Origin of the sequence: Klebsiella sp. GL120222-02, from assembly GCF_003097195.1 — a bacterium.
In the GTDB taxonomy this organism is placed as follows: domain Bacteria; phylum Pseudomonadota; class Gammaproteobacteria; order Enterobacterales; family Enterobacteriaceae; genus Klebsiella; species Klebsiella variicola.
In genome coordinates this window covers 792,883-907,189 of record NZ_QEQO01000001.1, presented here as the reverse complement: position 1 = coordinate 907,189, position 114,307 = coordinate 792,883, and the positions used below count along the sequence as shown (strand labels likewise).

The 114,307-nt window shown below is 59.4% G+C and carries 102 protein-coding genes and 3 pseudogenes (2 of these 105 running past the window's edge); 51 read left to right on the top strand and 54 right to left on the bottom strand.

All coding sequences use genetic code 11. From position 1 onward, the window contains the following. The 7 genes from paaG to paaY form a co-directional block, all read left to right on the top strand. On the top strand, positions 1-508 hold the 3' portion of the coding sequence (paaG, locus tag N438_RS04495) for a 2-(1,2-epoxy-1,2-dihydrophenyl)acetyl-CoA isomerase PaaG (protein WP_032711767.1). It extends 281 nt beyond the left edge of the window; 508 of the gene's 789 nt are visible here — the last part of the coding sequence; the start codon falls outside the window, past its left edge; the stop codon is at positions 506-508. A 3-nt stretch (positions 509-511) separates the two neighbouring features. Further along, a complete protein-coding gene (gene paaH / locus N438_RS04490) occupies positions 512-1,933 on the top strand; it encodes a 3-hydroxyacyl-CoA dehydrogenase PaaH (RefSeq protein ID WP_116696113.1) in 1,422 nt (473 codons plus the stop codon). Further along, a complete protein-coding gene (gene paaI, locus N438_RS04485; protein WP_023279988.1) occupies positions 1,923-2,345 on the top strand; it encodes a hydroxyphenylacetyl-CoA thioesterase PaaI in 423 nt (140 codons plus the stop codon). Before paaH ends, paaI begins: the two co-directional genes overlap by 11 nt. Next, positions 2,345-3,550, top strand: coding sequence for a 3-oxoadipyl-CoA thiolase (pcaF, locus tag N438_RS04480; protein WP_023297512.1), 1,206 nt, complete (start codon positions 2,345-2,347; stop codon positions 3,548-3,550). Before paaI ends, pcaF (N438_RS04480) begins: the two co-directional genes overlap by 1 nt. A gap of 26 nt (positions 3,551-3,576) precedes the next feature. Next, the gene (paaK, locus tag N438_RS04475; RefSeq protein ID WP_008805116.1) at positions 3,577-4,893 is read left to right on the top strand and encodes a phenylacetate--CoA ligase PaaK; all 1,317 of its coding nucleotides are present in this window, start codon (positions 3,577-3,579) and stop codon (positions 4,891-4,893) included. 99 nt (positions 4,894-4,992) lie between these two features. Continuing rightward, on the top strand, positions 4,993-5,919 hold the full coding sequence (gene paaX, locus N438_RS04470; protein ID WP_162493262.1) for a phenylacetic acid degradation operon negative regulatory protein PaaX: 927 nt from the start codon (positions 4,993-4,995) through the stop codon (positions 5,917-5,919). Positions 5,920-5,928: 9 nt separating this feature from the next. Beyond that, positions 5,929-6,525 (top strand): phenylacetic acid degradation protein PaaY, encoded by a 597-nt coding sequence (gene paaY / locus N438_RS04465; protein WP_116696112.1) that lies wholly within the window; start codon positions 5,929-5,931, stop codon positions 6,523-6,525. Positions 6,526-6,557: 32 nt separating this feature from the next. Here the strand turns inward: paaY and nadS are convergent, their stop codons facing one another. From nadS to azoR, 3 genes are all read right to left on the bottom strand, one after another. Further along, positions 6,558-6,842, bottom strand: a complete 285-nt coding sequence (nadS, locus tag N438_RS04460; RefSeq protein ID WP_023297513.1) for a NadS family protein — start codon at positions 6,840-6,842, stop codon at positions 6,558-6,560. A 1-nt stretch (position 6,843) separates the two neighbouring features. Then, entirely contained in the window at positions 6,844-7,176 is a 333-nt protein-coding gene (locus N438_RS04455) for a type II toxin-antitoxin system RelE/ParE family toxin (RefSeq protein ID WP_023297514.1), read from the bottom strand. 242 nt (positions 7,177-7,418) lie between these two features. Further along, complete coding sequence (gene azoR, locus N438_RS04450; RefSeq protein WP_002902889.1) at positions 7,419-8,024, bottom strand: FMN-dependent NADH-azoreductase; 606 nt, start codon at positions 8,022-8,024, stop codon at positions 7,419-7,421. Positions 8,025-8,227: 203 nt separating this feature from the next. Between azoR and hrpA the strand changes: the two genes are divergently transcribed. Then, a complete protein-coding gene (gene hrpA / locus N438_RS04445; protein WP_116696111.1) occupies positions 8,228-12,130 on the top strand; it encodes an ATP-dependent RNA helicase HrpA in 3,903 nt (1,300 codons plus the stop codon). 241 nt (positions 12,131-12,371) lie between these two features. Then, complete coding sequence (locus N438_RS04440) at positions 12,372-13,172, top strand: hypothetical protein (protein ID WP_227670275.1); 801 nt, start codon at positions 12,372-12,374, stop codon at positions 13,170-13,172. A 100-nt stretch (positions 13,173-13,272) separates the two neighbouring features. On the opposite strand, the gene N438_RS04435 is transcribed toward N438_RS04440, so the two are convergent. The 6 genes from N438_RS04435 to N438_RS04410 all read right to left on the bottom strand — a co-directional run bounded on the left by N438_RS04435 (position 13,273) and on the right by N438_RS04410 (position 19,652). Next, positions 13,273-13,932, bottom strand: a complete 660-nt coding sequence (locus tag N438_RS04435) for an O-methyltransferase (protein ID WP_116696109.1) — start codon at positions 13,930-13,932, stop codon at positions 13,273-13,275. 103 nt (positions 13,933-14,035) lie between these two features. After that, a complete protein-coding gene (locus N438_RS04430; protein WP_012968356.1) occupies positions 14,036-15,406 on the bottom strand; it encodes an efflux transporter outer membrane subunit in 1,371 nt (456 codons plus the stop codon). Then, positions 15,403-16,488, bottom strand: a complete 1,086-nt coding sequence (locus N438_RS04425; RefSeq protein ID WP_116696108.1) for an HlyD family secretion protein — start codon at positions 16,486-16,488, stop codon at positions 15,403-15,405. The genes N438_RS04430 and N438_RS04425 overlap by 4 nt, the downstream gene beginning before the upstream one ends. Before the next feature lie 28 nt (positions 16,489-16,516). Beyond that, complete coding sequence (locus N438_RS04420; RefSeq protein WP_008805106.1) at positions 16,517-18,169, bottom strand: MFS transporter; 1,653 nt, start codon at positions 18,167-18,169, stop codon at positions 16,517-16,519. Beyond that, the gene (locus tag N438_RS04415) at positions 18,169-18,600 is read right to left on the bottom strand and encodes a MarR family transcriptional regulator (protein ID WP_008805105.1); all 432 of its coding nucleotides are present in this window, start codon (positions 18,598-18,600) and stop codon (positions 18,169-18,171) included. Before N438_RS04415 ends, N438_RS04420 begins: the two co-directional genes overlap by 1 nt. Before the next feature lie 137 nt (positions 18,601-18,737). Beyond that, a complete protein-coding gene (locus N438_RS04410; protein ID WP_023322523.1) occupies positions 18,738-19,652 on the bottom strand; it encodes a LysR family transcriptional regulator in 915 nt (304 codons plus the stop codon). A 100-nt stretch (positions 19,653-19,752) separates the two neighbouring features. On the opposite strand from N438_RS04410, the gene N438_RS04405 reads away from it, so the two are divergent. The 7 genes from N438_RS04405 to N438_RS04375 all read left to right on the top strand — a co-directional run bounded on the left by N438_RS04405 (position 19,753) and on the right by N438_RS04375 (position 27,236). Continuing rightward, positions 19,753-20,751, top strand: a complete 999-nt coding sequence (locus tag N438_RS04405) for an aldo/keto reductase (protein ID WP_032732908.1) — start codon at positions 19,753-19,755, stop codon at positions 20,749-20,751. 49 nt (positions 20,752-20,800) lie between these two features. Further along, positions 20,801-21,988, top strand: coding sequence for an MFS transporter (locus N438_RS04400; RefSeq protein WP_116696107.1), 1,188 nt, complete (start codon positions 20,801-20,803; stop codon positions 21,986-21,988). Further along, on the top strand, positions 21,985-23,049 hold the full coding sequence (locus N438_RS04395) for an aldo/keto reductase (protein WP_008805101.1): 1,065 nt from the start codon (positions 21,985-21,987) through the stop codon (positions 23,047-23,049). The genes N438_RS04400 and N438_RS04395 overlap by 4 nt, the downstream gene beginning before the upstream one ends. Positions 23,050-23,110: 61 nt before the next feature. Further along, the gene (locus N438_RS04390; protein WP_116696106.1) at positions 23,111-24,595 is read left to right on the top strand and encodes an FAD-dependent monooxygenase; all 1,485 of its coding nucleotides are present in this window, start codon (positions 23,111-23,113) and stop codon (positions 24,593-24,595) included. Between the two features lie 2 nt (positions 24,596-24,597). Beyond that, positions 24,598-25,803 (top strand): acetyl-CoA C-acyltransferase, encoded by a 1,206-nt coding sequence (locus N438_RS04385; RefSeq protein WP_032732910.1) that lies wholly within the window; start codon positions 24,598-24,600, stop codon positions 25,801-25,803. Between the two features lie 13 nt (positions 25,804-25,816). After that, complete coding sequence (locus tag N438_RS04380) at positions 25,817-26,602, top strand: AfsA-related hotdog domain-containing protein (RefSeq protein WP_008805098.1); 786 nt, start codon at positions 25,817-25,819, stop codon at positions 26,600-26,602. Then, positions 26,583-27,236, top strand: a complete 654-nt coding sequence (locus N438_RS04375; protein WP_016160925.1) for an HAD-IB family hydrolase — start codon at positions 26,583-26,585, stop codon at positions 27,234-27,236. Before N438_RS04380 ends, N438_RS04375 begins: the two co-directional genes overlap by 20 nt. 64 nt (positions 27,237-27,300) lie before the next feature. Here N438_RS04375 and N438_RS04370 read toward each other — a convergent pair whose 3' ends face one another. Then, complete coding sequence (locus tag N438_RS04370; protein ID WP_008805096.1) at positions 27,301-28,575, bottom strand: Glu/Leu/Phe/Val dehydrogenase; 1,275 nt, start codon at positions 28,573-28,575, stop codon at positions 27,301-27,303. A 212-nt stretch (positions 28,576-28,787) separates the two neighbouring features. Next, positions 28,788-28,934 (bottom strand): annotated as a pseudogene (locus N438_RS27790) (hypothetical protein). Positions 28,935-29,103: 169 nt separating this feature from the next. Here N438_RS27790 and N438_RS04365 point away from each other — a divergent pair. From N438_RS04365 to N438_RS04340, 6 genes are read left to right on the top strand one after another with little or no spacing between them, the layout of a single operon-like run. Beyond that, on the top strand, positions 29,104-30,309 hold the full coding sequence (locus N438_RS04365) for a bifunctional succinylornithine transaminase/acetylornithine transaminase (protein ID WP_012968351.1): 1,206 nt from the start codon (positions 29,104-29,106) through the stop codon (positions 30,307-30,309). 18 nt (positions 30,310-30,327) lie between these two features. Next, a complete protein-coding gene (gene astA, locus N438_RS04360) occupies positions 30,328-31,350 on the top strand; it encodes an arginine N-succinyltransferase (RefSeq protein WP_162678306.1) in 1,023 nt (340 codons plus the stop codon). Continuing rightward, on the top strand, positions 31,341-32,807 hold the full coding sequence (gene astD, locus N438_RS04355; RefSeq protein WP_109956740.1) for a succinylglutamate-semialdehyde dehydrogenase: 1,467 nt from the start codon (positions 31,341-31,343) through the stop codon (positions 32,805-32,807). The genes astA and astD overlap by 10 nt, the downstream gene beginning before the upstream one ends. A gap of 21 nt (positions 32,808-32,828) precedes the next feature. Then, on the top strand, positions 32,829-34,169 hold the full coding sequence (astB, locus tag N438_RS04350; RefSeq protein WP_116696105.1) for an N-succinylarginine dihydrolase: 1,341 nt from the start codon (positions 32,829-32,831) through the stop codon (positions 34,167-34,169). A 10-nt stretch (positions 34,170-34,179) separates the two neighbouring features. Next, complete coding sequence (gene astE, locus N438_RS04345; RefSeq protein ID WP_116696104.1) at positions 34,180-35,175, top strand: succinylglutamate desuccinylase; 996 nt, start codon at positions 34,180-34,182, stop codon at positions 35,173-35,175. Positions 35,176-35,184: 9 nt separating this feature from the next. Continuing rightward, complete coding sequence (locus N438_RS04340) at positions 35,185-36,615, top strand: amino acid permease (RefSeq protein WP_032735461.1); 1,431 nt, start codon at positions 35,185-35,187, stop codon at positions 36,613-36,615. A gap of 210 nt (positions 36,616-36,825) precedes the next feature. Here N438_RS04340 and N438_RS04335 read toward each other — a convergent pair whose 3' ends face one another. Then, positions 36,826-38,151 carry an MFS transporter gene (locus tag N438_RS04335; protein ID WP_032732914.1) on the bottom strand — a complete coding sequence of 442 codons (1,326 nt, stop codon included), beginning with the start codon at positions 38,149-38,151 and terminating at the stop codon, positions 36,826-36,828. Positions 38,152-38,531: 380 nt separating this feature from the next. On the opposite strand from N438_RS04335, the gene N438_RS04330 reads away from it, so the two are divergent. Beyond that, the gene (locus N438_RS04330) at positions 38,532-39,332 is read left to right on the top strand and encodes a YdcF family protein (RefSeq protein ID WP_116696103.1); all 801 of its coding nucleotides are present in this window, start codon (positions 38,532-38,534) and stop codon (positions 39,330-39,332) included. 61 nt (positions 39,333-39,393) lie between these two features. Here the strand turns inward: N438_RS04330 and N438_RS27785 are convergent. Further along, positions 39,394-39,531: pseudogene (locus N438_RS27785) on the bottom strand (hypothetical protein). Between N438_RS27785 and aldA the strand changes: the two are divergent. Further along, complete coding sequence (gene aldA / locus N438_RS04325) at positions 39,530-40,969, top strand: aldehyde dehydrogenase (protein WP_116696102.1); 1,440 nt, start codon at positions 39,530-39,532, stop codon at positions 40,967-40,969. The pseudogene N438_RS27785 and the gene aldA overlap by 2 nt on opposite strands. Positions 40,970-41,017: 48 nt before the next feature. On the opposite strand, the gene gap is transcribed toward aldA, so the two are convergent. Continuing rightward, entirely contained in the window at positions 41,018-42,016 is a 999-nt protein-coding gene (gene gap, locus N438_RS04320) for a type I glyceraldehyde-3-phosphate dehydrogenase (protein WP_016160929.1), read from the bottom strand. Between the two features lie 282 nt (positions 42,017-42,298). On the opposite strand from gap, the gene N438_RS04315 reads away from it, so the two are divergent. Then, positions 42,299-42,457 carry a YqaE/Pmp3 family membrane protein gene (locus tag N438_RS04315; protein ID WP_002903230.1) on the top strand — a complete coding sequence of 53 codons (159 nt, stop codon included), beginning with the start codon at positions 42,299-42,301 and terminating at the stop codon, positions 42,455-42,457. A 38-nt stretch (positions 42,458-42,495) separates the two neighbouring features. Here the strand turns inward: N438_RS04315 and N438_RS04310 are convergent, their stop codons facing one another. From N438_RS04310 to N438_RS04295, 4 genes are all read right to left on the bottom strand, one after another. Continuing rightward, entirely contained in the window at positions 42,496-42,888 is a 393-nt protein-coding gene (locus N438_RS04310; RefSeq protein WP_008805086.1) for a DUF1398 domain-containing protein, read from the bottom strand. A gap of 260 nt (positions 42,889-43,148) precedes the next feature. Beyond that, entirely contained in the window at positions 43,149-43,382 is a 234-nt protein-coding gene (gene yedF / locus N438_RS04305) for a sulfurtransferase-like selenium metabolism protein YedF (protein WP_002903233.1), read from the bottom strand. Further along, on the bottom strand, positions 43,379-44,590 hold the full coding sequence (gene yedE / locus N438_RS04300) for a selenium metabolism membrane protein YedE/FdhT (RefSeq protein WP_012541906.1): 1,212 nt from the start codon (positions 44,588-44,590) through the stop codon (positions 43,379-43,381). Before yedE ends, yedF begins: the two co-directional genes overlap by 4 nt. A 103-nt stretch (positions 44,591-44,693) precedes the next feature. Continuing rightward, entirely contained in the window at positions 44,694-45,047 is a 354-nt protein-coding gene (locus N438_RS04295) for a DUF1304 domain-containing protein (protein WP_022066007.1), read from the bottom strand. A gap of 236 nt (positions 45,048-45,283) precedes the next feature. Between N438_RS04295 and N438_RS04290 the strand changes: the two genes are divergently transcribed. Next, entirely contained in the window at positions 45,284-45,763 is a 480-nt protein-coding gene (locus N438_RS04290) for a hypothetical protein (RefSeq protein ID WP_162493319.1), read from the top strand. Positions 45,764-45,832: 69 nt separating this feature from the next. On the opposite strand, the gene ydfZ is transcribed toward N438_RS04290, so the two are convergent. Further along, positions 45,833-46,036, bottom strand: coding sequence for a putative selenium delivery protein YdfZ (ydfZ, locus tag N438_RS04285; protein WP_004151566.1), 204 nt, complete (start codon positions 46,034-46,036; stop codon positions 45,833-45,835). Between the two features lie 299 nt (positions 46,037-46,335). Between ydfZ and N438_RS04275 the strand changes: the two genes are divergently transcribed. Next, on the top strand, positions 46,336-47,364 hold the full coding sequence (locus N438_RS04275; protein WP_008805082.1) for a CorA family divalent cation transporter: 1,029 nt from the start codon (positions 46,336-46,338) through the stop codon (positions 47,362-47,364). A gap of 13 nt (positions 47,365-47,377) precedes the next feature. On the opposite strand, the gene N438_RS04270 is transcribed toward N438_RS04275, so the two are convergent. Then, positions 47,378-48,550, bottom strand: coding sequence for a MalY/PatB family protein (locus N438_RS04270; RefSeq protein ID WP_022066008.1), 1,173 nt, complete (start codon positions 48,548-48,550; stop codon positions 47,378-47,380). 52 nt (positions 48,551-48,602) lie between these two features. Beyond that, positions 48,603-50,195 carry a maltose/glucose-specific PTS transporter subunit IIBC gene (gene malX, locus N438_RS04265; RefSeq protein ID WP_012541901.1) on the bottom strand — a complete coding sequence of 531 codons (1,593 nt, stop codon included), beginning with the start codon at positions 50,193-50,195 and terminating at the stop codon, positions 48,603-48,605. Between the two features lie 173 nt (positions 50,196-50,368). Between malX and N438_RS04260 the strand changes: the two genes are divergently transcribed. After that, positions 50,369-51,397 (top strand): Mal regulon transcriptional regulator MalI, encoded by a 1,029-nt coding sequence (locus tag N438_RS04260; protein ID WP_008805079.1) that lies wholly within the window; start codon positions 50,369-50,371, stop codon positions 51,395-51,397. Between the two features lie 39 nt (positions 51,398-51,436). Here the strand turns inward: N438_RS04260 and N438_RS04255 are convergent, their stop codons facing one another. Together N438_RS04255 and manA are read right to left on the bottom strand one after the other, a co-directional pair. Beyond that, complete coding sequence (locus tag N438_RS04255) at positions 51,437-52,996, bottom strand: YdgA family protein (RefSeq protein WP_012541899.1); 1,560 nt, start codon at positions 52,994-52,996, stop codon at positions 51,437-51,439. A gap of 87 nt (positions 52,997-53,083) precedes the next feature. After that, positions 53,084-54,262, bottom strand: a complete 1,179-nt coding sequence (gene manA / locus N438_RS04250) for a mannose-6-phosphate isomerase (protein ID WP_008805077.1) — start codon at positions 54,260-54,262, stop codon at positions 53,084-53,086. Positions 54,263-54,463: 201 nt separating this feature from the next. Here manA and fumA (N438_RS04245) point away from each other — a divergent pair, with 201 nt between their 5' ends. Both fumA (N438_RS04245) and fumC read left to right on the top strand, forming a co-directional pair. Continuing rightward, positions 54,464-56,110 (top strand): class I fumarate hydratase FumA, encoded by a 1,647-nt coding sequence (fumA, locus tag N438_RS04245; protein ID WP_012968340.1) that lies wholly within the window; start codon positions 54,464-54,466, stop codon positions 56,108-56,110. Between the two features lie 337 nt (positions 56,111-56,447). Beyond that, on the top strand, positions 56,448-57,848 hold the full coding sequence (gene fumC, locus N438_RS04240; protein ID WP_046622586.1) for a class II fumarate hydratase: 1,401 nt from the start codon (positions 56,448-56,450) through the stop codon (positions 57,846-57,848). On the opposite strand, the gene tus is transcribed toward fumC, so the two are convergent. The 5 genes from tus to rstA form a co-directional block, all read right to left on the bottom strand. Continuing rightward, entirely contained in the window at positions 57,838-58,770 is a 933-nt protein-coding gene (gene tus / locus N438_RS04235; protein WP_008805074.1) for a DNA replication terminus site-binding protein, read from the bottom strand. The two genes, fumC and tus, sit on opposite strands and share 11 nt — an antisense overlap. 74 nt (positions 58,771-58,844) lie before the next feature. After that, positions 58,845-60,146 (bottom strand): two-component system sensor histidine kinase RstB, encoded by a 1,302-nt coding sequence (gene rstB, locus N438_RS04230; RefSeq protein ID WP_008805073.1) that lies wholly within the window; start codon positions 60,144-60,146, stop codon positions 58,845-58,847. Positions 60,147-60,386: 240 nt separating this feature from the next. Continuing rightward, positions 60,387-61,127, bottom strand: a complete 741-nt coding sequence (locus N438_RS04225) for an SDR family oxidoreductase (protein WP_046622587.1) — start codon at positions 61,125-61,127, stop codon at positions 60,387-60,389. A gap of 244 nt (positions 61,128-61,371) precedes the next feature. Then, the gene (locus tag N438_RS04220; RefSeq protein WP_008805071.1) at positions 61,372-61,734 is read right to left on the bottom strand and encodes a hypothetical protein; all 363 of its coding nucleotides are present in this window, start codon (positions 61,732-61,734) and stop codon (positions 61,372-61,374) included. A gap of 252 nt (positions 61,735-61,986) precedes the next feature. Further along, positions 61,987-62,709, bottom strand: a complete 723-nt coding sequence (gene rstA / locus N438_RS04215) for a two-component system response regulator RstA (RefSeq protein ID WP_008805070.1) — start codon at positions 62,707-62,709, stop codon at positions 61,987-61,989. A 128-nt stretch (positions 62,710-62,837) separates the two neighbouring features. Here rstA and N438_RS04210 point away from each other — a divergent pair, with 128 nt between their 5' ends. Further along, the gene (locus tag N438_RS04210; RefSeq protein WP_008805069.1) at positions 62,838-63,173 is read left to right on the top strand and encodes a GlpM family protein; all 336 of its coding nucleotides are present in this window, start codon (positions 62,838-62,840) and stop codon (positions 63,171-63,173) included. On the opposite strand, the gene folM is transcribed toward N438_RS04210, so the two are convergent. From folM to ydgH, 3 genes are all read right to left on the bottom strand, one after another. Next, entirely contained in the window at positions 63,170-63,892 is a 723-nt protein-coding gene (gene folM, locus N438_RS04205) for a dihydromonapterin reductase (protein ID WP_012541894.1), read from the bottom strand. The genes N438_RS04210 and folM overlap by 4 nt on opposite strands. A 36-nt stretch (positions 63,893-63,928) precedes the next feature. Next, entirely contained in the window at positions 63,929-65,311 is a 1,383-nt protein-coding gene (locus N438_RS04200; protein ID WP_012541893.1) for an amino acid permease, read from the bottom strand. Positions 65,312-65,488: 177 nt separating this feature from the next. Further along, a complete protein-coding gene (gene ydgH, locus N438_RS04190; protein WP_008805066.1) occupies positions 65,489-66,439 on the bottom strand; it encodes a DUF1471 family protein YdgH in 951 nt (316 codons plus the stop codon). A 521-nt stretch (positions 66,440-66,960) separates the two neighbouring features. Here ydgH and pntA point away from each other — a divergent pair. From pntA to N438_RS04170, 3 genes are all read left to right on the top strand, one after another. Then, positions 66,961-68,490, top strand: coding sequence for a Re/Si-specific NAD(P)(+) transhydrogenase subunit alpha (gene pntA / locus N438_RS04180; protein ID WP_047666487.1), 1,530 nt, complete (start codon positions 66,961-66,963; stop codon positions 68,488-68,490). A 10-nt stretch (positions 68,491-68,500) separates the two neighbouring features. Continuing rightward, positions 68,501-69,889 carry a Re/Si-specific NAD(P)(+) transhydrogenase subunit beta gene (gene pntB, locus N438_RS04175; protein ID WP_012541888.1) on the top strand — a complete coding sequence of 463 codons (1,389 nt, stop codon included), beginning with the start codon at positions 68,501-68,503 and terminating at the stop codon, positions 69,887-69,889. Between the two features lie 148 nt (positions 69,890-70,037). Continuing rightward, positions 70,038-70,226: a YdiH family protein gene (locus N438_RS04170; protein WP_004887037.1), complete on the top strand. Its 189-nt coding sequence runs from the start codon at positions 70,038-70,040 to the stop codon at positions 70,224-70,226. A gap of 117 nt (positions 70,227-70,343) precedes the next feature. Here the strand turns inward: N438_RS04170 and uspE are convergent, their stop codons facing one another. The 3 genes from uspE to ogt form a co-directional block, all read right to left on the bottom strand. Further along, the gene (uspE, locus tag N438_RS04165) at positions 70,344-71,294 is read right to left on the bottom strand and encodes a universal stress protein UspE (protein WP_008805063.1); all 951 of its coding nucleotides are present in this window, start codon (positions 71,292-71,294) and stop codon (positions 70,344-70,346) included. Between the two features lie 138 nt (positions 71,295-71,432). Further along, entirely contained in the window at positions 71,433-72,185 is a 753-nt protein-coding gene (fnr, locus tag N438_RS04160) for a fumarate/nitrate reduction transcriptional regulator Fnr (protein ID WP_002903394.1), read from the bottom strand. A gap of 194 nt (positions 72,186-72,379) precedes the next feature. Then, positions 72,380-72,895, bottom strand: coding sequence for a methylated-DNA--[protein]-cysteine S-methyltransferase (gene ogt, locus N438_RS04155; protein ID WP_023297535.1), 516 nt, complete (start codon positions 72,893-72,895; stop codon positions 72,380-72,382). Positions 72,896-73,152: 257 nt separating this feature from the next. Between ogt and N438_RS04150 the strand changes: the two genes are divergently transcribed. Beyond that, positions 73,153-73,311, top strand: a complete 159-nt coding sequence (locus N438_RS04150; RefSeq protein ID WP_012541886.1) for a hypothetical protein — start codon at positions 73,153-73,155, stop codon at positions 73,309-73,311. 32 nt (positions 73,312-73,343) lie between these two features. On the opposite strand, the gene abgT is transcribed toward N438_RS04150, so the two are convergent. The 3 genes from abgT to N438_RS04135 all read right to left on the bottom strand — a co-directional run bounded on the left by abgT (position 73,344) and on the right by N438_RS04135 (position 77,749). Then, on the bottom strand, positions 73,344-74,870 hold the full coding sequence (abgT, locus tag N438_RS04145) for a p-aminobenzoyl-glutamate transporter (protein ID WP_039103303.1): 1,527 nt from the start codon (positions 74,868-74,870) through the stop codon (positions 73,344-73,346). A gap of 123 nt (positions 74,871-74,993) precedes the next feature. Further along, on the bottom strand, positions 74,994-76,439 hold the full coding sequence (locus N438_RS04140; protein ID WP_032735489.1) for a M20 family metallopeptidase: 1,446 nt from the start codon (positions 76,437-76,439) through the stop codon (positions 74,994-74,996). Beyond that, the gene (locus N438_RS04135) at positions 76,439-77,749 is read right to left on the bottom strand and encodes a M20 family metallo-hydrolase (RefSeq protein WP_116696101.1); all 1,311 of its coding nucleotides are present in this window, start codon (positions 77,747-77,749) and stop codon (positions 76,439-76,441) included. Before N438_RS04135 ends, N438_RS04140 begins: the two co-directional genes overlap by 1 nt. A 166-nt stretch (positions 77,750-77,915) precedes the next feature. On the opposite strand from N438_RS04135, the gene N438_RS04130 reads away from it, so the two are divergent. Both N438_RS04130 and smrA read left to right on the top strand, forming a co-directional pair. Then, entirely contained in the window at positions 77,916-78,824 is a 909-nt protein-coding gene (locus N438_RS04130; RefSeq protein WP_008805057.1) for a LysR family transcriptional regulator, read from the top strand. 101 nt (positions 78,825-78,925) lie between these two features. Further along, a complete protein-coding gene (smrA, locus tag N438_RS04125; protein ID WP_008805056.1) occupies positions 78,926-79,489 on the top strand; it encodes a DNA endonuclease SmrA in 564 nt (187 codons plus the stop codon). Here the strand turns inward: smrA and N438_RS04120 are convergent. Then, positions 79,486-80,292: an IclR family transcriptional regulator C-terminal domain-containing protein gene (locus tag N438_RS04120; RefSeq protein ID WP_008805055.1), complete on the bottom strand. Its 807-nt coding sequence runs from the start codon at positions 80,290-80,292 to the stop codon at positions 79,486-79,488. The genes smrA and N438_RS04120 overlap by 4 nt on opposite strands. 169 nt (positions 80,293-80,461) lie before the next feature. On the opposite strand from N438_RS04120, the gene N438_RS04115 reads away from it, so the two are divergent. From N438_RS04115 to pcaC, 6 genes are read left to right on the top strand one after another with little or no spacing between them, the layout of a single operon-like run. Continuing rightward, entirely contained in the window at positions 80,462-81,148 is a 687-nt protein-coding gene (locus N438_RS04115) for a 3-oxoacid CoA-transferase subunit A (RefSeq protein ID WP_008805054.1), read from the top strand. Between the two features lie 10 nt (positions 81,149-81,158). Beyond that, a complete protein-coding gene (locus N438_RS04110; RefSeq protein ID WP_032754262.1) occupies positions 81,159-81,815 on the top strand; it encodes a 3-oxoacid CoA-transferase subunit B in 657 nt (218 codons plus the stop codon). A gap of 10 nt (positions 81,816-81,825) precedes the next feature. Continuing rightward, entirely contained in the window at positions 81,826-83,028 is a 1,203-nt protein-coding gene (pcaF, locus tag N438_RS04105; RefSeq protein WP_008805052.1) for a 3-oxoadipyl-CoA thiolase, read from the top strand. 9 nt (positions 83,029-83,037) lie between these two features. Further along, positions 83,038-84,390: a 3-carboxy-cis,cis-muconate cycloisomerase gene (locus N438_RS04100; RefSeq protein ID WP_023297538.1), complete on the top strand. Its 1,353-nt coding sequence runs from the start codon at positions 83,038-83,040 to the stop codon at positions 84,388-84,390. After that, on the top strand, positions 84,380-85,147 hold the full coding sequence (gene pcaD, locus N438_RS04095) for a 3-oxoadipate enol-lactonase (protein WP_012968330.1): 768 nt from the start codon (positions 84,380-84,382) through the stop codon (positions 85,145-85,147). Before N438_RS04100 ends, pcaD begins: the two co-directional genes overlap by 11 nt. After that, positions 85,137-85,526 carry a 4-carboxymuconolactone decarboxylase gene (pcaC, locus tag N438_RS04090; RefSeq protein WP_008805049.1) on the top strand — a complete coding sequence of 130 codons (390 nt, stop codon included), beginning with the start codon at positions 85,137-85,139 and terminating at the stop codon, positions 85,524-85,526. The genes pcaD and pcaC overlap by 11 nt, the downstream gene beginning before the upstream one ends. 563 nt (positions 85,527-86,089) lie before the next feature. Here the strand turns inward: pcaC and N438_RS04080 are convergent. The 3 genes from N438_RS04080 to N438_RS04070 all read right to left on the bottom strand — a co-directional run bounded on the left by N438_RS04080 (position 86,090) and on the right by N438_RS04070 (position 91,089). After that, on the bottom strand, positions 86,090-87,706 hold the full coding sequence (locus tag N438_RS04080; protein WP_012968328.1) for a mechanosensitive ion channel domain-containing protein: 1,617 nt from the start codon (positions 87,704-87,706) through the stop codon (positions 86,090-86,092). A 164-nt stretch (positions 87,707-87,870) separates the two neighbouring features. Next, positions 87,871-89,523 carry a class I fumarate hydratase FumA gene (gene fumA, locus N438_RS04075; RefSeq protein WP_008805047.1) on the bottom strand — a complete coding sequence of 551 codons (1,653 nt, stop codon included), beginning with the start codon at positions 89,521-89,523 and terminating at the stop codon, positions 87,871-87,873. 54 nt (positions 89,524-89,577) lie between these two features. Then, complete coding sequence (locus tag N438_RS04070) at positions 89,578-91,089, bottom strand: anion permease (protein WP_012968326.1); 1,512 nt, start codon at positions 91,087-91,089, stop codon at positions 89,578-89,580. A gap of 641 nt (positions 91,090-91,730) precedes the next feature. Between N438_RS04070 and N438_RS04060 the strand changes: the two genes are divergently transcribed. After that, positions 91,731-94,508, top strand: coding sequence for a flavocytochrome c (locus tag N438_RS04060; RefSeq protein WP_116696100.1), 2,778 nt, complete (start codon positions 91,731-91,733; stop codon positions 94,506-94,508). A gap of 214 nt (positions 94,509-94,722) precedes the next feature. After that, on the top strand, positions 94,723-95,673 hold the full coding sequence (locus tag N438_RS04050) for an FAD:protein FMN transferase (RefSeq protein ID WP_023297542.1): 951 nt from the start codon (positions 94,723-94,725) through the stop codon (positions 95,671-95,673). Here the strand turns inward: N438_RS04050 and dcuR are convergent. After that, complete coding sequence (gene dcuR, locus N438_RS04045) at positions 95,654-96,373, bottom strand: two-component system response regulator DcuR (RefSeq protein WP_008805043.1); 720 nt, start codon at positions 96,371-96,373, stop codon at positions 95,654-95,656. The genes N438_RS04050 and dcuR overlap by 20 nt on opposite strands. Further along, positions 96,370-97,986, bottom strand: coding sequence for a sensor histidine kinase (locus N438_RS04040; RefSeq protein ID WP_116696098.1), 1,617 nt, complete (start codon positions 97,984-97,986; stop codon positions 96,370-96,372). Before N438_RS04040 ends, dcuR begins: the two co-directional genes overlap by 4 nt. Positions 97,987-98,359: 373 nt before the next feature. On the opposite strand from N438_RS04040, the gene N438_RS04035 reads away from it, so the two are divergent. From N438_RS04035 to N438_RS04025, 3 genes are all read left to right on the top strand, one after another. Continuing rightward, entirely contained in the window at positions 98,360-99,283 is a 924-nt protein-coding gene (locus N438_RS04035; protein WP_008805041.1) for an N-acetylmuramic acid 6-phosphate etherase, read from the top strand. Between the two features lie 307 nt (positions 99,284-99,590). Beyond that, positions 99,591-101,201, top strand: coding sequence for a malate dehydrogenase (quinone) (gene mqo, locus N438_RS04030; protein ID WP_224226274.1), 1,611 nt, complete (start codon positions 99,591-99,593; stop codon positions 101,199-101,201). A 158-nt stretch (positions 101,202-101,359) separates the two neighbouring features. Further along, the gene (locus N438_RS04025; RefSeq protein WP_116696097.1) at positions 101,360-102,286 is read left to right on the top strand and encodes a LysR substrate-binding domain-containing protein; all 927 of its coding nucleotides are present in this window, start codon (positions 101,360-101,362) and stop codon (positions 102,284-102,286) included. On the opposite strand, the gene mdcH is transcribed toward N438_RS04025, so the two are convergent. From mdcH to N438_RS03980, 9 genes are all read right to left on the bottom strand, one after another. Continuing rightward, complete coding sequence (gene mdcH, locus N438_RS04020) at positions 102,276-103,178, bottom strand: malonate decarboxylase subunit epsilon (protein ID WP_022066049.1); 903 nt, start codon at positions 103,176-103,178, stop codon at positions 102,276-102,278. The genes N438_RS04025 and mdcH overlap by 11 nt on opposite strands. Next, entirely contained in the window at positions 103,178-103,795 is a 618-nt protein-coding gene (locus tag N438_RS04015) for a malonate decarboxylase holo-ACP synthase (RefSeq protein WP_023340080.1), read from the bottom strand. The genes mdcH and N438_RS04015 overlap by 1 nt, the downstream gene beginning before the upstream one ends. Positions 103,796-103,798: 3 nt before the next feature. Then, a complete protein-coding gene (locus N438_RS04010) occupies positions 103,799-104,758 on the bottom strand; it encodes an AEC family transporter (protein ID WP_022066047.1) in 960 nt (319 codons plus the stop codon). Positions 104,759-104,894: 136 nt separating this feature from the next. Next, on the bottom strand, positions 104,895-105,695 hold the full coding sequence (mdcE, locus tag N438_RS04005) for a biotin-independent malonate decarboxylase subunit gamma (RefSeq protein ID WP_063105625.1): 801 nt from the start codon (positions 105,693-105,695) through the stop codon (positions 104,895-104,897). Next, positions 105,695-106,528 carry a biotin-independent malonate decarboxylase subunit beta gene (locus N438_RS04000; RefSeq protein ID WP_012541866.1) on the bottom strand — a complete coding sequence of 278 codons (834 nt, stop codon included), beginning with the start codon at positions 106,526-106,528 and terminating at the stop codon, positions 105,695-105,697. The genes mdcE and N438_RS04000 overlap by 1 nt, the downstream gene beginning before the upstream one ends. Then, the gene (gene mdcC, locus N438_RS03995; RefSeq protein WP_012541865.1) at positions 106,521-106,820 is read right to left on the bottom strand and encodes a malonate decarboxylase acyl carrier protein; all 300 of its coding nucleotides are present in this window, start codon (positions 106,818-106,820) and stop codon (positions 106,521-106,523) included. Before mdcC ends, N438_RS04000 begins: the two co-directional genes overlap by 8 nt. Positions 106,821-106,837: 17 nt before the next feature. Continuing rightward, the gene (locus N438_RS03990) at positions 106,838-107,680 is read right to left on the bottom strand and encodes a triphosphoribosyl-dephospho-CoA synthase (RefSeq protein ID WP_116696096.1); all 843 of its coding nucleotides are present in this window, start codon (positions 107,678-107,680) and stop codon (positions 106,838-106,840) included. Then, positions 107,680-109,335, bottom strand: a complete 1,656-nt coding sequence (gene mdcA, locus N438_RS03985; protein WP_022065717.1) for a malonate decarboxylase subunit alpha — start codon at positions 109,333-109,335, stop codon at positions 107,680-107,682. Before mdcA ends, N438_RS03990 begins: the two co-directional genes overlap by 1 nt. Positions 109,336-109,560: 225 nt before the next feature. Then, entirely contained in the window at positions 109,561-110,595 is a 1,035-nt protein-coding gene (locus N438_RS03980) for an AI-2E family transporter (RefSeq protein WP_008805030.1), read from the bottom strand. A 441-nt stretch (positions 110,596-111,036) separates the two neighbouring features. On the opposite strand from N438_RS03980, the gene kpnE reads away from it, so the two are divergent. Together kpnE and kpnF are read left to right on the top strand one after the other, a co-directional pair. After that, positions 111,037-111,399 carry a multidrug efflux SMR transporter subunit KpnE gene (kpnE, locus tag N438_RS03975; protein ID WP_008805029.1) on the top strand — a complete coding sequence of 121 codons (363 nt, stop codon included), beginning with the start codon at positions 111,037-111,039 and terminating at the stop codon, positions 111,397-111,399. Then, entirely contained in the window at positions 111,386-111,715 is a 330-nt protein-coding gene (kpnF, locus tag N438_RS03970) for a multidrug efflux SMR transporter subunit KpnF (protein ID WP_008805028.1), read from the top strand. Before kpnE ends, kpnF begins: the two co-directional genes overlap by 14 nt. Positions 111,716-111,803: 88 nt before the next feature. Here the strand turns inward: kpnF and N438_RS28695 are convergent. Next, positions 111,804-111,917: pseudogene (locus N438_RS28695) on the bottom strand (hypothetical protein); the annotation flags it as partial. Between N438_RS28695 and N438_RS03965 the strand changes: the two are divergent. Beyond that, entirely contained in the window at positions 111,877-113,979 is a 2,103-nt protein-coding gene (locus tag N438_RS03965) for a bifunctional diguanylate cyclase/phosphodiesterase (protein ID WP_227507345.1), read from the top strand. The pseudogene N438_RS28695 and the gene N438_RS03965 overlap by 41 nt on opposite strands. Here the strand turns inward: N438_RS03965 and N438_RS03960 are convergent, their stop codons facing one another. Continuing rightward, positions 113,980-114,307, bottom strand: partial view of a serine protease gene (locus N438_RS03960; RefSeq protein WP_012968314.1) — the 3' end only. 485 nt of this gene lie beyond the right edge of the window; the window shows 328 of its 813 coding nt (coding positions 486-813); its start codon lies off the right edge, out of view; it ends in the stop codon at positions 113,980-113,982.

Genomic DNA, 114,307 nt, shown 5'->3' with positions numbered 1-114,307 from the left:
TCTGGCGGCGCTGCCGAAGCCGGTTATCTGCGCGGTCAACGGCGTGGCCGCCGGCGCTGGCGCCACCCTGGCGCTGGGCTGCGATATCGTGCTGGCCGCGCGTTCGGCGAAATTTGTGATGGCGTTCAGCAAGCTCGGCCTGGTGCCGGACTGCGGCGGTAGCTGGTTCCTGCCGCGGGTGGCCGGCCGCGCTCGCGCGATGGGGCTGGCACTGCTGGGCGATAGCCTCAGCGCGGAACAGGCCGCGCAGTGGGGGATTATCTGGCAACTGGTGGACGATTCAGAACTGGCGGATACCAGTCTGCAACTGGCGCGCCATCTGGCGGCGCAACCGACGTTTGGTCTTGGGCTGATTAAAAAGGCGCTGCTGGCTTCTGAAACCAACAGTCTCGATGCGCAGCTGGACCTTGAGCGCGATTATCAGCGCCTGGCCGGGCGCAGCGATGATTACCGCGAAGGGGTCAGCGCGTTTCTGGCCAAGCGGCCACCACAGTTCAGCGGGAAATAGGCCATGACAACATCCTTAGCTACCGTGGCGGTGATTGGCAGCGGCACCATGGGAGCCGGTATTGCTGAAGTAGCCGCTGCCGCCGGACATCCGGTGCGTATTTTCGATATTAATCAAACCGCGATTGCCCAGGCGATCGACGGCATTGCTATGCGTCTCGCCTCACGGGTAGAGCGCGGCAAACTGGCGTCAGAGCAGGCCGACGCGCTGCTGGCGCGCCTGCATCCGGCTCACGATTTAGCCGCGCTTGCCGACGCGGATTTAGTAATTGAAGCGGCCTCTGAACGCTTGGAGGTCAAAACGGCGCTGTTCGCGCAGCTGGCGGAGATCTGCGCGCCGTCAACGTTGTTGACCAGTAACACTTCGTCTATTTCGATTACCGCCATCGCCGCCGGGGTCAAAAACCCGGAGCGGGTGGCTGGGCTGCACTTTTTTAATCCGGCGCCAGTGATGAAGCTGGTCGAGGTGGTGAGTGGCCTGGAGACCTCTGCTGAGGTGGTAGAGCAGCTGTGCCAGTGCGTAAGCGGCTGGGGGAAACAGCCGGTACGCTGCCGCTCAACGCCGGGATTTATCGTTAACCGCGTAGCGCGTCCGTTCTACGCTGAGGCCTGGCGCGCGCTGGAAGAACAGGTTGCCGCTCCTGAGGTTATCGATGCCGCTTTGCGTGACGGCGGCGGTTTTCCGATGGGACCGTTGGCGTTGACTGACCTGATTGGCCAGGACGTCAACTTCGCTGTGACCTGTTCGGTGTTTAACGCCTTCTGGCAGGACCGCCGCTACCTACCATCGCTACTCCAGCAAGAGCTGGCGCTGGCCGGGCGGCTGGGTAAAAAGAGCGGCCACGGCGTCTATCGCTGGCCCGCGGAGACGCAGCCGGACGCGGCGCTGCCGCCGGTATCTATTGGCGCTCAATCCATTACAGCTATAAGTGACGGTGTCACAGAGCTCGATGAGCTCTTGTTGCTGGAGACCGAAGGCGAGACCGCGCTAGCGTTAAGCGTTAAGCATCACCGCCCGGTGGTGGTGTATGACCTGTGCGCCAGCGAAACGGTGGTGCTGGCCGCAGCGGCGACCAACGCGCCTGCGGCCACTGAAAAGGCCGTGCATTACTTCCAACAGCAGGGCAAGAAAGTTCTGCGTATTGCCGATTATCCCGGCCTGCTGGTGTGGCGCACGGTGGCGATGTTGATTAACGAAGCGCTTGATGCGGTGCAAAAAGGGATCGCCAGCCCGCATGATATTGATACCGCGATGCGCCTTGGCGTCAATTATCCGCACGGCCCGCTGGCGTGGGGAGAACGCCTTGGCTGGCGGCGGGTGCTGCAACTGCTGGAGAACCTGCAACACCATTATGGCGAGGAGCGCTATCGCCCCAGTTCCCTGTTGCGCCAGAAGGCGCTGATGGAGAAGCACCATGAGCAATGATCCGTGGCGCAACGCGCGCGTGATGTACGAAAAAGATACCTGCGCCAGAAAGATGGGGATCGAACTTATCGAAATGGACGATGGTTTTGCGCAGATGAGCATGACCGTCTCGGCGGACATGCTTAACGGCCATCAAACCTGTCACGGCGGTCAGCTATTTACGCTCGCCGATACCGCTTTCGCTTACGCCTGTAACAGCCAGGGGCTGGCGGCGGTGGCCTCGGCGGCAAGCATTGATTTTCTTCGTCCAGCGTTTGCCGGCGACAGGCTGGTCGCCACCGCAAGAGTCAAACAGCAGGGCAAGCTGACCGGCGTCTACGACATCGAAATTGTTAATCAACAGCAAAAGATTGTGGCCCTGTTCCGCGGCAAATCGCACCGTATCGGCGGCACAATCACGGGAGAAGTGTAATGCGCGACGCCTTTATTTGTGACGGGATCCGCACGCCGATTGGCCGCTACGGCGGAGCGCTGGCCGGCGTCCGCGCCGACGATCTGGCGGCGATCCCGCTACGTGAGTTGCTGAGCCGTAACCCCGGGCTCGACCCGGCAGCGATTGATGATGTGATTTTCGGCTGTGCGAACCAGGCCGGTGAGGATAACCGCAACGTGGCGCACATGGCGACGCTGTTGGCAGGTTACCCGCATACCGTACCGGGCACCACGATAAACCGCTTGTGCGGATCGGGTCTGGATGCGATCGGTTTTGCCGCCAGGGCGATCAAAGCCGGCGATGCCGATCTGCTGATTGCCGGCGGCGTGGAATCGATGTCGCGTGCGCCGTTCGTGATGGGAAAAGCGAGCACGCCGTATCAGCGTCAGTCGGAACTCTTTGATACCACGATTGGCTGGCGTTTTGTGAACCCGCTCATGGCGCAACACTTCGGAACTGACAGCATGCCGGAAACGGCCGAGAATGTAGCTGAATTGTTAAATATCAGCCGAGCCGATCAGGACGCTTTCGCCTGGCGCAGCCAGCAGCGTACGGAGCAGGCCCAGCGCGACGGCATTCTGGCGCAGGAGATCGTGCCGGTGCAGATCATCGGCAAGAAAGGGGCGGTCAGCGCGGTACGCGATGATGAGCATCCCCGCCCGGAAACCACGCTTGAGCAGCTGGCGAAACTGAAAGCGCCGTTCCGCCAGGGCGGCGTCATTACCGCGGGCAATGCTTCCGGCGTCAACGATGGCGCCGCGGCGCTGATCATCGCCAGCGAACAGCAGGCCGCTATCCAGGGGCTCACGCCGCGGGCGCGTATCGTGGCGATGGCGACGGCAGGTGTTGAACCGCGCCTGATGGGGCTGGGGCCGGTACCGGCGGTGCGTAAAGTGCTGGAGCGAGCCGGACTCAATATTAACGATATGGATCTGATTGAGCTGAATGAGGCCTTCGCCGCGCAGGCGCTGGGGGTGCTCAGACAGCTCGGCGTGCCGGATGATGCGGCGCATGTGAATCCCAACGGCGGCGCCATCGCGTTAGGCCATCCGCTGGGCATGAGCGGCGCGCGACTGGCGCTGAGCGCCAGCCTTGAGCTGCAACGCCGGGGCGGGCGCTATGCGCTGTGTACGATGTGTATTGGCGTGGGTCAGGGCATTGCCATGATCCTCGAGCGAGTGTGAGCTAATTTACCTGCGAGTACCCTACAATGATAACTACTACAAAATTAGATCCGATTGAAACCGCATCGCGTGACGAACTGCAGGCCCTGCAAACCCAGCGCCTGAAATGGACGCTGAAGCATGCGTATGACAATGTGCCGATGTATCGCCGCAAATTCGACGCCGCCGGCGTGCACCCTGACGACTTTCGGGAATTAAACGATCTGCAAAAATTCCCCTGTACCACCAAACAAGATCTGCGCGACAACTATCCCTTCGATACCTTCGCGGTGCCGATGGAGCAGGTGGTGCGCATTCACGCCTCTTCCGGCACCACCGGCAAACCGACGGTGGTGGGCTACACGCAGAACGATATTGATAACTGGGCCAATATCGTCGCCCGTTCGCTGCGCGCCGCCGGCGGCACGGCGAAAGATAAAATTCACGTCGCCTACGGCTACGGCCTGTTTACCGGCGGCCTTGGCGCGCACTACGGCGCGGAGCGTTTAGGCGCGACGGTGATCCCAATGTCCGGCGGACAGACCGAAAAACAGGCGCAGCTGATCCGCGATTTTCAGCCGGATATGATCATGGTGACGCCGTCCTACTGCCTGAATCTGATTGAAGAGCTTGAGCGCCAGATGGGCGGTGACGCCCGCGGCTGCTCGTTACGCGTCGGCGTGTTTGGCGCCGAGCCGTGGACGCTGGCGATGCGCGCGGAGATCGAGCGCCGCCTGGGGATCACCGCCCTGGATATTTACGGTTTGTCGGAAGTCATGGGGCCGGGCGTAGCGATGGAATGTCTGGAAACCGTTGACGGCCCGACCATCTGGGAAGACCACTTCTTCCCGGAAATCGTCAACCCGGACGACGGTACGCCGCTGGAAGATGGCGAGCATGGCGAACTGCTGTTTACCACGTTGACCAAAGAAGCGCTGCCGGTGATCCGCTATCGTACCCGCGATCTGACGCGCCTGCTGCCAGGAACCGCGCGGACCATGCGCCGCATGGATCGCATCAGTGGACGCAGCGACGATATGCTGATTATCCGCGGGGTTAACGTCTTCCCATCACAGCTGGAAGAGGAGATCCTCAAGTTTGAACACCTGGCGCCGCACTATCAGTTAGAGGTCAATCGCCGCGGTCATCTTGATTCGCTGGCGGTGCGCGTTGAACTGAAAGAGAGCGGGCTGGCGTTAAGTCATGAACAACGCTGCCAGATTTGCCATCAGTTGCGTCACCGCATTAAGTCGATGGTCGGGATCTCCACCGATATTACTATCGTCAACTGCGGCAGCATTCCTCGCTCTGAAGGGAAAGCCTGTCGGGTATTCGACCTGCGTAAAGCGGTGGTCAGCGGTTAATTCTCTCCCCGGTTACCCGGCTGAGGCCTTTACGCCGTAAGCCGGGAATTTCCTGTGCTATGATTCATAAAGGAAAAAAATAACAACAGAATGAATCAGATGAGTAAACTCGACGCCTTTATTCAACAAGCGGTGACGGCGATGCCGATCAGCGGCACGTCATTAATTGCCTCGCTGTATGGCGACGCTTTATTGCAGCGCGGTGGGGAAGTGTGGCTGGGCAGCGTTGCGGCGCTGCTGGAAGGATTAGGCTTCGGCGAGCGCTTTGTCCGCACCGCGCTATTTCGCCTCAATAAAGAAGAGTGGCTCGATGTCGTCCGTATCGGCCGGCGCAGCTTCTATCGCCTGAGCGATAAAGGGCTGCGCCTGACCCGGCGCGCGGAACATAAAATTTATCGCGCCAGTGCCCCGGAATGGGACGGTACCTGGCTGCTGCTGCTTTCGGAAGGCCTGGAGAAAAATGTGCTCGCCGACGTCAAAAAGCAGCTGCTGTGGCAGGGCTTTGGCGCGCTGGCGCCCAGCCTGCTGGCCTCGCCGTCGCAAAAACTGGCCGATGTCCAGTCGCTGCTCCACGAAGCGGGCGTCGCCGAAAACGTCATCTGTTTTGAAGCCCATTCGCCGCTGGCGCTCTCCCGTGCGGCGCTGCGCAGCCGCGTGGAGGAGTGCTGGCATCTCACTGAACAAAACGAGATGTATGAATCTTTCATCTCGCTATTCCGACCGTTACTGCCGCTGCTGCGCGACTGCGACCCGGCCGAGCTGACGCCTGAGCGCTGTTTCCAGATCCAGCTGCTGCTGATCCATTTTTATCGCCGGGTGGTGCTCAAAGATCCGCTGCTGCCGGAGGAGCTGCTGCCGGCGCACTGGGCGGGGCAAACCGCCCGCCAGCTGTGTATCAATATTTATCAACGCGTGAATCCCGGCGCGCTGGCGTTCGTCAGCGAGAAAGGGGAAAGCTCGGTGGGCGAGCTTCCGGCGCCGGGCCCGCTCTATTATCAGCGCTTTGGCGGTTTGCCGGGCGCATAAGGAGGTTGCATGCCGATTTATCAGATTGATGGGCTGACGCCAGTGGTGCCGGAGGAGAGCTACGTCCACCCAACCGCCGTGCTGATTGGCGACGTGATCCTCGGCAAAGGGGTCTATGTTGGACCCAACGCCAGTCTGCGAGGCGATTTTGGTCGCATCGTGGTCAAAGACGGCGCCAATATTCAGGACAACTGCGTCATGCACGGTTTCCCCGGCCAGGATACGGTGGTGGAAGAGGATGGCCACATCGGTCACGGCGCTATTCTGCACGGCTGTGTGATTGGCCGCAACGCGCTGGTGGGCATGAGCGCGGTGATTATCGACGGGGCGGTCATTGGCGAAAACAGCATTGTCGGCGCTTCGGCCTTTGTCAAAGCCAACGCCGAGATGCCCGCCAACCATCTGATTATCGGCAGCCCGGCAAAAGCGATTCGCACCCTGAGCGAACAGGAGCTGGCGTGGAAAAAACAGGGTACCTGTGAATACCAGGTGCTGGTGGAGCGCTGTAAGCAGACGCTGCATCAGGTGGAGCCATTACGGGAAGTGGAAGCAGGGCGTAAGCGACTGGAGTTTGATGAAAACCTGCGGCCAAAAACGCAGCGCTAACTTTCCAGGGCAACCCGGAGGGGCTCAGTGGATTAGTGCTCAGCCAGTTCACGAAAGAACGCCGGGTTGGCCTGGATAACCGCCAGTACTTTTGCTGCCAGGCCTGTCGGGTTGCGCCGCCTGGACTCCCAGCTTTTGATAGTATCCACGCTGGTACCCAGCGCTTTTGCCATTTCCGCCTGCGAAACATTAAGCTGCGTGCGGATGGCTTTCACATCAGCAACTTCATAGCGCGTCGCTCGGGCTGGGGCCTTGTTGCCGTCTTTGATCTCAACAGCCTCTTCCAGGGACGCTTTAAGCTCGTCGAAGTAACCCATTTCAAACCTCATTTTTTAGTCGCCGGGTCAGTTTCCTGAGTTCGTTTTTTTCCGCTGCGCTCAGGCTCACTTTGGTGTGCTTCGGGTAGGCTAAGACGAGATAGATAATCTCGCGGGTTGCCAGAAAATAAATCACCCGCACGCCGCCGCTTTTTCCCTGTGAGCCTGTCGCCATTCTTATTTTCCGTAACCCACCGGTATCCTGGATAAGATCGCCGAAATCCGGATTGCCTATGAGTTGCCTCTGCAGTGCCCTCAGATCTTCATCGCTGGCCAGCTGTTTTATCTGGCGGGTAAATAGCGACGTTTCGATAAATTCAATGGCATGACACACGAAAACGCTCCTTGCTAAGGTACCATGTACACCATCGGGTGTACATAGTACGCACTCCTGTTTTTAACCATGACAACGGTTGCCGTCAGCGACCGGGAGTGAGCCAGATTCGCGCGGCGACAGCCATGGTACAGGCTGGTGGCTTAAGGCGTTGGAATGATGTGTGAATTTACGAGGCGGCTCGTAAAAGGGGGATGGGCGAGGGGAAAAAACACTCCCGCTGGGCGGCGGGAGTGGAAATCTTAGGCTGCAACCACGCTGTCGATGGCCGCTTTCGCGTCGGACTGCGCTTTGGCCGCCACTTCCGGGCCGTAAGCGATACCTTCGGCGAACACAAAGTTCACGTCGGTGATGCCGATGAAGCCGAGGAAGGTGGACAGGTACGGGGTGACCAGGTCGGTCGGGGTATCTTTATGGATACCGCCGCGGCTGGTCACGACGACCGCACGTTTACCGGTCACCAGACCTTCCGGCCCTTTCTCGGTGTAGCGGAAGGTGACGCCGGCGCGAGCCACCAGGTCAAAATAGTTTTTCAGCTGCGTCGGGATGTTGAAGTTGTACATTGGCGCAGCGATAACAATCACATCATTGCCTTTCAGTTCGGCGATCAGCTCGTCGGAAAGGGCCAGCGCTTCCTGCTGACGCGGAGTCAGCGGCGCGTCGCTCGGACGCAGGGCGCCAACCAGTTCACCATCCAGAACCGGGATCGGATTAGCGGCCAGGTCACGCACGGTGATCTCGTCGCCCGGGTGTTTTTCCTGCCATTGTTCAACAAAATAGTCGGAAAGCTGACCAGATTGTGAGTACCCTGCCAGAATACTGGATTTCAGAACTAATACTTTGCTCATGGGTGTTTCCTTTTTTAATGTGATTGACGGGTCAATGCCCTGGTGCTTGTTGACACTGTATTCACAATCGCGCCACAGAGATAGCGCAATATATCGAATCCTATGTTCAGATTTTTTGAACAAGGCACGGATGCCTCAGATGTGGTACTCTAAGGCAATACTTCAAAAGAGATTTTCCCGGCAGAGCTCTGCCCGATAACGCTATGACAGAACAACAAAAAATCACCTTCCCCCAGCTTTATCAACAGCTCGACGGCCTGATGCTGCGCGATAAAACGCGCTTCGCCCGCCGTCTGCACGGTGTGAAGAAGGTTAAAAATCCTGAATCGCAACAGGCCATCCTCCAGGAGATGGCGCAGGAGATAAGCCAGGCAGCCGGTAAAGTCCTGCTGCGCGAAGCGGCGCGTCCGGCCATCACCTATCCTGAAAACCTGCCGGTTAGCCAGAAAAAACAAGAGATTCTCGAGGCGGTGCGCGATCACCAGGTGGTGATCGTCGCCGGAGAGACCGGTTCGGGTAAAACCACCCAGTTGCCAAAAATCTGCATGGAGCTGGGCCGCGGGCTGAAAGGGCTGATTGGCCATACCCAGCCGCGTCGTCTGGCCGCGCGAACCGTCGCCAACCGTATCGCCGAGGAGCTGCAAACGGAGCCGGGCAGTTGCATCGGCTATAAAGTTCGCTTTAGCGATCACGTTAGCGACAACACCATGGTCAAGCTGATGACCGACGGTATTCTGCTGGCGGAGATCCAGCAGGATCGCCTGCTGATGCAGTATGACACCATCATTATTGATGAGGCGCACGAGCGCAGTCTGAACATTGATTTTCTGCTGGGCTATCTGAAAGAGCTCCTGCCGCGCCGCCCGGACCTGAAAATCATCATTACCTCGGCGACCATCGACCCGGAACGTTTCTCAAAGCATTTCAATCATGCGCCCATTATCGAAGTCTCCGGGCGGACTTACCCGGTGGAAGTCCGCTACCGGCCGATAGTGGAAGAGGCGGACGACACCGAGCGCGATCAATTACAGGCGATTTTTGATGCGGTTGACGAACTGGGGCGCGAAGGGCCCGGCGATATTCTGATCTTTATGAGCGGTGAGCGGGAAATTCGCGATACCGCTGATGCGCTGAATAAGCTGGATCTGCGCCATACTGAAGTGCTGCCGCTGTATGCCCGCCTGTCCAACAGCGAGCAGAACCGCGTCTTCCAGCCGCACAGCGGACGACGCATCGTGCTGGCGACCAACGTGGCGGAAACTTCGCTGACCGTGCCGGGCATTAAATACGTTATCGATCCCGGTACTGCGCGTATCAGCCGTTACAGCTACCGCACCAAGGTGCAGCGCCTGCCGATCGAGCCGGTTTCCCAGGCGTCCGCCAACCAGCGTAAGGGCCGCTGCGGCCGCGTCTCGGAAGGGATCTGTATTCGTCTTTATTCGGAAGACGATTTCCTGTCGCGCCCGGAGTTTACTGACCCGGAAATTCTGCGTACCAACCTGGCGTCGGTCATCCTGCAGATGACCGCCCTGGGCTTAGGCGATATCGCCGCCTTCCCGTTTGTCGAAGCGCCGGATAAGCGCAATATCCAGGACGGCGTGCGCCTGCTGGAAGAGCTGGGCGCCATCACCACCGATGAGCAGGCCACCGCCTATAAGCTTACGCCGATGGGCCGCCAGCTCAGCCAACTGCCGGTGGATCCCCGTCTGGCGCGCATGGTGCTGGAGGCGCAGAAGCACGGCTGCGTGCGGGAAGCGATGATCATCACCTCCGCGCTGTCGATTCAGGACCCGCGCGAGCGGCCGATGGACAAACAGCAGGCCTCCGATGAGAAGCACCGCCGCTTCCACGATAAAGAGTCCGATTTCCTCGCCTTCGTCAATCTGTGGAACTACCTTGGCGAGCAGCAGAAGGCGCTGTCGTCGAATCAGTTCCGCCGCCAGTGCCGGGTCGATTTTCTTAACTATCTGCGCGTGCGCGAGTGGCAGGACATCTACACCCAGTTGCGCCAGGTGGTGAAAGAGCTCGGCCTGCCGATCAACAGCGAGCCGGCGGAATATCGCGAGATCCATACTGCGCTGCTGACCGGTCTGCTGTCGCACATCGGCATGAAGGATGCCGATAAGCAGGAGTATACCGGTGCGCGTAACGCCCGCTTTTCCATCTTCCCGGGGTCCGGTCTGTTTAAAAAGCCGCCGAAGTGGACGATGGTGGCGGAACTGGTGGAAACCAGCCGGCTGTGGGGGCGCATCGCCGCCCGCATTGAGCCGGAGTGGGTCGAGCCGGTCGCGCAGCACCTGATCAAGCGCTCATACAGCGAACCGCACTGGGAGCGGGCGCAGGGCGCGGTGATGGCGACGGAGAAGGTCACCGTCTACGGCCTGCCGATCGTTGGCGCACGCAAGGTCAACTACAGCCAGATCGACCCGGCGCTGTGCCGCGAACTGTTTATCCGCCACGCGCTGGTGGAGGGCGACTGGCAGACGCGGCATGCCTTCTTCCGGGAAAACCTGAAGCTGCGGGCGGAAATCGAAGAGCTGGAGCATAAATCGCGCCGCCGCGACATCCTGGTGGATGACGAAACCCTGTTCGAGTTCTACGACCAGCGCATTAGCCACGACGTCATCTCCGCCCGTCATTTTGATGCCTGGTGGAAGCAGGCCAGCCGCGAAACGCCAGACTTGCTCAATTTTGAAAAGAGCATGCTGATTAAAGAGGGGGCGGAGCAGGTCAGCAAGCTGGACTACCCGAACTTCTGGCATCAGGGGAATCTCAAGCTGCGGCTTAGCTACCAGTTTGAACCGGGCGCCGATGCCGATGGCGTGACGGTGCATATTCCGCTGCCTCTGCTGAACCAGGTGGAGGAGGCCGGATTTGAGTGGCAGATCCCAGGCCTGCGTCGCGAGCTGATTATCGCGCTGATAAAATCGCTGCCGAAGCCGGTGCGGCGCAATTTCGTCCCGGCCCCTAACTATGCGGAAGCGTTTCTCGGCCGGGCGACGCCGCTTGAGCTGCCGCTGCTTGATTCGCTGGAGCGTGAGCTGCGTAAGATGACCGGCGTGACCATCGACCGCGAGGCCTGGCAGTGGGATCAGGTGCCCGATCACCTCAAAATCACCTTCCGGGTGGTAGATGACAAAAACAAGAAGCTGCAGGAAGGGCGCTCGCTGCAGGCGTTGAAAGACGCGCTGAAGGGCAAAGTTCAGGAGACGCTGTCGGCGGTGGCCGATGACGGCATCGAGCAGAGCGGGCTGCATATCTGGAGCTTTGGTACGCTGGCGGAAAGTTACGAACAGAAACGCGGCAACTATAAGGTGAAAGCCTGGCCGGCGCTGGTGGACGAGCGCGACAGCGTGGCTATCAAGCTGTTTGATAATCCACAGGAACAGCAGCAGGCCATGTGGCGTGGTCTGCGCCGCCTGCTGCTGCTCAACATCCCGTCGCCAATTAAGTATCTGCACGAAAAACTGCCGAACAAAGCCAAGCTTGGGCTCTATTTTAACCCGTACGGTAAAGTGCTGGATCTGATTGACGATTGCATCTCCTGCGGCGTTGATAAGCTTATCGACGAGGCGGGTGGTCCGGTGTGGACGGAAGAGGGCTTCAGTCAATTGCACGATAAAGTGCGAGCCGAGCTCAACGACACGGTGGTGGAGATCGCTAAACAGGTCGAGCAGATCCTCACCGCGGTGTTCAATATCAACAAACGGCTGAAAGGCCGCGTGGATATGACCATGGCGCTGGGGCTGTCGGATATCAAAGCGCAGATGGCGGGTCTGGTGTATCGCGGTTTTGTCACCGGCAACGGTTTCCGCCGTCTTGGCGATACGCTGCGTTATCTGCAGGCGATTGAAAAGCGTCTCGAGAAGATGGCTATCGATCCGCACCGCGATCGCGCACAGATGCTGAAAATTGAGAGCGTGCAGCAGGCGTGGCAGCAGTGGCTGAATAAGCTGCCGCCGAACCGCCGTGAGGACGACGATGTCCGGGAGATCCGCTGGATGATCGAGGAATTGCGGGTGAGCTTCTTCGCCCAGCAATTGGGCACCCCGTATCCCATCTCGGACAAACGCGTCCTGCAGGCGATGGAACAGATCACGCCGTAATCCCCTCATTCCCCAGCCCGGTGGCGCTGTGCTTGCCGGGCGGGGGCATATCCTGAGGCTGATACTCATCAGTACGCCGCACCCGATAATCTTCCCGCCCCGGATGTGGCCCATACTGGTTCTCCCGGACGTAAAATTAACGGATTCTGAAAATCAACCCGGTGGCTTGGGGAACCTGCTTTATTGGCGTATGTTTAGCCTCGCTTTGCCGGATAAACAGGACACGGAGTCTATTTTTACGATGATGGCTATGTACAGACTATTTATGCTGGTGTCGGCCATTCTTGTTATTACGGCGTGTAAGCCTTTCGTTGACGCTTTTTCCTGTGATGAAACACAGCGGGCGATCAACGATGCCAATTTTTTTATTTTGACCTATCTTCCGCCGCTCAATGGTGAGGTGCAGAGCGTAAAAATTGACGGTAGCCAAAATAACGACGCAGGCACGCTGCGTTTTGCCCGGTGCCGCCGGCTGGAACGTTACGAGCGAGCAAAAACTTTTAATACCGCGAATGACTCCACGATAGTCAGAGATAATGTTCACTGGCGAAATGATAAAGGATGGATGCGGGAATATATCCGACAGACCCGGAGCGCGACGGGAAATATCAGAAAAATGGTCATGCGTGAGCAGTTCTACACCGATAATCTCGGGCGCATTGTACGTTCAGATAATCTACTCGTGTCGCAGCAACCGCCCAAAGCCATGAGCACAACCACCTATCACTATGACGACCGCCACCGGCTGGTGCGTAAAACGGTCAATGGCGGCATGATGGCCATGCTTGCTGTCAATTATCGCTACGCGGAAGGGCATTTAAGCCGCATTGCCGACTCGGATGCGACCACGACGCTGCGTTGGGATGAAAAAGGGCGGTGGTTATCCGAGGAAAGAACCACCACGTATAGTACAAAACACCAGTCGCGCTGTTTAGGCTGGGACCCCGAGGGGAACTGTACCGGGGAATATGGCGAGTATGAAGGATACGGCGGAAAAAGCGAAGCGTCTCTGCACTATCAGTATACGTATTATCCCCAATGATCGTCAGCGGACGAATGCCGCTGGTGACGCGTCCCGGCGCGGGTTTTCTCCCTCTCCCTGGGGGAGAGGGCCGGGATGAGGGCATCAGGCCGCCCGGATCTTACCCATTCACCAGCGCCAGCGTAAACCCATCCCATCCCTTGATGCCCACCGTCTGCAGCGCGGTGGCAGTGAGCCGCGGGTTATCCCCGATCATTTCGATAAACCGACGCACGCCCTGCACGCGCGCATCATCGCTTTGTCCGTTAATCACTTCGCCATCGCGCACCACGTTATCGCCCACGATCAGCGTCCCGGGGTGCGAATAGTGCAGCGCCCACTCCAGATAGCGAGGATTATTTGGTTTATCGGCATCAATAAAGATCAGGTCGAACGGCTGCACATCCGCGAAATTTTCCAGCGTGTTCAGCGCCGGTCCTTCAATGAGTTCAATGCGCTCGTTTAGCCCCGCAAGGCGGATATTCTGGCGCGCCACCCCGGCATGGCCAGGATCGGCCTCGAGGGTAATCAGCTTTCCGTCGGCGGGCAGCGCGCGCGCCATCCAGATAGCGCTATAGGCGCCGAGCGTGCCAATTTCCAGGATCCGCCGCGCCTGCGTTATGCGCACCAACAGCGCCAGAAGTTGCCCCTGATTGGCCGCAACATCATGTTCAGGTAGCCCGGCGCGTTTGTTGTTTTCCAGTACCTGACTCAGTATGTCATCTTCAGGAATAAGCGAAGAAATCATGAAATTATCGACGGCAGACCACTGTTGTTGCATAGATTGACTCCCTGGTGGTTGTTGCCGGGTAGCGCTGCGCTACACCGGCCTGAATATGGGTTTCTGCGCTCTCCACGGTTGTGGACCGGCGCGCAGAGGGTATTCACGCGTTCATCCAGCCGCCTCCCAGCGCCCGGTACAGATCGATCTGCGCCAGCAGCAGGTTGTTCTTCACCTGCACTACGCTAAGCTGGGTGGAGAACAGCGTTCGCTGGGCATCAAGCACATCCAGATACGAAGAGTAGCCGTTACGGTAGCGGTTCTGCGCAATGCGCAATGTTTCCTCCGCCACCGCCACCTGCCCCTGCAGTTCGGTCAGCTGTTCACCGTAGCGGCTAATGGCGTCAAGGCTGTCATTCACCTCTTTGAACGCGCCGCGCACCGTTTTCTCGTAGCTATAGAGCGCCTGGTTGCGCTGGGCCATGGAGACATCCACCTGGGCATTTAACGCCTGGCGGTTAAGCAGCGGCGCCAAAATACTGCCGCCGACGCTCCACAGCCGCAGCGGGTTGTCCAGCAGGTCCGGCAGTGTACGATCCTGCAGGCTGCCGGTGGCGGTGAGGTTGATAGACGGCAGCAGCTGCGCCTGCGACGAGGCCAGGGTGGCATCGGCGGCCACCAGCTGACGCTGAGCCTGTACGATATCCGGGCGGCGGTTGAGTAAGGTGGACGGCAGTTGCGACGGCAGACGCAGCGGAGTGAGCTGGGCGAACTCGCCGCGTTTTACCGCGCCGGGGTTATCACCCAGCAGCACGCTGAGCGCATTTTCCTGCTGCGCAATCTGGTGCTGTAGCGGCGGGATCTGCGCCCGCGTTGAGCGCAGCTCCGAATCTGCCTGCATCAGCTCAAGGCGTGAAGTATACCCGGTTTCAAACTGACGCTTCGCCAGGCGCCACGCGTCTTCCCGTGATTTCAGCGTCTGTTGGGTAACCCGCAGCTGCTCATCCAGCGACAACAGGGTCACGTAGCCGACGGCCACCGAGCTGGCGACGCTCAAATTGGCCGCGGCTGCAGCGGCTTTTTGCGCCTCGAGGCTGGCTCCGGCGGCGCTGGCCGCGCTGCGGTTGGCGCCCCAGATATCAACATCATAGCTGGCGGTCAGGCCGCCTTTGTACAGCGTGCTATGGATCGGCAGGCCGGTGGCGGCGGACTGCGCGCGGGCGCGGGTACCGCTCAGGCTGGCGTCCAGCGAGGGGAAAAGGCTGCTGTCGGCGGCATAGGCCCGCGCCTGATACTCATTCACCCGCTCCCGGGCGATCAGCACATCGCTGTTATAGCGCAGCGCCCGGTCGACATACTGATTGAGCGTGCTGTCATGAAAATTGCGCCACCAGACGCCTTCCACCGGGCTGGCCGGGCCAACGTCGGCCCGCCAGGCGGCAGGGATGGTCAGGGTCGGCTGCGCGCGCTGCACGTCGGCGGATTGACAGCCGACCAGCGCGAGGATGACGGCAAGGGTGACCGGGCGGATCATGGCTGTTTCTCCGCGCGGGTATCAATGGTCACCTGCACCGACATACCGGGACGCAGGTGTTCGCTGTACTTCTGCCCGTCGTTGACCGTAATGCGCACCGGGATCCGCTGGGCGATCTTGACGAAGTTGCCGGTGGCGTTGTCCGGTGAGATGGCGCTGAATTCCACCCCGGTCGCCGGGGAGATGCTCTGCACCTTGCCATGGAAACGCTCACCGTTAAGCGCGTCGACGGTGAAGGTGACCGGCTGGCCGATACGCACCTCGGCAAGCTGGGTCTCTTTCAGGTTGGCGATCACCCAGTGCTGCGGCGGGACCAGCGAGGTCAGATGGGTTCCGGCGCTGACGTAGGCGCCAAGACGTACCGAGATCTGCCCCAGCTGGCCGCCGGTGGGGGCGATGATCTGCGTATTCTGCAGGTCGATCTGCGCCAGCTCGAGGGCGGCTTTGGCGCTGGCCACGTCGGCTTCCAGCGAATCGCGATTGACGATGGTCGATTCACGGTCCTGGCGCGACATCTCCAGCGCCGCTTTTGCCTGTTCAATATCCGCAGCCCCTTGCGCCGCGCTGGCGCGCGCCGAATCACGCTCGCGGATCGACAGCGAACCATCGGCAGTCAGCTCCTGTACCCGTTTTAAATCGGCCTGGATTTTCAGATTCTGCGCGCGGGCGTTTTGCAGCGCGGCTTCATTTTTGGCGATCGTCGCCTCGGCGCTTTTGCGCTGCTGCAGATTGTTGCGCAGCGCGGCCTCCTTCATCGCCAGATTCGCCTGGGCCTGATGCACCCGCTGCTTATAGATGCGATCGTCTATCTGGAACAGCACCTCGCCCGGCTGGACAATTGCGAAATCTTTGACGTTGACGGCGGTGATGTAGCCGTTGACCTGCGGGCTGATAAAGGTGGTCTGCCCGCGCACATAGGCGTTATCGGTAAACTGGCTATGCCGGGTGAACGGCGGCAGTTGCCAGGCGTAGAGGATCACTAATACGCCGACGAGGCCTATCGCTGCGGCGGTAAAAATGGAGACCACGCGAATGTTGTTCCGGGTGTTGGCCTGTTGTTTGGCCGCATCCTGCTGACTCATAACGACTCCAGAGATGAAATGATGATAATTATTTGCTGCCGGTGGCGCGTTTTAAGGCGATACGGGCGGTCAGTCGTAAGCGAATTAAGCGCCAGAAAACCCACACTAATGTGCCGGCGGAGATGGCCGCCGTCAGCAGATAGGTGTCATTCCAGGCGAGAATATTGGCCTGCAGCGTCGCGGCGTTTTGCAGCAGGGTGGTGGCCTGAACGTTAAGCAGGGTGCTGTCGCCGATCTGGCTCTGATACATCTGGCTATACTGCTGCAGCCGCTCGACGATCAGCGGGTTCAGGGTGGTGATCTGGTCCGCCAGCTGGCTGGAGTGAAATTTTTCCCGCCAGGTCTGGAAGGTGCCGAGGATCGCCGACCCCAGCAGACCGCCGATGTTCTGGCTCATGCCGAATAGCACCGAGAAGCTGACCAGGTTGCGCGGATCGGCAAACACGCCGCCAATGCCGGCGAGCATCGCCGGGGCCAGAAAGAAGGCGCTGCCGAAGCCGAGTAAAAACTGGCTGAACATTAATTGTTCCGGACGGGTGAGGGCGTTGGACTGGCTGTCGAGCAGCGAGGCTACCATGATCAGCGCCAGGGCGGTGGCGGTCGGCCAGTAGAGCTTCTGCGGGTTGAGCGTCAGACAACTGGCGATGATCCCGCACAGAATGCCGGCGAAAATTGACCATGCGAGGTTAGTCATCTGTTCGTTTTGCAGACCAACGTACTGCAACCAGCCGATGACCCCGGTGTTTTGCTCCGCCAGCACGATGCGGATCAGCAGCATAATCAGGCCGAGGCGTACGATGCTGCCGCTGGAGAGCCACTTGGTATTGAGCAGGGGATTGCTGCGGTTATGCTCAAAGGCGATAGCGGCGACGATCAGCACCACCGCTGCCGCCAGCGACCAGCCGATCCACGGCGCTTCAAACCACCACTCGAGCCGCCCCAGCGACAGCACGGCGCACACCAGCGCCATGCCGGGCGCCAGCAGAAAGAAGGTGATAAAATCCTTCTTCTCGAACACCTTTTTACGATCGCTCGGCGGCAGTTTCAGCGCGATGACGCAGGCCAGCGACACCAGCGCCAGCCCCAGTTCAAAGAAGTAAAGGCCGCGCCATTCATCGATCTGCAGCAGTTCGGTGGAAAAGAGACGCGCCAGCGGAATGGCCAGCGACGAGCCGGTGATGCCGATGGTTAGCCCTTTCAGGCGGTGGCGTGCGGGCCAGGCCTGCACCTGGTAGTAGATCCCCAGCGAGCTGAGCGCCGCGGCCACCATGCCGTGGGCGGCGCGGACCATCATCGCCGAGCTGAGATCGTTGACGAACAGGTGGAAAAAGGTGACCAGCACATAGAGCACCAGAAAGCCTTCGGTAAAGGCGCGCAGCCCAAACTGCTGGCGAAATTTCACCAGCAGCAGGTTGATGGAGACGTTGGTCATGACGTACACCGCCGGCAGCCAGGCGATCTCGGTCGACCAGGCGGCGAAGGTGCCCTGCAGCAGCTGCAGGTTGGCGGTGACCACCGCGTTGCCCAGCGCGCCGGTGAGGCACACCAGCAGGCCGACCACGCCATAGGCGAGACGTTTCTGCGGACTGTGCAGCGGCGTCGAGGGCGAGCCAAGCAGGGCTGGTTTTTCATGCGGCGCCCAGTCATGCGGGGCATAGGGGTTATCCTGGCGACGGGGCATTATTTCTTCTCCACTTCGCGCAGCAGTTTTTCCAGCACCCGCTGAGTTTGCTCCCGCTCCTGCGGGGTAATCGCCGTCAGGATCTCTTCGCGCAGATCGTCCGCCACCGTTTTGACCTGCTCATACAGCGCCATTCCCTGCTCGGTGGCGACCAGCAGCCGCTTACGTTTATCGCTGGCGGTGGTGACACGCTCCACCAGGCCGAGGGCGACCAGCCGGTTGATCAGCGGCACAATGGTCGGACTCTCTACCCCCAGCTCCTGCGCCAGTTCGCTTTGCGACAGCGGCTGTGGCTGGCGGGCAATGGCCGCGACCGCCACCCAACTGGCCTGGCTCAGGCCAAGGTCCTTTAGCCGACGATTGACCGCCAGCCGCCAGTGATGGGCGGTGAGGTATAAAAGATGGGAGAAGTTAAGCTGTCGATTGTCCATAGGTCGTCTGTCAATATCGTTAGAGCTCTAACGAGTTTATGTCGGGCGACCGCCATAATTCAAGGCGAAGGAAAAAAATTGGTTAACGGTATGTGCGTTTATTGTGGCTAATAGCGATGGGTTAACCCGCGAACCCTCTACTCACTGAGGATGCTCTTATTCTGCGCCATGACCCAGGTGATAAAGGCCCGCAGCGGCACCGGAATATGTTTCCGGCTCGGGTAGTAGACGCAGAAATGGTCGGCAGGATAGTGGTAGTCGGGTAACAAACGGACCAGGCTGCCCGCGCTCAACTGCTGCGTCACCAGCGACTGATAGACAAAGGCGATGCCTAATCCGCTCTCCGCCGCCTGGATCATCGCCGTATCGGAATCAACGACCAGATCGCCTCTGACCGAAACTTCACTGGGCTCACCGCTGGGGCTAATAAACTCCCAACGGTACTTTTCACCGCTGGGAAAACAGCGGTTGATGCAGCGGAAATTGACCAGCGACTGCGGGGTGTCGGGCTCGCCGGCCTCGCGGATATAGGCCGGGCTGGCCACCGGGATCAGCGACAGCTTCTCGCCAAAGGGGATGGCAATCATATCTTTGGGCACATCCTGCGAATAGCGAATACCGGCGTCAAAACCGGACTCAATAATATTGACTTTCCGATCGGTGGTATACAGTTCGAGCGTTACATCGGGATAGGCGGTTTTAAAGGCAATAAAATAGTGTTGAAAAAACAGGTCAAGAACAATACGCGGTAAATTGACTTTCACCACGCCTTCCGGCGTCAGGCGATGATAATTCAGGCTGTCAACCACCCGGCGATAATCATTGACCACCGGCGTCATATTATTAAGAAATTCCTCACCCACGGTAGTTAATGACAAACTGCGCGTCGAGCGATTCAGCAGGCGTACGCCTAACTTTTCTTCCAGATGATTAATAGCGCTGGTGAGGGCCGGTGGTGAAAGATTTAATGCCCTGGCGGCCTGGCGAAAACTGCCATGTTTCACTATGAGTATTAATATTTCAATTTGTTGCAAATCCGGCAAGGTTTTCATTGTTAATTTCCAGCTAACACCGCGTTCGGAATAGATTAATTGTTATCAATGTAAAAGGGAAGTATATATTTAATAACATTCAGCACGTAAGGAAAATAAGGTGAAAACACGTTATCTCGGAAAAGAGAAGTTCCAGGTTTCCGCATTGGGTCTCGGATGTATGGGAATGAGTTTCGCCTACGGCGGCGCCGAGGAGTCGCAGGCGATTAATACGATTCATGCCGCGGTGGACATGGGCGTGACCTTCCTGGATTCTGCCGAAGTGTATGGTCCTTTCGATAATGAAGTTCTTGTCGGGAAAGCGATAAAAGGTATCCGCGATAAGGTGCAGATTGCCACCAAGTTTGGTTTTCGTATTTTGCCGACCGGCCAGGGACTGGAGCGGATGGCCGGCGTCGACAGTCGTCCGGAACATATTCGCGAGTCAGTGGAAGGGTCGCTGAAGCGGCTGAATATCGAGACCATCGATCTGCTCTATCAGCACCGCGTCGATCCGGCGGTGCCGGTGGAAGACGTGGTGGGCACCATGGCCGACCTGGTTAAAGAGGGGAAAATTCGCCATATCGGACTGTCGGAAGTCTCAGCCCAGACGCTGCGCCGGGCCTGCAAGGTGTATCCGATTACCGCCGTGCAGACGGAATACTCGCTGTGGACCCGCGAGCCGGAGGCCGGTATTCTCAACGCCTGCCGCGAGCTGGGGGTGGGCTTTGTCCCATACAGCCCGCTGGGCCGCGGCTTCCTGACGGGAAAAATCACCGATCCTGGCGTCTTCGCTGAGGATGATTTCCGCCGCAATCTGCCGCGCTTCCAGGCCGAGACCATGCGCAAAAACCAGCTGCTGCTTGAGCGCCTGCAGCAGGTGGCCACGCGCTATGACGCGACCCTTGCGCAGATTGCCCTTGCCTGGGTCATGAGCAAAGGCGAGGATATCGTGCCTATCCCGGGGGCGAGAAAAATTGCCCATCTGCGTGATAATGCCGGAGCCGCCAATATTACCCTCTCTCCTGAGGATATTCTCACCATCGAAGATATTTTCACTCCCGATAACGTCACTGGCTTACGCTATAACCAGGGCGACTTTAACTTAATCGAAAAATAACTCCCTGAATACTATTCTCCCGCCGTCCTGGCGGGAGATGAGGTTACTTATGACTATTGCTGTTTCCCGTTCGGCGGGATTGCCTGCGGCAGTTTATGCGCTTTCCGTGGGCTCATTTGGTATTGGTACCACCGAATTTGTGATTATGGGATTATTGCTTGATGTGGCCCATGATTTTCATATATCCATTACGCTTGCCGCCTGGTCTATTACCGCTTATGCCTGTGGGGTGGTGATTGGCGCGCCGCTCCTCACACCGCTATTAAGCCGCTACCCCAAAAAACCGGCGTTGTTATTTCTGATGATCTTATTTTCCATCGGTAATTTAGGTTGCGGTATTGCCGGTAATATGACCATACTCATTATTTTCCGGGTAATAACCGCCTTAGCTCACGCCTCATTCTTCGGCATCAGTTCGGTCTATGCCGCGGAGCTGGCGCCGGTGGATAAACGGGCTTCGGCGGTCTCCGCCGTCTTTCTCGGCGCCACCCTGGCCAATATTCTGGGCGTGCCCCTCGGCGCCTGGGTAGGGCAATACCTTGGCTGGCGCTACACCTTCTTTATGGTCACGCTGATTGGCATTCTTTCCGCCCTGGCAGTCATTGCCCTGGTGCCCGGCCGTCAGGCCCAACCGGCGGTGCAGAGTCGGATCCGCGACGAGCTGAAGGTGCTGCGCCATCCGACGGTGCTGCGCAGCCTGCTGATCACCGCGCTCGGGTTTTCCGGCGTCTTCGCCGCCTTTACCTACATTGCGCCCATGCTGAAAACCGTCACCGGGATGAGCGAACATCTCATTCCACCGGTGCTGGTGCTGTTTGGCGTCGGGATGGTCGCCGGGAATCACCTCGGCGGCCGCCTGACCGACGGTGGGGTCCGCCGGGCGCTGCTGCTGACCCTGGCCTTGCTTATCGTCGTCCTGTGCCTCTTTCCGTTCGCCATTCAGACGCTACCCGGCGCCTGCGCGGCGGTGTTTCTGCTGGGGGCGGCGATGTTCTCCACCATTCCGCCGCTGCAGATGCAGGCGCTGGACAGCAGTGAGACCGGCAAAAGCATGGTCTCCTCGTGCAATATCGCCGCCTTTAACCTCGGCAATGCCGCTGGCGCCTGGTTTGGTGGGCTGTTGCTCACCGCCGGCGTCTCCCTCTCGCATATTCCCCTGGCCGGTGCATGCCTGACCGCCAGCGGATTTGTTATCGCTAGTGTGACGTTGTCACCTTTAAAAGGAAGTCAAGCATGAAGTATCGGTATTTAGGTTCCACCGGGCTGTCGGTGTCGGAGCTCTGTTTTGGCGCCATGACGTTTGGTGAAAAAGGGGCCTTTCTCGGCGCGCCGGGACGCAACTGGTCGGAATTCGGCGTGGTGCCTGAGCATACGGCATACGATCTGGTGTACAAAGCGCTGGACGCCGGGATTAACTTTTTTGATACCGCGGACTGTTATAAAAACGGCCAGGGCGAAGAGCTGCTCGGTAACGCGCTGAAGGGGAAACGCCAGCAGGTGATTATCGGCACCAAAGGACGCTGGCAGACCGACCCCAATCCGAACGCGCTGGGGGCGTCGCGCTACCATATTATTAATGCCGTCGACGCCAGCCTGCAGCGGCTGAAAACGGATTATATCGATATCTATCATCTCCACGGGTTCGATCCGCGCACCGCGCTGGAGGATACCCTGCGGACGCTGGATGCGTTGATTCGCGCCGGGAAAATTCGCTACATCGGGGTCTCCAACTACGCGGCCTGGCAGCTGGCGAAGGCGCTGGGGATCTCAGAGCGCCTCGGACTGGAAAAATTCTGCGTCTATCAGGGCTATTACAATATCGCCGCGCGAGAACTGGAGCATGAGATTATCCCGCTCAGCGTCGATCAGAACGTCGGCATCACCGTCTGGAGCCCGCTGGCCGGGGGCTTCCTCACCGGTAAATACCCTCGCAATCAGGCGTTTCCTGAGGGCAGTCGGCTGGCGAACGCCACCCCGTTTGAGTCGGCGCCGATCGCCAATCGCGAACAAGCCTGGCAGACTCTGGAAGTGATGCAGGAGATTGCCCGTCAGCGCAACGCCAGCGTGGCGCAGGTGGCGCTCAACTGGTTGCGTACCCGCCCGGGGATCACATCGCTGGTGATCGGCGCGACCAAACTCGCCCAGCTGGAGGATAACCTGGCGGCACTGAACTGGACGCTGAGCGACGAGGAGGCGGCGATCCTCAACAGCGTGAGCGAAAAAGAGAAGCCTTATCCCTACTGGCATATCTGCAATGTCGCCGGCGATCGCCGTCTGGCCGACGATATCTACCCCTAACTCACCCTGCACCCAGGCAACACGCGTATGCCCCCCTGGGGGCATACAGAGAGGCTCGATCGTGAAAAAAGTACTCATTGTTGGCGCCGGCCCGGTAGGGTTAATCATTGGCTGCTATCTGAATAAGTATGGAATTGATTTTGATATTATTGATAAAAATACACACAGCACCACCTGGTCCAAAGCGCTGAGCGTCAGTCCGGCGACGATTAAAGCCTTCCACGGCTTAGCCCTTGCCGGGGAGCTGATCGCCCAGGGCAAGCAGGTTCAGTCAATTTACGCCTGGTATAAAAACCGCAAGTTTCTGCATATTGATAACCGCCATCTCCCCACCTGCTATCCCTTCCATGTCAGTATCCCGCAGCCGCGGACGGAGAAGATCCTTGAAACGGCGCTGGCCGAGGCCGGTCAACTGGTGAAACGCGGACATCAGCTGGTCTCCTGGCGGCGGGAGGAAGGGCGCTATCACGTCTCTCTGCTCGACGATGCCCGCCGGGCCTGTTCCGCTACCTATGACTATATTATCGGCGCCGACGGCGCGGCCAGCACCGTCCGGGAGCTGGCCGGGATTGGCTTTAGCGGCCATGATTACCCGCTGCATTTTGTGATGGCGGACGTGCAGTTCGCCAGCGCGGCGACGCTCCCGGGAACCTCTTACTATATTGACGAGCTGGGCTTTCTGATCTTTCTGCCCATGCCGGACAATCAGGTCAGGATCGTGATTAAAAGAGCCGGTCGATTACCGTCGCCGCGTCCGGTGCCGGATCTGCAGGAGATCAACGTGGCGCTGGCGCGCTTCTGCCCCGAGGTTCCTCCGGCGCAGGCGCTGACCTGGTCCTCCAGCGCCAATTTCTATAACCGGATCGCCGATGACAATCTGCAGCACAATATCATGCTGGCAGGCGATGCTTTCCATCTGTTCAGTCCGATTGGCGGGCAGGGGATGAATACCGGTATTCAGGATGCGATTAACCTGGCCTGGAAGCTGGCCTTTTACCTGCATGGCGTCGCCAGCGACCGGCTGCTGGCATCCTATCGCACCGAGCGCTTCGCCGCGGTGAGCGGCGTGCTGCATACCACCGATCACGATACCGGCCTGATTGCCGGTCTGGTGCCGAAAAATCATATCGACGCGGTCTACTTTCCGGAGTTTTGCAATCGTCACTATTATCGCCACCAGCTGCCGCTGCAGTACGCCGGCTTTGCCGCGCCGCAGTGCGCTCACCCGAACGGCCTGATGGGCCACCATGTTCCGTGGTACGTCTTTACCTCGCCGCAGGCGACGTTTCGCAACAGTTATGACGCCTTCGCCAGCGGTAAGGTCGTGGTCTTTTCCGCGCGCGTCGACTGTCCTCCCTTATCCCGCCTGAAACCTGGCGGCTGGTTTATATTCTGCGCCCTTGACCCAGCGGACGAGGCGTTTCTCGAGGCGCTACAGATTGGCCGCGATGACTATGCGGTGATCAATCCCGATGGCTATGTGGGCTTTACCGGTGGCGAAGCCGGGACATCGCAGTATCTTTCCTCGCTCTACGTAATGGAATAATCATGAATAAAGTGTATATCGTCGCGGCCTGCCGTACGCCGGTGGGGCGTTTTCTTGGCGCCCTGAAAACGGTCTCTGCGGTGGAACTGGCCGCGCTCACCGTCCGCCACAACCTGCAGCAGGCCGGGATTGACCCGGCGTGGATTGACGAAGTGATCTGCGGCAGCGTCCTCTCTGCCGGGCAGGGGATGGGGCCGGCGCGTCAGGTCGCGCTGCGGGCGGGGATCCCGGTGCAAAAGCCGGCTTACACCCTGAATATGATCTGCGGTAGCGGCATGAAAAGTATTACCGAGGGGGCGATCCATATCCAGAGCGGTTATGCCGACCTTGTCGTCGCTGGCGGGATGGAAAACATGAGCCAGGCGCCGTTTTTGCTGCGGGGAGAGATAAGAGGCGGCGTGAAATTTGGCGCGTTCAGCAGCGAGGATCTGATCCAGAGCGATGGCCTAACCGATCCGCTGTTGCATATTCCGATGGGGGAAACGGCGGAGGCCATCGCCGCGCATGAGCAGATCTCGCGCGCAGAACAGGACCAGTACGCGCTGGACAGCCATCAAAAAGCCTCCGCCGCCAGCCGCGCCGGCCATTTTGCCGAGGAGATAGTGCCGGTGACGGTCAGCGGGAAGCGGGGCGTCAGCGTGGTCCGCGAGGATGAGCAGATCCGCCATGACCTTAGCGCCGACCAGCTGGCGGCGCTGAAACCGGCTTTTCGTCGCGACGGGAGCGTCACGGCGGGCAACGCCTCGGGGCTGAACGACGGCGCGGCGTCAGTGATCCTCGCCTCGGCGCGCGCCGTTGCGCAGTACGGCCTGCGGCCGCTGGCTGAGATAGTCTCCTTCGGCGAGGGCGGCGTCGACCCGGCGATGATGGGGCTTGGGCCGCTGCCGGCCATGACGTGCGCCCTGCGCCGCGGGCGGTTTCAGCTCAGCGATATGGCGCGACTGGAAATTAACGAAGCCTTTGCCGCGCAGGTGCTGGGGGTGGTCAAGGGGCTGGCCCGCGAGCATCAGATGACGGCGGAGGAGATAGCCGCCCGCCTGAACGTCAACGGCGGCGCGATTGCCCTCGGGCACCCGCTTGGCAGTTCCGGAACCCGGATTGTCGTGAGCCTCCTGCACGCGCTGCGCCGGGAGAATAAACCGACCGGCCTGGCCTCGCTGTGTATCGGCGGTGGGATGGGTATTGCGTTAATTGTGAAAACGATCTGAGGAGACAAGCGCCATGGAAAAATTAATTGTGGTGGGTGAGAAATTTACCGATTTTGCCCGGCGGCATCAGAACGTGCTGACCGTCAACGAGTTTGAGCGTTTTGTCTGGAGCGGCGAGCTCGCCGGCGTCGATAAAATCGTCATTGGTCAGGGCGTGCAGCTCGACGACATCTCCCGCACGGTCTGCATTATTCGTCAGCACTATCCGGATAAAATCCGCCAGATCGTCAATCTGCAGGATCTCTATTATCAAAACAACCGCGATCATCAGCGGCTGGTGCATAAACGTAAAAAAGAGAACATCCTCATCACCTCGCCGGAAAAACGCGATGAAGATAGCTATTGCGCGCGTCTGATCCTGCAGGACGCCTCGGAGCTGCTCTGCGACCACCAGACCGGGCAACACATCCAGGGGATGGTGCTGATCGAGGCGGCGCGGCAAACCATCATCGCCACCTCGGAGAAATTTCTGCTGGCGGAGGCGGGCGTGGCGATGGACGAGAAGTACTTCACGCTGAGCTCGCTGCAGGTAGCTTTTTCCAGCTTTGTTTTCCCGCTGCCGGTGACCATTGTGCTGAATGTGGTGTCGTGCAAAAGCTCAGCCCACGGCCGCTTTACCTGCGAGTGTTCGGTCGGTTTTGACCAGACCGGCACCCGCAAAGCGGAAGTCGGCTTTAGCTTCAGCGTCTATGACCTGAACTACATTACTCGTAAGGAGTGTGAGCAGGCGGCGCTCTGCCATCAACATTATCTGGTCAGTATTGAGCAGGGGGACGGGGATGAGCATCGCCTTTTTTGACGTGGATGAAACGCTGATTACCGGCAAAAGTATGTTCCTGTTTCTGCACCGCTATGCCGAGGAATATCCGCTGCAGTGCGGTTTGACGGCCGCGGCGATTGTCCGCCAGCTCCAGGCGCTTAGCAAAGCGGGTCAACCGCGGGAGGCGATCAATCGCTACTACTATTCGCTGTTTCGCCATGAGCCGCGCGCCCAGGTACGGGCGGTTGCTGAGGCACTGTATCGCGAAGGTGGGTACGGTTTTCACCGTGAGGTGGTGGCGATCCTCCGGCAACATCAGGCGCGCGGGGATGACGTGGTGTTTGTCTCCGGATCGATGACCGACATTCTCTGGCCAGCGATGGCGGCGCTGGGGGTGGAGCATGCCCTGTGTTCAGAGCCGGTGGTGGTTGACGAACACTATACCGGGGAACTCTGGCGGACCGCCATTGGCGAACATAAGGCGTTGCATGCTCAACGCTACGCGCAGGAACGGGGCCAGCCGCTGGCGGCGTGCTATGCCTTTGGGGACCATATCTCGGATCTGCCGCTGCTCGCGCTGGTTGGCAACCCCTGCGCGGTCAATCCGTGCGCGGCGCTGCTGGCGGAGTCGCAGCGTCGGGGATGGCCGGTGCTGTGGTCTAACGGCGGTTGACGGCACGATAGCGAAAAAAAGGGGGCGGCGCTACGCCACCCCCTGATTCACACCCTGACGGGGATCAGCCCGGGTAGATGCCGCGGTCTTTACGCGCCATCAGGATGCGCTCGCAGGCCACGATATAGGCGGCGGTACGCAGCGTACACGCTTTCTCGGCGGCTTTATCGCAGACGTGAATAATGGCGTCGGTCATGATGCGGTCCATCTTGGCGTTGATCTCTTCTTCGCTCCAGAAGAAGCTGGCCATATCCTGCACCCACTCAAAATAGCTGACGGTCACCCCGCCGGCGTTACAGATAACGTCCGGAACCACGATCACACCGCGTTCAGCCAGCACGTCGTCCGCTTCCGGATAGGTTGGGCCGTTGGCCCCTTCCAGCACCAGTTTGCAGGTCAGCTTCTCCGCGCGCTCGCGGGTGATTTGCCCTTCCAGTGCCGCCGGGATCAGAATGTCCATCGGGGTGGTCCAGAAGGCGTCTTTATCGATCTCCTGGGCGCCAGGGAAACCGGCAATCTGCTTTTTCTCCGCCTGCCAGGCGGTGAGGGCGGCCATATCAATCCCGCCTTCGTTATACAGGGTCGCGGTATGATCCTGAATGACCACCACGCGGGCGCCGACGCCGGCGAACAGGCGGGCTGCTTCGCTACCGACGTTACCAAAGCCCTGCAGCGCGACTTTGGCGCCTTCAATTTCGATACCGGCGCGACGAGCCACTTCCCGGCCGGTGACAAATACGCCACGCCCGGTGGCCTTTTCACGGCCGAGGGAGCCGCCGAGGTGGATCGGTTTGCCGGTGACCACGCCGGTAATGGTGGTGCCATGGTTCATGGAGTAGGTGTCCATCATCCATGCCATCACTTTACCGTTGGTGCCGACGTCCGGCGCCGGAATATCTTTCTGCGGCCCGATAATAATGCCGATTTCGCTGGTGTAGCGGCGGGTCAGACGCTCCAGTTCACCTTCTGACAGTGAGAAGGGGTCGACGCGAATGCCGCCTTTGGCCCCGCCGTAAGGAATATTGACCGCGGCGCACTTAATGGTCATCCAGGCAGAAAGTGCCATGACTTCGTTAAGATCGACATCCGGATGGTAGCGAACACCACCTTTACCCGGTCCACGCGACAGATTGTGCTGAACGCGATAGCCCTCGAAGTGGCGGATGGTGCCGTCGTCCATTTGCACAGGAATGTCGACGATCAGCGCACGCTTCGGATGGCGCAGGGTTTCCACCCAGTAGGCAAGATCGCCGAGATAAGGCGCGACACGGTCGATCTGGCGCAGGTAGGTGGTCCATGGAGATGTACTACTTTCAGATGCGTAAGATAACTTTTCCATAAGAGTCCTGTTTCTCAGTGTTATTTATGTCGTGTAAAACCGTGGAATAGCTACAGCAGTAAACTCTGTGCAATGAATGGTATCACCAATTTTATAAAGCGGTATTTGACGGCAATTCCGATTTTTAAATTTTTGTTAGATTTTTTATTTTTTAAGTGAATAACTACGCACGCCAACCACCTACAAGCTGTGCATTTTAATTCACTTTTTATTCACTTAAGTGCATAGAAAAATATTTTTTCTATGTTTTTCATTATCTTGATGATCTTCAAAAAGTGAATAAATTGCTTCCACCCGTATTGACAATCTTATTGTTCACAGGCCAGCATTAGCCCACACAACAACATGACGTTAACCATGAATTAACAAATACCCGCAAAATAAATAGGGCTTATTTTTCCTGTGGTGAATATTTTTGCCATCACAGCGGGCGCGCTCGTGCCCAAAATAAGCCGAGGGTCAGGGTTAATGTCGATTGTCCAACGCGGCGGGAGCGTTTTCCGTCGTCTTACGTTCCGGAGATGAATGATGTCAGGCACTATGACTCGCGAAGATTTTGACGCTTACCTGGTTCCCTGTTTTGCCCCCGCGCCGTTTATTCCGGTCAGGGCGGCGGGTTCCCGCGTCTGGGACCAGCAGGGGAAAGAGTATATCGATATGGCGGGCGGCATTGCGGTGAATGCCTTAGGCCATGCCCATCCGGCGCTGGCTCAGGCCCTGCAGGATCAACTGGCGAAACTGTGGCATATCGGCAATGGCTATACCAACGAGCCGGTGCTGCAGCTGGCGAAAACCCTCGTGCAGTCGACCTTTGCCGATAAGGTGTTTTTCTGCAACTCCGGCGCCGAAGCCAACGAGGCCGCTCTCAAACTGGCGCGGAAATACGCTCACGATAAGTTTGGTGGTGAAAAAAGCGAAATCATCGCCTTCAACCATGCCTTCCATGGCCGGACGCTGTTCACCGTCTCCGTCGGCGGCCAGCCGAAATATTCCAGCGATTATGCTCCGCTGCCGCAGGGCATTACCCATCTGCCCTATAACGACATCGAGGCGGTCACCGCGGCCATCTCTTCGCGCACCTGTGCGGTGATCGTCGAGCCGATCATCGGCGAAGGCGGCGTGATACCCGCTGACCCGGCGTTCCTCCAGGCGCTGCGCACCCTCTGCGATCGCCATCACGCGACCCTGATATTCGATGAGGTGCAGACCGGGGCGGGCCGTACCGGCCATCTCTACGCCTACCAGCACTACAACGTCGTCCCGGACATCCTCACCAGCGCCAAAGGGCTGGGGGGCGGCTTCCCAATCGGCGCGATGCTGGCGAAAGAGGCCTGGGCGCAGGTCTTCCAGCCCGGCACCCATGGCACCACCTTCGGCGGCAACCCGCTGGCGGCGACCGTCGCTAACGCCGTGCTGGCCCATCTCGATGCGCCGCTGCTGGCGGGCGTTGGCGAGCGCCATGCGCTGATTGTTGACCAGTTGAATGCGATCTCTGCCCGTTACGATGCGTTCAGCGCCGTGCGCGGCACCGGTCTGCTGATCGGCGCTGAGCTGGCGGGGCCGCTGCGCGGCAAGGCCAAAACGTTGACCAACCTGGCGGCGGAAGAGGGGCTGATCGCCCTGATTGCCGGCCCGGACGTGCTGCGCTTCGCGCCGGCGCTCAATATCCCGCTGGCGGATATTGCGGAAGCCTTCGTGCGCCTTGATCGCGCCGTTGCCCGCTTAACCCGCTAACCGGGAGGACGGCCTGTGATGCTATTTCGTCCCGTACGGGAAAACGATCTCGACGACATCGTCCGCCTTGCCGCGCGGGCGGGGGTCGGCATGACCTCCTTACCGCATGATGCCGGGCGCCTGGCCGCCCGTATCCAGCGCAGTATCGAGACCTTCGCCGGCGAACTGCCGCGCGGCCAGCAGGGTTTCCTGTTTGTGCTGGAAGACACCGCGCTGGCGCGGGTAGTGGGGGTGAGCGCCATTGAGGTCGCGGTGGGCCTGGACGAGCCGTTTTACAATTTTCGCATTCAGAAAACGGTTCGCGCCTCGAAAGCGCTGGGAGTCTATAAGCCTCAGGAGCTGCTTAATCTCAGCTATGACCACACCGGGCACAGCGAGCTGTGTACGCTGTTTCTCGACCCGGCCTATCAGCGCAACCGCAATGGTCTGCTGCTCTCCAAGGCGCGCTTTTTATTTATCGCCGCCTTCCGCGAGTGGTTTTCCCCGCACCTGTTTGCCGAACTGCGCGGCTGCAGCGATGAGCAGGGGCAGTCGCCGTTCTGGGATGCGCTGGGCCATCACTTCTTCGACATCCCGTTTGCCGATGCCGACCGGCTGACCGGCACCGGCATGAAAACCTTTATTGCCGAACTGATGCCGGCTTACCCGATCTATATCTCACTGCTGCCGGAAGCGGCCCGCGAGGTCATCGGTCAGGTGCATCCCAATACCGCCCCGGCGCGGGCGATCCTCGAGAAAGAGGGTTTCAGCTGGCGCGGCTCGGTGGATATTTTCGATGCCGGACCGGTGCTGGAGGCGAACACCGATCAGATCCGCGCCGTGCGCGACAGCCAGTGCCTGCCGGCCCAGCAGCTGATGGGCGCCCTGCCGGCGCCGACGCTCGTCGCCAACGGTCAGTTCGACAATTTCCGGGCGCTGCTGGTGGCCCACGAAGAGCAGGTCTCACTGGATGCCGCCGCGCTGGACGCGCTGCAGGTCAGTGAAACCGACCGCGTTTATACGGTAACCCTGAATCCAGAGGAAAACAGATCATGGCGGTAAAAGCACAGTTTATAGCCGGGCAGTGGCAGGCGGGCAGCGGGGCAACGATGAGCAAACTGGCCCCGGAGGATCAGTCGCTGCTGTGGCAGGCGGCCAGCGCGGGTGCCGACGACGTCCAGGCGGCCTGCGCCGCGGCGCGCGCGGCATTTTACCCCTGGTCGCACCGGCCGCTGGCCGAGCGTATTGCCGTGGTGGAGCGTTTTGCCGCGCTGCTGGAGACACATAAAGAGGCGCTGGCGACCCTGATTTCCCGCGAGACCAGCAAGCCGCTGTGGGAGACCCGCACCGAAGTACAGGCGATGATCGGCAAGGCCGCGATCTCCATCGAGGCCTATCACCAGCGGACGGGCTTTCATGAGTCGACGCTGCCGGACGGAAAAGCACAGCTGCGCCACAAACCGCACGGTGTGATGGCGGTCTTTGGCCCCTACAACTTCCCGGGCCACCTGCCCAACGGGCATATTATTCCGGCGCTGATCGCCGGGAATACCATCGTGTTTAAACCCAGCGAGCTGACGCCGGCCACCGCCGAAATGACCGTCCAGCTGTGGCAGCAGGCGGGCGTCCCCGACGGGGTGATCAATCTGCTGCAGGGCGGAAAAGCCATCGGCCAGGCGCTGCTGGAAAATCGTGATATCGACGGCGTACTGTTCACTGGCAGCGCGGCGGCCGGTTTCCACTTTCATCGCTACTTCGGCGGCCAGCCGGAGAAGATGCTGGCCCTCGAGATGGGCGGCAACAACGCGCTGATCGTCGCCGACGTGGCCGATGTCGATGCGGCGCTGCATGTGATTATCCAGTCGGCGTTTATCTCCGCCGGGCAGCGCTGCACCTGCGCGCGCCGGCTGATCGTGCCGCGCGGCGAGCAGGGGGATGCGCTACTGCAGCGGCTGGTCGCGGCCAGCGCGCAGATCCGCGCCGGCAAGTGGGATGACCAGCCCGCGCCGTTTATGGGCGGAGTGATTTCTCTCGACGCCGCGCAGAACATGCTGGCGGCGCAGCAAAAACTGGAGGGGCTCGGCGGCAAGGTGCTGCTGCGCATGCGCCAGCCCGACCCGCACTCCACGGTGCTGACGCCGGGGATCGTCGACGTCACCGGTATCGAGGTGCCGGATGAAGAATACTTTGGCCCGCTGCTGACGGTTATCCGTTACGACGGTTTCCCGGAGGCCATTCGCCTTGCCAACCAGACCCGCTATGGCCTGGCTGTCGGGCTGATCTCCAGCGATGCGGCGCAGTTTGAACAGCTGGCGGACGAGGCGCGGGCCGGGATCGTCAACTGGAACAAGCCGCTGACCGGCGCCTCGAGTAAAGCGCCGTTTGGCGGGGTGGGCGCCTCCGGCAACCATCGCGCGGCAGCGTGGTACGCCGCTGATTACTGTGCCTGGCCGATGGCCTCTCTGGTCAGCGATACGCTGACGCTCCCGGCGACGGTATCGCCGGGTCTGCCATTCTGATAACGGATCCTGTGAGGACATATGTCTGGTTTTGAAGCAAACTTTGATGGCCTGGTCGGCCCGACGCACCACTACGCCGGACTCTCCGTCGGCAATGAAGCCTCGCAAAATAACCGCGATGGTCTCTCTAACCCTAAAAAGGCGGCGCTGCAGGGGCTGTATAAAATGAAAGCCCTTGCCGATCGCGGATTCGTGCAGGGCATTCTGCCGCCCCAGCCGCGGCCGAATCTACGTCTGCTGCGCGAAGTCGGTTTCCAGGGCAGCGATGAGCAGGTCATCCGGCAGGCGGCCCACGCGGCGCCGCAGCTGCTCTCCGCCTTCAGCTCCGCCTCGTCGATGTGGACCGCCAACGCGGCGACCGTCTCACCGTCGGCGGACAGCGCCGATGGCAAAGTCCATTTCACCGTCGCCAACCTGAACAATAAGCTGCACCGTATGCAGGAGGCGCCCACCACCTCGGCGATCCTGGGCGCCACGTTCGCCGATCCGCGCTACTTCGCCCACCATGCGGCGCTGCCGCAGCATGGCGACCTCGGCGATGAAGGGGCAGCCAACCATAACCGCTTCTGCCGGGAGTATGACCGACAGGGGGTGCAGTTTTTTGTCTACGGTCGACGCGCCAGCGGCGGGATCGCCCCGGTGAAGTATCCGGCGCGGCAGACCCTCGAGGCCAGCGAGGCGGTGGCCCGCCTGCATCAGCTGGATCCGCGCTACGCGGTGTTTGCCCAGCAGGCGCCGCAGGCTATCGATCGCGGCGTGTTTCACAACGACGTCATCGCGGTCAGCAATCGCCATGTGCTGTTCCACCATCAGCAGGCGTTTGTCGATCAGGCGACGGTGCTGGCGACGCTACGGGCTAAAAGCGACAGTCTGGATATCCCGTTCACCAGCGTGGAAGTGCCGGACGAGCGGGTGTCGCTCGATGACGCGGTGGCCTCATATCTGTTCAACAGCCAGCTGCTGAGCAAACCTGACGGCAAGATGCTGATCGTGGTCCCGGAGGAGTGCCGCCAGCGGGAAAACGTCTGGCGCTATCTGAGCGACCTCGCCGCCGACAGCGCATCGCCGATCGATGAAGTGGCGGTCTTTGACCTGCGGGAAAGCATGCGCAACGGCGGCGGCCCGGCCTGTCTGCGGCTGCGGGTGGTGCTCAACGAGGCTGAACGCCAGGCGGTCAACGCGCATAGCCTGATGAACGACGAGCGTTATCAGCAGCTGACGGCATGGGTGGAAAAACACTATCGCGACCGGCTGCACGCCCGCGATCTGGCGGACCCGCAGCTGCTGTGCGAGGTTTATCAGGCGCTGGATGAGCTGACGCAGATCCTGCGCCTGGGCGCGGTCTATGATTTTCAGCGTTAAGGAGCGGCAGATGGAGCACCTGGTTAACGATTTAATGCACTGCCGCCTGCAGGAGTGGAGCTTCCCGGCGGGCATCGAGGCTCGCTGGCTGGGCGAGGGGATCCTGCAGTTGCTGCCGACGGCGCCGTGGCGCCAGGCGACGATCCTCTCCGCGGGCGTGCATGGCAATGAGACCGCGCCGACGGAACTGCTGCTGCAGTTGACCCACGATTTGAGTCAGGGGCGGCAGCCGCTCACTCAGGCGCTGCTGATTGTCTTTGGTAACCTGCCGGCGATCCGCGCCGCGCGTCGCTATCTGCACAACGACCTGAATCGCCTGTTCGGCGGCCGCCATCTGGCGGTCACCCCGGGTAATGAGTCGCGGCGGGCTTTTGCGCTGGAGCAGGCGGTGCAGGCCTTCTATCGCGCCGCCGATGCGGCGGGTCCGGTCAACCGTAGCCATCTCGATATGCACACCGCTATTCGCGGGTCGCTGTATCGCCAGTTTGCGCTGCTCCCAGCCCACGCCGGGGATTTTTCGCCTGGCTTCTACCAGCTGTTGCAGGCCAGCGGGATGGACGCCATCGTGCGGCATACCGAAGCGGGCGGCACCTTCACCCATTTCACCTGCGAAAAGTTCGCCGCGCAAAGCGCCACCCTGGAGCTGGGGAAAGTGATGCCGTTCGGCGCCAACGATCTCAGCCTGTTCGCCGCCACCGACGCGGCGATCCGGGCCTGGATTTCTGACGCGCCGCTGCCGCCGCGCGACAAAGCGCCGGTGGATTACTTCCTGGTCGAGGAGAGCATCATCAAGCGCGAGGGGGAATTTACGCTTAATCTCGCGGCCAACGTTGAGAACTTCACCGCGCTCCCGGCGGGGTACGAAATCGCTCGCCAGGCGGAGACACGGTGGGTGGTGCAGGCCCGGGCCCCCTATATCCTCTTTCCCAACGCCGGGGTCGCCACCGGCCAACGCGCCGGGCTGCTGCTGCGCGCCGCGGCCCTTTCCCTCCCGCAACCAGCCTGAGGAAACACCATGACTGAATATCAACGCCAGGCGGCCCCCGCCGCCGGAGGTGAGGGCGCGTCACAGCTTAAACGTGGGCTCGGCGCCCGCCATATTCAAATGATTGCCCTCGGGGGCGCCATCGGCACCGGGCTGTTTATGGGGGCAGGGCGCAATATCGCCGTCGCCGGGACCTCGATTCTGCTGATCTATGTGCTGGTCGGGTTCTTCACCTATATGGTGATGCGGGCGATGGGGGAGCTGCTGCTCACCCGCCATGACTACCGCTCATTTGCCGATTTTGTCGGCGAGTATCTCGGGCCACAGGCCAGCTTTTACCTCGGCTGGACCTACTGGCTAAGCTGGGTAGTGACCTGCATTGCCGACGTGGTGGTCTGCGGGAGCTATATGCAGTACTGGTTCCCGGAACTGTCGGCATGGATGCCGGCCCTCAGCATGCTGGCGATCCTGTTCCTGCTTAACCTGCTGTCGGTGAAAATGTTTGGCGAGGCGGAGTTCTGGTTCGCCCTGATCAAGGTGATCACCATTATCGCCCTGATCGGCACCGGCGGCTGGATGATTGCCACTGGCTGGACTTCTCCGGACGGCGTGACGGCTTCTCTCAGCCATCTTACCGACCCGACGGCTTTTATGCCTCACGGTATCACCGGTTTTTTCGCCGGCTTCCAGATAGCGATCTTCTCCTTTACCGGCATTGAGCTGCTGGGCACCATGACGGCGGAGACCCGCGATCCGCAGCGCATTTTGCCCAAGGCGATCAACGCCTTGCCGCTGCGAATTATCATCTTCTATCTGCTGTCGATGGTGGTGATTATCGCCGTCGCCTCCTGGCCGGGGGTGTCGGCGGAGACCAGTCCCTTCGTCACGCTGTTCGCCAAAGCCGGGCTGCCTGCCGCCGCGGCGGTGATTAACTTCGTGGCGCTGACCTCGGCGATGTCCTCGGCCAACAGCGGGGTCTTCTCGAGTACCCGCATGCTGTACGGCCTGTCGGTGGAGAAGCATGCGCACTGGCAGTTTCGCATCCTGTCGCGCAATACCCGCATTCCGGTGCGTAGCCTGCTGTTCTCCTGCTTCTGCATGCTGATCGGTACGCTGCTGCTATTCCTGGTACCGAACGTGATGACCTTGTTCACCATCGTCTCGACCCTGGCGGCGATTATGGTGGTGTTCAGCTGGGGGATGATCCTCGTGGCCTATCTGGTCTATCGCCGTCAGCGTCCGGACCTGCACGCCGGGTCGATCTTTAAGATGCCTGCCGGGGTGGTGATGAGCTGGGTGAGCCTGCTGTTCTTCGCCTTCGCCATCTTCATCATGATCTTTGACCCGGACACGCTGCTGGCGCTGTTGGCTTCTCCGCTGTGGTTTATTGCCCTGTGGGGCTTCTGGAAGCTGAAGCAGCGGCGTGAGGGGCAACTGACGCTGGACAACCAGAGCGCCTGACACCCGCCGGCCAACCTGGCCGGTTAAGCAGGAGGTGAAGACTGGACGTCTGTTTGTGCCTGGTGACGGCTGGCGCCTTACCGGGCCTACTGTCTTACCTGACCTGGGATGAGCGCTATCCCCCGCGGCGTGATCTCCCTCTGTAGGCCCGCGCAAGCGCCGCGCCGCCGGGCGGGATAGTCGGCACGCTACCTGCCCAGACGGCGGCGGTTAGGCGCTTTCCGCCCGGGAAGGGGCCGCACCCGGCGCGGACTTCATCCGGCTGGCGCAGAAAATTGCCAGCAGCGAAATCACCACCGTTACGCCCAGATAAACGGCCACCGGCCGCCAGTCCCCGTCATATTTTGCCAGCAGACCGGTGGCGATAAGCGGCGCGGTGCCCCCGGCCAGCGCGGCACCCAGCTGGTAGCCGAGGGTGATCCCGGTATAGCGCACATTGGCGCTGAAAATCTCAGAGCACAAGGTGCCGAGCACCGCAGTTACCGGCGCCCACAGGATGCCGAAGGCAACGACCGTCGCCAGCATGATGCCCCAGCTGGTGCCGGTGTCGAGCAGCAGGAACCACGGAACGATAAACAGACCCAGCAGCACCACGCTCAGGGTATACATCTTTTGCCGCCCCACCTTGTCTGACAGCAGCCCCATCAGCGGGATCATCACGGTGGCCACCAGCGCGCCCAGGGTCACGGATTCCAGCGCCTGCGACTTCTGGTAGCTCAGGGTGGTGGTGGCATAGCTGACCACAAAGGTGGAGAAGATATAGAATGGGGCGGTCTCCACCACTTTCAGACCGGCGGCAATCAGCACTTCCCGCCAGTGGTGCTTGAGCGTTTCGCGCAGCGGGGCCTTCGCCACCTGGCCGGATTTTTTCACCTGCTTAAAGGCGGGCGTTTCGTCGATATCTTTGCGGATCCACAGGCCGAGAAAAACGAGAACGGAGCTGAGCAGGAACGGTATGCGCCAGCCCCAGGCGAGAAACTGTGCCTCGTCAAACAGGGTCATCAGCGAGACGATAAACGTCGCCATCAGCATGCCGATGGTCACGCCGGCCTGGGGAATGCTGCCGAAAAAGCCTTTCCGCTTCTCCGGCGCGTATTCGTAGGCCAGCAACAGCGCACCGCCCCATTCACCGCCGATACCCATGCCCTGAATAATGCGCAGGGTAATCAGCAGGGCGGGCGCCCAGAGGCCCACCATCTCATAGGTGGGAAGCAGGCCGATCGCCACCGTGGCGCTGCCCATCAGCGACAGGGTCAGCACCAGCGTCTTCTTGCGGCCGATGCGATCGCCGATATGAGCGAAAATGACGCCGCCGATGGGGCGGATAAAAAACGTCAGCGAGAAGGAGAGCCAGGAGAGGATCAGGCCGATGACCGGGTCGACCATCGGAAAGAAGATTTTGTTGAACACCAGCGCGGCGGCGGTGCCATAGAGAAAATAATCGAACCATTCGATGGCGCTGCCTGTCAGGCTGGCGATCAGGACCTTCTTGTTTTTCTGCAGAATGGATGCAGTGTTGTCTTGTGGATTGCTCATTACGAAACGTTCTCCCGCCACGGTAAATAGGTCAGGTGTCACTCTGCGTAAACAGGGTGCAACCTGGTGTGAAAAGGTTGTGTAATTGTTAAGCAACTTAGGGTTGAAGGTTACAATTGGCAAGTTCATCGCTGGCAAACTGGGCGTTATGATGCGGTTTGGACTGGTGTAACCGCGACGCTATTTTTTATTTTCCACCTGATTTTGCTGTTTTTTGTTATTTTCATAGTGAGTTGTTCAGGTGCAACCCGCCTGTTTTTAGATGTTTCTTGTTATTTCAAAATGGTTACAAATTAACACCGCTTTGCCTCCCGCGAGGCGGCGTTTATGATGGCGAAAGCATCCTCTCCGATCGGCTGAGAGGGAATTAAGGAGACAGAATGGCAGAACAATTTCCCCCGTTGTCGGCGGCGACGCTGGCGGCGGCTAACCAGGTCGGCGCCTGGCTGGCGCAGGACGATCTGGCGACGCTGCCCGCGCTGCCGCAGGTGGACGTGGTGGTGCTGGCCGGCAACGCCGTGATCCCGACCATCGACGCCGCCTGCCGGCTGGCGGCGGAACGGGAAGTCCCGCTGCTGATCAGCGGCGGCGTGGGACATTCTACGAACTATCTCTACGAGGCGGTGCGCCAGGATACCCGTTACCGTATGTTGCCGGTGGTGGGGCGTCCGGAAGCGCATATTCTGGCCGATATTGCTCATGACTACTGGCACATTCCGCGCTCGCGGCTGGTGGTGGAGGACCAGTCGACCAACTGCGGCGAGAACGCCCGTTTTACCCGGACCACGCTGGAGAACGGGGGGATCCCTCATCGTCGCGGGATCGTCATTCAGGACCCCACCATGCAGCGGCGAACCATGGCCACCTTCGCCCGCGTCTGGCAGGGGGTGACGACGCCGCCACAGTGGCTGAGCTTTCCCGGCTGCTCGCCGGTGCTGGAGCAGACCGATGGTCAACTGGGGTTCGCGGGCGGCGGGGCGGGGCTGTGGCCGGTCGCCCGCTACCTGGGGCTGCTGCTGGGCGAGCTGCCGCGCCTGCAGGATACGCCTGAAGGATACGGTCCGCGGGGGAAAGACTTCATCAGCCACGTCACCTTCCCGCCGGAGATCCTCGATGCCTGGCGACAGCTGCGGGAGGACGGCCAGCTTGCCGGGGCGCTGCAGGCCCGCACCCTCGGCTGAAAACTGCCCGTTTGCGGCAGATTTATCGCAAACGGGCAATTTGTGTTATTGGAATGTAACCTCAACCGGGCATTTTTGGCCCGGTTTTATGAATCAGCTCACAGAACGGCGCCAACGTGCTGCGAAGCTACGGCTTATCCGCTCGATATTTAACAAAAAAATCACTTGTTAAATACAAACGCACTACAGGAGCAGCCATGACAGCACCCGTTCAACACCAAATGTATATTGATGGCCAGTTCGTTTCCGGTCGCGGCGACGGCTGGATCGACGTGCTTAACCCGGCGACCGAAGCGCTGCTGTCGCGGATCCCGGACGGGACTGCTGAAGAGGCGCGGCTGGCGATTGACGCGGCTGAGCGCGCCCAGCCCGCCTGGGAAGCGCTGCCGGCCATTGAGCGTGCGGGTTGGTTACGCAAAATTGCCGCGGGTATCCGCCAGCGTGCTGAAGAGATTGCCGGGCTGATCGTGGCTGAAGGCGGCAAGATCCAGCAGCTGGCTGCGGTGGAAGTCGCATTCACCGCGGACTATCTCGACTATATGGCCGAATGGGCGCGCCGTTACGAAGGCGAGATCGTGCAGAGCGATCGCCCTGGGGAGAATATCCTCGTCTTTAAACGCGCGCTGGGGGTGACCACCGGGATCCTGCCGTGGAACTTCCCGTTCTTTCTTATCGCCCGCAAGCTGGCGCCGGCCCTGATCACCGGGAATACCATCGTCATTAAGCCCAGCGAATTTACGCCCAATAATGCCATCGCCTTTGCCGAGATCGTCCATCAGGTTGGGTTGCCGAAAGGGGTCTTTAACCTGGTGCTCGGCCGCGGAGAAACCGTTGGTCAGGAGCTGGCCGGCAATCCAAAGGTGGCGATGGTCAGCATGACCGGTAGCGTGGCGGCAGGAGAGAAAATCATGGCCGCTGCGGCGAAAAATATCACCAAAGTGTGCCTCGAACTCGGCGGCAAAGCGCCAGCCATTGTGATGGATGATGCGGATCTGGAGCTGGCGGTGAAAGCGGTGGTGGACTCGCGGGTGATTAACACCGGGCAGGTGTGTAACTGCGTCGAGCGGGTCTATGTTCAGCAGGGCATTTACGACCGCTTCGTCAACCGCCTCGGCGAGGCGATGAAGGCCGTGCAGTTTGGCGACCCGGCGACGCGGGATGACATCGCGATGGGGCCGCTGATCAACGCGGCGGCGCGGGACCAGGTGGCGGGTAAAGTGGCGAAGGCGGTGGCGCAGGGGGCGCGGGTGGCGCTGGGCGGCCAGCCGCTGGAGGGCAAAGGCTATTTTTATCCGCCGACCCTGCTGCTGGATGTGCGTCAGGAGATGGACATTATCCACGAGGAAACCTTCGGGCCGGTGCTGCCGGTGGTGGCGTTTTCGACCCTTGATGAGGCGCTGACGATGGCCAATGACAGCGACTATGGCCTGACCTCCTCGATCTATACCCGCGATCTGAACGTGGCGATGAAGGCGATTAAGGGACTGAAGTTCGGCGAAACCTATATCAACCGGGAAAACTTTGAGGCGATGCAGGGTTTCCACGCCGGCTGGCGCAAATCGGGGATCGGCGGCGCTGATGGTCGCCACGGGCTGAATGAGTACCTGCAGACCCAGGTGGTCTATCTGCAGGCCTGAGGTACTTAACTCCGAGCCGGCGGGCAGCTCAGGCGGCCCGCCGTTCGCTTAGCGGGCGAATTTCTCCAGCACGCGGATCAGCTGGGTGACGAAGCCGTATTCGTTATCATACCAGGCGACGGTTTTCACCAGCTGTACGCCGCCGGCCTCCACAATCTCCAGCTGGGTGGCATCGTAGATCGAGCCGAAATGGCTGCCGATGATGTCGGAAGAGACAATCTCTTCTTCGGTGTAGCCGAAGGATTCATTGCCCTCAGCCGCCTGCTTCATCGCCTGATTGACCTCATCCGCAGTCACTTTTTTCTCCAGCACCGACACCAGCTCTGTCACCGAACCCGTTTTTGTCGGCACACGCTGGGCATGGCCCTTCAGTTTACCGCTCAGGGCGGGGATCACCAGGCCGATGGCCTTTGCCGCACCTGTGGTGTGCGGGATGACGTTTTCTGCCGCCGCTCTGGAGGCGCGCAGATCTTTGCCGCGCGGCCCGTCCACCAGCGACTGGGTGCCGGTATAAGCATGGATGGTAGTCATGGTGCCCACGGTGATGCCGAAGGCATCCTGGAGGACTTTGGCCATCGGCGCCAGGCAGTTGGTGGTGCAGGAGGCCACGGAGATGATGGTGTCATCCGGGGTCAGGGTGTCATCGTTGACGTTGTAGACGATGGTTTTCATCTCGCCAGCGGGGGCGGAAATCAGCACTTTGCGCGCGCCGGCCTGGAGATGGGCTTGCGATTTCTCGGCCGAGGTGTAAAACCCGGTACACTCCACAATCACCTCTGCGCCTGCCGCCTGCCACGGAATATGCTGCGCCTCTTTTTCGGCATACACCGTAATGGTTTTGCCGTTGACGATCAGCGCATCTTCCGTAAAGTCGACGCTCCACGGAAAGGGGCCGTAGTTTGAATCATGCTTCAACAGATAGGCCAGCACCTTTGGCGAGGTGAGGTCGTTGATAGCCACCACTTCCAGGCTGCTGTCGACTTCTAATAAACGGCGTAACACCAAACGTCCGATACGACCAAATCCATTAATCCCAAGTTTACTCATGGACATTCTCCGGTTGGTAAAACGACTCGATGTGATAAAACTCCTCCAGGCTTAGTCCTGTCCCCCTGATTGGTCAACTGACAATCTGTGCGGTATGCCAGCGTTTCCGGCCCGAAGAGGGAAAAAGTGAATGTTTTCCCGGCCTTTTTTAGCGCTGACGGCTGGGAATAATTTTTGTTACCGGAGATGAGGGGGCCGCCTGCTGGCGAAGCGGTGAAAAGCGTCTATGCTTAACTATTGAATAGCTTAGTAAAATATTGACGTTAGACGAAGGGAGAGGTTATGGGATTCTGGAGAATCGTTTTCACTATTATTCTGCCGCCGCTGGGCGTACTGCTGGGGAAAGGCTTCGGCTGGGCGTTTATTCTCAACATTATTCTGACCCTGCTGGGCTATATTCCTGGCCTGATCCACGCCTTCTGGGTGCAGACACGCGACTGAGGGGCGAGCAGATAACCACGCCTCCCCCTGGGACCCGCTCAGGGGGGCATCAGGCTCTCTTTATACAGCAGCGTATTATCCTTCGACCAGTAGTGCCGGGTCTCCTCTTCCAGATCAACGATCCACTTAAACACGCCGGCGCTGGCGAGATCCTTGCAGTACTGTTCAAAGTTGATGGCGCCGGCAAAATGGCGGATGACCGCGGCCGATGTCAGTCGATGGCTGGGGGCGCTGCGCACGCGTAGCAGGCCGCGGGCGCTTTTTATCGAGATCACCTCGTCGTTTGCCATCACGAAATTCATATTGCCGGTGGAGACAAAATAGATGTAGTAAGAGACCTGATGCCGGCGGAGTTCACTGGCGAAGGTGGTAAAATCGGCATCCGCGCGAACCTGTTCGAAAAAGTGACCCAGCCTTGCCAGCAGTTCCATTTCAATCCTTGTTGTGTTGTTGCTGCGCATGGTTTCGGCGTCTGTCGGCATAAACCATTCACACGTTTACTTATTCGTATTTTAATAATATAGGCGCGTTATATTAATGGTTATTATGTAACTGGAACATCGTTTCAAGTGTTACAAGCTATTGCAAAGGTTCGCAGGGGATCCTCGAGGCAGGCAGAAGGTGTGGTAAGACGGGAAGAGGCGAAATTAGCGCCGGCGATGATCGTCGCCGGCGGGGCCATGAGCCGCGGCTATTTCTGGATCAGATAGCGAATGGTTGGGCCATCCTGCTGAATATCCAGCACCGTATAGCCATGGTTCCTGGCATCGAGTGGAATGTTATTGATCGACTGCGGACAGTCGCTGACTACTTCCAGGATCTCGCCTTTTTGCAGGGAGGGCATCGCCTCCAGAGTGGCCACGGCCGGATAGGGACAGGGTTCGCCGACCATATCCAGGCGATAATCAGGGATGATGTTTTTCATGCGCTCTCCTTCACGGTCCGGACCGCCGTCGACTGGCGGCGGAAAAAATGTCTTTCCCAGGCGATCACCAGCAGCAGGGCGATCAGCAGCAGCAGATAGGTCGCCAGCAGCCCGCCGAAGGGACCGAAGGCGTTCAGCAGGTTGATTTTTTGCCAGTGGGTGGCGAGCGGAGCGGCGATATCGTCCCAGCACCAGGCGAGCAGCGTTGAGCCAATGACATTGCCCAGCCCAACCCACCAGTAGTGAACCTGGCCCTCCACCGCACGATACATCCAGCCGGTTTCACAGCCGCCGGCCAGCACGATGCCAAAGCCAAACAGCAGCCCGCCAATCGCCGCATTGGGACCGGCCCACATAATTTTCGGCGCCATCCCCAATTGCACATAGCTAAAGATACCGATGGCGCTCGCCGCCATGCCGAAGATAATCGCCTTCGCCATCACCGTCCGGCCGGTGATCCACATATCGCGAAAGGCGGAGGTAAAGCAGATCTGCGCGCGCTCGATAAGCAGACCGAAGCCGATGCCGAACAGCATCGCCAGACCGAGCGCCGGGTGGTCTGCGGCGGTGAGCAGGCCCCAGCCGATCATGGCGAAAAAGATCACCATCCCCAGCCGGAAACGGCGGCGCGCCTGCTGCGGTTTTTGGGTTAACGGCGAGGCGGCGGACACCTTTTGCATTTTTACCGGAATGCGAAAAAGGGGCAGCAGCGTGAAGCGGGCGCCAAACCAGGAGCCGATGGCGGTGGCGATGGCAAACAGCCAGGCGTGCAGGGAGAACTGCGGAATACCGGTGAAAAAAGCCGCCAGATTGCAGCCCATCGCCAGACGTGCGCCGAACCCGGCGATGATGCCGCCTGCCACGGCCTGCACAATGCGGATCCGGCTGCGTGGAAAGCGCAGTTTGACGTTATTGGCCCATAGCGCGGCGGCCAGGCAGCCGCCGAACATGCCGATGATCATCCTGCCATCGATGCGGGTCAGCGGCGTCCCTTCGAGATGAATCAGCTGGTAATAGCCCCACTGTTCGCTGTGGACGCCCAGCAGTTGCAGCAGTTGACCACCCCAGCGGGTGAATTCGCCGGTCACCGCCCAGAAGGTGCCGGTGATGCCAAAATAGTAGGTGGAGAGGATGCCCGCCGCGATGACCGCCGGGACAGGGGACCAGAACCGGATAAGCCAGGCCTGTTTGAAGGATTGCCATGTCATAAAAATGCCTCTGAACTCAGAAGGTATTAAAGGTCGATGACCGACCGAAGGGGGCAAATAGTACCCGCCTCAGCGCCTGCTTTCTCTGTTTTGGATCAAGGCCCTACGCTTGCGCCACCACGGCAAGCAGCGCCAGCAGTGCGGGCAGCGCCTGAATATAGAGAATTTTGCGGCTGGCGGTTAGCGCGCCGAAAATCCCGGCGACCAGCACGCAGGCCAGGAAAAAGATAACCACCTGCACCCCCGGCGCCCCCAGCCACAGCCCCCACGCCAGGCCGGCGGCCAGAAAACCGTTATACAACCCCTGGTTGGCCGCCAGCACCCGGGTCTCCCGGGCGAAATCGGCGCTGAGGTTAAAGGCCCGGCGCCCGGCGGGGGCTTCCCAGAGAAACATCTCCAGCACCAGGATGGCGAGATGAATAATAGCGACCAGCGCAACGAGGAGAGTGGCTAACACAGCAGTCCTTAATCAATAAGATGAATGTGTCTGCAGTATAGCTGCAAGCGCTAACGAAGCGGGAGCGCCGCTGCTATAGTGCAGATAGGGTCATGTTTTCTGCCGCGACCAGCGTCGGTTATCTGATTGCCCTTCGGTTTAGTTTAGCGGTGCTAGTATGCCGGGTTCTTTTTTACGGGTGTGGTGTAGGTTGCTGAATGTTAAATAAATTATGGATTTTGTTATCAGGGCTACTGGTGGTTGCCATGCCGTCGGCGCAGGCCGGGGAATTAAACCTCTATTCGATGAATACCGGCTCCTATGTTTATCATATGACCGGTAACCACGGACAATATAACGAGCATTTCAATAACAATTTTTTCTCGGTGGAGCGCAAGTTTTCTCAGGATTCAAAATACAGCGTGCTGGTCGGAACGATGAAAAACAGCTTTGACGATCGCTGTTTGACCCTCGGCGTGCGCCGCGACTGGCTGAAAAACGATACCGGCTGGGTGCTGAAAGGGGTGTATGCCTATACCGGGGAATTTTTCTTTGACGCCTTCAGCCACTGTGGGGATTCCGGCACCTACCGCACCGCCAAAAAAATCACCGGCGTCGGTTTTTCGCCCTACCTCTATCATGGTCTGCAATATAACTTCACCGATTATTTCGGTGTGGAAGGCGGCATTATTGTGCCGGCGATCTTTGTGATGAGTATTCAGTGGAGCTTTCGCTAGCCGCTTTATTATCCGGGAAAAGAGCAGGCCGCCTCAGGTGGCCTGCTACTGATGACCTGGCGGCAGGAATTAATGGAAGCCGAGACGGATCAGATCTAACGGGCAAAAGCGGCCCTCGCAGCCGTCGATTTCAACGCAGTCCGCCCGGCGAAGCTGCTCGGCGGTTTTCCCTTCACCATGGATAGCTTTAATCACGCCTGTTGTGCCGTTACCGGCGATCATTACCATGCTGCCGGTAGCAATAGCGTTACGATTACGGTCATAGGTTTTCATGGTCTCCTCCTCAATAAACCAGGGTAAGCAATGATTAAGCGGCTAAAGTAATACGCTTTTTTGCCTAAAAAAGTTTTGAGGATAATCAAATTTATTTTAATAACCCCGGAGCGAAAAGGGCCACAAGTCCCCTCTATTCACGCCGATCGCATCGCCTGCGTGGCGCGCGACACTGACGGCAATATGTCATTCAGGTTACTGTTTTATGACCAGATTATTAACCTTGCCAGCCCGCGGAAAATAGCGAAAGATGGCGCTATTCGGGCATCAACAGTGCCAGTGCGTGTCCTGAGGGAGCCATGAGTCAAGACGTCACCGCGAAGATGTTAAAGCCCGATTTTGATAGTGAAGTTTCCGGTCTGGTGCATGGTTATCTGTTTCATGAACAGCGCCCCCCGCAGCCCATCGCCTCTGGCGAGGTGTGCGCCCGTTATCAGGCGCTCGCCGATGACAAGGCGTTTATCTGGTTACACCTGAATCTCAATCATGCCACCGCCGAAAAATGGTTAACCAGCCACTTTCCGGTGGCGGACTTTTTCTTCGAGGAGATCCGCAGCGGCTCGCACACCACCCGCATTGAGCGACAGGGGGAGAATCTGTTCGCTGTGCTCAACGATGTGCTGTTTCGTCCGCAGGATACCAGTGCGGAAACCGCCACGCTGTGGCTCTACTGTAGCCCTAAGCTGGTGGTGACGGCGCGCTTCAAACCGTTGCGGTTTATCGAATGGATGCTGCCGCGTCTGCAGACGCTCAGGGTGAATACCTCTACCGAGCTGCTGGCTTTTCTGCTGGAGGAGCAGGAGGAGGTGCTGGAGCAGGTCGTCCGCCAGGCCAGCCGCCATGTCGACCTTATTGAAGAGCGTCTCCTGAGCAATCACGTGCAGCGCAACCGGGCCGATCTGGCACGGCTGCGGCGGATGCTTTTGCGTTTTCAGCGGCTGCTGGCGCCGGAGCCGGCGGCGATGTTCCGTCTGCTTAACCGGCCGCCGGCGTGGATGGATCGTGCAGTGGTGCAGGCGTTTCGTCAGTTCACCGAAGAGTTTAGCGTGGTGCTCAACGACCTGTCCGGCCTGATCGAGCGTATCAGTCTGCTGCAGGAGGAGATTGGCGCCCGCCAGCTGGAGCAGAGCAACCGCACCCTCTACACCCTGACGGTGATCACCGTTCTCGCGCTGCCGATTAACATCGTCGCCGGTTTCTTCGGCATGAACGTCGGCGGGATCCCGCTGGCGAGCAACCACCACGGGTTTATTCTGCTGGTGGTGATAGTCGCCATCTTTACCCTCGGCGCCGGCTACCTGGCATTCCGCCGGCGCGATGACCTGTAGATTGCGCGTCGAATCAGCTGAGGCTGCGCAGGGCGGCAATCAGTCCTTCGACACCGCGTTCCAGCTTCTCGCGCGGGCAGCCGACGTTGAGGCGCAGAAAGCCGTTGCCCTCAGGACCATAGGTATAACCCGGCATAATCGCCACCTTCTGTTCGGCGATCAGCGCCTGCTGTAGCGCGTGGTCGTCGATGTTCAGGGGGCGCAGGTCGATCCACGCCAGGTAGGTGGCCTCCGGCGGCTGCCAGCAGAGTGCGGGGAAGGCATTGTTAAGCGTAGCGGCGACATAGCGCATATTCGCCTGCAGATAGTCACGCAAGGCGTCGAGCCAGGGAGCCCCGTCGCGGTAGGCGGCGATATGGGCGACCAGCGCCGGCACGGAGGGAGAAGAGAGCCCGTCGCGGGCCTTCAGCGCCTGCAGGTAGCTGTCGCGCGCGTTCGCCTCGGGGATAAAGCCATAGGCCCCGGTAAAGGCCGGAATATTAAAGCTCTTCGAACCGGAGGTGAACAGCGCCCATGGCCCCTGAGCGACCTCGCTCCACGGGATATGGCGGTGTTCGCCCCAGGCCATGTCCATATGAATTTCGTCGCTAATCACCCTGACGCCATGTTTTTGACACAGGGCCGCCATGGTTTGGAGCTCCTCGCGACGCCAGACTTTCCCCGTTGGGTTGTGCGGGCTGCACAGCAGCAGCAGGGTATTCTTCGGTTCCGCCAGCACGGCTTCCAGGCGGGCCATATCGCAGTGCCATTGATTATTCGTCAGGGTCAATGGCACCGGGGCAATCTCCCGGCGGTTAGCGGTGATGGTCTTATAGAATGCATCGTAGGCAGGGGTATGGACGACGACGCCGTCGCCTTCGCTCGACCACTGGCGGATGGTTTCCGCCACCATGTAGATAACCGACGGCCCGTAGACCACCGTTTGCGGATCGATGACGCTGTTAAACCGGCTGGCGTACCAGTGGGCAATCGCCCCGAGAAACGCCTCGTTCCGCCAGCGACTGTAGCCGAACACCCCGTGGGCCAGCCGCTGGCTGACGGCGTCGAGAATGCAGGGCGCGGTGGCGAAATCCATATCGGAGATGGTGAACGGCAGCAGGTCGGCGGCGCCAAACCGGTCGGCGACATAGTCCCACTGTGTGCACCAGGTACCGTGGCGGTCGATGGGGGTGGCAAAATCAAACATCGGAACTTCCTTAGCGAATGTCCCCCTCCGCGCGGAAGGGGGACCAGTGGGGTCAGGCCTGCACGGTATTCATCAATACGGCCATTTCATCTTTTACTGACTGCACCTGCGGGCCAATAACCACCTGCAGGTTATGCTGATTGAGCTGAACCACCCCGATGGCGCGATGGGCTTTCAGCGCGGCGGCGTCCACTTTGCTCATATCGTGTACCGACAGACGCAGACGAGTAATGCAGTTATCCAGCGAAACAATGTTCTCGGCGCCGCCGAGCGCTGCCAGAATCGCCGGCACGTTATAGCCGGATTTGCCGATGGTACCGGCGACGGCTTTCTCCACGCTGGCGGCGGTGTCGATATCGCGGCCCGGCGTTTTCAGATTGAAGCGGGTAATGGCGAAGCGGAAGATGGCATAGTAGACCGCGAACCAGATAGCCGCTACCACCGGCACCAGATACCACTTGGTCGCCAGGCCATGCAGGATGCCAAACACCACGAAGTCGATGATATTGCCGTCGGTGTTGCCGATGGTCACCCCGAGCACCGCCATGATGGTAAAGCCGAGACCGGTCAGCAGCGCGTGGATGACATACAGCACCGGCGCGACGAACAGGAACAGGAACTCCAGCGGCTCGGTGGTGCCGCCGACCACGCAGGCGATGACCCCGGAGATCAGCAGGCCTTTAATTTTATGCCGGTTTTCCGGACGGGCGCAGTGGTACATCGCCAGCGCGGCTCCCGGCAGGCCGCCGAGGAAGGCCGGCATTTTACCCTGCGACAGGAAGCGGGTGGCGCTTTCGGAGAAGCCGTGGGTGGTTGGGCAGCTTAGCTGCGCCTGGAAGATGGTCAGTGCGCCGCTGACGCTGTGGCCGCAGACGTCGAGGGTACCGCCGGCTTCAGTGAAGCGGATCAGCGCCACCAGGATGTGGTGCAGGCCAAACGGCAGCAGCAGTCGCTCGCCGGTGCCGAAGATCATCGGGCCAAAATCCCCGGCGCTGTTGATCATCTTCCCGAGGGCGTTGATCCCCATGGCGAAGACTGGCCACACCAGCGGGATCGCCAACCCGACCAGACCCAGCACCACGGTGGTGATGATCGGCACGAAGCGGGTGCCGCCGAAGAAGGCCAGGGCGTCCGGCAGGCGAATGTTATGGAAGCGTTCATGCAGCAGCCAGACGATAATCCCGGCGATAACCGCGCCGAGGATCCCGGTATCGATCGACGGAATACCGATGATGTTCTGGATATTGTTGGCCTTCAGGATCGCGGCGTCGGTGGTGGGCAGAATGCCTTTCGCCGTCAGCCAGAAGTTGACCGCCAGGTTCATGACCGCGTAGCCGACAAAGCCGGCGAAGGCGGCGACGCCTTTGTTCTCCCGCGCCAGCCCCAGTGGGATGGCGATACAGAACATGACCGGCAGGAAGCTGAAGGCAAAGGAGCCGACTTTGCTCATCCAGATAAAGATGGCCTGCAGCAGCGGCATATCCAGCCACGGCAGCAGCGTCAAAACATCGTGACTGCTTAACGAACTGCCGATCCCCAGCATGATCCCACAAAACGAGAGCAACGCTACGGGCAGCATAAAGGTTTTTCCGAGCTGCTGGAAAAACTCCCATAAAGTGATTTTTGGTGCTGTTTTCGCCGTCATAACACGGTTCCTGATTCTCAAGTGGTCGGGAAGAACTAACGCCACGGCAAGATAAAACGTTTTACCAGTTTTTAGTGCGATAAAAATCACATAATCAAGCGATAATAAGGTTTATAAAGATTGCACAATGATAAAACGTTTTATCGACAGGCAAGGGAGTCAGCCAGCACGTTATGGCTATCGCAAAAAAGATCACCATCAATGATGTGGCGCAGGCCGCCGGGGTCTCCGTGAGCACCGTCTCGCTGGTGCTGAGCGGTAAAGGGCGCATCTCCAGCGCCACCGGCGAGCGAGTTAATCAGGCCATCGAACAGCTGGGATTCGTGCGCAACCGCCAGGCCGCCTCGCTGCGTGGCGGGCAGAGCGGGGTGATTGGCCTTATCGTTAGCGATCTGTCAAAGCCGTTTTACGCCGAATTAACCGCCGGCCTCACCGACGCCCTGGAAAGGCAGGGGAAAATGGTGTTCCTCACCCAGGGCGGGCGCAGCGGCGAGAAGATAGATCAGCGGTTTGATACCCTCGCGGCGCAGGGGGTCGACGGGGTGATCATCGCCGGGTCGATCGATCGCGGGAGCGAACTGCGCGAGCGGGCCGCGCAGGCCGGCGTGCCGCTGGTGTTTGCTTCCCGCGCCAGCTACCTTGACGATGTCGACCTGATCCGCCCGGACAACATGCAGGCGGCGCAGCTGGTGACCGAGCATCTTATCCGCCGCGGCCATCAGCGGATCGCCTGGCTTGGCGGGCAGAGCTCGTCGCTGACGCGCGCCGAGCGGGTCGGCGGCTATTGCGCCACCTTGCTGAAATACGGTCTGCCGTTTCACAGCGAATGGGTGCTGGAGTGCGAGTCGAGCCAGAAGCAGGCGGCGGAGGCGATGGCGGGGCTATTGCGCCAGAACCCGACCATCACCGCGGTGCTGTGCTACAACAACGTGGTGGCCACCGGCGCGTGGTTTGGTTTACTGCGGGCTGGAAGGCAGAGCGGAGAGGATGGCGTCGAGAGCTATTTCGAACAGCGGGTGGCGCTGGCGGCCTTCGCCGACGTGCCGGAGGCGGCGCTGGATGACCTGCCGCTCACCTGGGTAACGACCCCGGCGCGCGAGATGGGGAAAACCCTGGCAGAGTCGATGCTGCGACGGCTGGAGGAAGGCACCGGCGAGGCGCGAAACCAGATTATGCCGCCGCGGCTGGTGACACGGAAATGAGGGAGACGGCGCGCGATGGCCGTCTCCTGAGACGATAAGTTACGGCTGCGGGGCGGCGTCGTCCTGCTGAGGAGCGGCGTCATCCTGTTGCGGCTGGCCTTCCTGCGGCGCCGCGTCCGGTTGAGCAGGCGCTTCCAGACCAAACATCGCGGCAAAATCCTCCAGCGGCATTTTCTGTCCGTTCAGCGTCACCTGGCCGTTAGCGTACTGCAGGCTGCTGCTGATGGCGTTATCTTCCATGGTGGTGATGCGGAACATCTGGCCCATCGCCGCCAGGCCTTTGACCTGCTGATCGGCGAGTTTGGCCGCATCGGCTGGCTGGTAACCTTCCAGACCGGCGATTTTGGTCATCAACTCCGTCGCCATATCCACCGGGATCACCACCTTGCCGTCAAGGGACTGCACCACGCGATCCAGACTGTCCGCCAGGGTCTGCGGTGGGGTGGTCACCTGGGCCGGATCCTTCAGCAGAACCGACAGATTCAGGGTACTTTCCCCTTTGGCATTGCGCCAGCTCAGCGGAGAGATGGTCACCGATGGGTTGCCTTTAAGCAGGATCGGCAGCGCATTGAACAGGGTTTCGGTTAACGCCTGCTGGTACAGTTCCGGGTTTTGCGCCAGTTCCGGTTTTGCCAGCAGCGCCTGAGACTGTGCACTGTACTGCTGACTAAACTGGTGCCACGCCTGACCGTCGACATTATCCACTTTCAGCGTCAGTTTGCCGCTGCCCATATCCTGCCCCTGCAGCTTGAGGCTGTTGACGGTGTAGTTCACCTGGCTGTTCACGCCTTTGCCGTCCTGGGTCAGCGTCGAGCCGCCGTCCAGCGCCATCCCGTCAACCAGCGCCAGCTCTTTGCCTTCGACGCTGATGGCCAGTTTATCGAGGGTCATTTTTTGCTGGCCGATACGTTCGTTGAAGCTGGCCAGTTCGGTGGCGCCGTCGGTGGTCAGGTTGACGAAGCGCAGCTGTACCTTCTGATTATATTCGTTGAGCGCATCGATCTGCCCGCTGCCGGCCTGGCCCTTCAGGCTGATGTTTTTGCCGTCGCGGTCGGCGTCGAGCTGGAACTGACCGCCGCTGAAGGTGACTTTCTCATCACCTTTGGCATAGTCGAGGGCATTGAGCACGATCGCCGACTGGCTGTCGCCGCTGTAGGCGATGCGTGTATCGACGGTAAAGGGAGTGTTGCCTTTGGCGATCTCGAACAGCGCCTGGCTGGCATCATTTTTCACCAGCGTGGTGTGGACCGAGGCCATCGCCGGCGCCAGATTAAAGGTTTTTAATGAGGCCAGCGGGAAGGGTCCATGATCGACCACCTCGTCAAGTACCACGCTCTGTCCGGTGGCCAGCCAGCTGTTGGCCTGACCGGCGATCGGCTTAACCACCAGCTGCAGATGGCTGCTGAACAGCCCGCGCTGGTAATTCTGATAGCTCAGCTCCAGACCTGATTCCGGCGCGCTGCTGCGTAGCTGCGCGTTAGCCTGCTGCACCATATCGGCGATCCGGCCTTCCAGCTGTTTGCCGGTGTACCAGGCGCCGCCTGTCCATACCACGCCCAGCGCCACGATGATGCCTGCTGCGACCAGCGATTTTTTCATAGCATTTGTCCATAAATGAAGCCAGGCGGAGAGACCGCCTGGCTGAGTTGTCATCATTCAGTAAGCGCGACCTGAAAGGTCAGTCACTTACTGGAGCTTATTGAACACGCGCGCCACGCGGCCGCGTCCGCTGACCTGCACCGGTGATTCGTTGGCGGCCACGAAAGCCGACTCGCCCGGCTTGAGCGTCAGGCTCTGGTCACCTTTGTGCAGTACGGCTTCGCCGTCGACGCAGAAAATAATCGCCGCGCTCGCCTGAGCCAGATCGCTGGCCTCGGCGGAGAGGTCGTGCAGCGAGAAGGCAAAATCTTCCACCGGGATCGGGAAGTCCAGCTCTGCGCCGTGCTGCTGCGGCTGGGTCAACAGCTCACCCGCCGGTTTGGCTTCGAACTTGACGTTAGCGACCAGCTCAGGAATATCAATGTATTTCGGCGTCAGACCGGCACGCAGTACGTTATCCGAGTTGGCCATCACCTCCAGCGCCACCCCCTGCAGATAGGCATGCGGCGTTTCGGCGAACAGGAACATGGCTTCGCCAGGGTTCAGCTTCACCACGTTCAGCAGCAGCGGCGAGAAGAGGCCGCTGTCGTCCGGATAGAATTCAGCGATCAGACGGATAGTCTGCCACGGTTCGCCCTGTTCACGGGCCAGTACGTCGCGCAGCACCTGCAGCGCCTTGGCTTTTTCCTCACCCTGCATATTGAGCAGGCTGGCAAACAGCTGGCTCAGGTGAGTCGCGTCCGGCTGCTGCAGGAAGGCGCCAATCGCCGGATGCGCGCTAGCCACCGGCTGCAGCAGGGTGACAATCTCGCTGAACTCGCGAAACGCATTCATCGCCAGGAACGGCGTCAGGGCAAAAACCAGCTCCGGCTTGTGGTTTGGATCTTTATAGTTACGCTCGGCGGCGGAGAGCGGGATGCCGGCGGCGTTCTCGCGGGCGAAACCTTCTTCCGAGGCCTGCTTGTTGGGATGGACCTGAATAGAGAGCGGCTGAGCGGCGCACAGCACTTTAAACAGGAACGGCAGCTCACCAAAGCGGGCGGCAACCTTGTCGCCGAGCAGGGCGGTTTTATCCGCGTCAATCACCTCGCGCAGCGAACGCGGCTGGCCGTCGGCCGCCAGGATCTGCGAGCTGCTCTTCGGATGCGCCCCCATCCACAGCTCCGCCATCGGCAGGTTGTCCGGGTTGGCAATGCCATACAGTTCAGTTAAAGCGGTGTGGCTTCCCCATGCGTAGTTCTGTACGGCGTTGATCAGCTTTTGCATTCTCATTCCCTGTATCAATCAAAGTAAAAATTATTGCTCTATTAAACCAGTAAACCGTGGAGAAGCAACTGCTGAAAGAAAAAGTCGTCCCTGTCTCAGTTTTTGTTAAAAAATTGTGTAAGATTGATCGACTCGCTTTTCTACAGGCACATGGAGTCCCTGCCTGAAACATAATCAGCCAAAGCAGTAAGTGAGAGTACAATGTCGAATAAACCGTTTGTTTACCAGGATCCTTTTCCCCTCAAAAAGGATGACACCGAGTATTATCTCCTCAGCAGTGATTACGTCTCCGTCGCCGAATTTGCCGGCCAGGAAGTGCTAAAAGTCGACCCTCAGGCGCTAACCCTTCTGGCGCAGCATGCTTTCCACGACGCCTCCTTTATGCTTCGCCCGGCGCATCAGCAGCAGGTGGCGGATATCCTTAACGACCCGGAAGCCAGCGAAAACGACAAATACGTCGCCCTGCAGTTCCTGCGCAACTCGGATATCGCCGCCAAAGGCATTCTGCCCACCTGCCAGGACACCGGCACCGCGATCATCATGGGTAAAAAAGGCCAGCGCGTGTGGACCGGCGGCGGTGATGAAGCCGCTCTGGCGCAGGGTGTGTACAACACCTATATCCAGGACAACCTGCGCTACTCGCAGAACGCGCCGCTGGATATGTATAAAGAGGTTAACACCGGTACCAACCTGCCGGCGCAGATCGATCTTTATGCTACCGATGGCGATGAGTACAAATTCCTCTGCATCGCCAAGGGCGGCGGTTCGGCGAACAAAACCTATCTGTACCAGGAAACCAAAGCGCTGATCACCCCGGCGAAGCTGAAAAACTATCTGGTTGAGAAGATGCGCACCCTCGGGACCGCCGCTTGTCCGCCGTACCATATCGCCTTTGTGATCGGCGGGACTTCGGCGGAAGCGACGCTGAAAACCGTCAAGCTGGCCTCCACCAAATACTACGATGGCCTGCCGACCGAAGGTAACGAGCATGGCCAGGCGTTCCGCGACATTCAGCTGGAGCAGGAGCTGCTGCTGGAAGCGCAGAACCTTGGCCTCGGCGCGCAGTTCGGCGGGAAATACTTCGCCCACGATATCCGGGTGATCCGTCTGCCGCGTCACGGCGCTTCCTGCCCGGTAGGGATGGGCGTCTCCTGTTCCGCCGACCGCAACATCAAAGCCAAAATCAACCGCGACGGCATCTGGATCGAGAAGCTGGAGAGCAATCCGGGGAAATATATCCCTGAGCATCTGCGCCAGGCCGGGGAAGGCGAAGCGGTGAAGGTGAATCTTAACCAGCCGATGAGCGAGATCCTGGCGCTGCTGTCGCAGTACCCGGTGTCCACCCGTTTGTCGCTGAGCGGCACTATTATCGTGGCCCGCGATATTGCCCACGCCAAGCTGAAGGAGCTTATCGACAGCGGTGAAGCACTGCCGCAGTACGTCAAAGATCACCCGATCTACTATGCCGGTCCGGCCAAGACACCGGACGGTTACGCCTCCGGCTCTCTGGGACCGACCACCGCAGGGCGCATGGATTCTTATGTTGATCTGCTGCAGTCGCACGGCGCGAGCAAGATCATGCTGGCGAAAGGCAACCGCAGCCAGCAGGTCACCGACGCGTGCCACAAACACGGCGGCTTCTACCTCGGCAGTATCGGCGGCCCGGCGGCGGTACTGGCCCAGCAGAGCATCCGTAGCCTCGAGTGCGTGGCGTATCCGGAGCTGGGTATGGAGGCTATCTGGAAAATTGAAGTGGAAGATTTCCCGGCGTTTATCCTCGTCGATGATAAAGGCAATGACTTCTTCCAGCAGATCCAGACGTCGCAGTGCGCCCGCTGCGTGAAGTAACCCAGACCGCCCTTCGGGGCGGCTCTGGCCGATGACAAACCGGTTTTCGTTATTGTGATCGCCTTTCTGCCGGGTGGCGGCTTTCGCCTTACCCGGCCTGCGAAAAACAGCAATATTAAACAGTTAGGCAATTCTCTGTAGGCCCGCGCAAGCGCAGCGCCGCCGGGCAATCCCGACGATTGCATTTTGTCAGCGGTCTGGGCCGCCCTTCGGGCGGCTTTTTTATGTCGCTTCGCGGCACGAACCACCAAAACAACTTATAAATCTGGCCAATACTTAGTCTTTTAAGCAGGTGAGCTTTGTCGCTATGACGCACTTTGAATCCAAGGAGAAAGTAATGACAACGCATCGCAGTGAAAAAGACTCGATGGGCGCCATCGACGTCCCGGCCGATAAGCTCTGGGGCGCCCAGACCCAACGCTCGCTGGAGCATTTCCGCATATCAAGCGAAAAAATGCCCGGGGAGCTGATTTACGCCCTGGCGCTGACCAAGCGGGCGGCGGCGAAGGTTAATCAGGATCTCGGGTTGCTGACGGCGGAGAAAGCCGGGGCGATCGTCGCTGCCGCTGACGAAGTCCTCGCCGGAAAGCACGCGCAGGAGTTCCCGCTGGCTATCTGGCAGACCGGCTCCGGCACCCAAAGCAATATGAATATGAACGAGGTGCTGGCCAACCGCGCCAGTGAACTGCTGGGCGGTGAACGGGGGATGGCGCGAAAAATTCATCCCAATGACGATGTGAATAAGAGCCAGAGCTCAAATGACGTGTTCCCCACCGCCATGCACGTCGCGGCGCTGATTGCCCTGCGGGAAAAAGTGATCCCGTCGCTGCAGGCGCTGCGGGCGACGCTCAATGAAAAAGCGGTAGCCTTCAGGGATATCGTCAAGATCGGCCGCACCCATCTGCAGGACGCCACGCCGCTCACGTTAGGCCAGGAGATCTCCGGCTGGGTGGCGATGCTGGACCATAGCCTGAAGCACATCGAAGCCAGTCAGCCGCATCTTGCCGAGCTGGCGCTGGGCGGGACGGCGGTAGGAACCGGGCTGAATACCCATCCGGAGTATGCCGTGCGGGTGGCGGCCGAGCTGGCGTCGCTCAGCGGACAACCATTTGTCACCGCACCAAACAAATTCGAAGCGTTGGCCACTGTGGATGCCCTGGTTCATGCCCACGGCGCGCTGAAAGGCCTGGCGGCGTCCTTGATGAAAATCGCTAACGATGTCCGCTGGCTGGCCTCCGGCCCCCGCTGCGGCATTGGCGAAATCGCGATCCCGGAAAACGAGCCAGGGTCATCGATTATGCCCGGCAAGGTTAACCCAACCCAGTGCGAAGCCCTGACCATGGTCTGCTGCCAGGTGATGGGCAACGATGTGGCGGTGAATATCGGTGGCGCCTCCGGCAACTTTGAGCTTAACGTCTTTCGCCCGATGGTCATCCACAACTTCCTGCAGTCGGTGCGTCTGCTGGCGGACGGCATGGCAAGTTTTAACGAGCACTGTGCGGTGGGTATTGAACCGAATCGCGAGCGGATCAGCCAGCTGCTCAATGAGTCGCTGATGCTGGTCACTGCGCTGAATACCCATATCGGCTACGACAAGGCGGCGGAAATCGCTAAAAAAGCCCACCATGAGGGGCTGACCCTCAAAGCCTCGGCGCTGGCGCTGGGCTACCTGACGGAAGCCGAATTCGACAGCTGGGTGCGCCCGGAAGAGATGGTCGGCAGCCTGGCTACTCGCTAGCCAGCCAGAGGTGCAGGCGCGGGATAAGTAATCTCAGCGACTGCGCCTCCGGTTTGTAGCGGTACTGGACATTGTCGGCGTCATAGTTCAGCAATTCGCCGATATCCGGGACGCTGACCCCCTGGCTGCCGGATATCAGCGCGATCAGCGGGCTGGGGCAGGCGTACTGCACCTGTTTCTGCTCGCTGGCGTACCAGACGCGGGCAATCGGCTGCACTTTCACCGGCCGTTTGATTTTCAGCCGCGCTCGCTGCGGCAGGGCGGCGATGTCCTGATACTCCCTCTCAAGCTTGCTCTGCCACTGCTCACGGGTCCACGGCGGCACCGCCCGCGGTGATTGCAGGCTTTTCTCCAGCATCATCAATACCTGGTCGCGGGTCAGGTTCTTGATCACGTGTTTATTGGCCCAGCCGAAGCGGATGGTGCTGGGGTCGATAAGGGGCGTCAGCGTGCGGTAGGCGCTGAGGGTGATCAAGCCCGGCAGGTGGCGATGCACCCATTCAAAACGGGCAGTGGGGGGCAGGCCAGAATCGACGGTGACGATTTTCTCGAAGGTAGCCTTCAGGGCGTTAATATGCTGAATGCGCGCCAGCAGATCCTGCTGCTCCGCGGCGGTGACCTGCAGGCAGATAGCCCCTGGCAGACGGACGGCGGCCTTGCTGCTGCGGTTTTCCGACTGCTGCTGGATAAACAGATGGCTGTAGTGGCGCAGGGCGAGGGCCAGCGCCGCCTTGCCGCTGTGCTGCACCACCGGTATGTTCGCCAGCGGATCGTGCTCGGCATCCTTACTGACCGCCGGCAGTTCAAATACCCGGGCCGCCAGCAGCCGACAGCTGCTTAATGCCTGCTGGAGCGTCTGCAGCTCCAGCTCGATCTGGCGAAAGGTATCATTCAGACGTTCAACAAGATCGTAGCTGGCCATCATTTCACCTTAGTTACAACATACTATTTGATTTTTACAGCATACGCAGCGCGCGGCCGCTGCGCAAGTTTTATTCAGGCAGAGGTAAAATCGGGCAACTGATGATAAACCGGCCAGCTAAAGCAGAAGCGGGCGCCGCCGAGAGGGCTGGCCTCACAGCGCACGTCACCGCCCATCGCCTGGGCGATACTGTGCACAATCGCCAGGCCGAGGCCGCAACCTCCTGTCGCCCGATCGCGGCTGGGGTCAAGACGGACAAAGGGCTCAAACACCCGCTCGCGCTCTTCGGGAGCGATTCCCGGGCCGTCATCCTCGACCTGCAGCGACGCGCGCGGACCCTGCAGGGTCAGGCTGACCGCCACCCGCTGGGTGCTGTAGCGCAGGGCGTTATTCACCAGATTATCCAGTACCCGCTCCATCAGCCGCATATCCAGCGCGCCGTAGTTGCCGTGGGTCAGCGTCGCCAGAGCGACCTCGCGCTGCGGGTTGACCATCTGGATATCCTCGACGTGATCGCTGATCCAGGCGGGAAAGTCAGGCGTCGTCAGGCTGAGTTCCGTCTGCGGGCGGTCGAGGCGGGCGTAGGTCAGGAGCTCTTCAATCAGCGCCTCCAGCTGGCCGATATCGCGGTTCAGCGCTTGCGATTCCGCCTCGGTGAGGTTTTCGCTCATCTCCAGACGGTAGCGCAGGCGGACCAGCGGCGTCCTGAGCTCATGGGCGATACCGTCAATCAACTGCTTCTTACTGGCAATGAGGGCGTTAATGTTATCGGCCATCTGGTTAAAGGCCACGCCGAGCCGTTCAAAGCTGGACATGCTGTCAAAATGAATGCGCTCGCTGAAGTGGCCCTCGCCAAAGCGCTGGGCAGCGGTTTCAATGCGCAACATGTCCTGCCAGTGCGGACGCATCCAGATAAACACCGGAAAGGCCAGCGAGATAGCAATAAACGCCATCAGCGCCACGTCCAGCAGGCGCATTTCATGCAGAAAATAGAGATAAGGCACCGGGCCCACCGACAGCACATAATGGCTGCGGGGAATACGCTGAATAAAGGTGTACTGGTCATCCAGCGCGACAATATCGCCGGCGCGCAGGTGCTGCATCGAGCTTTCCGACAGCTTAAATTTGCTCATTGGTTCGATGTGCAGATCGAACGACAGGTTCAGATCCAGCTCTTTGAGCGTCTTGCTCCAGTCGCGCGGCGGAATTTCCCGCAGCTCGCTGCGCATCAGATACAGCGAACTTTTCATCAAATCGTCCAGCGACTGTCGTCCGGCGCGCTCAGCGGTAAATTTATAGACCAGACCGACCAGCATGGTCATTACCAGAAAGCAAACGAAGAGCAAAAGATAGAACTGCACAAACAGCTTTTTCATTAAATCTCACTTAAATCAGAATGTTAATTACCTATCTTTTGCCTTCATGGCGCGGTGTGGTATGTGTCTTTCCGCTAAAGCGGTGATGCAGGAACGAAACCAGACCGCAGTCCAGGGCGTTTGTCACGGCAGAATATACCGCAAAATCACTTCTACGTTTCACGCCCGGTTTAATGCGCTATCAAAGCAGGGTTCACCCTCACTGACAACATCCCTTACGCATAAATAATGACGGAGCCCTTATAAGCGCAGCAGTCCGCCATCCACCACATACTGGCTACCCGTCACATACCTGGCATCATCCGATAATAAAAACAGCGCAACCGCCGCCGCTTCCTCCGGCGTTCCCTGGCGTTTTAGCGGCACGGTAGCCCTAATCTGCGCATCATACTGCTCGCGGAAGGGGGCGGGGATCGCGTCAAGCAGAGGGGTATCGATTGCCCCGGGGACCAGCGCGTTAACTCTGATCCCGCGGGCGGCGAAGGCTGTTGCCCAGCTGCGAACCAGGGCCAGCTGCGCGCCTTTGCTGGCGGCATAGAGCGCCGCCAGTGGCGTGCCTTCGTAGGCGGCCGTAGAGGCGGTGATGACCACCGAGGCTCCGCTCTTTAAAAAACGCGAAAGTGCGGCGATTTGCAGGACAGCGGAACGGACGTTGTTGGCCATGATGGTATCGAACTGCGTTTCGGTGGTATTTTCCACCGTAGAAAAGGCGAGCTGCCCGGCGTTCAGCCACAGGCCATCCAGCATGCCAAATGATTCTACAGACTCGGCGAGGGCATGCGCCGCCTCAGGTTTCGCGCCATCGTTCTGAAGAAACCAGGCGCGCTCGGGCAGCAATGTGCGTAACGACGCCAGTTTTTGCTGATGGCGTCCGGTCAGCATCACTTCGCCCCCTTCATCAATAATGCGCATTGCCCCCGCCAGACCAATACCGCTGCTCGCCCCTGTAATCACAATTTTCTTACCTGAGAACCGTCCCATTGTCTCTCCCGTACCGCGTGAGTGTTGAGTTAACTCACACTAGAACAATGAAAATTTATTGTAAAACGACCATCTTTGGGGGCCCGGCGTGTTGCGCTTTGCCATCTTTGTGGCGCCGGTATACCCGGTATAGGTCGCGTCATCCGGGATGATATCGGCCGGGAACATCTGAATTAGTGACGTTGTCACAAATTAATTATAACCACCAGACCTGCATTACCCTGGAGCGTTGAGCGGGGTATCGCTACTCGCGAAAGTAGGGAATATCCACCGGATAGAGGGTCGTCAGACTCAGCAGACGACAGCGCACCAGCTTTTCCGTTTTGGCATACCAGTAAGCAAATTCGCCGGTGGTCTGGTGGTAAATCATCTGATCGAGGTTGGCAAACGGGATCACCAGCAGCGGTCCCTGGCGAACGTGGCCGCCTCCCGTTTCAAAGTGATGCTGTCCCCAGGATTGCTGGGTATGTTCATAGCGGTGGAGGATCACCTCGATTTGCCCGCGCTGTGGACAGAGGAGTCGAATATCGGCGTTGTCGAGGGAAAAAGCCCAACCAGAGAGTGAAGTGAAGAGTGAGAGTGCCAAAAGTACAACGTATTTCATCATGCAAAAGTCCTGTGTTTTCAGGCTTTATGCCACTCTGATAACAGTAAGTCCTTGAGCACAATCATATTGAAGGCTTATGTGATGGGGAACTGTACGGCTAAATCTATTGATTTACGCAATATGACTAATTCGCAGCGGGCAGCGGGCGCGCAGAGGGAAACCCGCGCAGTTGCCCTAAGCAGTAAAAGTTGAGGTGGTTACTGTCGGGGAGTGCGCCATAAAACGGGCCCCTCGCAGGGCCGCGGGAGAAGCTTAGTTGTCCCAGGCGTGTGGGGCGAACAGGTAGCCTTTGTTGCGAACGGTCTTAATACGATAGGGCTCCGTGGCGTTGTCGAGCAGTTTTTTGCGCAGGCGGGAGATAGCCACGTCAACGCTGCGATCCATCCCGTCGTAGGTGACGCCGCGTAAATTTTTCAGCAGCGCGTCGCGGTCCATAATTTGCCCGGCGTGGGTGGCCAGTTCCCACAGCAGATCGAAATCGGCCGTCGACAATGCGACGTTTTCTCCGCCAAGCAGCACCTGGCGGTTGACCGGGTCAATGGTCAGCGAACCAAAGGAGATGGTTTTGTGCGGCGTGAGCGTTGCCGGGGTACCGGCGCCGGCGCCCGCCGGAGCGATATGCTGGCGTAAATGCAGACGCAGTCGCGCGAGAAGCACCGCTGGCGGCGTGGTTTTCAGGATATAATCGCTGGCGCCCATCTCCAGGGAGAGGATATGGTTCATGTCGCTGTCGAGTGAGGTCAGCAGGACAATGGGCCCTTGCCATTGCCCGCGCAGATCGCGGCAGAGCGTCATCCCGTCTTTGCCGGGCAGCATAATGTCCAGCAGCACGAGGTCCGGTTTCTCCCGCGCGATCACGTCCTCTGCGCGGTCGCCGCGAGGCTCGACCACCACCTCCATATCATGCTTGCCGAGATAGGCGGCGATCAGCGCCCCAACCTCAGGGTCATCCTCAACAAAAACGATTTTATTCATGTCTATTGCACATCAGTAAAAGAAGTAACATACACTGCGTCTATTTTACCCGCCATTACTCTTTTATAAACAGCGCTATTTCCGCTATGCTGCGCTAACTTGTTGATTCATTGTTAAGGCATAAGGACATGGGGCTGTTAATCAAAGGGCTGCTGGGTGCGCTGGTGGTGGTGCTGATTGGCGTGCTGGCAAAAACGAAAAATTACGCTCTCGCCGGGCTGATCCCGCTGTTTCCTACCTTTGCGCTCATCGCCCACTATATCGTCGCCAGCGAGCGCGGTATTGAAGCCCTGCGCGCCACCATCGTGTTCGGCATGTGGTCGATTATTCCCTATTTTGTCTATTTGGTATCGCTGTGGTATTTCACCGGGATCATGCGCCTGCCGTTGGCGCTGGCAGGCGCGGTGGGATGCTGGGGGCTATGCGCCTGGCTGTTAATCCTGGGCTGGAACCACTTTCACTAGCGCAGCGGGCGGCCGCCGTCGACGGCGAAGGACCGGCCGGTGACGTAGCGGCTGGTAAACAGATAGTCGATAAGGTCGCTAATCTCTTTTTCGCCTGGGGCGATTTTCATCAGCGATTTATCCAGCGCCTGCTGACGATAGGCTTCGTCGTCACCCTCATTAAACATAATCAGCGACGGGGCGATGGCGTTGACCTTGATCTCCGGCGCCAGCTTGCGGGCGAAGGAGCGGGTCATATTGTCCAGCGCGGCTTTGCTGGCGGCGTAGGCGATATGTTTATCGCTGCCGCGCTCCACGACGTAATCGGTAATATGGATAATATCACTGGCGGCATGGCCGTGGCCGCGCAGCAGATCCTCCAGCGCGTGGTTGAGCAGATAGGGGGCATGGACGTGGATCTGCATCATGCGGTTGATCACTGTGCTCAGCGCTACCCCCGGCTTCTCCGCCATCCAGTCGCTGGCGTTGTGGATGATAGCGCGCAGGCCGCTGGTGTGCGACTTGACCGCTTCGGCGAAGGTGAGTATGCCGTCATCGCTGCTGAAATCGGCCTGCAGACAGAGGGCGCCCGCGTCGCGCAGGCCATCGATTGCCGGATAGGGCGTGCGATAGCTGACGATGACCGGCTGGTGTTGCAGCAGAAAATGGTGTGCCAGCGCGAGACCGATGCGGCGGCCTCCTCCTGTGATCAGAACCGGGCGGGGCTGTTGTTCAGCCATGGGTATCTCCTATGCGTTCTGCGGCAGGGCGAGCGCTTACCCCACCAGCATCCACGTTGCCGGCACAGCGGCAACCAGCAATAAACCAATTAGCGCCAATTCGCGGCGTTTGAGCGAACGATCGTGCTGGTGCGTACGTCGAGCGTACAAAAAGACCAGAAGACCCGGAGCGTAAAGTACCACCGACAACAGCAAATGCACAGGTCCCGACGCGTATAATAACCATAAGCCATAAATGCAGGCGCCGATACCCACCGCTTTGTGCAGCGGGCGAGTGGCGATTTTCAGCAGAAAGGCGCCGACCAGCAGATAGGGAACGAGGATCATCTCTGAGGCGATGGTCAGTAGGGTGCCGTAGTCCGACCCGGTCAACCAGATCAGCACCAGCGATACCTGAACGCTGATATTGGTCAGCCACAGCGAGGCGGACGGGGCATTGTTGCTGTTCTGGCGGGCAAACAGGCGCGGGAAGGCTTTATGAGTGGCGGCCAGGAAAGGCACTTCCGCAGCCATAATCGTCCAGCTCAGGTAGGCGCCACACACCGACACGATCAGGCCCGCCGCAATCACGATTTCTCCCCACGAACCCATCATGTTGACCATCAGTCCCGCCATCGACGGGTTACGCATACCGGCCAGTTCGCTGCGCGGCACCACGCCCAGCGACAGCAGGGTGACCAGCAGATAGACCGTGAGGGCGGAGAGCACCGCCAGCAGCGTTGCGCGACCGACATCGCGCTTGTGTCGGGCGCGGGCAGAAACCACGACGGCACCTTCCACGCCAATAAACACCCACAGGGTGATCAGCATGGTGTTTTTAACCTGCTCCCACACGGGGATTCCCAGCGCCAGTCCGCGGAAATCGAGGCGGAACGTATCCAGCTGGAAGGCCAGGGCGGCGAGCGCGATAAACGCGCCCAGCGGCAGGAGTTTGGCGAGGGTGGCCACCAGGTTAATCCCCGCCGCCGTCTGCACGCCGCGCAGGACCAGAAAATGGACAACCCACAGCAAAACCGAAGCGCCAGCGATAGACTGCCAGGTGTTGCCATCGCCAAACAGGCGCAGCTCAGGGGTATCGGTGAAGAAACTGAGCGCCGAAAAGACGATGACCAGATAGGAGACGTTGGCGATCACCGCGCAGAGCCAGTATCCCCAGGCGGAACAGAAGCCAATCAGCTCACCGAACCCTTCGCGGGCGTAGGTGAAGATCCCGCCGTCGAGGTCGGGGCGAATGCGGGTTAACAGCAGCATGGCGAAGGCGAGGAACAGGATCCCGACGCCGGTGATGGCCCAGCCGATAAGCAAAGCGGAGGGGCTGGCTACGGCAGCCATATTTTGCGGCAAACTGAATACGCCAGCGCCGAGCATTGAGCTAAGGACCAGGGCGGTCAGGGCGCTCAGGCCCAGTTTCTTTTCCATTGCATTCCCGAGGTGAAAATGGCTGTTCCAGAATATTTATTTTGCGAAATCGCATAAAAATGGAGGATTGCGCTAAGGCGCGGGATTTTACGGAGTGTCCGGGAGCCATGCAATGGCGGGGGATGAAAAAAAATGAAAAGGCGGCATTGCGCCGCCTTTTTAGCCAGCCAGCAGTGATTATTTGTACAAATCAGCGCTGATGGTGATGTTGCCACCGCGTTCCTGCCACTGACGGGTGATGTGGTAGTACTTCGCCCCTTTCTTCGCCGCGCGTTTCGCCGTCTGATAGGAGATTTCCGTCATGTTGCCGTAGTTGCCGGTGAACTGGATATTATCGAACGGCACCATTTGCGCCGCGGTCACTTTGTTCACTTCTTCCACTTTTGTGCCGTCCGGAAGCGTGACAGTGTAACGCCCGCCTTTGGAAGACTGGGTCTCGAAGAAACGACCGACGCCAGTGCCTGAGCCCACAGCCGCGGTGGTGGCGACGCCCGGGATTTCCACGTTTTTCGCGGCTTCACCGCCTTTGGCCAGCGCCGCGCGACCGGCGTCAGAGTCTGCCGGGATGGCGTCCGGGCTCTGCAGAACGCGTTTTTCAGCATCTTTTTTATAGATATAAGCGGTAATGCGCTGGTTGCCGCCCTGGTTGGCATCCACCTGGCGCACGATAAAGAACGCATAGGCGCCTTTCGCTTTTGCCGCTTTGGTGATGGCATCATTGACTTCCGGCTGGCTGCGATAGAAGCCCTGAACGGTGACAGTGTCGTAAGGCATCAGCGTCACGGCCTGATCTTTCGGCAGTTCTACCACGCCATTGATGATGCGATTTTTCGGCGCATCCGCTTGCGGCGCGTTGTCTTTATAGAGGTCAGCCGTGACGCGCCAGTTGCCGCCATTGCCGTAGTCCGACGTGTCGACAACATAGAATGAGGCCGCGCCGTCTTTGTCGGCTTTACGCGATACCGCCTGTACCGCGTCGCCAATGGCATTAAACCGGCCGGTGACGACAACGCGATCGTAGGGCTTCAGCGCAGCCGCCTGCTCCGGGGTCAACTCGGTCGCTGCATGGGCAGACAACGTGGCGGTTGTCAGGAGAGCAGACGCCAGGAGGGTGTTTTTAAGCTTCATAAAAATAATCCTTTGCCTTGCGCAAACCATATACTGGTGTTGTTGTTGACTGAAAACGTTTGATTATTGCATTTAATCGTTGTGACTGTCTGCGTCATTTTTTGCTTGCCGCCCGAATCGTATACTACGGAAAGATAACATTTTTCGATATGTTGAAAAAACAGCCGCTTGACCAGCAAAAACGATAATCGATACCACTTTTATTAGTTAACGTAATGTTAATACAATGATCTCAATGGCGATAAATGGCGTTTTATCACGCTGGATAAGCGGATTATCAGGCCTGAGTGAGAAATTCAGGTAAATATTGCTGCCCGGAACCATCTGTGCTGACAATAAGCAATAAAATCAAAATTTCTGTTTTATCGCTGTAGATCACAATCGCTATTTTCAGTAGGTTATAAAAAGTTTGTTACTGTTTCATTTTGCAGACAGCGGAAGATGGCGAGGAAGATTTCGCCGTCTTGTCGTTGTTGGTCAGAAAAGTAAACCATCATCAAAAACCGATGGAAGGGAAAACTATGCGTATTGGTGTACCACAAGAGAGGCTAGCCCAGGAGACCCGGGCCGCCGCCACGCCGAAGACCGTTGAGCAATTGCTTAAACTCGGCTTTAGCGTCGCGGTAGAAAGCGGGGCCGGGAAACTGGCCAGCTTTGACGATGCCGCCTTTACCCAGGCAGGGGCTGAGATCGTCGCGGGCAACGAGGTCTGGCAGTCTGACATCATCCTCAAGGTCAATGCTCCAAATGACGATGAAATTGCACTGCTGAATCCGGGAACCACGCTGATAAGTTTTATCTGGCCTGCGCAAAACCCGCAGCTGATGGAAAAACTGGCGGCCCGTAATATCAACGTGATGGCGATGGATTCGGTGCCGCGTATTTCTCGCGCCCAGTCGCTGGATGCGCTCAGTTCAATGGCAAACATTGCCGGCTACCGTGCAATCGTGGAAGCGGCCCATGAATTCGGCCGTTTCTTTACCGGACAGATTACGGCGGCAGGCAAAGTTCCGCCCGCGAAGGTGATGGTCATCGGCGCCGGGGTGGCCGGTCTGGCTGCGATTGGCGCCGCCAACAGCCTGGGCGCTATCGTCCGCGCCTTCGATACCCGTCCGGAAGTGAAGGAGCAGGTGCAGAGTATGGGCGCCGAGTTCCTCGAGCTGGACTTTAAAGAGGAAGCCGGCAGCGGCGACGGCTACGCCAAGGTGATGTCTGAGGCCTTTATTAAGGCCGAAATGGCGCTGTTCGCCGCCCAGGCGAAAGATGTCGATATCATCGTCACCACGGCGTTAATTCCGGGTAAACCGGCACCGAAACTGATCACCCGCGAGATGGTCGACTCCATGAAGTCGGGCAGCGTGGTGGTCGACCTCGCCTCGCAAAATGGCGGCAACTGTGAGTACACCGTGCCCGGCGAAGTGGTCACCACCGCCAACGGCGTGAAAATTATTGGTTACACCGATCTGCCGGGCCGTCTGCCGACCCAGTCTTCCCAGCTCTACGGTACCAACCTGGTTAACCTGCTGAAGCTGCTGTGCAAAGAGAAAGATGGCAACATTGTTATCGATTTCGATGACGTGGTGGTGCGCGGCGTGACCGTAGTGCGCGAAGGCGAAATCACCTGGCCGGCGCCGCCGATTCAGGTCTCCGCTCAGCCGCAGTCTGCAGCGAAAAAAGTGGAAGCGCCGAAAGAAGCGGCAAAACCGGTGTCCCCATGGCGTAAATATGCCCTGATAGCGCTGGCGATTATCCTCTTCGGCTGGCTGGCGAACGTCGCGCCAAAAGAGTTTCTTGGCCATTTCACCGTCTTCGCGCTGGCCTGCGTAGTAGGTTACTACGTGGTATGGAACGTCTCCCATGCGCTGCATACGCCGCTGATGTCGGTGACGAACGCGATTTCGGGCATTATCGTTGTTGGTGCGTTGTTGCAGATAGGCCACGGGGGCTGGGTCAGCTTCCTGAGCTTTATCGCGGTACTGATCGCCAGCATTAATATTTTCGGTGGTTTTACCGTGACTCAGCGCATGCTGAAAATGTTTCGCAAAGGATAAGGGGTAGCACATGTCTGGTGGATTAGTTACAGCTGCATACATTGTTGCCGCAATCCTGTTTATTTTCAGCCTGGCGGGTCTGTCGAAACACGAAACGTCGCAGCAGGGCAACTATTTCGGCATCGCCGGGATGGCTATCGCCCTGATCGCCACGATTCTGGGGCCGGACGCCGGCAACGTCGGTTGGATCATCCTCGCGATGGTGATCGGTGGGGCGATCGGTATTCGTCTGGCGAAAAAGGTCGAGATGACCGAGATGCCGGAGCTGGTGGCTATCCTGCACAGCTTCGTGGGCCTGGCGGCGGTGCTGGTGGGTTTTAACAGCTACCTGCAGCATGAAACCGGGATGGAGCAGATTCTGGTCAATATCCATTTGACCGAAGTGTTCCTCGGCATCTTCATCGGTGCAGTCACCTTCACCGGTTCGGTGGTGGCGTTTGGTAAACTGCGCGGCAAAATTTCCTCGAAGCCGCTGATGCTGCCCAATCGCCATAAGCTGAACCTGGCGGCGCTGGTGGTCTCCTTCGTGCTGATGGTGATTTTTGTTCGCGCCGACAGCACTGGTACCCAGGTCCTGTGCCTGCTGGTGATGACCGCGATCGCGCTGGCCTTCGGCTGGCACCTGGTGGCTTCTATCGGCGGCGCGGATATGCCGGTGGTGGTTTCCATGCTCAACTCCTACTCGGGCTGGGCGGCAGCGGCAGCGGGCTTTATGCTGAGCAATGACCTGCTGATCGTCACCGGCGCGCTGGTGGGTTCTTCCGGTGCCATCCTCTCTTACATTATGTGTAAGGCGATGAACCGCTCCTTTATCAGCGTGATTGCTGGCGGCTTCGGCACCGATGGGTCTTCCAGCGGCGGCGATGAAGAAGTGGGCGAACATCGCGAGATTAGCGCGGAAGAGACAGCGGAGATGCTGAAAAACTCGCAGTCGGTGATCATCACCCCTGGCTACGGTATGGCGGTGGCCCAGGCGCAGTATCCGGTGGCAGAAATTACCGAGAAGCTGCGGGCGCGGGGTATCAAAGTACGCTTTGGTATTCACCCGGTGGCCGGGCGTCTGCCGGGGCATATGAACGTGCTGCTGGCGGAAGCCAAAGTGCCTTACGACATCGTGCTGGAGATGGATGAGATCAACGACGATTTCAGCGATACCGACACCGTGCTGGTGATTGGCGCCAACGACACCGTCAACCCGGCGGCGCAGGACGATCCGAAGAGCCCTATCGCGGGTATGCCAGTGTTGGAAGTCTGGAAAGCGCAGAACGTGGTGGTCTTTAAGCGTTCGATGAACACTGGCTACGCCGGCGTACAGAACCCGCTGTTCTTCAAAGAGAACACCCATATGCTGTTTGGGGATGCGAAAGCCAGCGTCGATGCGATCCTGAAAGCGCTGTAATGTAGCACGCTTGTTTTACAACGTTTGTTTATAAGCCGTCTCCTGTGAGACGGCTTTTTTATATGCGGAGAGATGCCTGGAATTGTTCATAAAATAAGCGGTGAGAGATGATATAATGTCCCGGTTATTACATCAGACAGAGGATATTATGGATACCGAGTTAACCCCAACGCAGATGGCCATCGAATTCTTACGCCGCGACACTACCGTCATGACCCCAGCGCAGTATCTGAAAAAGCTGAAACTGCTGGAGCTGGAGTTTGCTGACCTGATGGCGCTCTCATCGCTGGAGCTGAAAGAAGAGATCGATCTGGCCTGGCGTCTGGGTATCCACTAAGCCATTCTCGCTGGACAGTGACAGGGGCCGCCAGCGGCCCTTTTTTTGTGCCTGACTGGCAGCAAGCAAAAAAAATCCCCCGCGAGGCGGGGGAAGATGAGCGGTACGAGAAGAGGGTTAATCGTCGTCGTCGTCGTCCAGTTCCACCGGCGTCTGGTAGGCCTCCGGTTTGAGTACCAGCAGGTCACAGCGCAGATGATCGACCACCTGTTCCGCGGTATTGCCGAGGAACGCCGCTGACAGGCCGGTACGTCCGACCGTTCCCAGCACCACGATCCCCGCCTGCAGATGCTCGGCGAGATCCGGGATCACCTCCTCAGGCAGGCCTTTTTCCACGTGGGTGAATTTCTCATCGATGCCAAACTTCTGCCGCAGCGCTTTCATCGCCAGCAGGTGCTGACCGCGAATGGCGTCGTTGTAGACGCTGGGATCAAAATCCGGAAGCTCAATCGCGATATTGATGGGGGTCACCGGGTAGGCGCCGATGAGATGTACTTCGGTATGGTTGACTTCTTGCGCCAGCGACAGCGTTTCCCGAACCAGCTTTTCGTTCAGGGTGTTGTGATAATTCTCTTCGCTGGCGAGATTGACCGCGACCAGCGCTTTGCCACCTTCCGGCCACGGTTGGTCTTTTACCATCCACACCGGGCAGGGGCACTTACGCAACAGATGCCAGTCGGTGGGTGTGAAGATCACTGCCTCCAGTTTGTCGTGCTGGTGGGCCATCTTCAACAGCAGGTCGTGTTTCTCGCTAATAACTTCCTGAATAATGGCTTCGAAGGGGCGGTTGTGCCACACCACTTTTACGTCGATCGGCACACCCGATTCAATATAGAATTTCGCCTGCTCGCGGATCCAGGCTGTACGTTGGGCAATAACGCCCTGGCGCATCGCCGTGCGTTCGTCCGGCGACAGCAGGGTGGTCATTTCATAAGAAAAATCATAGATCGGCAAAAAGGCTTTGATGCGTCCACCAATCCGTTGGTGCAGGTACACCGCGCGCCTAAGTGCCGGCTGGTCGTCCTGGTTAGGATCGATTACTACCAGCATGCTCTGATACTTCGCCATACAGGGTCTCCTTACAACTGCAGCTACCGTCAGTTACTAAAAAGATAACCTATATGGATGAATTGAAACAGGGGAGGAGCCTGGTCAGATCAACAAATCTTAAAAAATTGCCGATCGTGACCAGGTAGTGCGCAGAGATTAAGCGACGTTGCGCGCCTGACCGGCCAGCTGGGCCAGCAGATCGCTGTTTTCAATAGTGATGTATTTGCCTTTCACTGCCAGCATGCCGCTTTTTTGGAAACGCCCCAGCAGACGGCTGATGGTTTCGACAGTGAGGCCGAGATAGTTGCCAATATCGCCGCGGGTCATGGTCAGGCGGAACTCACGGGGTGAGAAGCCGCGCTGGGCGAAACGACGAGAGAGGTTGTAGATAAACGCCGCCAGGCGCTCTTCGGCATTCTTTTTGGAAAGCAGCAGGATCATATCCTGGTCGCCTTTAATCTCACCGCTCATCAGGCGCATCATCTGCTGACGCAGATTCGGCATTTTTCCGGAAAGATCGTCAAGGGTTTCAAAGGGGATTTCGCAGACCATCGAGGTTTCCAGCGCCTGCGCAAAGCTCGGGTGCAGACCGGTGCCGATGGCGTCGAAGCCCACCAGATCGCCCGCCAGATGGAAGCCGGTGATCTGCTCATCACCTTGCTCAGTGATGGTGTAGCTTTTGATGGTCCCGGAGCGAATAGCGTACAACGACTTCAGCTCATCACCGGCTTTGAACAAGGTTTGACCTTTCTGGATTGGCTTTTTCCGCTCGATAATATTATCCAGCTGATCAAGCTCATGCTCGTTCAGAGTAAAGGGGATGCAGAGCTGGCTGATACTGCAATCCTGACAATGGATAGCACAACCGCCAGACTGAATGCGTCGAATAATTCGCTTCTCAGGGATCATATGTCTGCTCAGGCCTTAATTGATATTGGTCAATTTTAACATCTTTTTGATCAGCAGGTAAGTCTTCAGACCCGGAAACACGTAATATCAGCAGGGTAAATCAAAATGGCTGTATATCTGATTGATAAGCAATAGATTATTTCGCTATATTTGATTGTAAAATTACCTGAAGATTCCAGAAAAGGCATTTTCAGTCAAAGTAAAAGATACCCTTCATGGCGCAATAACCACTCTTTTCGCTGCACGCCCCCGGCATAGCCGGTCAGGGTACCGTTACGCCCGATGACCCGATGGCAGGGCACCACGATACTCACCGGATTGGCGCCATTGGCGGCGCCCACCGCGCGCGCGGCTCCGGGGCGTCCGAGCGCTTCGGCCAGTTGGCCATAGTGCATCACCTGGCCGCAGGGGATATCGCGTAACGCCTGCCAGACCTGGCGCTGGAACGGGGTGCCGGCGGTGGCGGTAGGCAGGGTATCGATAATCGCCAGATCGCCGGCGAAATAGTCGTTCAGCTTACTGCTGAGGCCGCCTGGGTTGCGGCAGTCGACGCGCTGATAGCCTTCCCGTCGATAGTGAACGTCGAGCAGGGTTTCCATCCGATCGCGGTGCTCGTCCCACTCGACGGCGCGCAAATTAAACTGTTCGTCGCAAAGTACCCACAGCGGCCCCAGCGGGGTATCCATTTTATCCTGCAGCAAGGTCAACATCGTTTCTGTCATCCACCATCGTACATGAGGGGCACACGATACCACGCGCTGACGACAGTCAACTATACTCCCAAAAGATAAAGCCGCATCACGGGCTGGCGCTCTGCGTAAGCCACGATGATTTATTTTTGGATCGATCCTGGCGGGTTATCGGGCATGGTTTTTGCTAATTTTTAACTGACGATACCGGTGCTTCATGCGCCTGGTAGGGTGCCGACGCCTCAGCGCGGCGCTGTTAATCACTCAGAGGTGGGGCTATGCAATATATACTGACTGGCGTACTGGTATTGATCATCAGCGGCTTAGCGATCCACGGTCTGACCCTGGTGTTTGAAAGGGTGTACAAAGCGCTTTTCTATAAATTAGCCAGTGTGGATCATGCGGCCAGCAAAGTGAAAACGAAGGTGTCGCGTTAAGGCTATACGGCCATCCCTGGCCTGCCAGCAGGTTAAGGAAGACGCGGATAGATACCCGGGCCGATCGGCAGTCCCACCAGATACCATCCCACCAGCAACAGCAGCCAGACGGCGAGAAAAATCAGCGGGTAAGGGAGCACCAGCGAGTAGTAGGTGCCGAGGCGGGCATCCGGTCGGTAGCGCTGTAGGAAGCCGAGAAACAGCGGCACAAACGGCGACACCGGCGCCAGCGGCAGCACCGATGAATCGGCGATGCGAAAGAGGATCTGCGCAAAGGCCGGGTGAAAGCCCAGCAGCATAAACATCGGCACGAAGATCGGCGCCAGAATCGACCAGATGGCCGAGCCGCTGGCGATAAACATACACAGAAAAGCCGACAGCAGCGCGAGCCCGACAAACGCCGGGACGCCGTTCATCCCGGCGCTCTCCAGCAGGTCCGTCAGACCGACGGCCATAAACTTGCCCATGTTGCTCCAGTTGAACATCGCCACGAACTGCGCCAGCGGGAAGACCATCACGATAAACCCGGCCATCTCTTTCATCGGCTCAATCATCAGCTGCGGCAGGTCGGCCTGGCGGCGAATTTTGCCGGTGGCGATGCCGTATGCCAGCGACACGACAAAGAAGAAAAAGATAATCAGCGGCACAATGCCTTTGATAAACGGCGAGGGCATGACTGTGTGTTGAACCGGGTCGCGAAGAATACCGTTCTCGGGGACTACCATCAGGGCGACGACCGCCACGAATACCAGCGTTGCCACGCCGGCGATGCGCAGGCCGAAACGCTCCTCGGGCGTCAGGGTCTGCAGCTTTTCATCACGACTGCCTTGCCACTGCCCCAGCCGAGGCTCCACCAGCTTATCGGTGATCAGTCCGCCGACGAGCGTCAGAACGATCACCGAGGTCGCCATAAAGTACCAGTTGTCGATCACGCTGACGTGCAAAGAGGCATCGATGGATTTTGCCGCCTCGGTGCTGATCCCCGAGAGCAGTACGTCGGTGGTGACGATCAGTAAATTGGCGGTAAAGCCGCAGCCCACCCCGGCAATCGCCGCCAACAGGCCGGCGACAGGATGCCGACCGACGGCGAGGAACATCAGCGCGCCCAGCGGCGGCATAATTACCAGCGCTGCGTCGGAAGAGATATGGCTGAAGAAGGCGATAAACAGCACCATATAGCTGGCATAGCGGGCGCTGACGTGAGAGGCCATCTTCACCATCAGCGCGGGTAACAGACCCACCCGCTCGGCGAAGCCGGCGCCCAGCACCAGGGCGAGGATCGCCCCCAGCGGCGCGAAACCGCTGAAGTTTTTAATGACGTTGGGCAAAAACCAGTGCAACCCTTCCACGCTGAGCAGATTTTTGACCACCACCCGTGAACCATCCGTAGGGTTCTGCACCCCGACGTTGAAGGCGGAAAGTATCGCCGTGGCCGCGATCAGCGCCACGATAAGATAGATAAACAGCAAAAACGGGTGCGGGACTTTGTTACCGATCTTCTCTACCCAGCCATAGCTCTTTCCGCCGGGGGAAGACGACGGTATGGATGACATACTCATGGGCGTTCCTCTGTTGTCGTTGTTGTGTTGGGCAGGCCTGCTCCCGTACTGCCGGCGGTTATTATGGTCGGTGCGTGCCGCGATGCCGGTCAGCGTTGGCCAGGAGTAGCCTGTCTTAAGTGGTTATCGTAAAACGGACGGACTCACCTCCGCCGGGATCGGGCAACGATAGGGGCGTTCGGCCAGTACCTGCCTGAGTTCTTGTTGGCTGGCCGCCAGCAGGGCGCTGTCGCTGAATAAACGGATCGCGGTCGCCGCGAGCACTTTCCCCGCCAGCAACATCCCTTTATGGGCAATGGAGGTTCTGCCCTGGCTCACCAGCTGCCAGCTGTGCAGCGGGGTTCCCACCGCGAAGCACGGGCTGAAGCACTGAGCCACCGGCGCTTTCCAGCTGACATCGCCGACGTCAGTGGAGCCGGCGAGGACGTTATCCGTGGCCGCCCAGGGCGCCACCTCATCAATCAGCAGCGTGTCGCGGTGGCGACGAGCGAACGTTTTGCCTTCCTCCCCGCTGGTGCCGGCAATATTGTTCAGGCTGTTGTTAATATCGTTGGCGCTGAGGGTGGCGCGTATCGCCGCGGCAAAAGCGCGCTCCTCGTCGCTCCAGGCGGGGGTACCGTAATGACAGACCGCCTGATACATCGCCGCCTCAAGCGTGCGGTTGGGGAGATAGCTGGAGCAGGCTTTTTCAAAGCGGCAGCTGACCTGGGTCTCGGTCATCAGCGCGGCCCCCTGAGCAATCTTCTCGATGCGGGCGAAGATCTCCTCCGCGTCGGCCATCTCCGGCGCACGGATCAGATACAGCACTTCCGCCTGAGCCTGCACCACGTTGGGCGAGACACCGCCGGTATCGGTAATGGCATAATGGACCCGCGCCTTCTCGATGATATGTTCATTGAGGAAGTTGCTGCCGGTGGTCATCAGAGTGACGGCATCCAGCGCGCTCCGGCCCAGGTGCGGCGAATTCGCAGCGTGGGCGGCGGTGCCGGTAAAACGCCATGCCGCCTGAATATTGGCGAGGGTGCGGGTGCTGAACATCCCGGCCCAGGCTTCCGGATGCCAGGTCAGCGCCGCATCGACATCATCAAACAACCCTTCGCGCACCATAAAGGTTTTTCCCGATCCGCCTTCCTCGCCGGGACAACCATAGAAGCGCAGCGTGCCCGCGCCGCCATGCTGTTGCAGCCAGGCTTTGGCGGCGACCGCCGCGGCGAATGCCGCCGTACCGAGCAGATTGTGCCCGCAGCCGTGGCCGTTGGCTCCCGGTGTCAAGGGTGTCGGTTCCGCGCAGTGCGCCTGCTGGCTGAGGCCCGCCAGGGCGTCAAATTCGCCGAGCAGGGCAATCACCGGTTGGCCTTCGCCGACGCTGGCGATAAAGGCATTCGGGATCCCACCCGCATCGCGAGTGAGCTGGAAACCTTCTGCCTCCAGCGCATCCGCCAGGCGTTGGGCGGACCAGTACTCCTCAAAGCGGGTCTCCGGGTGATCCCAGATGTCATCGGCGATGGCGCAGTACGCCTCGCGTCGCGTCTCAATCATCTCGTCCACAAACTGAAAAATGGCTTCCATTACACCCCCCGCTGCCAGGGAAAGTTAAGCGCGATACGCGCCAGAGTTTCTACCGCTAGCGCCATGACGCTCTCGTCGAAGTCAAACTTCTCGTTGTGGTGACCGGCGCTCAGTTGGGTGCCGAAGATCATGTACGAGGCGAGGCCGCCGCGCGCCTGGACCCGGGCCATCATCAGGGTGGCGTCTTCCGAGCCCGCCGGGGCGGCGATACGATCCACCGCCTGTTGCACGCCGGGCACACGGGCGGCCTGTTCGCGCAGATAGTCCACCCACGCCGGCGACGGCGCGCTGGCGGTCGCCGCACCCATCATGCGTAGTTCGTAGCGGGCTTCGTACATCGCCGCCGCCCCGGCGACGACGTGCTGCGCCCGCTCGAACACGTACTGGTTAATGGCTTCGCTTTCACCGCGGGTTTCCACTTTTAACCGCGCGGAAGAGGGCACCACGTTGCGCCCGGTGCCCGCCTGCATCACCCCGACGTTGACCCGCGAGGCGCCGGCGCTGTGCGGCGGGATGGCGTGCAGGCCAAGAGCGGCCTGGGCGGCGGCCAGCAGCGCGTTGCGCCCCTCCTCCGGCTTGCCGCCGGCGTGGGCGGCCACGCCGCTGAACTGCACGTCGAATTTAGTGGTGGCCATAAAGTTGTCGCCACCGCAGACGACGGTACCTGCCGGCACACCGGTCCCGATATGGATCGCCGTGAAATAATCCACGTCATCCACCACGCCGGCGGCCACCATCGCCCGGGCGCCGCGGGTGCCCTCTTCAGCGGGCTGGAAAATCAGTTTGATCACCCCGTTGAGCTGCGCGGCATACTGCTTCAGGACATGCGCCAGGCCCAGCCCGATGGCGGTATGGCCATCATGGCCGCAGGCGTGCATCATGCCGGCGTTGCAGGAGGCGAAATGGTCGCGATGAGGGCGGTGGCTGTCGTCGTGCTGTTCATTGAGGTCAAGGGCATCCATATCGACGCGGAAGGCCAGGGTTGGGCCGGGCCGCCCGGTGTCGAGCGTGGCGACCACGCCGGCGAAACCGCCTTCAAACGCCGGCAGCCAGCGTTCCGGCGCGCCCTGTTCGCGGGCGCGCTCGAAAGCCTGGGCCAGGGTATCCTCGTCCGGCAGCCCCATCCGGCTATCGGCATCGATGACATCGCGCCCCAGCGCCAGCTGATAGCCGAGCCCGTCGAGGATCTCCGCCACCTTGCTGGCAGTGCGGAATTCCAGCCAGCCGGATTCCGCGTGCAGGTGAAAATCACGGCGCCATTGGATCATGGCCGGCGCCAGCTGGTGGAGGTATTCATCAAGTTGCGGCATAGCTCATCCTGTCATAAGTAAAAAATGTGACGGCGTTCACGATGTGATAGCTTTTGTTTATCACTTACGTTTTACAGGCCGTATCCCACTTAACCTGCCATAGCCTGATGGATTACAGTAGATGTGATTTTCTTCTGTCTGATAAACAATGGTTATCACCGAAAGCATGGCATTTCAGATTAAATTTCATCATATCCGCGCCTTCGTCGAAGTGGCCCGGGAAGGGAGTATTCGCGGTGCCAGCCGGGCGCTGGCGGTCTCGCAGCCGGCCCTGACCAAAGCGATTAAAGAGCTGGAGGAGGGGCTTTCCGCCCAGCTGTTCGTGCGCCGCAGTCAGGGGGTGGCGCTGACCGAAAACGGCGAAAGCTTTTACCAACATGCGAGCTTGATCCTTGAGGAGCTGCGGGCGGCGCAGGACGAACTGCTGCAGCGTCAGGGCGAGCAGGCCGGGCAAATTAATATTGGCCTTGGCGCCAGCGTCGCCCGGTCGCTGATGCCGTCGGTGATCTGTCGCTTTCATCAGCAGCATCCGCAGGTAAAGGTGCGGATCATGGAGGGCCAGCTGTTGGCGATGATCAATGAGCTGCGCCAGGGAGAGCTGGATTTCACCATCAATACCTATTACCCCGGGCCGTACGACCATGAGTTCAGCTTTGAGAAACTGTTTGAGAAACCGTTCGCGGTGTTTGCCCGCGCGGGACATCCGGCGGCGCAGGCCACCTCGCTGGGGGAGTTGATGGATCACCACTGGACCATGCCGACGCCGCGCGGCAGCTACTTTAAACAGCTGCAGGACCGGCTTAATCAGGCCGGGTTAGCGCCTAAGGTAGATATTGTTTGCGAAACCTTCTCGTCGTGCATTAGCCTGGTGGTGAAAAGTGATTTTCTCAGCATCCTGCCGGTGGAGCTCGGCAACGATCCGCTGATGGCGGACAAGCTGGTGATGATCCCTGTCCGCGACGTCTTGCCGACGGCCACCTATTATCTGATCCAGCGGCGCGATACCCGGCAGACGCCATTAACGGCGTCGTTAATCACGCTGTTTCGCCGCCAAAGCCGACAATTGTTTCCTTAATCGCCCGTCGCGCTCACTTTGCCAGCGAACGCGGCTAAACGCGTTGAGGGGGGAGCGCCGGGCGGCTATAGTAGCTGGCGACAGCCGCTGGAGGAGAGCCCATGAACCTTGATGACAAATCCCTGTTTCTTGACGCCATGGAAGATGTCCAGCCTCTGAAACGTAAAAATGACGTGCACTGGCATCCCGGGCGCAACAGCCGGGCCCCGCAGCGTGTCGATACCCTGCAACTGGATAATTTTCTCACCACCGGCTATCTCGATATCGTGCCGCTCGCCACGCCGCTGGAGTTTAAGCGTGAAGGGCTGCAGAGCGGCGTGCTGGATAAGCTGCGGCGGGGGAAATACAGCCAGCAGGCGAGCCTCTCCCTGCTGCGCCAGCCGGTGGAACAGTGCCGACAGATGCTCTTCGCCTTTATGGTGCAGGCGCAGAAAGAGGGGTTACGTAATGTGCTGATCGTTCACGGCAAAGGCCGCGACGACCAGTCCCACGCCAATATTATCCGCAGCTATCTGGCGCGCTGGCTGGAAGAGCTGCCGGAGGTGCAGGCCTTCTGCGCCGCGCTTCCACATCATGGCGGCAGCGGCGCCTGCTATGTCGCGCTGCGTAAATCGGCCGAGGCGAAGCAGGAGACCTGGGAGCAGCACGCCAAGCGCAGTCGTTAGCGCAGAAGCAGCGTCAGCTCGCGGGCGGCTTTTTGCAGCTCCGGCAGCACGCGATCGATCATCTCGCGGGCCGACATCTGGCCCGCATGCACCCCAACGTTCAGCGCCGCCTGGACCTGCCCCTGAGCGTTAAACAGCGGTACCGCGAGGGAGCGCAGGCCCATCTCCAGCTCCTGGTCGTTGAGGGCATACCCCTGCTGATGCACCCGTTTCAGTTCGGCGCGCAGCTTCGCCACCGAATCCACCGTCTGCGGGGTGTAGCGGATCATGGTCACCCGAGCCAGCATGTCGTTGAGCTTCTCCTCCGGCTGATGGCTGAGCAGCACCCGGCCCATCGAGGTCGCCCAGGCCGGAAGGCGGCTGCCGATATCCAGGTCGATGGTCATAATCCGCGAGCTGGAGGCGCGGGCGATATACAGAATATCGTCCCCGTCGAGGGTGGCGATGGAGCAGGACTCGTTGAGCATTTCGCTCAGATGTCGCAGCACCGGCTGCGCCGAACGCGCCAGCGGCGTCGAGGCCAGCCAGGCGTGGCCCAGCGCCAGGATCCGCGGTCGCAGCTGGAAATTCTTACCGTCTTCGGCATACACGAACCCCAGCTTGCTCAGGGTATACAGGCAGCGGCGCACCGCCGCGCGCGGAATGCCGGTCTTCTGGCTGATCTGCGAGATAGACAGCAGGGGCCGCTGCGGCGTGAACGCCTGAATCACCTCCAGGCCGCGCGCCAGGGAGGCCATAAAGTTAGGATCGCCCTTAAACGGATCGCCGTCGCCGGTCAGTAAATCGTCTGGATGCTTGTCCATTTCTGTTCCCCATATTTGCCATCGATCACATTCTTTCGCTAAAGATAACCGATGTTCGATTATCGCACCATATTTCGATTATCGCCCTTGACCGACATCGTTAAGCGGGTCACATTTTGTGCGAACAACGAATAAAAGTGCGATTACCGCACATCACTGGAGCGACCTGATGATTGATAAAAGCGTATCGACGCTGAGCGAGGCCATCGCCGGGATCCACGACGGGGCGACTATTATGATCGGCGGCTTTGGTCCCGCCGGCCAGCCGACCTTTCTGATTGACGCCCTGATTGACCAGGGCGCCCGCGACCTGACCATCATTAATAACAACGCCGGCAACGGGGAAGTGGGTCTCGCGGCGCTGCTGAAAGCCGGGCGAGTACGCAAGATGATCTGCTCCTTCCCGCGCCAGGTGGATTCCCAGATTTTCGATGACCTCTATCGCCGCGGCAAAGTGGAGCTGGAGCTGGTGCCGCAGGGTAACCTCGCGGCGCGGATCCAGGCGGCTGGCGCCGGGCTGGGGGCAGTGTTTACCCCCACCGGCTACGGCACACCGCTGGCGGAAGGCAAGGAGACGCGGGAAATCGATGGTCGCCATTACGTACTGGAATATCCGATTAAAGCCGATTTCGCGCTGATTAAGGCCCATCAGGGCGACCGCTGGGGCAACCTGGTCTATCGCAAGGCGGCGCGCAACTTTGGCCCGATCATGGCGACGGCGGCGAAAACCACCATCGTCGAGGTCTCGCAGCTGGTGCCGCTGGGCGACCTCGACCCGGAACACATCATCACCCCCGGCATTTTCGTCCAGCGTGTCTTCTCGCTGGAAAACCTGACTGCCGCACAACGCGCCTGAGGATCCCGAGATGCAAAAACTGACCCGTGACGAAATGGCCCAGCGCGTGGCCCGCGATATTCCCGAAGGCGCTTACGTCAACCTCGGCATCGGCCTGCCGACCCGCATTGCCAATTACCTGCCCGCCGACAAAGAAGTGTTCCTGCACAGCGAAAACGGCCTGTTGGGGATGGGGCCGAAACCGCAGACCGGGGAAGAAGATCCCGAGCTGATCAATGCCGGTAAAGAGTTTGTCACCCTCCTGCAGGGCGGCTGCTATTTCCACCACGGCGACTCCTTCGCCATGATGCGCGGCGGCCATCTCGATATCTGCGTGCTGGGGGCCTATCAGGTCTCCGCCAGCGGCGACCTCGCCAACTGGAGCACCGGTGCGCCGGATGCGATCCCGGCCGTTGGCGGGGCGATGGATCTGGCCATCGGCGCCCGCCAGGTGTTCGTGATGATGGACCACCTGACCCGTGACGGCGAGTGCAAGCTGGTGGCGCAGTGCAGCTACCCGCTGACCGGCGTCGGCTGCGTCAGCCGGATCTATACCGACCTGGCGGTGATCGACATCACCGACCGCGGCCCGGTGGTACGTGAAATCTTTAACGGTCTCTCTTTTGAAGAGCTGCAGCGCATCACTCCGGTGGCGCTGACCTTTGAACAACTGGCGGAAAGCGCGTAAGGAACCTATGATGAATCAGGCATTTATCTGTGATGCGGTACGTACACCCTTTGGCCGTTTCGGTGGTACCCTGGCGACGATGCGCGCCGACGACCTCGCGGCGCTGCCATTAAAAGCCCTGCTGGAGCGTAACCCGGGACTGGATCCCTCGCGCATTGACGATGTGATCTTTGGCTGCGCCAACCAGGCCGGGGAAGATAACCGCAACGTGGCGCGGATGGCGCTGCTGCTGGCCGGGCTGCCGGAGAGCGTGCCCGGGAGCACCATCAACCGCCTGTGCGGTTCCAGCCTCGATGCGATCGGCGTCGCGGCGCGGGCGATTAAAAGCGGCGAGACGCAGCTGATGATCGCCGGTGGCGTGGAGAGCATGTCCCGCGCGCCGTTTGTGATGGGGAAAGCAGAGAGCGCCTTTAGCCGCAGCATGCAGATGGAGGATACCACCATCGGCTGGCGCTTTATTAACCCGCAGATGAAAGCCCTGTACGGCGTGCATTCCATGCCGGAGACGGCGGAAAACGTCGCCGATGAGTTTGCCATTTCCCGTGCCGATCAGGACGCGTTCGCCTTACGCAGTCAACTGCGTACCGCCGCGGCGCAGGAGGCGGGGCGTTTCGCCGATGAGCTGATCGCCGTCCAGGTGCCGCAGCGTAAAGGCGAGCCACTGCTGTTTAGCCGCGATGAGCACCCGCGCAGTACCTCGCTGGAGGCGCTGGCTAAACTGCGCGGCGTGGTGCGCGCCGACGGCAGCGTCACCGCCGGTAACGCCTCCGGCGTTAACGATGGCGCCTGTGCGCTGCTGCTGGCCAGCGAGACGGCGCTGGCGGCTCACGATCTTCAACCGCTGGCCCGGGTGGTCGGCGTGGCGACGGCGGGTGTTGCGCCGCGGATCATGGGCTTTGGCCCGGCGCCCGCGGTGCGTAAGGTGCTGGCGCAGACCGGCCTGACATTAGCCCAGATGGATGTCATCGAACTGAATGAAGCCTTCGCCGCTCAGGCGCTGGCGGTGACCCGTGATCTGGGCTTACCGGATGATGCCGCCCACGTGAACCCTAACGGCGGGGCGATCGCGCTGGGCCACCCGCTCGGTGCCTCCGGCGGCCGGCTGGCGATGACCGCGGCTTATCAGCTGAAACGGACCGGCGGCCGCTACGCCCTGTGCACCATGTGCATCGGCGTCGGACAGGGGATCGCCCTGATTATTGAACGTGTTTAAGGAGCCAGAATGAGTTTGTTGACCCCAATGCTGCGCAGCAGTCCGCTGACCGACTGGTTCAGCGACGCGCAGCGGGTGCAGGGCATGATGGATTTTGAAGCGGCGCTGGCGCAGGCGCAGGCCGTCTGCGGGATGGTGCCGCCGGAAGCGGTCGGGCCGATTGTCGCGGCCTGCCGCCACGAGACCATCGATTTTGCCGCGCTGGGCGAGGCGGCGGTGGGGGCCGGTAACCTGGCGATCCCGCTGGTGAAACAGCTGACGGTACAGGTAAAAGCGCGAGATCCCGAGGCTGCGCGCTACGTCCACTGGGGAGCCACCAGTCAGGACGCCATCGACACCGGACTGGTGCTCCAGCTGCGCGGGGCGCTGGATGCCGCTGAGACCTTGCTTGAGCAGCTGTTGGCTGCCCTGGCTCTCCAGGCGGATCGTTATCGCGATACTGTCATGCCGGGTCGGACCTGGATGCAGCATGCGCTGCCGGTGACCTTTGGCCTGAAGCTGGCGGGCACCCTCGACGCGCTCCTGCGCTGGCAGCAGCGGCTGCGCGAGATGCGTCCGCGGCTGCTGGTGCTGCAGTTTGGCGGCGCCGCGGGCACTCTGGACGCGCTAAAAGAGAAAGGGCCGGCGGTTGGCCAGGCGCTGGCGCAGATCCTCGGTCTGTCGCTGCCGGATACCCCGTGGCACAGCCAGCGCGATCGGCTGCTGGAGGCGGGCGCCTGGTTTGCCGGTGTCTGCGGTACCCTGGGGAAATTCGCTAACGACTTCTCCCTGCTGATGCAGACCGAAGTGGCTGAGGTCGGCGAGCCGGTGGCGGAAGGCCGCGGCGGCTCATCGACGATGCCGCATAAGCGCAATCCGGTGGCCTGCGCGGCGATCCTGACCGCCGCCCAGCGTACGCCGGGGCTGATGGCGACCCTCTACGCCAGCCAGCTCCAGCAGCACGAGCGGGCGCTGGGCGGCTGGCAGGCGGAGTGGGAGACGCTGCCGGATCTGATTACTCTGGTGGGCGGGGCGCTGGCGCAAAGTGAAGCGCTGGTGCGCGATATGCAGGTCTTCCCGCAGAAAATGCGTGCCGATCTCGATATCACCCACGGGCTGATCATGGCCGAGGCGGTGACCCTGGCGCTGGCGGAATTCATCGGCAAAGCCGAGGCGCATCATCATATCGAGGCGCTGTGCCGTCAGGCGCTGGACCGTCACTCTCCGCTGGTCGATCTGCTCGCGGCTGACCCACAGGTCAGTCAGTATCTCTCTCGTGAACGCTTAACCACGCTGCTGGACCCGGCAACGGCGACCGGCAGCGCCGAACGCTTTGTGCGCCAGGTGCTGGCGCGTTATCAGGAGCAACGTGATGAATCTTGATTATCAACTCGACGGGCCGGAGGGCGCGCCGGTTATCGTCCTCTCCAACTCGCTGGGCACCACCCGGGCGATGTGGCAGCCGCAGATCGAGGCGTTAACCGCCCATTTTCGGGTGCTGCGCTATGACACCCACGGTCACGGTAATACGACGAAAAATGGCAAAGTGACCCTCGCCCAGCTGGGGGAAGATGTGATTGCGCTGCTCGATCACCTGAATATCGACCGCGCCTGGTTCTGCGGGATCTCGATGGGCGGTCTGACCGGCCTGTGGCTGGGACGCTTTGCGCCAGAACGTTTTTATGGTCTGGCCGTTGCCAACACCGCGGCGCGCATTGGCGATCAGGCCAGCTGGCTGTCGCGGGCGCGGGCGGTACGCCAGGAGGGAATGGCGGTGGTGGCCGCCGGGGCGGCGGATCGCTGGTTCACTCATGCGTTTCGCCAGAAGGCGCCGGAGGTGGTGGAGGCGCTTTGCCACCAGTTAACCCATACCGACGTCGAAGGCTATGCCGCCTGCTGCGAGGCGCTGGCCGCCGCCGACCTGCGGGGCGAAGTGGGGCAGATCCCGCTGCCGACATTAATTATCGCCGGTGAAAGTGACCCTGTCACTACGGTCAGTGACGCCAGTTTCCTGCAGCAGCAGATCCCCGCTTCCCAGGTGGTGGTGCTGGCGGCATCGCATCTGTCAAACATTGAGGCGCCGAAAAGCTTTACTTCGGCGCTGCTAAGCTTTTTCCAGGGGGAACGCCATGGAGGATAAACAGCGCTATCAGGACGGAATGACGGTACGGCGCAAAGTATTGGGCGACGCCCACGTCGACCGTACCCTGCAGCATCTGACGCCGTTGAATGACGAGTTTCAGGACTTTATCACCCGCTACGCCTGGGGTGAGACCTGGACCCGTCCGGGGCTCGACCACCACACCCGCAGCATGATCACCATTGCCATGCTGATTGCTCTCAATCGCGAGGCGGAGCTGAAGATGCATCTGCGCGCGTCGTTTAACAACGGGGTCACCCGCGATGAGCTGAAAGAGTTGATCATGCACTCTGCGCTGTACTGTGGGCTGCCGGCGGCGAATGCCACGATGCATCTGGCGCAGCAGGTGTTTGACGACATCGACGCCGCGCAGGGTTGAGTCGTCGTCCGAGTCGGATTGCCCGGCAGTCGTTGTAGGCCGGGTAAGGCGCAGCCGCCACCCGGCGAAATAACGGCACAACCGGAAATGTCCCTGTTCGCACTATGTTTGGCAGGGCTACAACTTCTATGTTAATTCCGGGCAGATTGCGCTCCCGGTTGATCTTCTGCGTTATGTCTCTTATGGCGCGGGGAGCGCACAGGGGGCGGCCAGTCGCCGCCGCCCCCTGTACCCCCGGGCTCCGGCCAGCAAAATCGCCACTGCGTGGTGCCTTCGACTTATCCCTGCAGGCTGCGGGTCGGGCCGAGGCAGCGTCCGTGCAAAACACGGCCCTCAGCCCGCATCCATGCGGGCTGCCCCGGCCTTCCGGGAACGTCTCAGCGATTTTGAGGCCGCCAACACCGGCAGTTTCAGTCGCGCAAGTGGGTAAATGAGTGACAGGTCGCACGATCCGTAGGCCGGGCAAGGCGTTAGCCACCGCCCGGCACAAGCGCGGCTCTGCGCTGGCTGTTCTTGCTCAGCGGTGAAGCCGCCACCCGGCGGAGATGCCGCTATATTAGCCCTTATTTCTCAGGCTCCTGCGGCGCGACGGCTGGGGCGGCGTACCAGGCCTCCTGCGGCACCACCACCGCCGCCTTGGGCTGCATCACAAAGTTCGGCGACATAATCTGCACGCCGAATTCGTTAAACACATCAATAATACTGCTATGCAACGCGTTGCGGCCATCCGGCAGCTTAGTTGTGGGGAGCAAGCGCACCTGCAGCTCATACGCGGTGTACCAGTCAAGCAACCCCAGCTTGCGAACTATCGGGGCGATTTGTTGATCCACCCCAGGGGTGCGTCTTGCCGCCAGCTCCAGCAGCGCATGCACCTGACGCCACGGCGTATCGTAGCCGATGGTGACGCTGGTGGTGAGATTGAACCCGCCGTCGGTGCTCTCGGCGCTGAGATTAATAATTTTCCCGCTCACCACCACGGCGTTCGGGACGGTGACAATGTAATTTTCACGGGTGAGAATTTTGGTCGCCAGCACGCCAATCTCGCTGACCTGTCCCTCATTGTCGGCGAGGCGGATCCAGTCGCCTTTGCGCAGCGCCCGGGAGTAGATCAGCACCAGGCCGCTCATCGCATGGGTCATCACCCCGGTCGACCCGAGAGTCAGCATCAGGCCGAAGAACACGCTAATGCCTTTGAAGGCGAGGGAGTTGGCGCCGGGGAGGAACGGGTAGGCGGCGGACAGGGCAAACAGCCAGATGACCACCGAGATCAACCGGCGGGTGGCGCTGACGGTTTCCGGATGGATGCCCGGCACCTGAATGCGGCCGGCGGCGACCTGGTCGAGAGCCACTTTCACCAGGCGAATGATGAGCCAGGTGATCAGGAAAATAAGCACCACGATCATCAGCCCCGGCAGGGAGGCGACAATCGACAGGGAGAGATCGCGGATCACGCCCAGCGACCAGTCACCCAGCGATTCACTCCACACCCGTGTCCAGGGAAACAGGCTGAAGGCCCAGCTCAGCCAGAGATAACTGGCCAGCATGCCGACGAGAATGACCAGCACAGCATAGAGTCGAACTTCAATATTGCCGAGATAGCGCCGCCAGTGCTGCGGGATGGCGCTGCGTTTTTCAAGGATCCGCAGCAGGAAAAAGCGCCGCACCCGCCGCCAGGCGCGGAAGGCGCCGTAGTAAAACAGCGCCAGCAGCAGCCCTCCGGCCAGCGCTTTGCCGGCGGAAAGCAGCAGATAACGGTCGTTGAACTGTTCCTGCAGGCTGGTGCGCTGGGCCTCCATTCGCGCCAGCACCCGCTGGGCCGCCTGGTCGAGCGTTAAATCATCGCCCTCATCGAGATCCGCCTGGCTCAGCAGCAGCACCGGTTTGCCGTTCATCAGAAACAGCCGGCCCGGCTGACCATAGCGGTTGACCGCAACGACCCGCAGCGGTTGGCGAATATCGTCTTCAGTAAAGGCGCGTAAGGCGCTGCGGGTACGCAGGACGCGCTCTTCGGGCGTGGTCTGGCCGAAAGTAGCCTGCAACATGACGACAGGTTGATGGAAAATCGTGACTGTGCGTGCCTGCTCGCGGGCGGTCGGCTGCTGTCGCGGTTCGGCAGCCAGCGCCGGCTTTAGCACCAGCAGCGCCAGCGCCCAGAGGATCACCACGCTCATCCTGTTCATAGAGGCACCTGAGAAAGAGAATTATTGTTATTTTTCAGCAAACAACGGACGGCTTGTAGTTGAGCATAGCCTGGCGCGAAATGAATTCAAGCTGGCGCGGCGTGGGCATAAAAAAAGCCGTCGCCCAAACGGCGACGGCCTGATATCAGCGTCAGAAGTGAGCGTTAGCCGTGCTGTTGACAGCCGGCACACTGCTTATTCTGGATCTGCTGGAAGAAGTCGTTACCTTTATCATCAACCAGAATAAACGCCGGGAAATCTTCCACTTCGATTTTCCAGATAGCTTCCATCCCCAGTTCCGGATAGGCCACGCACTCGAGGCTCTTAATGCTCTGCTGGGCGAGCACTGCTGCCGGGCCGCCGATGCTGCCGAGGTAGAAGCCGCCGTGTTTATGGCAGGCATCGGTCACCTGCTGGCTGCGGTTGCCTTTCGCCAGCATCACCATGCTCGCGCCGTGCGACTGCAGCAGATCGACATAAGAGTCCATGCGGCCTGCGGTAGTCGGACCGAGGGAGCCGGAGGCATAACCGGTCGGCGTCTTCGCCGGGCCCGCGTAGTAGATCGGGTGATCTTTGACGTACTGCGGCAGCGCCTCGCCGTTATCAATAAGCTCTTTTAGCTTTGCGTGGGCGATGTCGCGGGCCACGATGATGGTGCCGTTGAGGCTCAGGCGGGTGGAGACCGGGTGCGCCGACAGTTGCGCCAGGATTTCGCTCATCGGCTGATTCAGGTTGATGCTGACGACATTGCCTTCACCCTGCTGACGCAGATGTTCAGGGATATATTTCCCCGGATTGCTCTCCAGCTTCTCGATCCAGATGCCGTCGCGGTTGATTTTCGCTTTGATGTTGCGGTCGGCGGAGCAGGAGACGCCCATGCCGATCGGGCAGGAGGCGCCGTGGCGCGGCAGACGGATCACCCGGATATCGTGAGCGAAGTATTTCCCGCCAAACTGCGCGCCGAGGCCGAGGTTCTGCGCTTCCTGCAGCAGCTCCTGCTCCAGCTGGACGTCGCGAAACGCCTGACCGTGCTCGTTGCCTTCGGTCGGCAGGCCGTCGTAGTAGCGGGTGGAGGCCAGCTTCACGGTCTTCAGCGTCGCTTCTGCCGAGGTACCGCCGATCACAAACGCGATGTGGTATGGCGGGCAGGCGGCGGTACCGAGGGTACGCATCTTCTCGACCAGATAGTTTTTCAGCTTCGCCGGAGTGATCAGCGCTTTGGTTTCCTGATAGAGATAGGTTTTATTGGCGGAACCGCCGCCTTTCGCCATACACAGGAACTTATACTCTTCACCGTCGACGCTGTAGAGATCGATCTGCGCCGGCAGGTTGGTGCCGGTGTTGACCTCTTTATACATATCCAGCGGCGCGTTCTGTGAGTAACGCAGGTTATCTTCGGTATAGGTGTTGTAAACGCCCTGCGCCAGGGCGGCTTCATCGCCACCGCCGGTCCAGACGCGCTGGCCTTTTTTACCCATGATGATGGCGGTGCCGGTATCCTGACAGGTGGGCAGAATACCTTTGGCGGCGATTTCGGAGTTGCGCAGGAACTGTAGCGCCACGTATTTGTCGTTTTCGCTGGCTTCCGGGTCGAGCAGAATCGAGGCGACCTGCTGCTGATGGGAGACGCGCAGCATAAAGGCGGCGTCGTGGAAGGCCTGCTGGGCGAGCAGGGTCAGCGCCTGCGGCTCTACTTTCAGAACCGGCTGGCCGTCAAATTCGGCGACAGAGACGTGCTCTTTGCTGAGCAGATAGTATTCGGTATCGTCGTGCGCCAGCGGGAACGGATCCTGATAAACAAACGGTTTAGTCGACATAGTCACTTACTCCATAAAGATAAAAACCGCCGGGGTGGTCCCGGCGGTTATGAATCAGAACATCATGGACATCCACGGATAGCCAATCAGCAGCAGGGCGGCCAGGAAGATGGCGCCAAAGATGGTGCCGAGGCGCCAGTAGTCTTTGGTCGGCAGGTAGCCGCTGCCGTAGTAGATTGGGCTTGGGCCAGTACCGTACGGGGTGATAATCCCCATCACGCCCAGCGAGGTGACCATCAGCAGGACGAACACTTCCATATTCATACCCGGAATGGTGGCCGCAATAGTCAGCATGGCCGGCAGCAGGGCAGTGGTGTGCGCGGTGGTGCTGGCAAACAGGTAGTGCAGCAGGTAGAACGCCAGCAGCAGGACGATGGTCGCCACGCCTGGGGAGATACCGCCCATCAGCGCGCCGCCCTCTTTACCCAGCCAGGCGATGAAACCGGTGGAGGAGAGGCCGTCGGCCAGCGCCACCAGGGTGGCAAACCAGACAAAGGTGTTCCACGCCGCTTTGTTGTTGGTGATGTCGCTCCAGGAGAGCACGCCGGTCCACAGCATCAGGACGATAACCAGCAGGGCGGCCAGCGCGGGTTCAATCCAGTCGGCGGCGAAGATCCACATCATCAGCGCGAAGCAGACGAACACCAGCAGCAGAATTTCATTGCGCGACAGTTTGCCCAGTTTTTCCAGCTCACGCGCGGCCCACAGCGGCACTTCGTTATTGATTTTCACTTCCGGCGGATAGAACCAGTAAGCCAGCAGCGGCATAGTCAGGATCAGCAGGACACCGAGCGGCAGGAAGGCGATGAACCAGGTCCCCCACGAGATGTTGATACCGACGATGCTTTTTACCAGCGCCAGGGCCAGCAGGTTCGGTGCCAGCGCTGACAGGAACATCGAGCTGGTGATACAGGCGGCAGTGATCGCCACCCACATTAGATAGGAACCGATTTTACGCGCGCTCGGGTCGTTTGGTTTTGAACCGTACAGCGGCGGCAGGTTGGCAATAATCGGGTAGATGGTACCGCCGCTGCGCGCGGTGTTAGACGGCGTAAACGGCGCCAGCAACAGGTCAGCGAAGGTGATGGCGTAGCCCAGCGTCAGGCTGCGACGGCCAAGATATTTCACCAGGATCAGCGCCAGGCGGCGGCCAAACTGGGTTTTATCGTAGCCGGCGGCGAACATGAACGCGCCGAAGATAAGCCAGACCGTGGAGTTGCCGAAGCCGCTCACCGCCCATTTAAAGGAGGCGCCGGCCAGCTTGAAGCTCGGGGCGGCCATCTGTTCCGGGCTGAACAACAGCCACTGGCTACAGAGGGCGATCACCACCACGCCGGTGATGCCGATAACGGCGCCAGGCAGCGGTTCAAAAATTAACCCGACGATCACCCCGACGAAGATGGCGAAGTAGTGCCAGGCGTACGGCGGCAGGCCGTCCGGGACCGGAACGAACAATAACAGTACGGCAACGATAATCGGCAGCGCCATCATCAGGAGACGTTTTTTAGTCGCAGTCGTTGGATTGACTGCACCGGCAGGCGGTATGGTTGTCTTTTTCTCTTTCATAATGAGTATCTGCAAGTTGTTGAAAATAGCGTTTACGCCAGCGACATGCTCAGTGATTTCTTTAATTACAAAAGTTACTTTAGTTTTTATTTTTCGTTTCTGAGTATCGTCAGGGCGTTTATTTAACGCGTTTGTCTGGGCGTTAAATTAAATTTGTTGGTTATTTATATATTGCGCTTTCAATGGCCGTTGCAATTGATCGAGATCAAGAAAAGCAGGTGATTTCACTATTTTTTTATTATCAGTATAACCCTATATGATGAGGTGTTAATTTGGCTAAAATATCGATAAATGTAAAAATAAAAATGAACATTTAATGCTGAATTTATCCATTATTTTCATAACAGCATGAAAGTAAATGCTTTTATTGAAATTCTAGATCGTTTTGAATGTTAACATAAGTATCTAAAATGTTATCGTACATTTGTATTATGTAAATGCTATTTATTATTTTAATAATACAATAGAGGTAGCGATGTTATTGTTGGGGTTAAATAGTTTTATAACTAACGTAATTGATTTGGTAACTAAAAAACACGCTATATTATTGGCATGACAACAGGAATTAAAAAACCAAAACCATTAATGATTCCGTCACCCCATTCTGAGTTTTTAATATTTTAAAATCTGGAGCGTAACTTATGACCAGTAACGAACGAATTCTGCAGCCATTTACTTTACCAAATGGTACGGAGCTGAAAAACCGTTTGCTCATGGCGCCGATGACCACCTGCACCGGTTATTTCGATGGGACTGTCACCAGCGAGCTGGTGGAGTACTATCGCGCTCGCGCCGGCAGCATCGGCACCATTATTGTCGAGTGCTGCTTTATTGATGACTACGGCCTGGCCTTCCCGGGCGCGATCGGCATCGATAATGATGAAAAAATTGCCGGCCTGGCGAAAATCGCAGAGGCGATCAAAGCGCAAGGTTCAAAAGCGATTCTGCAGATCTATCACGGCGGACGCATGGTCGACCCGCAGCTGATCGGGGGGCGCCAGCCGGTGGCGCCAAGCGCTATTGCCGCGCCGCGTGAGGGCGCCGCGATGCCGCGGGCGCTGAGCGGAGAAGAAGTGGAAGGGATGATCGCCAAGTTTGGCGACGGCGTCCGTCGCGCCATTCTCGCCGGCTTCGACGGCGTCGAAATTCACGGCGCCAACACCTACCTTATCCAGCAGTTCTATTCACCGAACTCCAACCAGCGCGACGACGAGTGGGGCGGTAGCCGCGACAATCGCGCCCGTTTCCCGCTGGCGGTCCTCGACATCACCCACAAAATGGCCCGCCAGTACGCTGACGATGCCTTTATCATCGGCTATCGCTTCTCGCCGGAAGAGATGGAGGTCCCGGGGATCCGCTTCGACGACACCATGTATCTGCTGGAAAAGCTGGCTGCCCGCGGTGTCGATTATCTGCACTTCTCGGTGGGCGCGACCCTGCGTCCCTCTATCGTCGATACCAGCGACCCGACGCCGCTGATCGAGAAATACTGCTCGATGCGCTCTGAAACCCTGGCTCAGGTGCCGGTGATGGGCGTCGGCGGGGTGGTTAACGTTGCTGATGCCGAGCTGGGCCTCGATCACGGTTATGACCTGATCGCCGTGGGCCGCGCCTGCATCGCCTATCCGGACTGGGCGGCTCGTATCGCCGCCGGTGAAGAGCTGGAGCTGTTTATCGACAGCACCCAGCGCGAGGCGCTGCATATTCCGGAACCGCTGTGGCGCTTCTCGCTGGTGGAAGCGATGATCCGCGACATGAGCATGGGCGACGCTAAATTTAAGCCGGGGATGTTTGTTGAAACCGTTCAGGATGACGCCAATGAACTGGTGATCAACGTTAGCCTCGAAAATGATCATATTGCCGATATTGAACTGGCGGCGAGCCCGGTGCAGACCGTCGAGTTCACCACCAGCTTCGAAGAGATCCGCGAACGTATTCTGACCGCCAACACCCCGCACGTGGACGCCATTTCCGGTGCTACCAGCCAGAGCGAAGCGGTGAAAAAAGCGGTCGCTAAAGCGATGCTGAAATCCAGCAAAGCGCTGGCAGCGGAAGAGGGCGGCAATGACGCCGCGCCGAAAAGTTATGACGTGGTGGTGGTCGGCAGCGGCGGCGCCGGCCTGGCGGCAGCCATTCAGGCTCACGACGAAGGCGCCAGCGTCCTGATCGTCGAAAAAATGCCGACCATTGGCGGCAACACCATCAAGGCTTCCGCCGGGATGAACGCCGCGGAAACTCGCTTCCAGCGGGTCAAAGGTATTCAGGACAGTAAAGAGTTGTTCTATCAGGAAACCCTGAAGGGCGGCCACAACAAAAACAACCCGCAGCTGCTGCGTCGCTTCGTGGAGAATGCGCCGCAAGCCATTGAGTGGCTGGCGGAGCGCGGCATTATGCTCAACGACATCACCACCACCGGCGGGATGAGCATTGACCGTACCCACCGTCCGCGCGACGGATCAGCGGTCGGCGGCTATCTGATTAGCGGCCTGGTGCGCAACATCACCAAACGCGGCATCGACGTCCTGCTGGATACCTCGGTGGAAGAGATCCTGATGAGCGGGGATGAGGTGAGCGGTGTACGTCTGGTCAACGACGAAAAAGAAGTCATCGAAGTGCAGACCAAAAGCATCGTAGTGGCCACCGGCGGCTTCAGCGCCAACAGCGCGATGGTGGTGAAGTATCGTCCGGACCTCGACGGTTTCGTGACCACCAACCACAAAGGGGCGACCGGGAGCGGTATCGCGCTGCTGGAACGCATCGGCGCTGGCACCGTGGATATGGGCGAAATTCAGATTCACCCCACCGTCGAACAGCAGACTTCGTACCTGATTTCCGAATCGATTCGCGGCGGCGGCGCTATTCTTGTTAACCAGCAGGGGAACCGCTTCTTTAACGAAATGGAGACCCGCGATAAAGTCTCGGCGGCGATTATCGCCCTGCCGGAACACTATGCGTACATTGTCTTTGACGAGCATGTGCGGGCGAAAAACAAAGCTGCCGATGAGTACATCGCCAAAGGCTTCGTCACCAGCGCCAGCTCCCCGCGTGAACTGGCGGAGAAACTGGGGATGGATTACCATGCCTTCCTCGCCACCCTCGAGTGTTACAACGGGGCAGTGGAAAAACAGCATGATGAACAGTTTGGCCGGACCACCGCGCTGCGCGCGCCGATTAACGAAGGCCCGTTCCATGCCATTCGCATCGCCCCCGGGGTGCACCACACCATGGGCGGCGTGACCATTAACACCGATGGCGAAGTGCTGAACGTTGACCAGCAGCCGATCCACGGCGCCTACGCCGCCGGTGAAGTGGTGGGCGGGATCCACGGCGGCAACCGCATCGGCGGTAACGCGGTCGCGGATATCATCATCTTCGGTACCCTCGCGGGCCACCAGGCGGCGAAACGTGCCAGAGGATAACAGGTAATTGCTGATGCCGGGCTGGTGCTTTTGCCGCCCGGCTTAGAGCCTATCTCATTAGGGCTATTTTGCTTGCCATGTTGAACCTGGGCAGTGCTCGAAATCCTCACGTACTACGTGTACGCTCCGGTTTCTGCGCGCTGTCCGTGTTCAAACTGGCTGCGCCAATTACGCCTACTGGGAGAGGTTCTTATCCCTTCTGAAGGAGAGCCCGATGTCCGATAACCGTGTCTATAGCTACTCCGCCGTCCTGATGGGTTCCCCCATTCTGCTCAAACTTTATTCCCACGATGAGGCGCTGGCCTCCCGCGTATTTCAGTTAATTAAACGCTACGAAGATCTGCTTACCGTTAACCGCGCCGAGTCGCAGGTGATGGATATCAACCATGCCGCCGGACGCCATCCGGTCACGGTCAGTCGCCCGGTCTTTCAGCTGATTCAGTGCGCCAAAGCCGCCAGCATGGTGCGCGACAGCGCCTTTAACCTTGCCATCGGCCCGCTGGTGAAGCTGTGGCGAATTGGCTTTCAGGGGCACAGCGTGCCTGACGCGGCTGATATCAGAGCCCTACTGGCGCTGACCCGCCCACAGGAGGTGATCCTTGATGAGGCAACCTGCAGCGTGTTTCTCCAGCAGCCGGGGATGGAGTTGGATCTCGGGGCGATCGCCAAAGGCTATATCGCTGACCGCGTGCGCGATTATCTCCGTCAGCAGCAGGTGGAGAAGGCGCTGATCAATCTCGGCGGCAATGTGCACACCCTCGGCGAATGGACCATTGGCCTGAAAAAACCGTTTGCCGACGCGCAGGCGCTGATCGGCTCCCTGACGATCAACGGACAGTCGGTGGTCACTTCCGGAACCTATGAACGTTATTTTGAGCAGGACGGCAAACGCTGGCACCATATTCTCGACCCGCGCAGCGGTTATCCGCTGGATAACGAACTCGACAGCGTGACGGTGATTTCCACGGATTCTTTAGACGGCGATATCTGGACTACACTGCTGTTCGGCCTCGGCGTAGAGAAGGGCTGCGCAGCGCTGCGTCAGCGTGAGGATATCGACGCGATTTTCGTCACCAAAAATCGCGACATCATTCTCTCATCGCCGCAGAGGCTGCGTTTTTCGCCGCTGGACAGCGGCTATCAGGTTATTGACTGTACTGCTTAAGCAAACTGTACTGTTCGGCGACCAGGCGGTAGCGATAGACCGGTCGCCCGGTAGCGCCGTAGTGGATAGTGGTGTAGAGGATATTGATCTGTGCCAGCCAAATCAGATATTTGCGGCACGAGACGCGGGAGATATTTACGGCCGCCGCCAGCTCATCGGTAGAGAATTCAACGTCCGGATGGGCGTCAATCCACTGGCAGAGCGTACGCAGCGTTTGCGCGGTTAGCCCCTTGGGCAGCTTGCGCGCGTCGCTGGCCTCCGGCGCGCCGCCGTGCAGCAGACGGTCGACGTCGGCCTGTTCGTAATACGGCTGGCCGGTCATCAGTTTACGCTTCTCCCGCCAGGTGGTGAGCGCCTCTTCAAAGCGCGGAAACTGGAAAGGTTTGATCAGGTAATCAACCACCCCGTAATGCATCGCGGTCTGCACCGTGGCGGCGTCTGCCGCCGAGGTGATCATGATGACATCGATAGCGCGCCCCGACTCGCGGATGGTCGGCAGTAGATCCAGCCCGCTGTCCTGTTGCATGTAGACATCCAGCAGCACCAGATCGATCTCCCGCTGCTTATCGTTAATCATCTCCTGGGCCTGACTGAGCGTCGAAGCGCTCCCGCTGCAACGAAAGCCGGGAACTCTTGCCACGTACAGGCGATTCAGTTCGGCCACCATCGCATCATCGTCAACAATCAACACATTTATCACGCACGTTTCCTTTTACTATCCCAGGGGAGATGAACAAAAAATTGGGTAAATACGCCGGGTTCCGACTCGACGGCGAGGGTGCCGCCCAGTTCGCGCAGCTGCTGGTTGGCGAGAAACAGCCCGACGCCACGATTCTCGCCTTTGGTGGAGAAACCTTTGTTAAAGATAGCGTCGATATTATTTTCCGGGATCCCCGGTCCGTCATCGCTCACTTCACCGCTTAGCCAGCCGTCCTGGTAGTGCAGCAGCAGGCCGATCTCACCCTCCGCCTGGCCGCTCATGGCGTCCAGCGCGTTCTCGATAAGATTGCCCAGCACCGTCACCAGCACCGTGACCTGCTTCTCATTCGGGCAATCCGGCACCTGGCTCTCTTCCGCCAGCGTCAGCGTAAAGCCGCACTCGGTGGCGCGCTGAATTTTACTTATCAGGAAGCCCGCCACCACCGGGGATTTAATACGGTGCTGAATGTCGCCGATGTCCGCCTGATAGCGGTGGGCGGTCTGCAGCACGTATTCCTCGAGTTTGCCATAGCTTTTCATATTCAGCAGGCCGAGGATCACGTGCAGTTTATTCATAAATTCATGGGAGGTGGTGCGCAGGGCATCCACATAGCTCATCATGCCGTCCAGCCGCTGCAGCAGCTGGCTCACCTCGGTCTTATCGCGGAAGGTACAGATGGCGCCGACCACCGCTTCCTGGCTGCGAATGGGCACCGTATTGCCGATCAGCAACAGGCCATTGCATCCCAGTTCGCGGTCGTACATCGGCTCGCCGCTCTGCAAGACGGTCTGCAGGTCGGCGAGCAGTGGCGTGTGGGCGAGGGTTTTGTCCGGGCCGGAAAAGAGGATCTCCTGCGCCGCCGGGTTGATCAAATTAACTTCGCCGTGGGCATCGACGGCAACGACGCCCTCCTTCAGGGCGTGAAGCATGGCCTGACGCTGTTGAAACTGGGTGGAAATCTCCTGCGGCTCCAGCCCCAGCAGGACGCGCTTCAGACCGCGTACCAGGCTCCAGGTGCCCAGCGCGCAGACCAGCGCGCTGAACAGGATGGTCAACAGTACGTCCCAGCGGCTGTTGGCGATCTGTTCGTCCACTTTACTCAGCGAAATGCCGACCACCACCACGCCAATTTGCTGGTGCTGGACGTTGAACACCGGGGTGAATACCCGCAGCGCCGGGGCCAGTACGCCGTGGTTAATGGCAACGTTCTCTTTTCCCTGCAGCGTGGGCAGGATATCCCGGCCGATAAACCGCTTTCCGATGATAGAGGTATCCGGATGCGAATAGCGAATACCGTGCATATCGGTGACGATAGCGTACAGTAGGTCGTTGCGCCGGGTGATGGCCTGCGCCAGCGGCTGAATGATCTGCTGCTGCGGGGGCGCCTCCAGTCCGCGCTTCACCTGCGGCATATCGGCCATGGTGCGCGCCACCGCCAGCGCGGTCTCTTTCAGACCGTCGCGGGTGGCATTGCTGATCTGCATATACCACAGGGCATAGACCAGCAGGAGCACGGCGCCGATGACGCTGCCGATCATCAAGGATACGGCGGTGCTCAGCTTTAACGGTAAGGCGCGTTGGCGAACGCGAGGCTGCTGCTCTGATGCCTTCATGACGATCCCGGATAGATTCAGTGAAGGCATATTATCGCCGATAGGACGGTTTTCATAAAGCCGTGTAATCAAAGCCAATCGAGGCGGTTTAGCCGATACGTAAACCGTTTCACATGCTCTGCCAGCAATCCTTCTGACTGGCCATGCCGGCGGGCGGCGAAGATGAGACGTAAGACAGGATTGCTCAGATAACCGGCAATCGCCCCCTGACGGGGCGGTCGGGAAGGTAAACTGTGACCCCGACGGCGGTAAAGCACAGAACATTCCACTTATAGTGGCGGCAGAGGTTAAATAGGCCTGATGAATATAAGGATATGCATCAGGCCGCTGATGTCGCCGAGATGCGCTTTTTCTGTTGTAAATGGAGGTTGTTATGAACAGTTCGCTAACCGCTGCAATGCAGGCCCGTCGTCACCCGGATACCACTCACATCGATCGTCTCGCCACGGCAGACATGCTGGCGATGCTGCATCAGGATGATAAGCAGATATCGGAGGCGGTCGGCGCCTGCCTGCCGGACATCGCCCGGCTGATTGATGTCGCCACCGCGACGATGGGCCGGGGAGGGCGCCTGGTCATTATCGGCGCTGGAGCGTCAGGCCGGACGGCCATCGAGGCGGTCAGCGACTATTCGCCGGAAGGCAAACACGCGCTGGTGGGACTGATTGCCGGTGGGCAGACGGCGGCGATGGCCGAGCGGGAAACCGCAGCAAATAATTATGACCTGGGCGCCTTTGAACTGCAGTCGCTGGACTTTTCCAACCACGATATGCTGCTGGCGTTGACCGTCAGCGGCAAGACGCCGTGGGTGTGGGGCGCGATGCGCCACGCCTGGTCGCTGGGGGCCCCTATCGCTGTCGTCACTCAGCAGGCGGCCAGCGAGGCGGCGCAGCTGGCGGATATCATTATTGCCCCACAGACCGGGCCGGAAGCGGTGGCAGGCTTAGCCAATCCGAAGGCTCAACTGGCCCAGCGGCAGATCGTCAACATGCTGACGACCGGGCTCGCCATCCGTGACGGTCGGGTGTACAGCAATCTGCGGGTGGACGTGCAGGCTGACAATTCGCACTGGGCGGAGCGGCAGATAGCGATTGTCATGGCGGCCACCGACTGCACGCGCAGTGAAGCAAAAGCGGCACTGGCCAGCTGCCATCAGCACTGCCGCACCGCGATCCTGATGCTGCTCAGCGGGCTGGATGCCTGGCACGCGCGCGAGCTGCTGACGCAACATCACAATCACCTGCGTCTCGCCCTGCGCGAAGCACAGCGCAGCAGCACGACCACTCCCGCCCATTAACCCCTCAGCCAGGCGCGCGCGATTGTCGTACGCGCCTGGACTTTATTAACTAAAAAAATCTCTCTTTTTTATTTTTCTCAGCAATCAGGCTGAATTTTCGATCTTATTTTTTACCAGGTATCATTTTGATGTCTCGCTTTGCTTTTTTAAGTTAAATAATTATTTGATTAAAAATACCAGAGTGTAAATGATATTTTAAAATAAAGTAAAAGTGCGTTAATATGCTGCCTCTTATTACCGTGTGCTACGTGATAATTCTATTATGCCTGCAATGAAAAAAACGATTATTTCCTTTACCGCATTAGCGATGTTCGTCAGCGCGGCGACGCATGCTGAAGCGGATACCTCGAAAAAAACCGACTTCCTGCTGATTGGCGGCGGGATCATGAGCGCCTCGCTCGGCACCTGGCTGCAGGCGCTGCAGCCGGACTGGAACCTGACCATGGTGGAGAAACTGGACGGCGTGGCCCTGGAATCTTCCAACGGCTGGAATAACGCCGGTACCGGCCATTCAGCGAATATGGAGCTGAACTATACCCCGGAACGAGCGGACGGGTCGATTGACGTCAGCAAAGCGCTGGATATTAACGAACAGTTTATGATTTCCCGTCAGTTCTGGTCGGCACAGGTGAAACGCGGTATTTTGCACGACCCGCACTCCTTTATTAACTCCACACCGCATATGAGTTTCGTGTGGGGCGATAATGTGGATTACCTGCAAAAACGTTATAACGCGCTGCAGCAGACTACCTTATTCCAGGGGATGAAATTCTCCACCGATCACGCGCAAATTAAACAGTGGGCGCCGCTGGTGATGGAAGGGCGCGATCCGCAGCAGAAAGTGGCCGCCACCTGGACGCCGGTGGGTACCGATGTCAACTACGGCGAAATTACCCGCCAGCTGATCGGCAGCCTGAAGAAAAATAACCACTTCACCCTGCAAACCTCCTCCGAGGTGACCGATTTCAAACGCAATGCCGACAACTCCTGGCACGTGACGATTAAGAACGTGCAGAGCGGGGACGCGCAGACTATTGACGCCAAATACGTCTTTATCGGCGCCGGCGGCGGCGCGCTGAAGCTGCTGCAGAAAACCGGCATTCCGGAAGCGGATAACTATGCCGGTTTCCCGGTGGGCGGCTCGTTCCTGATGACCGAGAACCCGGCGGTCACCGCGCAGCATCTGGAGAAAGTCTATGGTCAGGCTTCGGTCGGCGCGCCGCCGATGTCGGTGCCGCATCTTGACGCTCGTTATCTCGACGGGAAGCGCGTGGTGCTGTTCGGGCCATTCGCCACCTTCTCGACCAAGTTCCTGAAAAATGGTTCGTTCTTTGACCTGCTCAGCACCACCACCACCGATAACGTGCTGCCGATGACCCACGTCGGTCTCGACAACTTCGATCTGGTGAAATATCTCGTCAGCCAGGTGATGCTCAGTGATGATGACCGTTTTGCTGCGCTGAAAGAGTACTACCCGGACGCGCGTAAAGAAGACTGGAAACTGATCCAGGCCGGTCAGCGCGTGCAGATCATCAAGAAAGACGCGGAGAAGGGCGGCGTTCTGAAGCTCGGTACCGAAGTGGTGGTCGATCAGCAGAAAACGATTTCTGCGCTGCTCGGCGCATCGCCAGGTGCTTCCACCGCCGCGCCGATCACCCTGAACGTACTCAAGCAGATGTTCCCGCAGCAGTTTAACTCGCCGGAGTGGCAGAGCCGTATTCACGCTATCGTGCCGAGCTACGGTCAGAAGCTGAACGGTAACGTGGCGCTGACCCAGCAGGTATGGGATGACACCGCCGCGGCGCTGCAGCTGACTAAGCCGCCGGTGATCCAGATGCCAGCGGCTGCGCCGACCGCGACCGCCAAACCGGCAGAGCCGCCGCGCGACGCCTCGCCGCAGCATGATATGGCGCTGTAAAAGCACATTCGTGCAGTGAACAAAAGGGAAGACCACGGTCTTCCCTTTTTTGCGTTCATTTCCCGTCCCTGCCGCGCGTTGCCTGCAACTTTGCCGTCATAAAAGATATACTGGTTTGAATTGAAAAAAGAAAAGTAAACCAGGAGTGTGGAAGGGCTATGAAAGACGATATCAACCAGGAGATCACCTTCCGCAAGCTGTCGGTCTTTATGATGTTTATGGCGAAGGGCAATATCGCCAGAACCGCCGAAGCCATGAAGCTCAGCAGCGTTAGCGTGCACCGCGCGCTGCATACGCTCGAAGAGGGGGTCGGCTGCCCGCTGTTTGTCCACAAAGGGCGCAACCTGCTGCCGCTGCAGGCGGCGTGGACGCTGCTTGAATACTGCCAGGATGTGATGAGTCTGATGAGCCGTGGGCTTGAGGCGACGCGTAAAGTCGCCGGCGTCTGTCAGGGACGGTTGCGCATCGGTACCCTCTATTCGCTGACCCTGGAAACCGTTCCGCGCATCATCATGGGGATGAAGCTGCGTCGCCCGGAGCTGGAGCTGGATCTGACGATGGGCTCCAATCAGATGCTGCTGGATATGCTGGAAGACGATGCCCTTGACGCTATCTTAATCGCCACCAATGAAGGCGAATACAATAATTCGGCTTTCGACGTGGTGCCGCTGTTTGAAGATGATATCTTCCTCGCCGCGCCGGCGACGGAACAGCTGAATACCACAGAGCTTGCCGACCTGCGCGATTATGCCGATCGTAAGTTTGTTTCGCTGGCGGAAGGGTTTGCGACTTATGCCGGGTTTCAGGAGGCCTTTCAGGTGGCCGGTTTTGAGCCGGAAATTGTGACCCGGGTGAATGATATCTTTTCGATGATAAGTCTGGTGCAGGCGGGCGTCGGCTTCGCGCTGCTGCCGGGACGCATGAAGAAAGTTTATGAAAACGATGTGCAGCTGTTAAAGCTGGCGGAACCCTATCAGATGCGCCAGCTGATCTCTATCGTCTATTCGCACCATCGCGAGCGCGATGCCGACCTGCTGGCGCTGGCGGCGGAAGGGCGGATGTACGCCCGCAGTATTAATCACTAAGCCGCTGCGCCAGATGGCGGGCGACGTCTACGCCGCTGCGCTCCAGCGCAATGGTCTCGCCGCGCCAGCCCGCCTGGCGGGTCAGGCAGGTGAGCACCCCGCCGGGCGGCATCTCGATTGCCAGCCTGGCGTCGCGTTCATCGGCGGCGATCATCGCCTCCTGCCAGTGCACGGTGCGCGCCATGTTCATCGCCAGATCGTCAGCGATCCGCTGTGGATCCCACAGCACGCGCGCCGTCGAGCCGCTTAAATAGGCGCGCTGAGGGCGCGTTAAGGTGACGTCGGCAAAGGCTTTTGCCAGCGCTGCGGCGGGTTTATCCAGCAGTGCGCAGTGCGAGGGCACGCTGACCGCCAGCCGCTGGGCTTTACTGGCGCCAGCCCGCAGCGCCAGCTGCGCCACCTCGGCCATCGCCTCATCGCGCCCGGCGATCACGATCTGCGTTTCGGCGTTGAGGTTGGCGAGATAAACCTCGTGGCCCTGCATCAGCGCCTCAACCCGCGGGCGGGTCAGCCCCATAATCGCCGTCAGCCCGTAACCTTCGGGATAAGCCTGCTCCATTAAATCGCCGCGCAGCGCCACCAGCCGCAACGCGCTGGCGAAATCGAGCGCGCCGGCAATCACCGCTGCCGGAAACGCGCCGATAGAGAGGCCGCTGACCATCTGCGGATCCACGCCCTGGCGCTGTAGCTCGCGCGCCCAGGCGACCCCGGCGATCAGCAGACAGAGTTGTACCGCACGGGTGTGTTTTAGCGCGTCGGCGCTATCGAGAGTAGCGACTTCATCCCCCAGCACGGCGCGCGCCTGGGTGAAGATAGCCTCGCGATCGGGGAGGGCCGCCAGCATGCCGGGGCGCTGGCCGCCCTGACCGGGAAAAGTAAATAAAATCTTCATCATTCCTCCCTGTGCCACGGCGTCGCGGTTAAGCGTGCGCCATGGGATGTTTTTAGCAGCGCACGGCCATCGCGCAGCCACTCATTAAGGGCGAAGGCGCCGTAGGGCGTTTCTACCTGGGTATCGGCGCGGCACGGCAGTTGGGCCACACGGGCCTGCCATTCGCGCAGCGCCTCGCGATCCAGCGGCTCCGGCGCGCGGATCAGCAGATCCAGATCGCTTGCCGCATGGAGTACCGGGATCTCAGTGGCCAGCGCATAGCCGGTACTGCCGGTGACGCCCCAGCCCCAGGACCAGGGGTATAAGGTAAGGGCGATAGCCGCCTGAACCGGCGGCTGTGAAACAAAAGGGGAGCCCAGCAGACGCTCGCGCTCCACCAGCATTTCCGGCGTCACGCAGCGCACGATATTGTGCGCCTGGACCCAACCGGCGGCGCGCTGCTCGCGCTTCATGCCCCGCACCCCCACCGGGATGCGGGCCTGGTTATCAACGTCGCGTCTCACCACCACCGGCAGCGCGGCTCGCCACTGCTGAGCCACCCACGGCTCGGCAATCGCTTCCAGGGCGCTGGCGTGGTTTAACCAGAGTAAATCGTGGGGACGCGGCGTTGATGACATGGTTTACAGTCCTGAAGTCAAAGAGATAAACAGCGGTAGCGACAGGATACACAGAACCGAGCTTAACAGCAGCACGGCTTCAGCATCAGGAGACTGGACGCCGAAGCGGTTGCCGAAGACCACGCCGAAGAAGCCGGCGGCCAGGGCAATCATCAGGATCGCGGTAATGGCAATGGAACCGTGCAGACCAAGTAACATCACCAGAGCCCAGGCAATAAACGGCTGCACCAGCAGTTTTACGATGGTGGAAGTGGCGATCAGCGCATTGAGCTGCAGTTTACGTGCCGACAGGATCACCCCGGTGAGGAACAGCGCGGCGGCGGTGGCGGCCAGGCCCAGCGGTTTGATGGAGGCCAGCAGCATTTCCGGCATTTTAATGCCGATCGCGGAAAGCACCACCCCAAGCAGCGGGCCCCAGACGATCGGTTTTTTCACCGAACGCCACATCAGCACCGGCAGCATCGCCAGCGTAGAACCGCTGTTTTCACCTGCGGCGCGGGCTTTTTCACGTTCCAGAATCAGCAGGCAGAACGGGGTCATCAGTACCGAGCCGCAAGCGATAGAGACCGCCACCGACAGCGAGGTTGACGCGCCTTCACCCAGCACGCTGCCGAGGATCGGCAGACCCAACGCGGCATAGTTTGGCAGGGCGACGGTGAGGGTCAGCACCGCGGCATCCTGCGGTGTGCGTTTGAACACGCTGGTGGCGAGGAAGTAGATCGCGGCATAGGTGATCCACATCGCGCCGGTCAGCACCAGCACCAGCGGCGACTGGGCGACGATACCGGCCCACGGCGTTTGTACCGTGGCGCTAAACAGCGTGGCGGGTAAGGCAAAATCCATTACAAAGATATTGAGCAGGGAGACATTTTTATTATCTACCATCCCGGCCTTACCGGCCCAGAAGCCCAGCAGCATAATGACGAAAATCGGGGCAAGAGCATGAATAATCACATAAGTCATAAATCACCTGTAAATAAAATAGAGTACTGGCGCGATTGTTATTTTTTCTAAAAGCCGTCCCTTCCCGGAGCGTGTATTCCGCGCTCCGGGGGACAGCTTCCGGCAGGTTTTCTTCTACTACTTACGTACGAACGTCTTACCAGCTGGCGCGCATGCGATCGCGAACCAGTTGTGAGCTACGGCGGTTTTCCGCGCCCAGGCGGCACTTCAGCGAGGTATCTTTGCGCGCGTCAGCGATGGCGTCGCGCAGGGTACGGCTGACCAGCGACAGATCGCCTTCGTCTGGCGCATCCGGATTATTAATATCCAGAAGGGCGGAGAGCAGGCCGAGCGTCGCATAGTTGCTGACGTCGTAGGCCATCGGCGGGATCGTCGCCGCCAGTTTCTCCAGCGCCTCTACGGTACGCAGCGTAATGCGCGCCGCCGATTCTTTCCCCATCGCGTGGACCAGCACGCCGCTATCGTTAAAGGCGATCAGGCGGTTGGCCTGGTAGCCGTGGGCCAGAAACGCCCCGGACATCGCTTTTCCGACAATCAGGCCAATCACCGGGTGGCCGGCAAGACGGGCTTTGGCGTAGGCGCCTGCCGCCCCGGCCAGCGCCTGATGGATGCCGAAAGCTTCTTCGCGGCGGCCATAGGCCTGGCTTGGGACATCAATTACCGCGACGATCGGCCGTTTGACAGGCTGGTCGGCGTCAGCGGCGATGGTTTCATTGACCACTTTCGCCAGCGTCCAGCCTTCCAGCAGGCCGACTTCGCCGCCAGCGGCGCGCGGGTAGTGGTTGTTGGCGTCAGGCACCACGGCGATAAAGCGGAGGCTTTCACCATCAATCTGGCCATCTGCGACCTGCACCGAAGGGCACAGACCACTCATCAGCGGCGCATCGGGCGCCAGTTTATTCAGCCACAGCGCGGCGCGGTTTGGGAACTGATTCATTATTTATCCTCCCGGGCAAAAAGCTGTTTAATCTGCGCGGTATCCGCCTGCTGGCGGGTATCGAACTGGCTCAAGCGACGCAGATAATCGTCATAGTTGTCGCTACGGTGCTGGGCCGGTACGCCTTTGGCGATCGCCTCGTTCATTGCGGTTTTAACGGCATTAACGCCATCGTTAACCAGCGCGTCGACCAGCCCGCTGGCGGCGCGAATTTCACCCCCGGTCATGCTCCAGATAAACGGACGGTTGCGGGAGTCGTACTCTTCAATGCCGGCTTCCTGCTCGATAACCTGCGGGCCGTTGAGGCCGAGACGGGCTTCACGGGTGACGATAAGGTAGCTGCACAGCGCCGCGGCGATGGACATGCCGCCGAAGCAGCCGACGGTACCGGTAATAATGCCGACCACCGGGGTGTAGCGGCGCAGGTCGACAATCGCGGCGTGAATATCGGCGATGGCGGCCAGACCGAGGTTGGCCTCCTGCAGACGTACGCCGCCGGTTTCGAGGCACAGCACCGCCTGGGTCGGGATACCGTTGCGGTTATCTTCCGCCGCCAGCTCCAGCGCGGCGGCCATTTTGGCGCCGGAGACTTCGCCCATACTACCGCCCTGGAAGGTGCCTTCGATGGCAATCACCACCGCAGGTTGGCCGTTGATCGTGCCTTTGGCGACCACCATACCGTCGTCGGACTGCGGGACGATGCCCTGCGCGCCGAGCCACGGCGACATAATGCCTTCAAACGGATCCAGCAGTTCGCGGTAGCTGCCGTCGTCCAGCAGGGCGTGGGCGCGTTCGCGAGCGCGCAGTTCGATAAAGCTGCGATCGTTACGCATGAGCGGCCTCCTCAAAGACTTGTTCAATACGAATACGAGCGACGCCCGGCGTGGCGCCGAAGTCGTGGATAATCAACTGCCCGGCGGGCAGACCGTTGATCAGGTTCAGCCTGTCGAACAGCGCCTGCCAGCGCGCCTGGCTGTTATCCACGGAGGTGGTGATCTGTACGTTGAGCGTGGCGCTCTGTGCGGCGGTATAAAGCACTTCCATATCGCCTGAACCTACGACCCCTGCCAATGCTTTGCCGCTGAGGGCGCGGTTGGCAGGAAATGACAATGTAATCTGTTCCATAACATCCTCTGAATGCGTTAGCCGGCAACCCGGTCGAGAAACAGGGTGGCGGCAAGGAGATCGGCCGCGCCACCCGGCGAGGCGTTGTGCGCCAGCATCTGCGCATCAAGGCGCGCCAGCGCGGCGCGACCGGCGACGCTGGCGCAACCGCCCGCCGCCAGAACCTCGCGAGCGCCTTGCTGCATGGCGTGCAGGCCGTTCATGCCGGCGCGCGACAGCACGCAGGTATCGCTCAGCGAGGTCATGATGGCCATCAGCGCATCAAGGCGCGCCTGCGGCTCGCTGGCGCCTCGCGCCCGGCTCTGCTGCAGTTGCGGCAGCGCCAGGGTGGTAACATGCGGAAATCCGCGCTGCGCTTCCTCGCGTGCGCCCGGCACCTGCCAGCGGCGGCTGGCGCGCAGCCCCTTACTAAAGCTTTTCGGCGCGAAGCCGTCAGGCAGGCGGGCGAGGGCGGCGGCGGCGGCGGCGATCGCCTGTGATTGACCCTCTCCACCCAACATCGCCACCGCGCTGACCAGCAGGCCCAGCGCCCAGATAGCGCCGCGGTGGGTGTTAACTCCACCCGTCGCCATCATCATCTGCGCTTCACCTTCGCGACCGAGGCGGCCGACGGTTTCGCGCAGGGCGATATCCGCCGGACGCTGCCAGCTTTGCTGCGCCAGCGCGTGAAAGGTCGGCTGCAGACTGCGGGCGGAGCGTTCCATCAGGTTCAGATTAAGATCCTGATGCGCGCCGTTGCCGCGACTATCGACCAGGCCCGGTTTCGGACTCAGACGGGCTTCGTCAATCAGACACGCGCTGGCGGTATGCGCCAGCCAGCTGACGCGGCTTTCTGCGTGCAGGGGGGAGAGATTTTTCATTACCAGCTCCGGAATTTTGCCGGTGGGTTGTACAGTCCGTCGGACCACTCCACCAGGTCGGCGACGCTGCCGGCCGCCAGCAGCGAGCGGGTGGCATCGCTACGGCGAATGCCGATATCTTCCGGGTAGACCACTTTGCCGCTCTGGCGCAGGGCGGCGACGCGTTTGGCGTCCACCCCGAGGCCAATATCGGTGATCCCGGCCACCGCGGCGACCATCGCCCGGCGCTCTTCAAGGCTCTCCGCGCGGTACAGGTAAGCGATACCTTCTTCGGTCAGCACGTGAGTCACGTCATCACCATAAATCATCACCGGCGCCAGCGGCATGCCGGAGGTTTTGGCGACGTCGACCGCGTCGAGCGTTTCAACGAAGGTCGGTTTCACGCCGGCCTGGAAGGTTTCGACCATCTGCACCACCAGTTTTTTCCCACGCTGCATCGGGTCTGGTTCAGTGATCATATTGAGCCATGCCGGGGTGGCGTGGCGGCGACCGTGCGGGTCGTGGCCCATGTTCGGCGCGCCGCCGAAGCCGGATAGGCGGCCGCGGGTGACGGTGGAGGAGTTAGCCAAGCCATCAACCTGCAGGGTCGAACCGATAAACATATCTACCGCGTACTGACCTGCCAGCTGGCAGAAGGCGCGGTTAGAGCGCATTGAGCCATCCGGGCCGGTAAAGAAGATATCCGGGCGGGCGCGGATGTACTCTTCCATCCCCAGTTCGCCGCCGAAACAGTGCACGCTCTCCACCCAGCCGCTCTCGATGGCCGGGATTAAGGTCGGATGCGGATTCAGCGTCCAGTGTTTACAGATTTTGCCTTTCAGGCCGAGCTGTTCGCCGTAGGTGGGCAGCAGCAGTTCAATAGCAGCGGTATTAAAGCCGATACCGTGGTTAAGCGACTGCACCTGATGCTCCGCGTAGATGCCTTTGATCGCCATCATCGCCATCAGAATGTGTTCTTGCTTAATCAGGCGCGGGTCGCGGGTGAACAGCGGTTCAATGAAGAACGGTTTGTCGGCGACCACCACGTAATCAATCCACGAGCCGGGAATATCCACGCGCGGCAGATCGCATTCGTCGTCCACCAGTTCGTTGACCTGGGCTATCACAATGCCATCGTGGAAGGCGGCGGCTTCGACCAGCGCCGGGGTATCTTCAGTACTTGGCCCGGTGTACAGGTTGCCTTTGCGGTCGGCTTTATAGCCCGCGATCAGCGCGACGTTTGGCGACAGATCAACGTACAGGCGGGAGTAGAGTTCGATATAGGTGTGGATGGCGCCGATTTCGAGCAGGCCATCTTCCAGCAGCTGCGAAATGCGCAGGCTCTGGGTGCCGGAGAAAGAGAAATCCAGTTTACGGGCAATGCCTTTTTCAAACAGGTCCAGATGCTCGCTGCGCCCGACGCTGGGCATAATCATATGCAGGTCGTGAATTTTTTGCGGATTGACCTCGGCGAGCATGCGGGAGAGGAAATCAGCCTGTTTCTGGTTGTTGCCTTCCAGCACCACCCGATCGCCCGGGGCGAGCAGATTTTCCAGTACGCTGACCAGCTGGTCAGTGGGGATGACTTTGCCGGCGATCTTCGCTTCGGCCAGCCGCCGCTGTTTTTCCGTCCGGCGACGGTTCCAGACCCGCGCCGTCGTTTGTTCAGCATTCATTGTTAACCTCCTGATTCGACAAATCGTTTTGTTTGTCCTGGTGGAAGTTAGTGTGCGATGCGCGGCGCTGCGCATCAATTAAGCACGGCGGCTAATTGTTAGCTTTAGAGTAACGATTGGGTCTTACCGTTTGTGATAGGGATCAATAATACGAAAGGCGTAGTGGTCTAAGGGAAGAGCGCAGGTGAGGAAGCCGGCCGGTACACGGCCGGCCGTGGGAAGGGGTTATTCTTTACTGACATCACTTAATAAGAAAGCAATACTCTGACCGCCGCTGGTCTGCTCGAGGGCAATTTTGGCGATAATCGTCAGTGGCACCGACAGCAGCATGCCGACCGGGCCCAATAGCCAGCCCCAGAAGATCAAGGACAGAAACACCACCAACGTGGAGAGCCCCAGGCCACGTCCCATCACCCGTGGCTCCAGAATGTTGCCGAACACCAGGTTGACAATCAGGTAGCCGGCCAGGACCACCAGCGCCTCGTACAGCCCGCCAAACACCAGTACCTGCAGGATCGGCGGGATGGCCGCCAGCACGGAGCCAATATTGGGAATATAGTTGAGCGCGAAGGCCAGCAGTCCCCACATGAAAGCGAAGCGCACGTCCAGCAGCACCAGCATGCCCCAGACCACCAGGCCGGTCACCAGGCTAATCGCGGTTTTCAGCACCAGATAATGCGACACGCTGTCGATGGCCCGCTGAATGGCGCCCATCCCTTCAACCGGACGGGACATCAGCTGTTGCAGCTTGGCGGGAAGCTGGGGGACCTCCAGCAGCATAAATACCACCGTCAGCAGCAGCAGAAAAATCGAGGACATCGCGTTCGACAGCTGAGTGAGCAGGCTGGTGACCAGCGTCATCACCGCGTTAGGATCGATGTATTTATTCAGCTCCACCACCGAGACGGTGAACCCCATGCGCTGCAGCCAGGGGGCGATGGTTTGCATCGGCTCGTAGAGATAGTTGCGATATTGCGGTAAGGTGCGCGCCAGCTCGTTAAGCGAGGTCCCCAGCGAGGCCAGCAGCACAATGGCCAGCATGACGATGAGGCCAATCAGCATCGAGATCGCCAGCACGCGCGGGACCCGGCAGCGGACCAGCAGTTGTACCAACGGATTAATGATCACCGCCAGAAAGAGGGCGAGAATAAAGGGGACAATAATGTCCGCCGCAAAGCGAATGCCGGTAAGGATGATCACCAGCATGCCCAGCATGATGACCATCTTTAATCCGTTAAGTGTAATAATGGGTTTAGCCATAGGTCCCGACCTCAATCTTCCTTGCCTATTAACAGGTTGCGTTACATTAGCATAATGACGTTTTTTTGCAGAAAAAACGCATTGAAGCAAAACGGCGGCGTAAAGAATTGCAAATTCTTTGAATTAAATGTAGCACTATGCTACAAATTTATCTGTGTATAACTACTGAGGACAATTTTCATCCGCAACGGACGAGAAGCAACACCGCGGATAATTGTAATTTTATGGACAATCAGTTCAGGATGTATATTTTAAACCACCCCGCAGTCTCTCTCTCTTTTTCCCGTTTTGCCGGCGAGCAGCACTGGCATTCGGCGCTATAGTCACCTTCTCTCTGCCTGAGCTGGCGCCAAGCGCACAGCGAAATCTACGTCAGAAATTTTCCTGTTTACGCCTCGCGTAAACGGTAATGGATTATATTCTCAAGCAGGAGAAGGGATCATGTTTTATTGGATTTTATTAGCTTTAGCTATTGTTGCTGAAATTACCGGCACCTTGTCGATGAAATGGGCGAGCGTGAGCGGTGGTCATACCGGTTTTATTTTAATGCTGGCCATGATTGCTCTGTCATATATTTTTCTTGCCTTTGCGGTTAAAAAAATTGCCCTGGGTGTGGCCTACGCGCTATGGGAAGGGATCGGCATTTTGCTGATTACCGTGTTTAGCGTGCTGTTGTTTGATGAAAGCCTGTCGCCGCTGAAGATCGCCGGCCTGACCACCCTGGTGGTGGGGATCGTCTTAATTAAGTCCGGCACCCAGAAAAAAGCGTCGTCAAAGCAGGAGGTGGCCCATGCAGCAGTTTGAGTGGATCCACGCCGCGTGGCTGGCCGTCGCCATCGTGCTTGAAATCATTGCCAACGTCTTTTTGAAGTTTTCCGATGGCTTCCGCCGCAAAGTCTACGGCATCCTGTCCCTGGCGGCGGTGCTGGGCGCGTTCAGCGCCCTGTCGCAGGCGGTTAAAGGGATCGATCTCTCGGTCGCCTATGCGCTGTGGGGCGGCTTCGGTATCGCGGCGACCATCGCCGCCGGCTGGGTGCTGTTTGGTCAGCGCCTGAATAACAAAGGCTGGGCGGGGCTCATCCTGCTGGTGGCCGGCATGGTGTTAATTAAACTCGCCTGACGTCTCGCCGCCTGCAAAGCCAGGCGGCAAAACAGGTCCTCTGTAGTATGCTTAACTCAAGATCAGCCCCTCGCTGATAGTGTGCCTGGTGACGATGAGGACTGCGCATGTTCACTGCTTTCGGCTGGCGGAAAATTCCTTCCGCCAGGACGTTGTCAATAATGATATTCCTCGCCGGCCTTGGACTCACCGCGTCGGTCATTTCTCTGCTGTATCTCTCACAACACCTGATTGCCAGCAAATCTAATGAAATCGATCAGCAGCGTTCGGTGCTGTCGGTGGAAGGGGCGGTACAGACCTCGGTCAATCGGGTGCTGTCGCTGGTGCTGGACAATGCCATCTGGGATGACGCGGTAACGCAGACCTACGCCCCGTCACTCGATCAGAAATGGCTGTACGATTCCTGGGGATCAGGCTTCAAAATCAATAACCTGTACGATGGCACCTTTGTCCTCGATGAACATTATCGTATCCTGTGGGGCGCCTTTCAGAGCCAGGTGCTGCCCCGGACTGACCTCTCATTTCTAGGGGCTGGCCTGACCAGTCTGATCCACACTCATGCGCAAGCATTGCGTGAGGGAAAAAACGCCTTTGCCGGTATCACGCGCACGGAGGCCGGGATCGCCTTTGTCGGCATCGGCCTGATACGCCCAACGACAGGTCGGCTTCAGGTATTTGATGCGACGCGGCGCTATCTGGTGATAACCCGGCATATCAACCCCCAACTGCTGGAGCGCCTGGGTGACACCTTTCAGATTCGTCATCTGCATCTCGCCGAGGGTCCTGGCGCCTACCGTATTCCGCTGCGAACGCAGGCGGGTGAGGTGCTGGGATACCTGGCCTGGCAGCCGCGCCTGCCTGGCGCTGAAGCGGCGCAGGCCTCGTCAGGCAGCATGGGACTGATCGCCGGGGTGGCGGCCAGCCTGATCCTGCTGTTTATCCTTTTTAGCAGTTTGGGCATGTATAAGCTGGCGCGCGGGGAGCGTCAGGCGCGGGAGATAGCCATGATTGACTGGCTGAGCCGTCTGCCTAACCGGCGAGCGCTTCTGCTGCGGTTAAGCCAGGTATGCGAGACGGGGAAACACGATATTCAGTGCGTGGTGTTTATCGATCTGGATGGTTTTAAGGACGTCAATGATAACTATGGTCATGATGTCGGCGACGCCCTGATCCGCCATATCGCCAGCGCCCTACAGACGCGGGTACCGACGGGGGCCATGCTGGCGCGGATGGGCGGGGATGAGTTCGCCATGGCGGTGAGCGGCGCAAAGGCGATTGACCGGGCGGCGGCGTTCGCCTGGGCAGCGCTGGAGCTGCTGAAAGCGCCAGTGACGCTCAGCAAACGCAAAATTTATATCGGCGCCAGCATTGGCATCGCCAGCGGCGCCCCGGCGGAATGTTCCAGTACCGAGCTGTTTCGCCGGGCGGATATCGCCATGTACCACGCCAAGAAGAGCGGGAAGGGGCGGACGGCCTGGTATGACGATGCGCTGGATGCCGTGCGGCGTCATCAACTGATGATTGAGAACGGCATCCGCCAGGGGCTGGAGCAGGATGAATTTGAGGTCTGGTATCAGCCGGTGGTCGATGCCGATACCCTGGCGATGACCGGCGTGGAGGCGCTACTGCGCTGGCCGCGACGCCCGCAGGGGGCGCTGGCGCCGGATGCGTTTATTGCCATCGCCGAGAGCAGCGGCCTGATTGATGCCCTCGGGCAGTTCGTTCTGCAACGCGCCTGCAGCGACCTGCAGCCGGTGGACGATCTCCTTTTGTCGGTGAACATCTCGCCAGCGCAATTTCGCGACCCGGCTTTTGAACACCGGGTGATGAAGACCGTCGCGGCCTGCCGCTTTCCGCCGTCGCGCCTGCAGGTGGAGGTGACGGAGAGCTATGTGCTGGAAAATCCGGAACGTTCGCAGGCGGTGGTGGAGAATCTGAAGGCCCAGGGTATTGCCGTGGCGCTGGACGATTTTGGCACGGGCTACTCAAGTATTGGCTATTTACGCCGCTTTCGCTTTGATAGCCTGAAGATCGACAAATCTCTCGCCGGGCGGGTGGACAGCGATGAACAGGCGGCGGAGATGGTGCGCGGGACGGTGCGCATTGCCCGCGCGCTGGGGATGACGGTCGTGGCGGAGGGGGTTGAGGATCCGCAGCAGCTGACGCTGCTGCGGCGGGCCGGCTGCGACCGGCTTCAGGGGTACTATTTCAGTAAACCGATGCCGATCGCCGATCTGCTGCAGCGGCGTCAGTCGCAGGGGTGATTACTCTCCGGCCAGTGCTTCCAGCTTATCGCGAAAGCCGGTAACCGAAATGGCGCGGTTGTCAGCCCGCCAACGATCCTGCGGACCGGGAGCGGAGCTTTGCACGGCGATCACTTGCCAGCCGTCCTCCGTTTTCAACAGCAGCGGCGACCCGCTGTCACCTGGCAGCGTATCGCACTGATGCGACAGCACGCTGTTTTGCGCCCAGCCGGTCACGATGCAATCCTGATGGCTGTACAGATTATCCAGATGATCCTCCGGATATCCCGATTGGGTCACTTTACGGTCCGCTGCCTTCAGCGCAGCGGTGAGATCGGCCTTGCTACCC

Excerpts from the sequence above, each read along its gene's own strand:
- ydgH (WP_008805066.1), bottom strand. The coding sequence starts at position 66,439 with ATGAAGCTTAAAAACACCCTCCTGGCGTCTGCTCTCCTGACAACCGCC.
- pntA (WP_047666487.1), top strand. The coding sequence starts at position 66,961 with ATGCGTATTGGTGTACCACAAGAGAGGCTAGCCCAGGAGACCCGGGCC.
- N438_RS04430 (WP_012968356.1), bottom strand. The coding sequence starts at position 15,406 with ATGATCCGCCCGGTCACCCTTGCCGTCATCCTCGCGCTGGTCGGCTGT.
- N438_RS04330 (WP_116696103.1), top strand. The coding sequence starts at position 38,532 with ATGGCAGAACAATTTCCCCCGTTGTCGGCGGCGACGCTGGCGGCGGCT.
- uspE (WP_008805063.1), bottom strand. The coding sequence starts at position 71,294 with ATGGCGAAGTATCAGAGCATGCTGGTAGTAATCGATCCTAACCAGGAC.
- N438_RS03965 (WP_227507345.1), top strand. The coding sequence starts at position 111,877 with ATGATATTCCTCGCCGGCCTTGGACTCACCGCGTCGGTCATTTCTCTG.
- N438_RS04170 (WP_004887037.1), top strand. The coding sequence starts at position 70,038 with ATGGATACCGAGTTAACCCCAACGCAGATGGCCATCGAATTCTTACGC.
- N438_RS04070 (WP_012968326.1), bottom strand. The coding sequence starts at position 91,089 with ATGAAAGAGAAAAAGACAACCATACCGCCTGCCGGTGCAGTCAATCCA.
- N438_RS03980 (WP_008805030.1), bottom strand. The coding sequence starts at position 110,595 with ATGGCTAAACCCATTATTACACTTAACGGATTAAAGATGGTCATCATG.
- N438_RS04040 (WP_116696098.1), bottom strand. The coding sequence starts at position 97,986 with ATGAAGGCATCAGAGCAGCAGCCTCGCGTTCGCCAACGCGCCTTACCG.
- azoR (WP_002902889.1), bottom strand. The coding sequence starts at position 8,024 with ATGAGCAAAGTATTAGTTCTGAAATCCAGTATTCTGGCAGGGTACTCA.
- N438_RS04115 (WP_008805054.1), top strand. The coding sequence starts at position 80,462 with ATGATTGATAAAAGCGTATCGACGCTGAGCGAGGCCATCGCCGGGATC.
- N438_RS04130 (WP_008805057.1), top strand. The coding sequence starts at position 77,916 with ATGGCATTTCAGATTAAATTTCATCATATCCGCGCCTTCGTCGAAGTG.
- N438_RS04415 (WP_008805105.1), bottom strand. The coding sequence starts at position 18,600 with ATGGACAATCGACAGCTTAACTTCTCCCATCTTTTATACCTCACCGCC.
- N438_RS04340 (WP_032735461.1), top strand. The coding sequence starts at position 35,185 with ATGACTGAATATCAACGCCAGGCGGCCCCCGCCGCCGGAGGTGAGGGC.
- astB (WP_116696105.1), top strand. The coding sequence starts at position 32,829 with ATGTCTGGTTTTGAAGCAAACTTTGATGGCCTGGTCGGCCCGACGCAC.
- N438_RS04315 (WP_002903230.1), top strand. The coding sequence starts at position 42,299 with ATGGGATTCTGGAGAATCGTTTTCACTATTATTCTGCCGCCGCTGGGC.
- pcaF (WP_023297512.1), top strand. The coding sequence starts at position 2,345 with ATGCGCGACGCCTTTATTTGTGACGGGATCCGCACGCCGATTGGCCGC.
- mdcA (WP_022065717.1), bottom strand. The coding sequence starts at position 109,335 with ATGAATGCTGAACAAACGACGGCGCGGGTCTGGAACCGTCGCCGGACG.
- malX (WP_012541901.1), bottom strand. The coding sequence starts at position 50,195 with ATGACGGCGAAAACAGCACCAAAAATCACTTTATGGGAGTTTTTCCAG.
- N438_RS04275 (WP_008805082.1), top strand. The coding sequence starts at position 46,336 with ATGAGTCAAGACGTCACCGCGAAGATGTTAAAGCCCGATTTTGATAGT.
- N438_RS04150 (WP_012541886.1), top strand. The coding sequence starts at position 73,153 with ATGCAATATATACTGACTGGCGTACTGGTATTGATCATCAGCGGCTTA.
- N438_RS04225 (WP_046622587.1), bottom strand. The coding sequence starts at position 61,127 with ATGGGACGGTTCTCAGGTAAGAAAATTGTGATTACAGGGGCGAGCAGC.
- rstB (WP_008805073.1), bottom strand. The coding sequence starts at position 60,146 with ATGAAAAAGCTGTTTGTGCAGTTCTATCTTTTGCTCTTCGTTTGCTTT.
- paaY (WP_116696112.1), top strand. The coding sequence starts at position 5,929 with ATGCCGATTTATCAGATTGATGGGCTGACGCCAGTGGTGCCGGAGGAG.
- manA (WP_008805077.1), bottom strand. The coding sequence starts at position 54,262 with ATGCAAAAGCTGATCAACGCCGTACAGAACTACGCATGGGGAAGCCAC.
- N438_RS04255 (WP_012541899.1), bottom strand. The coding sequence starts at position 52,996 with ATGAAAAAATCGCTGGTCGCAGCAGGCATCATCGTGGCGCTGGGCGTG.
- mdcC (WP_012541865.1), bottom strand. The coding sequence starts at position 106,820 with ATGGAACAGATTACATTGTCATTTCCTGCCAACCGCGCCCTCAGCGGC.
- N438_RS04420 (WP_008805106.1), bottom strand. The coding sequence starts at position 18,169 with ATGCCCCGTCGCCAGGATAACCCCTATGCCCCGCATGACTGGGCGCCG.
- fumA (WP_008805047.1), bottom strand. The coding sequence starts at position 89,523 with ATGTCGACTAAACCGTTTGTTTATCAGGATCCGTTCCCGCTGGCGCAC.
- N438_RS04100 (WP_023297538.1), top strand. The coding sequence starts at position 83,038 with ATGAGTTTGTTGACCCCAATGCTGCGCAGCAGTCCGCTGACCGACTGG.
- N438_RS04425 (WP_116696108.1), bottom strand. The coding sequence starts at position 16,488 with ATGAGTCAGCAGGATGCGGCCAAACAACAGGCCAACACCCGGAACAAC.
- N438_RS04400 (WP_116696107.1), top strand. The coding sequence starts at position 20,801 with ATGACTATTGCTGTTTCCCGTTCGGCGGGATTGCCTGCGGCAGTTTAT.
- kpnE (WP_008805029.1), top strand. The coding sequence starts at position 111,037 with ATGTTTTATTGGATTTTATTAGCTTTAGCTATTGTTGCTGAAATTACC.
- N438_RS04260 (WP_008805079.1), top strand. The coding sequence starts at position 50,369 with ATGGCTATCGCAAAAAAGATCACCATCAATGATGTGGCGCAGGCCGCC.
- paaI (WP_023279988.1), top strand. The coding sequence starts at position 1,923 with ATGAGCAATGATCCGTGGCGCAACGCGCGCGTGATGTACGAAAAAGAT.
- N438_RS04365 (WP_012968351.1), top strand. The coding sequence starts at position 29,104 with ATGTCAGGCACTATGACTCGCGAAGATTTTGACGCTTACCTGGTTCCC.
- N438_RS04380 (WP_008805098.1), top strand. The coding sequence starts at position 25,817 with ATGGAAAAATTAATTGTGGTGGGTGAGAAATTTACCGATTTTGCCCGG.
- rstA (WP_008805070.1), bottom strand. The coding sequence starts at position 62,709 with ATGAATAAAATCGTTTTTGTTGAGGATGACCCTGAGGTTGGGGCGCTG.
- abgT (WP_039103303.1), bottom strand. The coding sequence starts at position 74,870 with ATGAGTATGTCATCCATACCGTCGTCTTCCCCCGGCGGAAAGAGCTAT.
- mqo (WP_224226274.1), top strand. The coding sequence starts at position 99,591 with ATGTTCGTCAGCGCGGCGACGCATGCTGAAGCGGATACCTCGAAAAAA.
- fumA (WP_012968340.1), top strand. The coding sequence starts at position 54,464 with ATGTCGAATAAACCGTTTGTTTACCAGGATCCTTTTCCCCTCAAAAAG.
- astA (WP_162678306.1), top strand. The coding sequence starts at position 30,328 with ATGCTATTTCGTCCCGTACGGGAAAACGATCTCGACGACATCGTCCGC.
- pcaD (WP_012968330.1), top strand. The coding sequence starts at position 84,380 with ATGAATCTTGATTATCAACTCGACGGGCCGGAGGGCGCGCCGGTTATC.
- kpnF (WP_008805028.1), top strand. The coding sequence starts at position 111,386 with ATGCAGCAGTTTGAGTGGATCCACGCCGCGTGGCTGGCCGTCGCCATC.
- fumC (WP_046622586.1), top strand. The coding sequence starts at position 56,448 with ATGACAACGCATCGCAGTGAAAAAGACTCGATGGGCGCCATCGACGTC.
- hrpA (WP_116696111.1), top strand. The coding sequence starts at position 8,228 with ATGACAGAACAACAAAAAATCACCTTCCCCCAGCTTTATCAACAGCTC.
- tus (WP_008805074.1), bottom strand. The coding sequence starts at position 58,770 with ATGGCCAGCTACGATCTTGTTGAACGTCTGAATGATACCTTTCGCCAG.
- N438_RS04210 (WP_008805069.1), top strand. The coding sequence starts at position 62,838 with ATGGGGCTGTTAATCAAAGGGCTGCTGGGTGCGCTGGTGGTGGTGCTG.
- fnr (WP_002903394.1), bottom strand. The coding sequence starts at position 72,185 with ATGATCCCTGAGAAGCGAATTATTCGACGCATTCAGTCTGGCGGTTGT.
- mdcE (WP_063105625.1), bottom strand. The coding sequence starts at position 105,695 with ATGAATCAGTTCCCAAACCGCGCCGCGCTGTGGCTGAATAAACTGGCG.
- ydfZ (WP_004151566.1), bottom strand. The coding sequence starts at position 46,036 with ATGAAAACCTATGACCGTAATCGTAACGCTATTGCTACCGGCAGCATG.
- paaH (WP_116696113.1), top strand. The coding sequence starts at position 512 with ATGACAACATCCTTAGCTACCGTGGCGGTGATTGGCAGCGGCACCATG.
- N438_RS04060 (WP_116696100.1), top strand. The coding sequence starts at position 91,731 with ATGACCAGTAACGAACGAATTCTGCAGCCATTTACTTTACCAAATGGT.
- ogt (WP_023297535.1), bottom strand. The coding sequence starts at position 72,895 with ATGTTGACCTTGCTGCAGGATAAAATGGATACCCCGCTGGGGCCGCTG.
- pntB (WP_012541888.1), top strand. The coding sequence starts at position 68,501 with ATGTCTGGTGGATTAGTTACAGCTGCATACATTGTTGCCGCAATCCTG.
- gap (WP_016160929.1), bottom strand. The coding sequence starts at position 42,016 with ATGAGTAAACTTGGGATTAATGGATTTGGTCGTATCGGACGTTTGGTG.
- N438_RS04395 (WP_008805101.1), top strand. The coding sequence starts at position 21,985 with ATGAAGTATCGGTATTTAGGTTCCACCGGGCTGTCGGTGTCGGAGCTC.
- N438_RS04050 (WP_023297542.1), top strand. The coding sequence starts at position 94,723 with ATGTCCGATAACCGTGTCTATAGCTACTCCGCCGTCCTGATGGGTTCC.
- nadS (WP_023297513.1), bottom strand. The coding sequence starts at position 6,842 with ATGGGTTACTTCGACGAGCTTAAAGCGTCCCTGGAAGAGGCTGTTGAG.
- N438_RS04220 (WP_008805071.1), bottom strand. The coding sequence starts at position 61,734 with ATGATGAAATACGTTGTACTTTTGGCACTCTCACTCTTCACTTCACTC.
- N438_RS04025 (WP_116696097.1), top strand. The coding sequence starts at position 101,360 with ATGAAAGACGATATCAACCAGGAGATCACCTTCCGCAAGCTGTCGGTC.
- N438_RS04110 (WP_032754262.1), top strand. The coding sequence starts at position 81,159 with ATGCAAAAACTGACCCGTGACGAAATGGCCCAGCGCGTGGCCCGCGAT.
- N438_RS04120 (WP_008805055.1), bottom strand. The coding sequence starts at position 80,292 with ATGGACAAGCATCCAGACGATTTACTGACCGGCGACGGCGATCCGTTT.
- yedF (WP_002903233.1), bottom strand. The coding sequence starts at position 43,382 with ATGAAAAACATCATCCCTGATTATCGCCTGGATATGGTCGGCGAACCC.
- N438_RS04080 (WP_012968328.1), bottom strand. The coding sequence starts at position 87,706 with ATGAACAGGATGAGCGTGGTGATCCTCTGGGCGCTGGCGCTGCTGGTG.
- N438_RS04310 (WP_008805086.1), bottom strand. The coding sequence starts at position 42,888 with ATGGAACTGCTGGCAAGGCTGGGTCACTTTTTCGAACAGGTTCGCGCG.
- mdcH (WP_022066049.1), bottom strand. The coding sequence starts at position 103,178 with ATGAAGATTTTATTTACTTTTCCCGGTCAGGGCGGCCAGCGCCCCGGC.
- paaK (WP_008805116.1), top strand. The coding sequence starts at position 3,577 with ATGATAACTACTACAAAATTAGATCCGATTGAAACCGCATCGCGTGAC.
- N438_RS04370 (WP_008805096.1), bottom strand. The coding sequence starts at position 28,575 with ATGGAAAAGTTATCTTACGCATCTGAAAGTAGTACATCTCCATGGACC.
- paaX (WP_162493262.1), top strand. The coding sequence starts at position 4,993 with ATGAGTAAACTCGACGCCTTTATTCAACAAGCGGTGACGGCGATGCCG.
- N438_RS04035 (WP_008805041.1), top strand. The coding sequence starts at position 98,360 with ATGAACAGTTCGCTAACCGCTGCAATGCAGGCCCGTCGTCACCCGGAT.
- aldA (WP_116696102.1), top strand. The coding sequence starts at position 39,530 with ATGACAGCACCCGTTCAACACCAAATGTATATTGATGGCCAGTTCGTT.
- N438_RS04385 (WP_032732910.1), top strand. The coding sequence starts at position 24,598 with ATGAATAAAGTGTATATCGTCGCGGCCTGCCGTACGCCGGTGGGGCGT.
- N438_RS04435 (WP_116696109.1), bottom strand. The coding sequence starts at position 13,932 with ATGCAACAACAGTGGTCTGCCGTCGATAATTTCATGATTTCTTCGCTT.
- N438_RS04440 (WP_227670275.1), top strand. The coding sequence starts at position 12,372 with ATGATGGCTATGTACAGACTATTTATGCTGGTGTCGGCCATTCTTGTT.
- N438_RS04000 (WP_012541866.1), bottom strand. The coding sequence starts at position 106,528 with ATGCGTAACGATCGCAGCTTTATCGAACTGCGCGCTCGCGAACGCGCC.
- pcaF (WP_008805052.1), top strand. The coding sequence starts at position 81,826 with ATGAATCAGGCATTTATCTGTGATGCGGTACGTACACCCTTTGGCCGT.
- yedE (WP_012541906.1), bottom strand. The coding sequence starts at position 44,590 with ATGACATGGCAATCCTTCAAACAGGCCTGGCTTATCCGGTTCTGGTCC.
- N438_RS04200 (WP_012541893.1), bottom strand. The coding sequence starts at position 65,311 with ATGGAAAAGAAACTGGGCCTGAGCGCCCTGACCGCCCTGGTCCTTAGC.
- N438_RS04135 (WP_116696101.1), bottom strand. The coding sequence starts at position 77,749 with ATGCCGCAACTTGATGAATACCTCCACCAGCTGGCGCCGGCCATGATC.
- pcaC (WP_008805049.1), top strand. The coding sequence starts at position 85,137 with ATGGAGGATAAACAGCGCTATCAGGACGGAATGACGGTACGGCGCAAA.
- N438_RS04010 (WP_022066047.1), bottom strand. The coding sequence starts at position 104,758 with ATGACTTATGTGATTATTCATGCTCTTGCCCCGATTTTCGTCATTATG.
- N438_RS04375 (WP_016160925.1), top strand. The coding sequence starts at position 26,583 with ATGAGCATCGCCTTTTTTGACGTGGATGAAACGCTGATTACCGGCAAA.
- folM (WP_012541894.1), bottom strand. The coding sequence starts at position 63,892 with ATGGCTGAACAACAGCCCCGCCCGGTTCTGATCACAGGAGGAGGCCGC.
- N438_RS03990 (WP_116696096.1), bottom strand. The coding sequence starts at position 107,680 with ATGAAAAATCTCTCCCCCCTGCACGCAGAAAGCCGCGTCAGCTGGCTG.
- N438_RS04335 (WP_032732914.1), bottom strand. The coding sequence starts at position 38,151 with ATGAGCAATCCACAAGACAACACTGCATCCATTCTGCAGAAAAACAAG.
- N438_RS04140 (WP_032735489.1), bottom strand. The coding sequence starts at position 76,439 with ATGGAAGCCATTTTTCAGTTTGTGGACGAGATGATTGAGACGCGACGC.
- astE (WP_116696104.1), top strand. The coding sequence starts at position 34,180 with ATGGAGCACCTGGTTAACGATTTAATGCACTGCCGCCTGCAGGAGTGG.
- N438_RS04015 (WP_023340080.1), bottom strand. The coding sequence starts at position 103,795 with ATGTCATCAACGCCGCGTCCCCACGATTTACTCTGGTTAAACCACGCC.
- astD (WP_109956740.1), top strand. The coding sequence starts at position 31,341 with ATGGCGGTAAAAGCACAGTTTATAGCCGGGCAGTGGCAGGCGGGCAGC.
- N438_RS04410 (WP_023322523.1), bottom strand. The coding sequence starts at position 19,652 with ATGAAAACCTTGCCGGATTTGCAACAAATTGAAATATTAATACTCATA.
- N438_RS04270 (WP_022066008.1), bottom strand. The coding sequence starts at position 48,550 with ATGTTTGATTTTGCCACCCCCATCGACCGCCACGGTACCTGGTGCACA.
- smrA (WP_008805056.1), top strand. The coding sequence starts at position 78,926 with ATGAACCTTGATGACAAATCCCTGTTTCTTGACGCCATGGAAGATGTC.